The organism is Kordia jejudonensis, from assembly GCF_001005315.1.
GTDB classification, from domain to species: domain Bacteria; phylum Bacteroidota; class Bacteroidia; order Flavobacteriales; family Flavobacteriaceae; genus Kordia; species Kordia jejudonensis.
Genome location: NZ_LBMG01000019.1, coordinates 1 through 97,363, shown reverse-complemented (window position 1 = coordinate 97,363; position 97,363 = coordinate 1). Strand labels below are relative to the sequence as shown.

At 33.7% G+C, this 97,363-nt stretch carries 93 protein-coding genes and 1 tRNA gene; 45 read left to right on the top strand and 49 right to left on the bottom strand.

Translation table 11 applies throughout. From position 1 onward, the window contains the following. Positions 1 to 128: 128 nt before the first annotated feature. The 5 genes from AA089_RS11255 to AA089_RS11235 form a co-directional block, all read right to left on the bottom strand. Positions 129 to 884 (bottom strand): LytR/AlgR family response regulator transcription factor, encoded by a 756-nt coding sequence (locus AA089_RS11255; RefSeq protein WP_046757047.1) that lies wholly within the window; start codon positions 882 to 884, stop codon positions 129 to 131. A gap of 461 nt (positions 885 to 1,345) precedes the next feature. After that, the gene (locus AA089_RS11250) at positions 1,346 to 1,690 is read right to left on the bottom strand and encodes a 2TM domain-containing protein (protein ID WP_046757046.1); all 345 of its coding nucleotides are present in this window, start codon (positions 1,688 to 1,690) and stop codon (positions 1,346 to 1,348) included. A gap of 10 nt (positions 1,691 to 1,700) precedes the next feature. Further along, positions 1,701 to 2,066 carry a 2TM domain-containing protein gene (locus tag AA089_RS11245; protein ID WP_046757045.1) on the bottom strand — a complete coding sequence of 122 codons (366 nt, stop codon included), beginning with the start codon at positions 2,064 to 2,066 and terminating at the stop codon, positions 1,701 to 1,703. Further along, positions 2,057 to 3,418 carry a 2TM domain-containing protein gene (locus tag AA089_RS11240; protein WP_046757044.1) on the bottom strand — a complete coding sequence of 454 codons (1,362 nt, stop codon included), beginning with the start codon at positions 3,416 to 3,418 and terminating at the stop codon, positions 2,057 to 2,059. The genes AA089_RS11245 and AA089_RS11240 overlap by 10 nt, the downstream gene beginning before the upstream one ends. A gap of 61 nt (positions 3,419 to 3,479) precedes the next feature. Then, positions 3,480 to 4,106, bottom strand: coding sequence for a tetratricopeptide repeat protein (locus AA089_RS11235; RefSeq protein ID WP_046757043.1), 627 nt, complete (start codon positions 4,104 to 4,106; stop codon positions 3,480 to 3,482). A 423-nt stretch (positions 4,107 to 4,529) separates the two neighbouring features. On the opposite strand from AA089_RS11235, the gene AA089_RS11230 reads away from it, so the two are divergent. The 3 genes from AA089_RS11230 to AA089_RS24725 all read left to right on the top strand — a co-directional run bounded on the left by AA089_RS11230 (position 4,530) and on the right by AA089_RS24725 (position 6,529). Continuing rightward, positions 4,530 to 4,991: a protease complex subunit PrcB family protein gene (locus tag AA089_RS11230; protein WP_046757042.1), complete on the top strand. Its 462-nt coding sequence runs from the start codon at positions 4,530 to 4,532 to the stop codon at positions 4,989 to 4,991. Positions 4,992 to 5,171: 180 nt separating this feature from the next. Next, complete coding sequence (locus tag AA089_RS11225; protein WP_046757041.1) at positions 5,172 to 5,936, top strand: DUF481 domain-containing protein; 765 nt, start codon at positions 5,172 to 5,174, stop codon at positions 5,934 to 5,936. A 437-nt stretch (positions 5,937 to 6,373) separates the two neighbouring features. Then, a complete protein-coding gene (locus tag AA089_RS24725) occupies positions 6,374 to 6,529 on the top strand; it encodes a hypothetical protein (protein ID WP_156168977.1) in 156 nt (51 codons plus the stop codon). A 93-nt stretch (positions 6,530 to 6,622) separates the two neighbouring features. Here AA089_RS24725 and AA089_RS11220 read toward each other — a convergent pair whose 3' ends face one another. Next, entirely contained in the window at positions 6,623 to 7,735 is a 1,113-nt protein-coding gene (locus tag AA089_RS11220) for a transglutaminase domain-containing protein (RefSeq protein ID WP_053002334.1), read from the bottom strand. A 243-nt stretch (positions 7,736 to 7,978) separates the two neighbouring features. Here AA089_RS11220 and AA089_RS11215 point away from each other — a divergent pair, with 243 nt between their 5' ends. After that, complete coding sequence (locus AA089_RS11215; RefSeq protein ID WP_046757039.1) at positions 7,979 to 8,407, top strand: DUF2141 domain-containing protein; 429 nt, start codon at positions 7,979 to 7,981, stop codon at positions 8,405 to 8,407. 158 nt (positions 8,408 to 8,565) lie between these two features. After that, positions 8,566 to 9,504: a LysR family transcriptional regulator gene (locus AA089_RS11210; RefSeq protein ID WP_046757038.1), complete on the top strand. Its 939-nt coding sequence runs from the start codon at positions 8,566 to 8,568 to the stop codon at positions 9,502 to 9,504. A gap of 45 nt (positions 9,505 to 9,549) precedes the next feature. Here AA089_RS11210 and AA089_RS11205 read toward each other — a convergent pair whose 3' ends face one another. The 4 genes from AA089_RS11205 to AA089_RS11190 form a co-directional block, all read right to left on the bottom strand. Then, complete coding sequence (locus tag AA089_RS11205) at positions 9,550 to 9,747, bottom strand: hypothetical protein (RefSeq protein ID WP_046757037.1); 198 nt, start codon at positions 9,745 to 9,747, stop codon at positions 9,550 to 9,552. 130 nt (positions 9,748 to 9,877) lie between these two features. Then, positions 9,878 to 12,421 carry a DUF7619 domain-containing protein gene (locus AA089_RS11200; RefSeq protein ID WP_046757036.1) on the bottom strand — a complete coding sequence of 848 codons (2,544 nt, stop codon included), beginning with the start codon at positions 12,419 to 12,421 and terminating at the stop codon, positions 9,878 to 9,880. A gap of 205 nt (positions 12,422 to 12,626) precedes the next feature. Next, complete coding sequence (locus AA089_RS11195; protein WP_046757035.1) at positions 12,627 to 13,427, bottom strand: TIGR00266 family protein; 801 nt, start codon at positions 13,425 to 13,427, stop codon at positions 12,627 to 12,629. 51 nt (positions 13,428 to 13,478) lie between these two features. Beyond that, positions 13,479 to 13,949, bottom strand: coding sequence for a DUF4442 domain-containing protein (locus tag AA089_RS11190; RefSeq protein ID WP_046757034.1), 471 nt, complete (start codon positions 13,947 to 13,949; stop codon positions 13,479 to 13,481). Between the two features lie 262 nt (positions 13,950 to 14,211). Between AA089_RS11190 and AA089_RS11185 the strand changes: the two genes are divergently transcribed. The 4 genes from AA089_RS11185 to AA089_RS11170 all read left to right on the top strand — a co-directional run bounded on the left by AA089_RS11185 (position 14,212) and on the right by AA089_RS11170 (position 17,807). Further along, on the top strand, positions 14,212 to 14,676 hold the full coding sequence (locus AA089_RS11185; RefSeq protein WP_046757033.1) for a DUF4870 domain-containing protein: 465 nt from the start codon (positions 14,212 to 14,214) through the stop codon (positions 14,674 to 14,676). Between the two features lie 137 nt (positions 14,677 to 14,813). Continuing rightward, positions 14,814 to 15,158, top strand: a complete 345-nt coding sequence (locus tag AA089_RS11180) for a PadR family transcriptional regulator (RefSeq protein ID WP_046757032.1) — start codon at positions 14,814 to 14,816, stop codon at positions 15,156 to 15,158. Then, positions 15,151 to 16,896, top strand: coding sequence for a PspC domain-containing protein (locus AA089_RS11175; protein ID WP_046757031.1), 1,746 nt, complete (start codon positions 15,151 to 15,153; stop codon positions 16,894 to 16,896). The genes AA089_RS11180 and AA089_RS11175 overlap by 8 nt, the downstream gene beginning before the upstream one ends. A gap of 188 nt (positions 16,897 to 17,084) precedes the next feature. Then, positions 17,085 to 17,807, top strand: a complete 723-nt coding sequence (locus AA089_RS11170; protein ID WP_046757030.1) for a head GIN domain-containing protein — start codon at positions 17,085 to 17,087, stop codon at positions 17,805 to 17,807. A gap of 279 nt (positions 17,808 to 18,086) precedes the next feature. On the opposite strand, the gene trxB is transcribed toward AA089_RS11170, so the two are convergent. From trxB to AA089_RS11120, 10 genes are all read right to left on the bottom strand, one after another. Then, the gene (gene trxB, locus AA089_RS11165) at positions 18,087 to 19,058 is read right to left on the bottom strand and encodes a thioredoxin-disulfide reductase (protein WP_046757029.1); all 972 of its coding nucleotides are present in this window, start codon (positions 19,056 to 19,058) and stop codon (positions 18,087 to 18,089) included. Positions 19,059 to 19,240: 182 nt separating this feature from the next. Continuing rightward, positions 19,241 to 19,714: a hypothetical protein gene (locus tag AA089_RS11160; RefSeq protein WP_046757028.1), complete on the bottom strand. Its 474-nt coding sequence runs from the start codon at positions 19,712 to 19,714 to the stop codon at positions 19,241 to 19,243. A gap of 146 nt (positions 19,715 to 19,860) precedes the next feature. Then, positions 19,861 to 20,130, bottom strand: a complete 270-nt coding sequence (locus AA089_RS11155; RefSeq protein ID WP_046757027.1) for a hypothetical protein — start codon at positions 20,128 to 20,130, stop codon at positions 19,861 to 19,863. Positions 20,131 to 20,146: 16 nt separating this feature from the next. Next, positions 20,147 to 20,746, bottom strand: a complete 600-nt coding sequence (locus AA089_RS11150; protein ID WP_046757026.1) for a hypothetical protein — start codon at positions 20,744 to 20,746, stop codon at positions 20,147 to 20,149. Between the two features lie 18 nt (positions 20,747 to 20,764). Continuing rightward, a complete protein-coding gene (locus AA089_RS11145) occupies positions 20,765 to 21,586 on the bottom strand; it encodes a hypothetical protein (protein ID WP_046757025.1) in 822 nt (273 codons plus the stop codon). A 127-nt stretch (positions 21,587 to 21,713) separates the two neighbouring features. Further along, entirely contained in the window at positions 21,714 to 24,110 is a 2,397-nt protein-coding gene (locus AA089_RS11140) for an ABC transporter permease (protein WP_046757024.1), read from the bottom strand. Between the two features lie 2 nt (positions 24,111 to 24,112). Next, positions 24,113 to 26,530: an ABC transporter permease gene (locus tag AA089_RS11135; RefSeq protein WP_046757023.1), complete on the bottom strand. Its 2,418-nt coding sequence runs from the start codon at positions 26,528 to 26,530 to the stop codon at positions 24,113 to 24,115. Position 26,531: 1 nt separating this feature from the next. Further along, complete coding sequence (locus tag AA089_RS11130) at positions 26,532 to 28,946, bottom strand: ABC transporter permease (protein WP_046757022.1); 2,415 nt, start codon at positions 28,944 to 28,946, stop codon at positions 26,532 to 26,534. Between the two features lie 36 nt (positions 28,947 to 28,982). Continuing rightward, entirely contained in the window at positions 28,983 to 29,684 is a 702-nt protein-coding gene (locus AA089_RS11125; RefSeq protein WP_046757021.1) for an ABC transporter ATP-binding protein, read from the bottom strand. 360 nt (positions 29,685 to 30,044) lie between these two features. Then, positions 30,045 to 31,289 (bottom strand): efflux RND transporter periplasmic adaptor subunit, encoded by a 1,245-nt coding sequence (locus AA089_RS11120; RefSeq protein ID WP_046757020.1) that lies wholly within the window; start codon positions 31,287 to 31,289, stop codon positions 30,045 to 30,047. 164 nt (positions 31,290 to 31,453) lie between these two features. On the opposite strand from AA089_RS11120, the gene AA089_RS11115 reads away from it, so the two are divergent. Beyond that, positions 31,454 to 32,824 carry a sigma-54-dependent transcriptional regulator gene (locus AA089_RS11115; RefSeq protein ID WP_046757019.1) on the top strand — a complete coding sequence of 457 codons (1,371 nt, stop codon included), beginning with the start codon at positions 31,454 to 31,456 and terminating at the stop codon, positions 32,822 to 32,824. Next, entirely contained in the window at positions 32,825 to 34,165 is a 1,341-nt protein-coding gene (locus AA089_RS11110) for a sensor histidine kinase (RefSeq protein ID WP_046757018.1), read from the top strand. Positions 34,166 to 34,175: 10 nt separating this feature from the next. Here AA089_RS11110 and AA089_RS11105 read toward each other — a convergent pair whose 3' ends face one another. Both AA089_RS11105 and AA089_RS11100 read right to left on the bottom strand, forming a co-directional pair. Further along, on the bottom strand, positions 34,176 to 34,688 hold the full coding sequence (locus AA089_RS11105) for a MepB family protein (protein WP_046757017.1): 513 nt from the start codon (positions 34,686 to 34,688) through the stop codon (positions 34,176 to 34,178). Positions 34,689 to 34,694: 6 nt separating this feature from the next. Beyond that, positions 34,695 to 35,192: a hypothetical protein gene (locus AA089_RS11100; protein ID WP_046757016.1), complete on the bottom strand. Its 498-nt coding sequence runs from the start codon at positions 35,190 to 35,192 to the stop codon at positions 34,695 to 34,697. 142 nt (positions 35,193 to 35,334) lie between these two features. Between AA089_RS11100 and AA089_RS11095 the strand changes: the two genes are divergently transcribed. Both AA089_RS11095 and AA089_RS11090 read left to right on the top strand, forming a co-directional pair. Next, on the top strand, positions 35,335 to 36,090 hold the full coding sequence (locus AA089_RS11095; RefSeq protein ID WP_046757015.1) for an SDR family NAD(P)-dependent oxidoreductase: 756 nt from the start codon (positions 35,335 to 35,337) through the stop codon (positions 36,088 to 36,090). Positions 36,091 to 36,161: 71 nt separating this feature from the next. After that, complete coding sequence (locus AA089_RS11090; RefSeq protein WP_046757053.1) at positions 36,162 to 36,743, top strand: TetR/AcrR family transcriptional regulator; 582 nt, start codon at positions 36,162 to 36,164, stop codon at positions 36,741 to 36,743. Here AA089_RS11090 and AA089_RS11085 read toward each other — a convergent pair. The 3 genes from AA089_RS11085 to AA089_RS11075 are packed head-to-tail and all read right to left on the bottom strand — an operon-like array spanning position 36,740 to position 38,929. Continuing rightward, positions 36,740 to 37,525: a hypothetical protein gene (locus tag AA089_RS11085; RefSeq protein ID WP_046757014.1), complete on the bottom strand. Its 786-nt coding sequence runs from the start codon at positions 37,523 to 37,525 to the stop codon at positions 36,740 to 36,742. The genes AA089_RS11090 and AA089_RS11085 overlap by 4 nt on opposite strands. 30 nt (positions 37,526 to 37,555) lie before the next feature. Continuing rightward, positions 37,556 to 38,029: a DUF1905 domain-containing protein gene (locus AA089_RS11080; protein ID WP_046757013.1), complete on the bottom strand. Its 474-nt coding sequence runs from the start codon at positions 38,027 to 38,029 to the stop codon at positions 37,556 to 37,558. Between the two features lie 9 nt (positions 38,030 to 38,038). Then, positions 38,039 to 38,929 carry a hypothetical protein gene (locus tag AA089_RS11075; protein WP_046757012.1) on the bottom strand — a complete coding sequence of 297 codons (891 nt, stop codon included), beginning with the start codon at positions 38,927 to 38,929 and terminating at the stop codon, positions 38,039 to 38,041. Positions 38,930 to 39,320: 391 nt separating this feature from the next. Between AA089_RS11075 and AA089_RS11070 the strand changes: the two genes are divergently transcribed. The 6 genes from AA089_RS11070 (at position 39,321) to scpA (ending at position 44,774) form a co-directional block, all read left to right on the top strand. After that, a tRNA-Pro gene (locus tag AA089_RS11070) sits at positions 39,321 to 39,395 on the top strand. A 286-nt stretch (positions 39,396 to 39,681) separates the two neighbouring features. Continuing rightward, positions 39,682 to 40,290 carry a uridine kinase gene (gene udk / locus AA089_RS11065; RefSeq protein WP_046757011.1) on the top strand — a complete coding sequence of 203 codons (609 nt, stop codon included), beginning with the start codon at positions 39,682 to 39,684 and terminating at the stop codon, positions 40,288 to 40,290. A 50-nt stretch (positions 40,291 to 40,340) separates the two neighbouring features. Next, positions 40,341 to 40,649 carry an FtsB family cell division protein gene (locus tag AA089_RS11060; protein ID WP_046757010.1) on the top strand — a complete coding sequence of 103 codons (309 nt, stop codon included), beginning with the start codon at positions 40,341 to 40,343 and terminating at the stop codon, positions 40,647 to 40,649. Then, positions 40,642 to 42,006 (top strand): methylmalonyl-CoA mutase subunit beta, encoded by a 1,365-nt coding sequence (locus AA089_RS11055; protein ID WP_046757009.1) that lies wholly within the window; start codon positions 40,642 to 40,644, stop codon positions 42,004 to 42,006. Before AA089_RS11060 ends, AA089_RS11055 begins: the two co-directional genes overlap by 8 nt. Then, a complete protein-coding gene (locus AA089_RS11050; protein WP_046757008.1) occupies positions 41,996 to 42,616 on the top strand; it encodes a hypothetical protein in 621 nt (206 codons plus the stop codon). The genes AA089_RS11055 and AA089_RS11050 overlap by 11 nt, the downstream gene beginning before the upstream one ends. A 1-nt stretch (position 42,617) precedes the next feature. Next, positions 42,618 to 44,774, top strand: coding sequence for a methylmalonyl-CoA mutase (gene scpA / locus AA089_RS11045; RefSeq protein WP_046757007.1), 2,157 nt, complete (start codon positions 42,618 to 42,620; stop codon positions 44,772 to 44,774). 103 nt (positions 44,775 to 44,877) lie between these two features. On the opposite strand, the gene AA089_RS11040 is transcribed toward scpA, so the two are convergent. Beyond that, on the bottom strand, positions 44,878 to 45,435 hold the full coding sequence (locus AA089_RS11040; RefSeq protein WP_046757006.1) for a 1-acyl-sn-glycerol-3-phosphate acyltransferase: 558 nt from the start codon (positions 45,433 to 45,435) through the stop codon (positions 44,878 to 44,880). A gap of 212 nt (positions 45,436 to 45,647) precedes the next feature. On the opposite strand from AA089_RS11040, the gene AA089_RS11035 reads away from it, so the two are divergent. Continuing rightward, a complete protein-coding gene (locus tag AA089_RS11035) occupies positions 45,648 to 47,201 on the top strand; it encodes a hypothetical protein (RefSeq protein WP_162200435.1) in 1,554 nt (517 codons plus the stop codon). 304 nt (positions 47,202 to 47,505) lie between these two features. After that, positions 47,506 to 48,729, top strand: coding sequence for a porin family protein (locus AA089_RS11030; RefSeq protein ID WP_046757004.1), 1,224 nt, complete (start codon positions 47,506 to 47,508; stop codon positions 48,727 to 48,729). A 76-nt stretch (positions 48,730 to 48,805) separates the two neighbouring features. On the opposite strand, the gene AA089_RS11025 is transcribed toward AA089_RS11030, so the two are convergent. The 6 genes from AA089_RS11025 to AA089_RS11000 all read right to left on the bottom strand — a co-directional run bounded on the left by AA089_RS11025 (position 48,806) and on the right by AA089_RS11000 (position 54,378). Next, positions 48,806 to 49,888 (bottom strand): iron-containing alcohol dehydrogenase family protein, encoded by a 1,083-nt coding sequence (locus AA089_RS11025; RefSeq protein WP_046757003.1) that lies wholly within the window; start codon positions 49,886 to 49,888, stop codon positions 48,806 to 48,808. 46 nt (positions 49,889 to 49,934) lie between these two features. After that, a complete protein-coding gene (locus AA089_RS11020; RefSeq protein WP_046757002.1) occupies positions 49,935 to 50,558 on the bottom strand; it encodes a CatA-like O-acetyltransferase in 624 nt (207 codons plus the stop codon). Further along, positions 50,558 to 51,256 carry an HAD family hydrolase gene (locus AA089_RS11015; protein ID WP_046757001.1) on the bottom strand — a complete coding sequence of 233 codons (699 nt, stop codon included), beginning with the start codon at positions 51,254 to 51,256 and terminating at the stop codon, positions 50,558 to 50,560. Before AA089_RS11015 ends, AA089_RS11020 begins: the two co-directional genes overlap by 1 nt. Then, a complete protein-coding gene (kdsB, locus tag AA089_RS11010) occupies positions 51,247 to 51,960 on the bottom strand; it encodes a 3-deoxy-manno-octulosonate cytidylyltransferase (RefSeq protein WP_173427056.1) in 714 nt (237 codons plus the stop codon). Before kdsB ends, AA089_RS11015 begins: the two co-directional genes overlap by 10 nt. 49 nt (positions 51,961 to 52,009) lie before the next feature. Next, positions 52,010 to 52,888, bottom strand: coding sequence for a hypothetical protein (locus AA089_RS11005; RefSeq protein ID WP_046756999.1), 879 nt, complete (start codon positions 52,886 to 52,888; stop codon positions 52,010 to 52,012). 65 nt (positions 52,889 to 52,953) lie between these two features. After that, positions 52,954 to 54,378, bottom strand: coding sequence for an ATP-dependent DNA helicase (locus AA089_RS11000; RefSeq protein ID WP_046756998.1), 1,425 nt, complete (start codon positions 54,376 to 54,378; stop codon positions 52,954 to 52,956). A gap of 191 nt (positions 54,379 to 54,569) precedes the next feature. Between AA089_RS11000 and AA089_RS10995 the strand changes: the two genes are divergently transcribed. From AA089_RS10995 to AA089_RS10970, 6 genes are all read left to right on the top strand, one after another. Then, complete coding sequence (locus AA089_RS10995) at positions 54,570 to 55,427, top strand: hypothetical protein (protein WP_082113256.1); 858 nt, start codon at positions 54,570 to 54,572, stop codon at positions 55,425 to 55,427. Continuing rightward, positions 55,405 to 56,241, top strand: coding sequence for a DUF3822 family protein (locus AA089_RS10990; protein WP_046756997.1), 837 nt, complete (start codon positions 55,405 to 55,407; stop codon positions 56,239 to 56,241). Before AA089_RS10995 ends, AA089_RS10990 begins: the two co-directional genes overlap by 23 nt. Next, positions 56,241 to 56,801 carry an RsmD family RNA methyltransferase gene (locus tag AA089_RS10985; protein ID WP_046756996.1) on the top strand — a complete coding sequence of 187 codons (561 nt, stop codon included), beginning with the start codon at positions 56,241 to 56,243 and terminating at the stop codon, positions 56,799 to 56,801. The genes AA089_RS10990 and AA089_RS10985 overlap by 1 nt, the downstream gene beginning before the upstream one ends. 112 nt (positions 56,802 to 56,913) lie before the next feature. After that, positions 56,914 to 57,306: a peptidase associated/transthyretin-like domain-containing protein gene (locus AA089_RS10980; protein ID WP_156168975.1), complete on the top strand. Its 393-nt coding sequence runs from the start codon at positions 56,914 to 56,916 to the stop codon at positions 57,304 to 57,306. Next, positions 57,306 to 58,289, top strand: a complete 984-nt coding sequence (locus AA089_RS10975) for a carboxypeptidase-like regulatory domain-containing protein (protein ID WP_156168974.1) — start codon at positions 57,306 to 57,308, stop codon at positions 58,287 to 58,289. Before AA089_RS10980 ends, AA089_RS10975 begins: the two co-directional genes overlap by 1 nt. Next, the gene (locus tag AA089_RS10970; RefSeq protein WP_046756993.1) at positions 58,286 to 59,065 is read left to right on the top strand and encodes a glycerophosphodiester phosphodiesterase; all 780 of its coding nucleotides are present in this window, start codon (positions 58,286 to 58,288) and stop codon (positions 59,063 to 59,065) included. Before AA089_RS10975 ends, AA089_RS10970 begins: the two co-directional genes overlap by 4 nt. Before the next feature lie 90 nt (positions 59,066 to 59,155). On the opposite strand, the gene ribH is transcribed toward AA089_RS10970, so the two are convergent. Beyond that, positions 59,156 to 59,641, bottom strand: coding sequence for a 6,7-dimethyl-8-ribityllumazine synthase (gene ribH / locus AA089_RS10965; RefSeq protein ID WP_046756992.1), 486 nt, complete (start codon positions 59,639 to 59,641; stop codon positions 59,156 to 59,158). Between the two features lie 5 nt (positions 59,642 to 59,646). Beyond that, positions 59,647 to 60,459 (bottom strand): tetratricopeptide repeat protein, encoded by an 813-nt coding sequence (locus AA089_RS10960; protein ID WP_046757051.1) that lies wholly within the window; start codon positions 60,457 to 60,459, stop codon positions 59,647 to 59,649. Positions 60,460 to 60,570: 111 nt separating this feature from the next. Between AA089_RS10960 and recF the strand changes: the two genes are divergently transcribed. Both recF and AA089_RS10950 read left to right on the top strand, forming a co-directional pair. Continuing rightward, positions 60,571 to 61,650, top strand: coding sequence for a DNA replication/repair protein RecF (gene recF / locus AA089_RS10955; protein WP_046757050.1), 1,080 nt, complete (start codon positions 60,571 to 60,573; stop codon positions 61,648 to 61,650). 6 nt (positions 61,651 to 61,656) lie between these two features. Beyond that, positions 61,657 to 61,953 (top strand): DUF721 domain-containing protein, encoded by a 297-nt coding sequence (locus AA089_RS10950; protein ID WP_046756991.1) that lies wholly within the window; start codon positions 61,657 to 61,659, stop codon positions 61,951 to 61,953. A gap of 91 nt (positions 61,954 to 62,044) precedes the next feature. Here the strand turns inward: AA089_RS10950 and AA089_RS10945 are convergent, their stop codons facing one another. Next, the gene (locus tag AA089_RS10945) at positions 62,045 to 62,650 is read right to left on the bottom strand and encodes a DUF1684 domain-containing protein (protein WP_046756990.1); all 606 of its coding nucleotides are present in this window, start codon (positions 62,648 to 62,650) and stop codon (positions 62,045 to 62,047) included. Positions 62,651 to 62,848: 198 nt separating this feature from the next. Between AA089_RS10945 and AA089_RS10940 the strand changes: the two genes are divergently transcribed. The 3 genes from AA089_RS10940 (at position 62,849) to AA089_RS10925 (ending at position 66,330) form a co-directional block, all read left to right on the top strand. Continuing rightward, complete coding sequence (locus AA089_RS10940; RefSeq protein WP_162200434.1) at positions 62,849 to 64,327, top strand: tail fiber domain-containing protein; 1,479 nt, start codon at positions 62,849 to 62,851, stop codon at positions 64,325 to 64,327. A 380-nt stretch (positions 64,328 to 64,707) separates the two neighbouring features. Continuing rightward, complete coding sequence (locus AA089_RS10930) at positions 64,708 to 65,919, top strand: MDR family MFS transporter (RefSeq protein WP_046756987.1); 1,212 nt, start codon at positions 64,708 to 64,710, stop codon at positions 65,917 to 65,919. Positions 65,920 to 65,955: 36 nt separating this feature from the next. Further along, positions 65,956 to 66,330 (top strand): VOC family protein, encoded by a 375-nt coding sequence (locus AA089_RS10925; protein WP_046756986.1) that lies wholly within the window; start codon positions 65,956 to 65,958, stop codon positions 66,328 to 66,330. A 104-nt stretch (positions 66,331 to 66,434) separates the two neighbouring features. Here the strand turns inward: AA089_RS10925 and AA089_RS10920 are convergent, their stop codons facing one another. After that, a complete protein-coding gene (locus AA089_RS10920; RefSeq protein ID WP_046756985.1) occupies positions 66,435 to 68,363 on the bottom strand; it encodes a CocE/NonD family hydrolase in 1,929 nt (642 codons plus the stop codon). Between the two features lie 63 nt (positions 68,364 to 68,426). Here AA089_RS10920 and AA089_RS10915 point away from each other — a divergent pair, with 63 nt between their 5' ends. Both AA089_RS10915 and AA089_RS10910 read left to right on the top strand, forming a co-directional pair. Beyond that, positions 68,427 to 69,194, top strand: coding sequence for a DJ-1/PfpI family protein (locus tag AA089_RS10915; protein ID WP_046756984.1), 768 nt, complete (start codon positions 68,427 to 68,429; stop codon positions 69,192 to 69,194). 2 nt (positions 69,195 to 69,196) lie between these two features. Continuing rightward, positions 69,197 to 69,898 carry a DUF4328 domain-containing protein gene (locus AA089_RS10910; protein WP_046756983.1) on the top strand — a complete coding sequence of 234 codons (702 nt, stop codon included), beginning with the start codon at positions 69,197 to 69,199 and terminating at the stop codon, positions 69,896 to 69,898. A 12-nt stretch (positions 69,899 to 69,910) separates the two neighbouring features. On the opposite strand, the gene AA089_RS10905 is transcribed toward AA089_RS10910, so the two are convergent. Together AA089_RS10905 and AA089_RS10900 are read right to left on the bottom strand one after the other, a co-directional pair. Next, on the bottom strand, positions 69,911 to 71,266 hold the full coding sequence (locus tag AA089_RS10905; protein ID WP_046756982.1) for an HTTM domain-containing protein: 1,356 nt from the start codon (positions 71,264 to 71,266) through the stop codon (positions 69,911 to 69,913). A gap of 153 nt (positions 71,267 to 71,419) precedes the next feature. Next, positions 71,420 to 71,959, bottom strand: coding sequence for a sigma-70 family RNA polymerase sigma factor (locus tag AA089_RS10900; RefSeq protein ID WP_046757049.1), 540 nt, complete (start codon positions 71,957 to 71,959; stop codon positions 71,420 to 71,422). Between the two features lie 525 nt (positions 71,960 to 72,484). Here AA089_RS10900 and AA089_RS10895 point away from each other — a divergent pair. From AA089_RS10895 to AA089_RS10890, 3 genes are all read left to right on the top strand, one after another. Beyond that, positions 72,485 to 74,065, top strand: coding sequence for a vitamin K epoxide reductase family protein (locus AA089_RS10895; RefSeq protein ID WP_046756981.1), 1,581 nt, complete (start codon positions 72,485 to 72,487; stop codon positions 74,063 to 74,065). Between the two features lie 12 nt (positions 74,066 to 74,077). Then, positions 74,078 to 74,290 (top strand): hypothetical protein, encoded by a 213-nt coding sequence (locus AA089_RS24720; RefSeq protein ID WP_156168973.1) that lies wholly within the window; start codon positions 74,078 to 74,080, stop codon positions 74,288 to 74,290. A 150-nt stretch (positions 74,291 to 74,440) separates the two neighbouring features. Continuing rightward, entirely contained in the window at positions 74,441 to 76,111 is a 1,671-nt protein-coding gene (locus tag AA089_RS10890; RefSeq protein WP_082113253.1) for a TlpA family protein disulfide reductase, read from the top strand. On the opposite strand, the gene AA089_RS10885 is transcribed toward AA089_RS10890, so the two are convergent. After that, positions 76,101 to 77,705, bottom strand: a complete 1,605-nt coding sequence (locus AA089_RS10885) for an alanine/glycine:cation symporter family protein (RefSeq protein WP_046756979.1) — start codon at positions 77,703 to 77,705, stop codon at positions 76,101 to 76,103. The genes AA089_RS10890 and AA089_RS10885 overlap by 11 nt on opposite strands. A gap of 159 nt (positions 77,706 to 77,864) precedes the next feature. Further along, on the bottom strand, positions 77,865 to 78,998 hold the full coding sequence (locus AA089_RS10880) for a helix-turn-helix transcriptional regulator (protein ID WP_046756978.1): 1,134 nt from the start codon (positions 78,996 to 78,998) through the stop codon (positions 77,865 to 77,867). A 108-nt stretch (positions 78,999 to 79,106) separates the two neighbouring features. Here AA089_RS10880 and AA089_RS10875 point away from each other — a divergent pair, with 108 nt between their 5' ends. Together AA089_RS10875 and AA089_RS10870 are read left to right on the top strand one after the other, a co-directional pair. Beyond that, on the top strand, positions 79,107 to 79,826 hold the full coding sequence (locus AA089_RS10875; protein ID WP_046756977.1) for a hypothetical protein: 720 nt from the start codon (positions 79,107 to 79,109) through the stop codon (positions 79,824 to 79,826). A gap of 98 nt (positions 79,827 to 79,924) precedes the next feature. Then, the gene (locus tag AA089_RS10870) at positions 79,925 to 80,116 is read left to right on the top strand and encodes a hypothetical protein (RefSeq protein WP_046756976.1); all 192 of its coding nucleotides are present in this window, start codon (positions 79,925 to 79,927) and stop codon (positions 80,114 to 80,116) included. 97 nt (positions 80,117 to 80,213) lie between these two features. Here AA089_RS10870 and AA089_RS24715 read toward each other — a convergent pair whose 3' ends face one another. Together AA089_RS24715 and AA089_RS10865 are read right to left on the bottom strand one after the other, a co-directional pair. Next, complete coding sequence (locus AA089_RS24715; RefSeq protein ID WP_156168972.1) at positions 80,214 to 80,369, bottom strand: hypothetical protein; 156 nt, start codon at positions 80,367 to 80,369, stop codon at positions 80,214 to 80,216. 86 nt (positions 80,370 to 80,455) lie between these two features. Further along, positions 80,456 to 80,749 carry a hypothetical protein gene (locus AA089_RS10865; RefSeq protein WP_046756975.1) on the bottom strand — a complete coding sequence of 98 codons (294 nt, stop codon included), beginning with the start codon at positions 80,747 to 80,749 and terminating at the stop codon, positions 80,456 to 80,458. Between the two features lie 285 nt (positions 80,750 to 81,034). On the opposite strand from AA089_RS10865, the gene AA089_RS10860 reads away from it, so the two are divergent. Together AA089_RS10860 and AA089_RS10855 are read left to right on the top strand one after the other, a co-directional pair. Beyond that, entirely contained in the window at positions 81,035 to 82,141 is a 1,107-nt protein-coding gene (locus AA089_RS10860) for a helix-turn-helix domain-containing protein (RefSeq protein ID WP_082113252.1), read from the top strand. A gap of 167 nt (positions 82,142 to 82,308) precedes the next feature. Then, on the top strand, positions 82,309 to 82,926 hold the full coding sequence (locus AA089_RS10855) for a chromophore lyase CpcT/CpeT (RefSeq protein WP_046756973.1): 618 nt from the start codon (positions 82,309 to 82,311) through the stop codon (positions 82,924 to 82,926). Positions 82,927 to 83,033: 107 nt separating this feature from the next. On the opposite strand, the gene AA089_RS10850 is transcribed toward AA089_RS10855, so the two are convergent. From AA089_RS10850 to AA089_RS10820, 7 genes are all read right to left on the bottom strand, one after another. Further along, complete coding sequence (locus AA089_RS10850) at positions 83,034 to 83,216, bottom strand: hypothetical protein (RefSeq protein ID WP_046756972.1); 183 nt, start codon at positions 83,214 to 83,216, stop codon at positions 83,034 to 83,036. 48 nt (positions 83,217 to 83,264) lie between these two features. Continuing rightward, on the bottom strand, positions 83,265 to 83,411 hold the full coding sequence (locus AA089_RS24710; RefSeq protein ID WP_156168971.1) for a hypothetical protein: 147 nt from the start codon (positions 83,409 to 83,411) through the stop codon (positions 83,265 to 83,267). A gap of 636 nt (positions 83,412 to 84,047) precedes the next feature. Then, positions 84,048 to 87,113 (bottom strand): T9SS type A sorting domain-containing protein, encoded by a 3,066-nt coding sequence (locus tag AA089_RS10840; RefSeq protein ID WP_046756970.1) that lies wholly within the window; start codon positions 87,111 to 87,113, stop codon positions 84,048 to 84,050. Between the two features lie 190 nt (positions 87,114 to 87,303). Next, entirely contained in the window at positions 87,304 to 87,840 is a 537-nt protein-coding gene (locus AA089_RS10835) for a hypothetical protein (RefSeq protein ID WP_046756969.1), read from the bottom strand. Positions 87,841 to 87,876: 36 nt separating this feature from the next. Beyond that, complete coding sequence (locus AA089_RS10830) at positions 87,877 to 91,317, bottom strand: methylmalonyl-CoA mutase family protein (RefSeq protein ID WP_046756968.1); 3,441 nt, start codon at positions 91,315 to 91,317, stop codon at positions 87,877 to 87,879. Between the two features lie 167 nt (positions 91,318 to 91,484). Then, on the bottom strand, positions 91,485 to 92,426 hold the full coding sequence (locus AA089_RS10825; protein WP_046757048.1) for an MBL fold metallo-hydrolase: 942 nt from the start codon (positions 92,424 to 92,426) through the stop codon (positions 91,485 to 91,487). 10 nt (positions 92,427 to 92,436) lie between these two features. Continuing rightward, on the bottom strand, positions 92,437 to 92,883 hold the full coding sequence (locus tag AA089_RS10820; RefSeq protein WP_046756967.1) for a hypothetical protein: 447 nt from the start codon (positions 92,881 to 92,883) through the stop codon (positions 92,437 to 92,439). A 174-nt stretch (positions 92,884 to 93,057) separates the two neighbouring features. Between AA089_RS10820 and AA089_RS10815 the strand changes: the two genes are divergently transcribed. The 4 genes from AA089_RS10815 to AA089_RS10800 all read left to right on the top strand — a co-directional run bounded on the left by AA089_RS10815 (position 93,058) and on the right by AA089_RS10800 (position 96,933). Continuing rightward, positions 93,058 to 93,762: a DUF4197 domain-containing protein gene (locus AA089_RS10815; protein WP_046756966.1), complete on the top strand. Its 705-nt coding sequence runs from the start codon at positions 93,058 to 93,060 to the stop codon at positions 93,760 to 93,762. Positions 93,763 to 93,914: 152 nt separating this feature from the next. Next, on the top strand, positions 93,915 to 95,279 hold the full coding sequence (locus tag AA089_RS10810; RefSeq protein WP_046756965.1) for a dihydrolipoyl dehydrogenase family protein: 1,365 nt from the start codon (positions 93,915 to 93,917) through the stop codon (positions 95,277 to 95,279). Positions 95,280 to 95,410: 131 nt separating this feature from the next. Further along, a complete protein-coding gene (locus AA089_RS10805; protein WP_156168970.1) occupies positions 95,411 to 96,466 on the top strand; it encodes a hypothetical protein in 1,056 nt (351 codons plus the stop codon). After that, positions 96,463 to 96,933 carry a DUF5763 domain-containing protein gene (locus tag AA089_RS10800; RefSeq protein WP_156168969.1) on the top strand — a complete coding sequence of 157 codons (471 nt, stop codon included), beginning with the start codon at positions 96,463 to 96,465 and terminating at the stop codon, positions 96,931 to 96,933. The genes AA089_RS10805 and AA089_RS10800 overlap by 4 nt, the downstream gene beginning before the upstream one ends. The last annotated feature ends 430 nt before the right edge of the window (positions 96,934 to 97,363 follow it).

Here is a 97,363-nt window from a genome sequence, read left to right as displayed (position 1 = left end):
TATTTAAAATTTAACATTCAACATTTATAATTCCTTTATTCGTTATTCGATATTCGTTATTTGTTGATTTGTTAATTTGAATCGAAACTGCCTTTTATATTTAACATTCAACATTTACAATTTCACGCTTAATTCAGCCAATTTTTAAAATCCTTCACACGTTCGCGACTTACGATAATTTCTTGTTCGTTGAAGTTGTTTAGTTTTATTTGCAAACGTGAGTTGGTATAACTTACAATGTCTTTAATCGCGTTGATGTTGATGTAAAATTTTCGGCTTACGCGATAAAATATTTCTGGCGACAATTCGTCTTCTAAGTGTTCTAAAGAAGTTTCTAAGAGATAGTTTCTTCCTTCCGTTGTATGCAAATATGTTCCTTTGTTTTCACTGTAAAAACATTCTATTTCATCAATTGGAATCATTTTTAAGTGTTGTCCAACTTTTACCGTATATCTTTTTTTATACGTGCGTTCAATCGGATTGACCAATAATTTTTTAATGTCTTCAAAATTGAGTTGCACATTTTGTGTTTGTGGCGCGCGTTCTTTGTATTTTTCTACCGCTGCAATAAGTTCGTCTTCGTCAATAGGTTTTAGTAAATAATCAATACTATTGAGTTTGAAAGCTTGCAAAGCATATTCATCATACGCCGTTGTAAAAATAATTGCCGATTTGATATCTATGACTTCAAAAATCTCAAAGGAAAGTCCATCAGACAACTGAATATCAAGGAAAATCAAATCTGGATGTTCGTTATTTTTAAACCACTCAATCGCTTCCGAAACAGAGTGTAACATTACATCTACAGGCATATTTTCTCTTTCGAGCATTCTATTTAGGCGACGTGCAGATGGTTTTTCGTCTTCTATGATGATTACTTTCATTGTTTTTGGGTATTGGGTTTTTGGTCTTGGGTCTTGGGTCTTGGGTCTTAAAAAATACTTTTACATTTAAAATTTAGCATTCAACATTTATAATTTCGCTATTCGTTATTTGTCAATTCGTTAATTCGTTGATTCGTTGATTTGAATAGAAACGTAAAATTTTTAGACTTTGTTGAGTCATGGGTCTTTGGTCTTTGGTCTTTGGTCTTTGGTCTTTGGTCTTAAAAAGTACTTTTATATTTAAAATTCAACATTCGATATTCGATATTTGTTGATTCGTTAATTCGTTAATTCGTTAATTTGAATCGAAACTACCTTTTACATTTAAAATTCAGCATTCAACATTTATAATTTCTTTATTCGATATTCGTTATTCGTTATTTGTCAATTCGTTAATTTAAATAGAAACTGCTTATATACATATAAAATTTTACATTTAACATTTTACATCTAAAAACGACTCATTCCCAACCGCTACTGCGTTCTTTTTCTCTATCGATGTATTCTCTAATTTTTCGATCTTCCCAGTTTTTTCCGAAAAATAGGTTCGTTCCAAATGCTCCTAGTGCATGAAATGCAACGCCTACTCCCCAAAAAATTGCTGTTGAAAAATGTCCAAATGTCCAGAAATTGTCTCCTGCATCCATGTTAGCAGCAATAATTGTAAGCAACACTATGTTTATCACAATATATACTGCAAAGTGTACATAAAATCCTTTTATCTTCTCTACTTTTTTACGTGCCTGAAGATATAATTCTTCTTCCGTATAATTTTTAAAGTTCTTTGATGGTGGTAACCTTTTCATAATTTTTATATTATTTACGTGTACGAGTTGCGGCATCGTCCATGTATTGTTTTATTTTTCGTTCTTCCCAATTTTGTCCAAATATACCATTGATTAGAAAAACATTGAGTCCATGTATGAGCAATCCTATTCCCCAAAGTAGCCAAACCGTATATGATCCATGATCTTGAAAGGCTTCTAACGAACTTTTTCCATTGTCTATTTGCGATGCTACTTGCTGCCAAGTAATAAATGAATTCACAACCACATATATCGTGAGATGTCTGTAAAATCCTTTTAAATTGTCTAGTCTTCGTTTTGCTCTCAAATACGCTTCACTTTCGTACGGTGTCGTTTGAGACTGTTTTTTTACGGTATTGTTGTCTATTAGTTCCATCGTTTACGTTCTTCTTGTTCCATGTATTCTTTTATTTTACGCTCTTCCCAGTTTTTTCCAAAACGTCCATCTTCAAAATACACGCTCATGGCATGAAAAGCTAATCCAATTCCCCACCCAAACATTGGAAACCAAAACCAATGGAATTGTGGTACCGTTCGTAAGTTTATAAAGATCAAAAATGGAATTACTAGACAGTATGACATCAAATTATAGTAAAATTCTTTTAATTTTTCTACGTGTTGACGCGCTTTTAAGTATTGATCGTCTAGTTCATCTTCTCCTGTTCCTATGGCTCTATTTCTCATAATTTCTACTTGTTTTGTGAGCATCGGAATTGCTACTTGAAAATCCGACGCTGATTTGTTAATGTATACTTGGCGCTCTGTAAGCAAGTCATATCGTTGTTTGATATTGTTCAGTCCTACGCCACTACTCTTTTTTACAATTTGTTTTTCTTGCAGGTTGTTTTGTATGATTAAATTCCCGCCATCTTCATATATTTTTATGTGCAACGGCTTTGCTGGCGTTACCATATTGTGTTTCACAGCATTTTCTAACAGTAATTGTAATGACAATGGCACTACTCTACTTTCTGGGTTGCTTGCCTTTTCAGGAATTTCAAAAATAATACTGTCTTCAAAACGCATTTTCAACAAACTCATATAGGTTTTTGCGAACGTAAACTCTTCATCAACCGTAACTAATTCTTTGTTTTTTTGTTCTAAAACATATCTGTACACTTTGGATAATCCGGAAGTGAATTTTTGTGCTTGACGCGGATTTTCATCAATTAGTGAACTTAACACATTTAAACTATTAAACAGAAAATGTGGATCTAACTGATTTTTTAAAGCATCAAACTGTGCGGAAGCCGTTCCTGCAATGATTTTTTGTTCCGTAACTTTCTTCTTTTGTAATTCTTTGTAGAAATACAATGCATGAAAGAACACTGAAAATACAATCGTAATTAGTAATACTCTGAAATAAAACGCTGAACTTTCAGTTTGAATAAATTCATTATACGATTTTCCTTCAATTCCTATTTCTTGCAGCATTCGTACTAAAAAAACCGTCACGATGGTCAATACAATTGAACCTACAATTCCGATAAGCAATCGATATTTCTTGTTGGCATTTGTCCAAATTACTCTATGATTGATGTATTCAAAGAAATATGAATTTACAATACTAATAGCTACGGAATACATACAGTAATAGCCGAAATTTATGAGTAATTGCAGGTTTATTTTAATTGTAACACCATCAGTATATCTGAATATTAAATCTACGCCAAGTAGCAATACTGCTATGATAACTCCGACACTAACTACTCTGATAAATTCTTTCATTTTTATGAATTGTTTTATGGCTTCCCTCAAATATACTAATGATTTTTTGAACGTTTACTGCTTACTTTTTACATTCTGCAATTAAATATTCCACACGGTCTTTTCCCCAACTTGGATGTAGTTTGCTTGGCGCTTCATATGTTTCAAACTTTTCTAAAGCGGTCTGAAACGCTTCACAATACGGAGCGGTATCTTTTCCAAAATATTTTGCGCTTCCCATATCCCATTCGTTTTTACACAATAATACACGCGGATTGTCTTTGTCAATGGCATGCGCTTTTGCGTAAATTTCGGCAACTTTTGCGCCATATTTCATTCCGTAGGTTGCGCCATCAAAGGCTACCCAAACTGTGTATAACATTGCTTGCATGACCATGATTTCTGGATTGTTTGGCGAAATGCTTGAAGCACGATCTAGTTGTTTCTGCGCTTTGTCAAGTTGTTGCGTCAGTTTGCTTTTGTCTTTAATTGCAAATCCACTCATGATGTTTATTTGCGCAGCATAATACGATGGCAACCATTCATTTGGTGTTGCTTCTGCGATGCGTTCGAATAAATTTGCTGCTTCTGTACCTTTGTTTTGTTGCAACAATTCAAATGCTTTTTGCATTCCTTTTTCATACTTCGTTTGTGCATTTACAGTGAATGCGAAACAAATAAAACTTAAAATTACAAGTACTTTTTTCATGTCGATGATGTTTTCTAATTAATGATTGCTGTTGTTTACAAGATTGCCGCTATATACGCCGCAAAATTTTGAATGATGATAAATACGATACTGATCATTTTTTGATTGATTTGATGAATTGTTTTTGATTGATGATTCAAATATCTCACAAAAGCGCATGTTGGGAAAAAAGAAACTACTGAATTGTTGTTATTTCAGGATGAATTGTAATTGATGATTACAATGCGTTTAGATTCATGTATTTGAATACATTGAAACTGTAATGTTTGGAAGTTATAAAATTATTGGCAATGTTGATTTTCCAATGAAATTTAATACTTATGAAAATTTTGTGCTGAATAAAGTTTTATCATAAATTTTGACTTACGTGACGCAACTTTCTGAGAAAATTGTATCTTTTAATTATATATTAAAACCTGTATTATGAAAAATTCTATATTGATAATTGTTTTTTCGTTTTTGTTATTCAATTGTAGTTCGGAAGATGCTTCCGTAACGTCAACCATGACGGCTGTTGAAACGACACTTATTGGAAAAGGGAATTTATATGGAGGTTCTTCTCAAGGTGTAAATCAACAAAATCTTGTGATTACCAATGAAACAGATTGGAACGCACTTATTACATTATTTGATGCTGTAAATACTGTTTCTGATTCTTTTAGTGAAACTGCAATTGATTTTTCTGCATTTACCGTCATCGCTGCAATTGATGAAATACAAGGAAGTGGCGGACATGCGTTGGATATTGAAGTAAATTCAAGTTCAACACAAGTTATGGTAACTGTCATTGATATTTCTCCGCAAGGAAATGCAACAACTGTGATTACGCAACCGTATCATATTGTGAAAATTCCGAAAACCAACTTACCTATAGTTTTTCAATAGCGAAATATGTATATTTTTGAATCATTTTTAGCGTGAATTCATTAATGTTGGATCAAATTTTCAATGATCTTTCCAGCGAAAACGTTTGATATTTATTTTTTTGAATCGTGATATTGTTCATGAAATAGAATTAATTATATTTCGGGCTTCAATGGACGACTAATTTTAATGAAAACGCGTATGAGACAGCTTATATATTGTTTCTTAATCTTTCCAATTTTCCTATGTGCCCAAATTAACGAAAGTGACACATTGCGTGTAAAAGCCGATCTTTCGCTCACAGGTTTTTGGCAAGGAGGAAATGTGCAAACGGTCATTTTCAGAGCAAAATCGGACTTCAGTTTCAAACCATTTAAAAAATGGGTTTTTAAAACGCAAAACTCCTACATTTATCAAGAATTTGGAAAGGAAAAAGCAGATGAAGATGTGTTAAGTTTGAATTTTTTATACCTGAATCCTGAACGCAGATTTTATCCGTTGGCGTTGGCATTTGTGAGTACAAACTTCCGTAGAAAGATTGACATTCGTTATTTGGTTGGTGCTGGAGTGACATATCAAATTTTAACGAATAAAAAGCGTTGGCTCAAAGTTTCTCTCACAAGCGAATTTGAACATACTACGTTTGATGAAACCAATTTCAATCGTTCTGGAGCTGCCTATAACGGCGATGCTACGATAAATACGATGCGTGCAACGGTTTGGCTCAATGGAAAGTATCATGTGTTTAAAGACAAAGTGATTTTGAGCCATGAAAGTTATTTTCAGCCTTCCTTGGAAGATAGTGACAATTTCCGTTGGCGTGCCGATTTGGGTGCCGAATTCCCGATTTGGAAGTTTTTGAGCTTTAAAATTAACTATTTACATACGTTTGAAAGCATTGTTATTGCTGATCAGAAACAAGAAGATCAATTTTTAACCTTTGGATTGACGCTGAAAAGTTATTGAGAAATTTAAAGCGTAAAAAAAGCGAGTCGAAACTCGCTTCTTGTACTTCATACACTATATACATTGTCCATAGTAAATTGTTTTGTTGTGTATGAATAGTCTAACCTAAATAATCATATACCGTAAAGTTGAGCGCTAATTTTTATGTGAAAAACTGAGCCACAATGTGAACAATACTGGTAAAACTCAATTTATATTTTCACGAAACCTTACACTTATATAGACGCATGATTTTTTTGAAAGGTTCCCGAAACTTTTACTTTTTTTGATCTATAAATGATCTTGCCATCTTTTGGATAGATCACAAAACGTTTTAAGCTTGATAGGAATATGCATCTAACTTACAATGAAACAGATAATTACTACGGTTTTTCCGTACATTACTCATCATACTATTCGCTATATTTAAGTATTGTTAACACTAAATCATTAAATGTATGTTGAAAAGTATTTTGAATATTTCAGGAACTAAAAAATTAGAAAAGTCTGCACAAAAATCAGTACATGGAGGTTATCATCCACCATTTTGTTTTTCCGATGACGATTGTCCAGGAAATCAAAGATGTATTGGAGGCTGGTTGTGCGCGCTATAAGTGTACACTATAGTTTAGATAAGATACATAAAGTGAACTTCGGTTCACTTTATGTTATGTGTTGCAAAAGTATAGCTTCAACGAATATCGAATTTAGTTTGGTTTTGCGTAGAAATCATTAATTGAATTTGTATATACGCAATAATCAACGTTCATATTCCAAAAGTCAATATGTGTTAAGTTTTTTGCACCTAAAGGAACCAACATTATAGACTGTTTTTCAGCAATGGTATGTCTTTGGTCTTTTTCATAGCGATGATCTAAACTTGTGTCAAAATAGTATAGATAGTCATAGACGAAATTTACATAGTTTCGTTTTGTAGATTTTTCAGCAGCTAAACTTTCAAGCGTAAAGTTATCATAATCATTGTTTATTGCGTCTTGAAATTCTACAGCATTTAAAGGAATATTGTTTAGTGTTGGCATGACGTTAAACTGTCCGTCAATAAAAACCCATTTTTGTAAATCATTTATAAAAACTTCGGTTGCCACATGTCCTGGAGGACCTTTTCTATCGGCTGCATCCTGTGTTTTTAGGTAAACGGTTCTTGCGTTGAAACCTAAAGTGTTCAATTGATCTTTTAATACAATCGCAAAGGCAAAACACGGAAATTGTTTGCCCGCTTTTGCTTCATTAAGAATGGTAATCGCATCATTTTTTGAAGGCGAATTGTTCCCGTTATGTTTCCAGCGACTATTTGTCCAGTTGAGTACAGCTAATACAATTTCTGTATCCGTCATCTTTTTATCAATGAAATCTAAGGCATAGGTTTGCTTTAGTTCTTCTAGAAACGCACTTTTTTCTGTTTGATATTTTATCTGTATTTCAGAATTTCTTAAAGTATCAAAATTTAATTGATTTGACTCAAGAGGAACACCTTGTATAATGGTATGCGCGTACGTACTATCATTCAACTGCACATAAAAATCTTTTGTTGTATTGGCTGATACGTCAAACGCAATGGTGTCCATATCTGTGATAAATTCAAACGATTCTTTGTTTTTATGACAGACAACTTGTAGCGTATCGTGTGCTACTTGCGGTGCAATGCTCCACTGTCCGCGATACCAATCGGTATCTATTTTGTAAGCTGTCCAATCTGAGGTAGCTTTGATTACAGGACTTCCATTATATGTGGATTCCTTTGGATTCGTACAGGCACATAATGCCAAAAATACGACGAAAAATATTCGGTTTAGTTTCATGATTAGTTCGGTTTTGTACGCTATATAACGTGTATGTATACAATTAGTTGTATTGTAAATTCACAAAGTATGAAACTTCTTGTTAGCAATCAAATTATAGAAATAGTAATACGTTTGTTCAATTTTTTACAATTCATCATTCAAAAATTACAATTCAGTTGTTTTTTTTATGCGCATTGTGATTTTCTATAGACTTTTGAATCATCAAACAATAACAAATCATTAATCAAATACACAATCATCATGAAAAATTTACTCTTAATCATCGTATTCATCACAAGTTTTTTCGCAACAGCACAAACTGCTACTTCTGATACAGAAGGCGTAACTATTACCGTTACGATTGACAAAGTACGCACCAATAAAGGAAAAGTATTATTTGCATTGCACACAGAAAAAACCTTTATGAAAACAAAGCCAGTTCAAGCTACTGGAAGTACGATAGAAGGAAATAAAGTAACCGTTACATTTACCAATGTGCCAAAAGGAGCTTATGCAATTACGTGCGTACACGACGAAAACGACAACGGACGTATGGATTTTGCAGAAAATGGAATGCCACAAGAAGATTACGGAACTTCAAACAATCAGTTAAGTTACGGACCGCCAGAATTTGGACCTTCTAAGTTTATGGTTGCAGATACAGATATTGCACTAAAAATAGTATTGTAAAAACTACTTTTTCATCAACCAAATCATGTTTTAATCAAGAGAAAAGCGGCACTTATGTGTCGCTTTTCGTATTTACTATAAAATTATCCAAGAATTATTGCTTTCACTATAGGTTTTATTGATAGTTTTTATACTTTTATCACTCAAACCTATAACCAATGACGATTACACAATTGCAATATGTTTTAGCAGTTGCAGAACACCAAAATTTTACACTTGCCGCACAAAAGTCATTTGTAACGCAACCTACACTGAGCATGCAAATTCAGAAGCTTGAAGACGAATTGGAGATTCAAATTTTTGACCGAAGTAAGAAACCTATTCAGTTGACTGAAATAGGCAAAAAAATTGTAGATCAGGCACGTAATGTAGTGAATGAATCTGGTAGAATGCAAGATATTGTAGATCAGCAAAAAGGCTTTATTGGTGGCGAATTTAAGTTGGGAATTATTCCTACAGTTATGCCAACTTTGTTACCGATGTTTCTGAAAACCTTTATAAAAAAGTATCCAAAGGTAAATTTGAAAATAGAAGAACTGTCTACTGAAAATATTATTCAACGGTTAAACGAAGGACATTTAGATGCAGCTATTGCGGCAACACCGTTGGAACATGACCATATTAAAGAGCGCGTGTTGTATTATGAACCCTTTGTAGGATATACAACTGAAACGCATCGTTTGTATGAAAAGAAAGAGTTAAAGATAGAAGATTTGGACATTGATGATATTCTTTTGTTGGAAGATGGCCATTGTTTTAGAGATGGTGTCATTAATTTGTGTAAAACACCTAAAAGTATTGAAGAAGATCATTTTCAGCTGGAAAGTGGAAGTTTTGAAACGTTGATTAAGTTATCTAATGAAAATTTAGGGATGACATTGCTTCCGTATTTGCATACGCTAGATATTAAGGAGAGTGAAAAGAAAAATTTACGTCATTTTGAAGCACCAAGACCTGCACGTGAGGTAAGTTTGATATTTCATAAAAGTGAATTGAAAATGCAAATTATTGAAGCGTTACGAAATGTGATTATGAGCGTTGTTCGTGGCGCCATCACGTTTCACAATGTTGAAATTATAAGTCCAGTATCAAAATAGAAAATAGTATATAAACAAAAAAGCCACGCAGTACGTGGCTTTTTTTTATGGTGTTAGATAGATTAAACATTGGTCTAGTTCTGGATTTTTTGTTACGAGAGATTTTATCCAAATTTTTAACTCTTCTACCTCATGTGGTAATAATCTTTGTAAAGCTTTTTGCAGTTCTCTACAAAATAATGAGGGTTCAAAACTTACTTTTTTTAGTACAGTCTTGGTGTAATCAAACATCGCTCTTGCCATATTTAACGAGGGTTTAGGTTAAAATTTTAAAGCGTATTTTTGTTGTATAGGCTAATTTTTAAGTTGTATAAATGTAGTAAAAAAAATCTATGTTTAATCATTCTAAACAAAAATTTAACAAAATTAAAAATTACTGTTTTACTATTTTCTTAGTTGTCTTACTTTTTGCTGTAGTAATATTCATGAGATAGATTCCTTTTGGTAAAAACGACACATCTAATGTGTTTGAAAAGCTTGTTGTTCGTATACTTTTAGCCGTAATTAATCTTCCGTCAATAGCGCGTAATTCTATCTGTTCCAAAGCATCTTTACTTATAATTTGAACCTGTTCACTTGCAGGATTTGGATAGATAGTTATGTTTTCTGTTGCCAGATTTTCCTCAGAAATACTTAACGGATTCATAATTAAGGTAGTTGCCGTATTGGTTATAATTGGCGCATTGAAATCAAAGTAAATGTTTGCTTTATTATCAAAAGTATCGTTTTCTTGTAGCGTTGGCAGTGTTTTTATTTTGAATACTAAATAACCGTCATTGGAAGCATCGTTAAAAGGTAAATTGATATTTTCAAAGATAAACTCAACTACGTTATCTTCTCTAACTCTAGTTTCCATTCGATGACTTGATACTATCGGAATTAGTGTCGTAATATTAAACATTTGATCATCAATATAATCCGACACTACAATATTTACAGCGGAAGCTGTTCCTGTGTTTTCAAAACGAACTATATAATGTACATATTTCCCAATGTAATCAGTTGTTACCGTTTCTCCTTCTAAACATCGGATATCATTTGGATCAAACGAATTGACAACCGTTTGTGCTAACGTCATCACATTGTCATCTGGTGTTTCATCATCTGCCGTAGGCGTTACCATAACTTCATAACTCAAAATATCGTCTCCATTTACCGCAGGAACGTCCGTTGGCGTGTTGATATTCATCGTAAATGTTATGTTTCGTGACTCAAGTGGCGCTAGGTTTGTATAATTCCACGTAAGTGTATTAACCGCCTGTGAATCTTCCATTGGACTTGCTGAAACGAAATCCATTACACCATCATCAAAAGTAAGTTGTACAGTTCCAGAACGTGTCGTTGTTCCTTTGTTTTTGTATGTAATTTGATATAGAGCGTCAAAACCTGGACGTGCAATTTCTAAAGGAATGATGATTACCTCAACATCGTTATGCGTTCCGTTTGGTGTAATACAAAAGTCTTGTAGTGTAGGATTGGTAGCTGTTGATGTATCTATTGTTAACGAAGTTGGCGAAACGGTAAAATACGTTGGATTTTCTAGTTGAGGTGTAATAGTTTGTGTTCCTCCTTGAATATAAGCGGCATAATCTCCATTCGTTCCGCCCATTACTGCAATATCTGTATACCAATTGGTTACTAATAAATTTAAATTTGGAAAAACTGGATCGCTCACATCACAACCATCAGCATTTATATCTAAAATTGAACTTCCTTCTACAGTAATGAAATTTCCTCCAGGTACAAAAGAGCAGTATGAATTGACTTGGGCAGATACTAACCTTCTAAACGATCTTGTTTCTAAACCTTCATCTGCACATATATATTCTAACTGCGGATTTCCAGATAAATTAAATGTTACGTCAAATAAATCGATATCAGCATATGAAGAAATGCCATTTTTAGCATTTATATAAGTTAAGTTTGGATTGTTTAAACAGTATAAATCTCGAATTCTAGTTGCTGAAATATCTAGCGAAGTTAATGCTGTATCAGTCATGTAAATTCTTCTTAAATAATTACTTTGTGATAAATCTATAGTTGCTAAAGGTGTAGTAATACAATTAAAAAAGTTTAAGTTCACGTTTGGTCTTAAATCTAAATTGGTAATCATTGTGTTTGAAATTGCCAAAGTATGAAGTGCCGTATTTTGAGATAAGTCTATTTGTGACAACATAGGACCACTAAAACTCAAAAAATATAATGCCGTATTTTGAGATAAATTCACATTTGTTAATACGTCTCCATCAAACGATAATTTATACAGTGCCGTATTTTGAGAAAAATCTAAGGAAGTAAACAAATTGCTCCCACAATCTAACTCATAAAGTGCTGGGTTTTGAGATAAGTCTAAAGCTGTAAGCATATTATCAAAACAATCTAATTCGTAAAGCAATGGATTTTGAGATATATCTAAAGATGTAAGCTCGTTAGCTCTCACTTTTAATGTATGTAATGCAGCATTTTGGGTGACATCTAGAGTTGAAATATTGTTAAATTTGCAATCTAAAGATTCTAATGCAGTGTTAAGTGTTACATTTAAAGATGTAAGTAAGTTTTCTTTACAATCTAACGAAGTTAACGAGGTATTTTGAGACAAATTTACAGAAGTCAATTCGTTATAAGCTATATTTAAATATGTCAAATTGGTAAAACTTTCAATTCCTGTCAAATCAGAAATCTTGTATAGATTATTTCCCGTAACAGATAAACTTGTTACAGCTAATGCTTCGCTTACTTGAATTTCCCCGTCATCGTTTGTGTCTGCATCTGTATCAAATGTACCGTCGCCATCAATGTCAACAGAATTCATATTAATTAATTCATTTTTAAAGATAGCATCTGGAATGTTCACAATTTGAGCTTGACTCCATTGTATAAAGAAAAATAAGGAAAGTAGTAGGTAACTTTTTTTCATGTGTAGGTTGTGTATTTGGGTAAAATTAGTTTTGGGTAATTTGTAAATTCAATATTAATGATTTACTTCATGGTATTCTAAAAGTTAGTCTCGTGATTTATAAATTTAGGACTAATATGAAGTAAATGTACTGTAAAAAAAGCGTTCATTATTAAACTACAAACCGTAATTCGATAATGAACGCTTCTATTTTAGATAAAAAAACTTAGAATTTATTGTCGCCATCAAGCAAATCGCCGATGCTTCCTAAGATGCTTCCTTCGCCTTTGCTGTTTCCTCCTCTTGGAATTGAAGATAAGATTCTTCCTGCCAAACGACTGAATGGTAAAGATTGTATGTATACGATTCCTGGTCCTTTTAAGGTTGCAAAGAATAAACCTTCGCCACCAAAGATGGTATTTTTGATACCGCCTACAAATTCAATATCGTAATCTACATCTTGTGTAAATCCTACAATACAACCTGTATCTACTCGGATGGTTTCGCCTGGCGCCAATTCTTTACGTGCCATGGTTCCACCAGCATTTACAAACGCCATTCCGTCTCCTTCTAGCTTTTGCATGATAAAACCTTCGCCGCCGAAAAGTCCACGACCTAGTTTTTTGGAAAATTCGATTCCTACAGTTACACCTTTTGCCGCACAAAGAAATGCATCTTTTTGACAGATGAATTTTCCTCTGTAATCCGTTAAGTCAATTGGAATAATTTTTCCAGGATATGGCGAAGCAAAACTTACTTTACGAACGCCAAAACTACTGTCGTTTAAAAAAGAAGTCATAAATAAGCTTTCGCCTGTTAAGATTCGTTTTCCTGCGGAGAATAGTTTTCCTAATATTCCTTTTTCCTGATTTGATCCATCGCCAAAAATGGTATTCATGCTAATTCCGTCGTCCATCATCATAAAGCTTCCAGCTTCTGCAACAACGGCTTCTTGCGGATCGAGTTCTATTTCTACATATTGCATTTCTGCTCCGTAGATTTCGTAGTCAATTTCGTGTGCTGTCATTTTATATTGTTTTTTGATTGATTTCTATTAGATGCTGAAAAACAAAATTTGTTACACCTTTTTCTTTCTGAGTTTTAATGCCCATTCGTATGAAAATTTAGAAACGCGCTCGCCAGCTTCGTTAAATCCTTCTGCATATAGCGTAAGACTTTGCCCTTCGCCTGTAGCAATAGCGGCATCAATTGCCGATTTTACTTTTTCGCCATCTGTACATATAAAGTTGATTCGTCCTGTTGCTTTTTTGGTAAAGTGTCCGTTTTGCGATTGTACCAGCATGGAAATTTTTTCGCCCGAATTTTCAATTCCTTGAATAACCAATACACCAGTTGCCAATTCGGAAGCCATTCCTTGAGTTGCCCAGTATAATGATTTGAATGGATTTTGATTGATCCAGCGATGTTTTACTGTTACTGTTGCTTCTTGTGCCGAAATTGCTTTTAACCGCACACCTGAAAAGTACGCAGATGGAAGTTTGAACAACAGAAATTTATTTATGTTAGATGGAGTTAGTTTTTTAGCCATTTTGTATCATTCACATTAAATTCATCCTGCCAAAATACAAAAATTTGAATGATTTCAGAGAAAAGTTAAATTTTAGTTTATTTTTTATAAAAATTAATTCGAATCTAAAATGTTCAATTAAAACATTGTTTATCAGATAATTAAACTCTAATCTGAATCACTTTCACACGCTTATCAAATGTTAAATTATGTTAAATTTTAGTACTATGTTTTGCATAATACCTTTTTTTAACCATATATTTGTATAAGAAAATAATAGGTAATGGACTCTGCAATCACAAAACATCAAAGAAATGTCGCTACAGTTTTACATGTATCGACGTTTAGTAAGTATTTTTTTCCGTTGGGAAATTTTATAGTTCCAATCATATTTTGGTCTATTTATAAAAAGGAATCTGATTTTATAGATCATCATGGAAAGGAAGTTATCAATTTTCAATTGAGCTTGCTTTGTTATCGTATTGCAGGTGCAATGCTCCTGTTTCCAATCAGTATTATTTTTGGGTTGCATCATTTCAATACGTGGGATATGTTTCACTTTACTAATATTTCCATCAATTTTGGCGATGGATTCCATTTTCATCATGGAACGTTTATTGGAATTTTAGCAGGACTTGGACATTTGTTATTGTTTGCTGTAAATATTGCATATACCATTATTGCTGCAATGAAAGCAAACGAAGGTCAGCGTTACGATTATCCGTTTACATTTCGATTCATCAAATAAAAAATATCATCAATCAATCAAACTACACTAGAGCTAAGTTGAGTGCATCTCATCAATCACGCTTCATTTAGCTCGGTGTAACATCAATCAATCATCAATCAAAAAACGAACAGAATCATTAAAAGAAACATGAAAACATGAAGATAGAAAACACAAAAGCACAAATGCGTAAAGGTGTGTTAGAGTATTGCATTTTGTCCATCTTGAGAGATCAGGATGCGTACGTAGCCGAAATACTTGAAACATTAAAAGACGCAAAAATGCTTGTTGTAGAAGGAACTATTTATCCACTACTAACAAGATTAAAAAATGCTGGTTTATTAAGTTACCGCTGGGAAGAATCAACTTCTGGACCGCCACGAAAGTATTATGGTTTAACAGAAACTGGACAATTATTTCTAAAAGAACTGAACACCACTTGGGACAATTTACAAAATGCCGTATCACTCGTAACACGCCAAAAAAATACAACCAATGAATAAGACAATCAATATAAATTTAGCAAATATGTTTTTTCATATTGATGAAGACGCATATAACAGTTTACAGCGTTATTTGAACGCTATTAAACGCTCCTTTACTGACTCGCAGGGAAGAGATGAAATTATCTCAGATATAGAAGCGCGAGTTGCCGAACTTTTTTCAGAACGTCTCAAAAGTGAACGCCAAGTGATTGGTATGAAAGAAGTGGAAGAAGTAATTGAAATTATGGGACAACCTGAAGATTACTTGGTGGACGACGAAATTTTTGAAGATACACCATATAGTGGCGGCTATCGTCAAAATAGTACCTACCGAAAGTTGTATAGAGATTATGACAATAAATTTTTAGGCGGCGTGTGTGCAGGTTTTGGACAGTATTTCGGAATTGATGCCTTGTGGATTCGTATTCTGGCGTTGATTATTGTATTTATTACTGCTGGAGCGCCAATTTTAGTATACCTTATTTTATGGTTTATTATTCCAAAGGCAAATACTACGTCTGAAAAACTTGCCATGGCGGGAAAGCCAGCGAACATCACAAACATAGAAAAAAAAATCAAGGAAGGATTTGATGATGTTCAGGAACGAATTAGCGATGTAAACTTCGAAAAAGTTGGTCAAAAAGCCAAAAGCGGAGCGAGTTCCTTCTTTGATAGTCTTGGAGATGTAATTGTTGTTATTTTAAAGATTTTCGCTAAACTTTTTGGCGTTATTTTTATCATTACTGCTGCATCTTTGTTGATCGGAATTATTTTTTCAGCTATTAGCGTTAGTTTCTTTGACTTTAATAATGTAGGCTTCGGAAACGGCTGGTTGTACTATCAAGATTTAGGATTGATCAGCGAAGTGCCAAAATGGGTTTTTGGATTGTTAGTGTTGTTAATTTTAGGAATACCAGCATTTGCACTATTTATTATAGGAATACGCATTTTGGTAAAGAATTCTAAATCTATTGGAACACCTGCAAAAATTGCCATGGTTATTGCTTGGCTTGCAGCGATTATTACGGCGATCATTATAGCTTCAAATGCTGCAATGCACAGACATATTGATGCTTCTGTAAATACTAGAACCGAATTACCAATTAGCGCCAACGACACCTTGAAGATTAAAATGGTGGGGAATGACTATTATGATATTTATTTGCATCGAAATTTTAACAATTACGAAAAAGTATACGATCAAAATGATGACCTTCTGTTGTATTCATCTGCCATACGATTGGTGGTAAAACAATCGGATAGTGACAATGCTCGCATTAAAATTGAAAAAGAAGCCGGAGGCGTATCATTTGACAAAGCAAAACAACGTGCTCGTAATATTGATTACAGCTATGTTTTTGAAGATAATACATTGAAGTTGAATGGGTATTTCTTATTTGATCCTGCTGACAAGCACAATCAACAAAAGGTAGAAGTTACCGTGTATTTACCAAAAGACGTGATTTTATATGTTGATGATAATACAAATTCATACCATAGAAATTATTCTGTTCATGGCGATATTTTAAAAACTGGACAAGAGGAGCATTATCTTAAAGTAATTGACGACGATTTAATTTGTTTGGATTGCCCTAATGATTTTGAAAAGTTGAAGTCAGAGGATGACGGCGGTACAAACAAAATCAAAATTGATAGTGATGGCGTTGACATCAATATTGATAATGAAAACGAAAATTTAAAAGTAAAAATAGACAGCAACGGTATTCAAGTGAATACGGAAGACAACAATAATTAAATTCATACTTCATTGTAGTGTAATATAAATATTTGCATACAAACATGAGGAAGATTACAGTAAAAACATCAATCAAAAATGAACACTCAACAATCCATACATACTATTAAAACTGCTCATCACAGTTTTGGTAGTGGATTGTTTACACGTACAATTATCAAATCATTAAACACTAAAAAAACTAAATTATGATCACCATCGCACGATTTATCACTATTGCCATTATTGGCTTACTTGTCAGTTCATGTAATTTTAGCTTTGACACTGGCAAAGTCGGAAACGGAAATGTAGTTTCTGAAGAAAGAGATGCCGACGAAACGTTTACACAAGTAAAAGCTTCTGAAGGTATGGACGTTTATATTACCCAAAGCAATACACAATCGATTGAAGTAGAAGCAGACGAAAATATTATTTCATTAATCGCAACAGATATTAATAATGGCGTATTGACTATTCATGCTAAAGAAAATATTGGTCGCGCAAAATCGAAAAAAGTATATGTTAGCTTACCAGAAATTGATAAAATTGTGAGTAGTAGCGGTGCAGATGTGTATTCTACAGACATATTAGTTACCGAAGATTTGGTCGTAAAAAGTAGCAGTGGCGCAGATGTAAAGATTGAAGTGAAAGCAACATCTGTTTCGTGTTCTACCTCAAGTGGCGCGGATATTAAGATTTCTGGAACAGCAGATTCGTTACGTGCTGATGCAAGTAGCGGAAGTGACATTCAGGCAAAAAATTTAGAAGTAAAAACCTGTGATGCTTCTGCCAGTAGTGGCGCAGACGTTACTGTAAATACTTCCGATCGATTGGTTGCCAATAGTTCTAGTGGTGGCGATGTTCATTATTATGGAAATCCTGAATCTGTATCGAAAAATAAATCTGTTTCAGGAGGCGTTCATAAGAAGTAATGGATTAATTTGAAGATTTGAAAATGTGTCAATTTGATAATTTGAGCATTTATCATTTATCATTTATCATTTATCATTTATCAAATTTAAACGAGTTCATAGAATAAAAATAAAATACCAACACCAAACCAATGATAAAAACTAAAAAAACCATAGCTTTCACTTGAAGAAACGTACTTCTTATAGCAATGAACAGTAGAGTGAATCTAAAAAAGTACAACCAAAAAAAATGCGCTTACATTATGTAGCGCATTTTTTAATTTTATGTTTTTCTAGATTTTAAGCTTCTACCATATCTTCCACAGATGATAAGTAGCGTTCTGCATCTAAAGCTGCCATACATCCTGAACCAGCCGCCGTAATTGCTTGTCTGTATTCTTTGTCTTGTACATCTCCAGCGGCAAATACACCTGGTACATTTGTTTTTGTAGATTTTGCGCCTGTAATTAAATATCCTGTTTCATCCATGTCCAAAATGCCTTTAAACATGTCTGTATTTGGTTTGTGTCCAATAGCGATAAAAACGCCCGTTACAGCAATTTCGTGTTTCGCTTGTGTTTGATTGTTGACAACCCGTACACCTTCAACTACCATGTTTCCTAAAACCTCATCTAATTCCGTATTGTATAATACTTCAAGGTTTTCCGTATTGTTTACACGATGTTGCATAGCTTTACTAGCTCTCATTTCGTCTTTACGCACCAACATGGTTACTTTTTTACACAATTTTGCTAAGTACGTTGCTTCTTCCGCAGCTGTATCTCCTCCACCGACAACAATCACATCTTGTCCTTTGTAGAAGAATCCGTCACATGTAGCACATGCAGAAACACCGCCACCTTTTAGACGTTCTTCACTTTCTAATCCTAAGTATTTTGCAGAAGCTCCTGTAGAAATAATGACTGATTTTGCTAAGAATTCTTGTTCTCCATTTCCATCATCAACGTATACTTTGTGAATTCCGCCAACTTCCGTTGAGAAATCTACACGAGTTGCATATCCAAAACGTACGTCTGTACCAAAACGAGTTGCCTGATTTTTTAAATCTTCCATCATGGCAGTTCCGTCAGTTCCGTTTGGATATCCTGGAAAGTTATCAACTTCTGTGGTCGTAGTTAACTGTCCGCCTGGTTCCATTCCAGTATACATTACAGGATTCATATCTGCTCTAGCTGCATAAATAGCCGCCGTATATCCTGCTGGTCCACTTCCTATGATTAAGCAATCTAATGCTTGTTGCGTATCTGACATATTCTTTTTTCTAATTAGTAAATCCTTTTAACAAAAGTAGCTTTTTATATGAATTCCTTACATAATATTTATTAACAAATGTTAGCTAGTTATTTACTATTTCTTAGAAAAAGTAAACCGAACAGCGTATTCCGTAGAATAGATGCCATTCGGTTCGTGAAAGATATTGTGAATGTGATGTACTACTTTTCGAAATTTAAAGCATAATCGTCAAATTGAGTTCCCGTAGTTAAAGCGGTCTGATCTATAGTAAGTGTCTGATTGAGATTTAATACAATACTTCCTATGACCGATTGTGCTCCTTGTTCATTGGTAACTGACAAAAACGTGATTCCATTGTTTTCAGTGAAGGTGTATGAAAACGTTCCTGTTCTCAATTTTCCAGAAGGTTTTGGCAATGCATCAGTTGTTTCAACCGCGTTATTTTCAACAATTAATACATTATTTTCCTGAAAAGTATACGTTACTACACCTGTTGGATATTCTAAGTTGACACCTTCAAAAGTTGAAGATCGTACCAAATTCCATGTTCCTAAAAGAACGTCTACATTACTTACTTGTTCATTTTGTGGTGTTTCTTCTACAGAATCTACAGTACAACTGACCAAAGTAGTTATCAATAATATACATGCTAATAGTTGTCTTCTATACTTCATTTTTATCATTTTTTAAATTACACTTATATGATGAAGTAGTTTAGAAAAGGTTGCGTGAAATTTTTATTTTATTTTGAATAAAAAAAAATAGCAACAACCTATAAGTTAGATTGTTGCCTTTTTAAAATCGTAATGTATGTTACTTTTTATACAATTCTATTTGCCAAGCTGACCAAGAAATTGACACCATTGTCAATATTCGCTATCGCATCAGCTTTTGCATTATTTGAAGCCGTAGCATTGTTAATTTCTTTTAATACTTTGATAGCATTTTCATTACTTATTTGACTTTCTTTAATGAATGTATCTATTTCCGTAATACTCATACGTGTTAGACTTGCTATAGTAGTATTGAACTGTTGATCTGTTTGAGAAGCTGCTTCATTTGCAAGCTTGCTCCAATCTATATCGCTCATATGTTTTAGGTTTTAGTTAGTTTCCGTTAATTGCTGATTCAGCTTTTAGTAATTTATCAAAACCGTTTCCAGTTTTTACTAATAAACTATCTAGCTGACCTTGTATTTTCCCAACATTGATATTGGTTCCTGTTAAGCTTTGTATTTGAGCTAAAGTATTGGCTTCAGATTGCTTTAGTTTTACAGCTGAACTGATTAGGTTTTGCAATGATGTACTTGCTTGTTGATAGGTTGCATAAGTTTCATTTAATGAAGTAATCATATCTTGCTTTTGAGTATCTAATAAATTGTGTAATGAATCTCGTTTTCTATTGATGACAGGCATTACATTTTTTAAGATATTTGGCAATTCGGCACTTATATCTACTCCTTGTGGAATTTTAGCTTGAAAATTCTTGGTAAAGGCAGGAATGTATTGATTATTGACAAAGTCATCAACTTTATCTTTTCGTTCTTCAAACAATTTATTGATCAAAGCAATATTGAGCTGATGCATTGCATTTGCTTCTGAAATCACTTCCTGAGAAAGTGTTGCTGTGGATGCAGGAATGGAAGCACAGGATACAACTCCTATGAAAATTCCTATTGTTACTATACTTTTTATGAATATTTTCATTGGGTTTAATTTATATGATTAGTTCTGATCGCCGCCAGTGAAAACAGCTTTTATTTTACTGATAATTCCTTGTAATACGGTAAAAATAGCATCTGAAGAAAATCCTCCAATAAGTGCTAATACACAACTATTGAACACGGTTAAGTTTTTTCCGCCGTCGTAGGTTGATACAATTTCGGAAAGTATTAAACCTGACATGATTCCTAACACAATCAAACCTACGTAATAGATCGATTGTTCAGGCATTAAGGTTCCTTTTTGAATGCCTACGCTGACACTTTTCAATAAATAAAAGACAACTCCCAAACCTGAAGTGGCACATAAAAATAATAAGTTGAGTAATAACGGCGCGCCATCATTGTCCAAAACTCCTTTTGCAAGTGACTCATTATCAACTTGATCTGACAATGAAGTTCCTACAAAAAGTACTAAGAAAAATAAAGCAAGTATGATTAAATTTCGAATGATTGGCAGTTTACTAAAAATAGTTACGCTATGATCTTCCGCATTTAATTTTCTTAAATATCTGATCGATTTTGGCGTCGCTGGCGCAATATTTTTAGCTAAAATATTGTGCGCGTTGATTAAGTCGTCTAAATTATCACTTTCAATCAACGGATTCAATTCTGTGTTGATTACTTTCCCATTCCGCATGGCAAACGAAAGCATATTCTCTAATTCCTCCTTGATTTCCATCATGAGTTTATCGGAAACACCTTTATGCACACCTTGTGGTGCTGGTTTTTTTTGTGTCGGAGTTACCTCTTTTGATGCAGTTGTTGTTTTTGGTTGTTCCTCATTTTGCTGAGGCGTTTTTGGTGTAGGGTCTGAAGTTGGCATACAATTATAGTTTTGGTCAGTTTTACCAAACTTACAATATAAAACGCGTATTTGAAAGTATAACAAATACGCGTTTTAAAATCAAGGGTTTATACGTAGCTTGCAGATATATTGAATTCTTTTTTACTTATTCAAATTTTAAATATTTGATCAAATCTACTTTGGTGGCGTTTAAGGCTTTTATTCCAACGACCACAAAAACTAATAGTACTAACACGATTGGCGCAATGATGTATGGCCATAAAGGCATTTCTATGCGATACGCAAAATTATTTAACCAGTTTTGCATGAAATAGTACGCAATCGGAATTAATACTACTACAGCAATTCCTGTGATTTTAATGAAACTTTTGACCAATTGTACAATGATTTGTTTTACAGAAGCACCAAGCGTTTTCCGAACTGCCACTTCTTTTAATCGCTGTTGAATAGTTAAACTTGCCAATGCAAATAAACCTAGCAATGCAATAAAAATAACGACTAACGTGAGTATGAAAAATAAGGTTTGTTGCTTTTTGTAAATGTCGTGTGTTTTGCTGTAATATTTGTCTAAATAGTAAAAAGAAAACGGATAACCAGGTTCTAATTCGGTCGTCCAAAAACGTTCAATTTCTGCCAAAGCTGCTTCTTTTTTTCCTTCTTTTATTTTAAATTGAACTGTACTCATCGCGCTACGAACCCAATCGAAACCTGAATAGTACATAAAGAATACTGGACGAATTTCTTTGTCTAATCCTTCAATATGATAATCTTTTACCACACCAACGACTGTGAACTTTTTTCCATTTGCTTCCACTTCTTTATGAATTGGATCATCGGCAATTCCTAAACGTTTTGCAGCAGTTTCATTAAAAATAATACTGTTGATCGTGTCTGAAGCAAAATCTTTTGAGAAGTATCTTCCTTTAGAAATTTTTGTATTGATCATTTCCAAGTGACCAAAATCGAGCGGAATAAATTTTATGTCTACAACAACATCTTTGTGTGTAACATCTAACGAAATATCATTGTCGTCGCCAGGTACTAAAAACGTAGAGCTAATACCTTCAATATTTGGATTGTTTTGAAATACATTCTTAAGCAACTTGTATTGTTTGCTCCTACTCGTTTGCGAATCATTAAATTCGACCACCAAGATTTCTTCTCCCGAAAATCCTAAATCTTTTGTACTCATATAATGAACTTGCGCATACACAACCAAACCACCAATAAAGAAGAATCCAGAAATGACAAATTGCAAACCTAACATTACATTTCGCACAAAAATCATGTGTCCGCTTCTTGAAAAGTTTCCTTTTAGGACACTAATTGTTTTGAAGTTTGAAATGTATAATGCCGTAATAAGTCCAATTACAATGGAAATAAATAATGCTAACAATCCAACTTGCAAAATGATTTCTACACTTTGTAAGGAAAGATTTTTATTGATGAATGTATTAAAAATTGGCAATAACAATTCTACCACAATCAACGCCAAAAACATTGAAATAACTCCTTGCAATACGATTTCTAGGATAAATTGTATTTGCAAACTAAATTTTGAAAGTCCTAAGGTTTTTTTGACACCAACTTCTTTGGCACGTTGACTTGCAGAAGCAATGGACAAATTGATAAAGTTAATACTCGAAATTAGAATGATTAGAATAGATAAACTCAACATGATAATGAGTAATAAATAGTTTCCTTTTCCTTCTATCATGCCTTCGTCGCCTTGTCCGTGCAAACGCAAATCTACCAACTTTTCCAGTATCGGATAGGAACCTTGCATAGACACATATTGATCTACTGTAATTCCTTGTCCGTCAGCTTCTTCTTTGTAATATTTATCAACATAAACATCATAAATTTTCTTTTCTACCGTGGCAAGATCTGTTCCTTTAGGAATTTTATAAAAGGTATGAATTCCGTATCCGCCCCAATTGTTACTTTTCGAAATTGGTTTGTGCAATATCGCATTTGGCATGTACACAGAAGGTGTTGATAGTTTGTAAACTCCTGTAACAATATATTCCTTTTTACCGTATTTTATGGTTTTTCCAACGGCATCTTTCTCTCCAAATAATTGTTGTTCAAGATCTGTAGAAATTGCAATTGCAGTTTTTGTTGCCAGAATCGTTTTTGCATCTCCTTTGATAATTTCGTGAGGGAAAAATTCAAAAAAGTTGGCATTTGCACGACCAATTTTAGTTTCGTAGATCGATCTGTCTTTGTAACGCAATATTTGACTGTCGTACCCTGAATGTACATTGCAATAATCTACCACTTCAGGTACAATTTCTTTAACTGTTCTTCCTTCCGGATTCGTTGCGCCTTCATACACTTGTCCATCGCCCCATTTATGTGCAACTTTATACACAATATCTTTTTGTGTATTCCACTGATCGTAACTTTTTTCGTTTGTATAGTATAATAATACAATGATCAATCCTACCAAACCAAGCGTTAAACCGCTGATATTGATAACGGTATTTAACCAGTTCTTTTTACTATTTCTAAAGAATAATTTTAACCAAGTTCTTACCATGATTATTCGAATTTTAAGTATTTGATTAAATCTATTTTTGTGGCATTTAACGCCTTTACGCCTACGACAATAAATACTAATAGCACTAAAACTATTGGCGTTACGATGTATGGCCAAATTGGCATATCGATACGATAGACGAAATTATTGAGCCAGTTTTGCATCAAATAATACGCTATCGGGATTAGAATGACAGAAGCAATGAGTGTAATTTTTAGAAAGCTCTTTACAAGTTCAAACATGATTTGTTTTATAGAAGCGCCTAATGTTTTTCGGATGGCTACTTCCTTTAAACGTTGCTGAATGGTTAGTGTAGCTAAAGCAAACAATCCGAGCAGTGAAATAATAATGACAATGCTTGTGAGTATCAAAAATAGTGTCTGCTGTTTTTGATATTTTTTATAAGTGCGTGCAAAACGTTTGTCTACAAATATTGGATTGAAAGGATATCCTTCTTCGATGTTTTCTTTCCAATAGTCTTCAACAAAACTTAGCGTTTCTTTGACATTTTCAGGTTTTATTTTGAGTTGAATTGTCCAAAAATTTTGCTTCATCCAATCAAAACTATTCCAATGCATAAATGCGGTTGGTGGTATTTTTCCATCTAAACCTGTAACGTGATAATCTTTGACCATGCCAACTACTTCCAAGTTTTGACCATCGTTATCGTCTGATTGAAAACCTGCGCTTATTTTTTTCCCAATAGGATCATCATAAATGTGTAATGCTTTGGCCAACGTTTCATTGATTAATATATTTTTCATGGAATCAGATGCAATTTCTTCTTGCAAGGCTCTTCCTTTTACAAGTTTTATGTTCATTACCTCTAAATAATTGTACTCTATAGCGTTTGCATTTGTTTGTACAGAAATGTCTTTGTAATTAAAATTCGTTGAGTTTGCACTTCCGCCGCCAATGATAAAAGAGTTGCTCGTAACTGTTTCAATGTTTGGATGTTTTACCAACTCTTTTTTTGCAAGCAAATAGTTTTTATAACGATCTTCAAATGAATTCATAGAAATCATAACGACTTGATCTCCTTTAAAACCTAAGTCTTTCTCAACCATGTATCCAACTTGCTTGTTGATGATGATTGATCCCGTAAGGAAAAAACCTGAAATCAAAAATTGAATTCCTAGCATAATATTTCTGGCAAAAACACCTTTTTTACTTCTTGAAATATTTCCTTTTAAGACTTCAACCGATTTGAAATTAGATAAATATAGTGCAGGAATACTTCCAATACATACGGAAATTAAAATGGCCAATACTGCAACTTTTATCAATAAATCCATCTCTAAGATTGAAATTTCTTTATGCATAAAATCATTAAAGTAAGGCAATACAAATTCTACCAATAATAAGGAAAGTATGAATGCAATTAAGCTCTGAAGCACTATTTCTAGTGCGTATTGCCGAACTAAAATTCCTTTAGACAAACCAAATGTTTTCTTTACGCCAACTTCTTTTGCTCTTTGTGTTGCTGACGCAATGGACAGATTGATAAAGTTTACACAAGAAATGACAATTAATAAAATTGATAGTGACAACATGATAAGAATCAATTGGTAATTTCCGCTTCCTTCAGGACCTGCATCATCTGCCGTAGTTTTTAATCGAATATCTGTTAGCGGTTCAAACACAGGAGTTGTACCATATTTTTCTATAAATTCCGCTGGCGTAATTCCATCTCTTTTGGCGGACGGTTCTACTTCGTTTGTGTACCAAATTGCCAACGCTTTTTCTTCTAAATCAGCTATTTCAGGGTTTTTAACTGTTTTTATAAACAATGTTTTTGAAAAATTTCCCCAATGTCCTTTTAATGTTTCTTTTTCATATTGAAGTACCATTTCGGGCATGAAGTAATGTTTTCCTTCAATTTTATACACTGTCGTCACTGTAAATGTTCTATTTGATACTTCTACAGATCTTCCGATAGCAGCTTCTTTTCCAAAAAAGAGTTCCGCTTGTTTTTGAGAAATTGCAATCGTATTTCTTGCTTGCTTGAACGTCGTTGTATTTCCTTGAATAATTTTAAAAGGAAAAAAGTCAAAGAAATTTGGCGCTCCTTCTAAGATATCTCTGGTGTACAATTGTTTGCCATTTACCTTTACCAATGCATGATCATACCAACTATTCCCCAAATAATAATCTTCAATTTCTGGAATTTCTTCTTTGTATTTTGCACCTTCTATGGTAGTACTTGTTGCCCACACTTCTCCATCAGACATGTTATGAATTACTCTAAATATCTCGTTTTTGTCAGGATTCAAAGCATTGTAACTCAACTCGTCATTGAAATACAATAGCACGATGAGTAAACCTGCAAAACCAAGTGTTAGTCCAGAGATATTAACGACTAAGTTGAGCCAGTTTTTTTTGCTGTTTCTAAAAAATAATTTTAACCAAGTCTTCAACATATTATTCGAATTTTAGGTATTTGATTAAATCTATTTTTGTGGCATTTAACGCCTTTACACCTACAACAACAAACACAAGTAACAATAAGATAATTGGCGTTACGATATATGGCCAAATTGGCATGTCTATCCGATATACAAAATTGTCCAACCAACCTTGCATTAAGTAATACGATATTGGCAATAAAAGCACTACGGCAATTAGGGTAATTTTCAAAAAACTTTTTACCAATTGAAAAATGATTTCTTTTACAGACGCGCCAAGTGTTTTTCTGATGGCAACTTCTTTTAATCGTTGTTGAATAGTTAAGGTTGCTAACGCGAATAATCCGAGTAACGAAATGATGATGACTATCGTAGAAAGAATTAAAAACATGGTTTGTTGTTTTTGATACTTTTCATACGTTTCTGCAAATCGATCGTCTAAAAATTTATAGTCAAACGGATAGTTCGCATCAATATTTCCTTTCCAAAATTCTTCAATATCAGCAATGGTTTGTGAAATATTTTCAGGTTTTACTTTAAACTGTATGGCATTTACCCATCTTTTAGTCATCGGGAATGTTTTCCAATGAATTAAAAACATCGGATCTATTTTTACATCAAAACCATCAAAATGATAATCTTTAATCATTCCAATCACTTCTAGCTGACGTTCATCTTCATCAGGTTGCCAACCAATACGAACTTTTTTCCCAATCGGATCATTGTAAATGCCCAAACGTTTTGCTGTCGTTTCATTGATAATGATATTCGATACCGTATCTGAAGCAAATGCTTCTGAAAATGTTCTTCCTTTTAATACATGAAGTTGTGCAAAGTCTATGTAGTTATGATCTACCGTATTTGATGCCGAATTGAACGATTCGTCTTTGTAACGAATACTTGTCCCGTTTACGTTTCCATCGCCTGGCACAAACATACTGGTAGAAATTTCAGTAATATTTTCATGACTTGTCATCGCATTTTTTAATAACTCATACTTTTTATATTCGTCATCAATATTGTATACATTTACGACAAGTGTTTGTTCTTTTGTAAAGCCTAAATCTTTATTGATCATGTAGGACATTTGGTTGTAAATAACCAACACACCAATTAAAAAGAAACCTGAAATTAAGAATTGTAAACCCAACATAATGTTTCGGGCAATCACTCCTTTTTTACTGCGTGAAAAGTTTCCTTTTAAGACTTCTATCGCTTCAAAATTTGCCAAATATAAGGCTGGAATACTTCCAATAATAATTGAAGTTAGTATGGCAATTCCAATCAATTTTAAGAGAATTTCGCCATTGAGTATTGTAATGTTTGTATCCATAAACTGATTGAAGTAGGGCAATAAAAACTCTACCAAAATCAATCCAAATAATAAGGCAACTAATCCTTGCAGTAAGATTTCAAATACATATTGAAAAATGAGTTGTTTTTTAGACAATCCAAGCGTTTTCTTTACACCAACTTCTTTGGCGCGTTGACTTGCTGAAGCGGTCGATAAGTTGATGAAATTTACACATGAAATCACAATTAGTAAAATAGACAATCCTAACAGAACCAATAATAATTGATAGTTTCCTTTGCCACCAGGACCAGCATGATTGGCTTTGTGATGCAAACGAATGGTACTCAATTGCTCTAACACTACTTCCATGATGCCAAATTTTTCTTTGACTTCTTCCAAGGTCATATTGTTTTCTGCCAATTGCGGCTTGATGTTTTTATCAATAATGACTGTGTTCATTTTCTGTCGAACTTCATCAATATTGGCATCTTTGGTAATTTTACAGAACAATTCGTTTTGAAAATTTCCCCAATGCAATTCGAAAGGTTCGCTAAATTGCATCAACAATTCTGATTCATAATGACTGTTTCCAGGCACTTCGTACACACAGGCAATAATTAAATCGTTCCCATCAATTTTTACCATTTCGCCTATTGGGCTTCTTTTTCCGTAAAATTTAGTGGCTAATTCTTTTGAAAGTGCAATGTGTTTTCTGTTTTCGGCAAATTTTGCAGTACTTCCTTCTACAATTGTGAACGGAAAAAAGTCGAAAAAATTCGGTTCCGTTTGCGTCATTTTCTCTGTATATATTTTTCGTTCTCCGTCTATTAACACACGGCTTCTGTAAAATGGAGAAACTAATACGGTTTCCTGTACTTCAGGAATATCGCTTTTAAAAAGAATCGCTTCTGCTGATGTGCTCGTAAACCAAATTCCGTTTCTTTTAGACGTGTTGGAAACTCTGTAAATATCATCTTTATCTGGATTCCAATTGTTGTAACTGAGTTCGTCATTAAAATATAATAATACAATGAGCAAACCAGCAAATCCGAGTGTTAATCCAGAGATATTGACGACCAAATTGAGCCAATTCTTTTTGCTGTTTCTAAAAAATAATTTTATCCAAGTTTGTAACATAAGTTCGTTTTTTGATTGATGAATGGTTGACTTTTGTTACTGAACTAAGACGTCGATGTCTCTTGTATTGGTTTTTTCTGAAATGATTTCTCCATCTTTCATCATGACAATTCTACTTGAAAATTGCGCATCGTAAGATGAATGTGTTACCATGATAATTGTAGATCCTGAAGCATGCAATTCGGTTAATAATTCCATCACTTCGTTACCGTTTTTACTATCTAAATTTCCTGTTGGCTCATCGGCTAAAATCAATTTCGGATTGGTTACCAAAGCTCTTGCCACCGCAACACGTTGTTGTTGTCCTCCAGAAAGTTGTAATGGAAAATGTTTTGCTCTGTGTGCAATTCCGATACGTTCCATGATTTCTGTGACACGTTGTTTGCGTTCGCTCGATTTTACATTGTTGTAAATTAATGGCAACTCAATGTTTTCATACACTGAAAGTTCATCAATTAGGTTGAAGTTTTGAAACACAAATCCAATATTGGCTTTACGTAATGAAGCACGTTGTTTTTCGGTATAGTTTGCCACTTCTATGCCGTCAAAAGAATAGCTTCCTGAGTTGGGCGCATCAAGTAATCCGATAATGTTTAGCAAAGTTGATTTTCCACAACCTGATGTTCCCATAATGGAAACGAATTCGCCTTGTTTTACGGTTAAATTCAACTTGTGAATTGCTGTGGTTTCTACTTCTTCTGTTCTGTAAACTTTCGTTAAATCTGTTAATGTGATCATTTTTTCTTTATTTTTTACTGTTCGTTTTTTGATGTTTTGATGTTTGGGTTTTGGGTTTTGGGTTTTGGGTTAAATTGTACTTTTCAATTTAAAATTTAGCATTCAACATTTATAATTTTGGTCTTTGGTCTTTGGTCTATGTTCTATGTTCAGTTGAAGTTAATCTTCATTTAACATTTAGCATTTTGAAATTCGTTATTCGTTATTCGTTTTTTGTTATTCGTTAATACGTCACTTCGAGTGATTTTTTGTCATATCGAGCGCAGTCGAGATAGATAAAAAATTGTATCGAGAAGTCCTTATTTACAATAATGTGACAAGCTTTTCTACAAGGATAAATACAAATACAATCATGATGTGTTAGTTTAAGTTAATTTCTTCCATTTCTATAAAATCGTCATAACTTGAAGTGATGACACGATCGCCTTCTTGTAAACCTTCCAATACTTCATAATAGAAAGGATTTTCACGTCCGATTTTTACATTTCGTTTTACCGCTTTGTTATCAGAATTTAAGACGAAAACCCATTTTCCATTGGTGCTTTGGTAAAATAATCCTTTCGACAATAATAAAGCTTTGCTATTGTTTGATAAAAACATTTTACTTTTTAAAGACATTCCACTTCGAATAGCCGTTGACAAGGAATCACTTTCAAATTGCAACTCCACTTGAAAACCACCTTTTACAATTTCAGGATCAATTTTTGACAAACGAATTGGTACTTTTTGTTCGTCAACAGTTACGGTTCCTTTAATCTCTTCACGCAATCTTGAAATGTAGTATTCGTCAACTTTAGCCGTTAATTTGTAACCGTCTAACACGTCTATCTTTCCTAAATTATCTCCTTGATTAAAATTTTGTCCCAATGTTGGATTGAATGATGATAATAAACCATCAACAGGAGCTTTTACAATAAAATTCTCTTTGTTTTTACGCAATAATTCCAAGCTTTCTTCCATCTTTTGCACAGAAGCATTGATACGTGCCAATTGTATGTTTCTATCCGTTTTCTCGTTAGAAACTTTCGCTTTAATCACTTCATTGCGTTCTTTCTGAAACTTGTATTCTTGCTCCGAAGTTTCATATGTATTTTTAGCAATTACTTCCTTTTTATACAAACGCGCATCTGTATTGTATTGACGTGTTGCATTTTTATACGCATTGTCAATACTTAGCAATTGTTCGTCTAAATTTAACTGCTGATTTTTAATCGTCACGCGAATATTTCTCAAATTATTAATCTGCTCCACAATTGCCGTTTCTTGTGTCAAATAATTCAATTCTGCATTCGGATTGTACACACGTAATAAAGGTGTTCCTTTTGTAACCATTTGTCCGCTTTCTACGAAAACTTCTGAGACAGATCCACCTTGAATTACATTTATCAACACAGATGTTTTTGGTTCTACAGTACTATTAAATAATAACACATCTTCAAAATCACCCGTTACCACTTCTTTAATTGATACGGTTTCTCTGTCTAAATTTACTTGCTTCTTCCGTGTTGCATTCATTAAAATAACACTCACTAAAAGCACGGCTGGAATTCCCCATAGTAGCATGCGCTTTGTTTTTTTATTTTTTGGTTGAATTTGCTTGTCCATTGTTCAAATTATTTTGTCTGTTAGGTAGAATGCCATTGTTGTGCCATGAATTAATAAATATTTAAAAACCTAATTATCAGCTATTTAAAAAAAAAGTGGTTTTCATAGTGTTCATTTTCGAACATTTTTTTGTTCATTATCAAACATCTTCCTAACTATGTACTATGAGAAAAAAAGAAGCTTCTATATTAATTGTAGACGATGATGACGATATTTTATTTTCGGCACGGATCAGTTTGAAGAAATATTTTACGGAAATTACCACTACAAATAATCCAAAAAAGATTGGAAATCATTTGACGGAACAAACCTTTGATGTGGTTTTGTTAGATATGAATTATCGCATTGGTTTTGAAGATGGAAAAGAAGGTTTGTACTGGTTGCAATACATCAAAAAAATAAGTCCAGAAACCACTGTGATTCTCATGACCGCTTTCGGAAATGTACATTTGGCCGTAGAAGCCATTAAAAAAGGTGCAACTGATTTTATCCTGAAACCTTGGAATACAGAAAAACTGTATAGTATTGTAAATGCTGGTGTGGAGTTGGCGCGATCGAAACGAAAAACGACTCAATTAGAAACTGTCCAAGAACGACTCGACAAAGATTTTCATCAACAAACCGAACATATTATTGGAAACTCTGCCGCGATGAAAAAAGCGATTAGTTTGGTTCAAAAAGTAGCGCCAACAGATGCAAATGTGTTGATTTTAGGAGAAAACGGAACAGGAAAGTATGTGTTTGCCAAAGAAATTCATTTACAGTCTAACCGTAAAAATCATCCGTTTATTCATGTTGATTTGGGTGCTTTGAATGAAAATTTATTCGAAAGTGAATTGTTCGGTTATGCAAAAGGTGCGTTTACAGATGCACAAAAAGATACGCTTGGACGTTTTGAATTGGCGTCAGGCGGAACGATTTTTTTAGATGAAATTGGAAACTTACCATTACACTTGCAATCAAAACTATTAACGGTTATTCAAAATAGAAAAGTCACACGTTTGGGCGAAGGAAATGAACGTCCAATTGATGCTAGAATCATTTGTGCTACCAACGCGCCGATTCATGAAATGGTGAACGAACAAACCTTCCGACAAGATTTATTATTCAGAATCAATACGATAGAATTACAATTGCCACCATTGCGCGATCGTACGGAAGACGTGGAAGTTTTAGCCGCTCATTTCTTAAAAAAATTGAATCAACGGTATCGAAAACAACTAACTTCTATTTCCGCTACAGCGTTGACAGCATTGAAAAATTACAATTGGCCAGGAAACATTCGTGAACTCGAACATATCATTGAACGTGCCGTGATTATCACTGACAATACGAGTATTGAACCTGAAGATTTACATTTTTCTTCACGAAAAGTAACCACAAATGCACCAATAACACTAAATTTAGAGGAAACAGAGAAATTGTTGATTCAACAAGCAATGGACAAGCATCATGGAAATATTTCGAAAGCTGCGAAAGATTTAGGCCTAACGCGTGCCGCTTTGTACAGACGTTTAGAAAAACACCAATTATAAATGGAGAAAAAAATATACATACAACTCAGCATTCGTATTTTGTTGATTTCACTCAATGCGATTTTGATCTTTTATTTTTTTCAAAACGGCTATATCATTAATGCTTTTGGCTTCGCATTATTATTATTGTTTCAAGTTTTTTTATGTTTCGATTATTTACGAAAGCTCTTTATAGATGTTGAAAAAACGGTTGATTGTCTCCTACATGACGATTTTTCAAATATGATTTCAACCGAAAAAAAGACAAACAGTTTGTATGCAAAAACGGCTGCTTTGCAAGAAAAATATAGAATTCAAAGTCAACAACATACATCCGAACAATTAATTTTTACCAATATTATTGAGAGTTTAAGCATCGGTGTGTTAATTCTTAGGAAAGATTCCAATGAACATATTGAAGTTTTTCAGCTCAATAAAGCTTTTGTTGATTTCTTTAAAATTCCAAAATTTTACAAATGGGCATTGTTAAAGGAGAAAATTACACCTTTGGTAAACATTATTGATACGAAAAAGTGGAAACGTGTAAAACATACGATTTCGTTAACCGTAAACGATCAATTGGAATCATTTTTCTTGAAAACTTCTGTGACACAAACGAACGAATTTGAGTATTTAATTGTCACGATGGAAACCATTCAGCAATTAATTGACAAGAAGGAAAAAGAATCGTGGTATAAATTGATGACAGTAATGTCGCATGAAATTATCAATACGATTACACCAATTACGAGTTTGGCGGAAAACTTAGATTCGCTGTTGCAAGACGAACCTGATGAAGATACGTTGGAAGAATTATCACAGGGTTTGAAAATCATTAAAAAGCGTTCGTTACACTTGAATAATTTTGTGACAACCTATCGTCAATTATCCGAATTGCCATTGCCTGATCGGAAAGAAATCAATTTTACAGAAACCATCAAAAATACCTTGGACTTGTTTGTACAAGAGTTCAAAGAAAATGATATTCAATTGCACTTTCAGCATGAAGAAAATGTAAGTCTTTTCGCAGATAAGCAACAATTAGAGCAAGTGATTATCAACTTGATTTCTAATTGTTTGTATGCACTTAAAGAAGCTTCAACGCCAACTATTACTATACAACTTTCTACAGATCAAAATCGTGTACATTTGACAGTTTCCGATAACGGAATTGGAATTTCTAAGAAGATTCAAAAAAATATCTTTATTCCGTATTTTACGACTCGAAAAGACGGTTCTGGAATTGGCTTAACACTTACCAAAAGTATTGTGGAAGCACATGATGGAAATATTTTCTTTACTTCTGAAAATGGTCTGACAACGTTTAAATTGAGTTTTGAAAATGCAGCTGAAGTCCCTTAATATTTACTTTTTAGATTGTAAGTAATGATTTAAAATGTACTAACTCTATTCCTGCATCAATCTGGAAAAAATACTGCAATTGCCACATTTGTGTCTTCATGGCTTGTGTACTTGTGGGTTTGTCCCAAACTGGATATACTCGAATTCCACGTTTTCCATCGTTAGTTTTTGTGGAAACAATGCGTTTTTGAATCAACACCGATTTTGGAAATACAAACTGACCGAAATTTTCATCTTTTTGCACATTAATGATGATAAAATCAAATGCATCAGTTTCCTGAAAAGGCATTGTAATTCCTGCTGAATTTCGTTTCCAAATCGTGACAAACTGTCCAACTTTTTTAGGGGTAATTTTTGCCGTTCTAGAGATAATTTGAAAAGTATCTAACTGAAATGTACAGGCTTCATATTCCTTACTTTCTTCACTTTCGTGAAAATTTAAAAAATCGAAACCGCAAACATCATACACACGTTTTTTAGCTTTTGCGACATAAAATGGAAGTTCTTTATTTAGGTTTTTCATGAAGATTTAATCAATAACCTCATCATACGTATTAAATTGATTTCTATGATCTCCGCGAAGTTTCAAATCACTTTCAACCTTCGTTTTTGACGGTCTTTGTAGCATCAAAAAAAGAACTAAAACGCCTGCAATTGCCATAAATGCTGTATTTCCTGTAATCATAGATAATATAATTCCAAAAAATGCTGGACCTTCAATCATTGCAAATTTTATGATTGAAGCCGTTTGGTAACTCGCAAGTTTTGCTTTTAAACTCGGTTTACTTTCTGCACTTGCAAGTAGTTTTTTAAATATCGTTTGACTTCCCAAAATGGCGCCAACAGCAATTACAGGATATACTAATAATAATGTATCACTGGTGTCAAAGGTTGGTGTCATTGCGCCATCGAATTGAAAAAAGACAATAGCCATAAAGAAGAGCAATCCGCTTAACAATGCCATGTAAATAATCGTCAATGTTTGTACAAACTTATTCGGCGTCAATCCTTGTATGTTTGATTGCATTTGGAAGTAATTTTTGGTTGGTTATTTCAAATGTATTAAAAAATAATTCATTTTTAATTTGGAATGATCGTTCTGTTATTTATATATTTGTATTCGGAACGATCGTTCTAAAATAAAAATACTCATAAAAAATTATATAGAAATGAATACATTACAAGGAAAAGTTGCCGTAGTTACTGGCGGAAATAGTGGAATTGGTTATGCTTCGGCAGCAACGTTAAAAGCTAAAGGTGCAACAGTTGTCATCACAGGAAGATCAGCAGAACGTGTTGAAAAAGCTGCAAACGACTTAGACGTTACAGGAATTGTGGCCGATGTGACTTCGCTGAGCGCGATTGATAATTTGGTAAATGAAGTAAAAGAAAAACATGGAAATGTAGATGTATTGTTTGTAAATGCTGGAATTTTTGCACCTGCGCCTGTCGGACAAATCACAGAAGAAATGTTTGATCATCAGTTTGGAATCAACTTTAAAGGTGCTGTATTTACGACAGAAAAGTTTTTACCCATTTTGAATGATGGCGCGTCTATCATCAATTTATCATCTATTAATGCATACACAGGAATGCCAAATACGGCTATTTATGCTGCAACAAAAGCTGCGTTAAATTCGTATACGCGAACGGCTGCAACTGAATTGGCACCACGAAAAATTCGTGTGAATGCTGTAAATCCTGGACCTGTTGAAACGCCAATTTTTGGAAAAACTGGAATGCCCGAAGAACAATTGAACGGTTTTGCACAAGCAATGCAAGAACGTATCCCATTGAAACGATTTGGACAACCACAAGATGTTGCAAACTTAGTAGCTTTCTTGGCTTCTGATGAAGCTTCATTTATCACTGGAAGCGAATATAATGTGGATGGCGGAATGAATGTAAATCCTTTATTGAGTTAATGCAACTTCATTTATAGAATATATGTATTTTTGTAGAGATGGTTTTTGCCGTCTCTACAATTTTTATTTGTATGCCAAGAGTTAAAAAATTTAATGAAGAAGAAACGCTAAACAAGGCAATGTGCCTTTTTTGGCGCAATGGTTTTCACGCAACATCGATGCAAGATTTAGTGAATTATTTAGGCATCAATCGTGCAAGTATTTATGATACGTATGGTGGAAAAAAAGAACTGTTTGACAAAGCTTTTGCACATTATAGAACGACAAGCAGAACACAATTAAAAGCATTCTTGGAAAGTCAAGAAAGTGTAAAAAATGGATTTAAAAAATTGTTTGAAAATGGTATTTCAGAAGCCGTTTGCGATACCGAACGCAAAGGTTGTTTTGTTATTAATGTGACTACAGAATTGGTTCCGAATGATGAAGAAATGTTAAACGTTATTCAAGAAAATAAAGTGTTTATGGAATGTACTTTTCATGATTTTCTTCAAACTGGTGTTGACTCAGGAGAAATTTCGGCAACGAAAAACCTAAAAAATTTAGCTTCAATTTTGCATACATTTTACAATGGAATGAAAGTCGTTTCAAAAACAGATCCGAACGAAGAAGAGTTGTTAACTTCTGTAGATACAGTATTGACGTTATTAGATTAATCTACAAAAAGTGTTATCCAAATTGCCACCTGTATCGCTGCTGCTGCCGTTATGGTAACTACTGCAATCGTAGTGTCGATCTTAAAAACGCTTTTTACCTTTTCTTTCAGTAATACATACATATTAGTTCCATAGAAAAATGCTGAAATTAATAACATTCCTACAATATTTGATGGCTGCATAACATCATCAATAAAGGTATAATATTGTGGTGTTGGCGAAATTACGTGATAGATAAACGAAACAATAACGCCTGCAATTCCTGTAACCATAAAAAAGGTAATTAAAATCCAGCCTAGCATTTTTCGTTTCCAAAATAAAATTGCACCCAAAACGATGGAAAGTATATGTGCAACATAAATAAAAAAATCTGCATCGATTTTTCCTTTCAACATATCATCCATATAGAAACCCATTAATGAAAAGTTCGTAACAATAGTGTACAAAGCGATTCCCGCATAAAACCAACACATAAAACGAATTTGCTTTTCATACAATTCCAATTCTTTCGCAAAAGGATTTACATTTTTGAATAAGGCAAAGAAGTCTCTTTTCAACGTTTCGTTTTCTTCTTTTCGCCTTAAAGCTTGTGTTTTTTTGAGTTCTTTTTCTCTTTCAACCTCTGAGTTTACTGTTGCTATTTGCGCTTCACTAAGTTTACGAGAAGCCAATTCTTGTTGGGCAGTTGCTACTGCTGCAGCTTGATAACTGGAAGCATTTGCTAATATTTCTAAAAGTTCCCTATCGGATAATTGTTGGTAACGTGCGGTGAATTCAATCATAGGTTATAAGTGCGATTTTGTAGTAAATAGTTACCATTTTCTTTTTTTGGCTTGTTGTTTTTCGTGCTCAGCTATCAAAAAATCTTGAATGGTTTGCACTTGTTTGTCAAAATTCTTAATTCGCAGTATGGAAAAAATCAAGGTGCGTTTTCGTCCGTCGGTTAATTGATCAAAAATTCGTTTTCCATCTTCATCTTGTGCTAAAAATGCTTCCAAAACTTCTGGAATTTCCACACCAAGCGGATTTGGATCTTCTTCCAACGTATACGAAACCATATCATGTTCGTCTTTATCCAACGCTTTTATGTAGCGTTTGGCAAGCATAATATAGTAATTTCCATCGCCTGAATGATTCAAACCACATTGCAAACGCACTTTGTCGTCAATAGTACAAATCAGTCGTGTAGCACGTTTCTTTTCAAATTGATTTACAATTTCAGCCGAAACTTCTAAATGATAATAACTTCCATTCTTTTTGATGGATTGTTCGTTTTTGTAAATCATACACTTAAATTATTTTTCTTTTTCATACGTTAATCGATTTCCACGCGCCAAATAACTGATCACAAAAATTTCATCAGTATATTCTAAAATTGAATATTCAAGTTTATCTCCAGTTTCATCAATTAATGTTAAATATTCTACACCTTCATGTTCTGTTAATTTATAATCATACACATCATTTGAAGAGATTGTCTCACTTTGATAAAACATGATAAATTTTCCATCTTTTATTTCAACGCCAGTATTTGAATCTTCTGTACTTATCCAGCGGCCATTATCCAAACCTATACTCTTCTCCAATAATAAACTACTGACTTCTCTACCCAATTTTGTGAAATTTGCCACAACATAAGTTTCGTTTTTCCAAGCTTCGGTAACGTCAATATTTTGAGCATTGTCCATCTTAAAATCCCCAGATGTAATTGTTTGTTCTTTTTCTAATACTCGAATTAATTTTCCATCAGCAATATAAAAACGATTTTCTTTTTTTGTAAAAGGTCCTCGCATAGTAGCTTCACTAAATTTTTCTTGGAACACAAAAAATAATGTATTTTCATTAAAATAGTATGTAGTCTTCACCGAACCATGTTCACCAAACGCTCCTTTTACAATTTTTACAGGCGTATTGCCGTTAAAATATCCTTGCAATTCTAAGACGCCACCTCCAATATCTTCTTTGTCACTTTTCAGCGTATATGAAGCTTGTTGACTTTCAATTTTAGCAAAATTTTCTTTGATTTCAGCTATGTGTTCATCTACTGTTTTAGGTTTTGAGCTTTCAACCTTTGTTGTCACTTGAACAGTTTCAGAGGTTTCAGTTGGTGTTTCGGTTTCCTTTTTATCATTTCCACAAGCAATTATTAGAAAAAATAAACAAACGAATACTAATTTTATTTTCATGTCAAATACTTAAATTTTGAAGTGATCTAAGATATTGATTTTTTAGTATTGTGAAATCAACATAATCGATTTCGTCTAAAATAAACAGGTTTCTATGATACGTTTCTTTCAAGCGTTACTTCACTTTATCTGTCAATAGTTTACTCAGTTTCAAAAAACAGCCAACAAGAGAGCACAATATTTTAGGTTAAATTAAGGTCCGTATTTCTAAAAAAGCAATACAATACGCTACATTTGAACCAAGCTGAATACTCAATCGCACATAATTCAAAATTATTTTAAAAATAAATAGTTTTTGTGTTTGTGTTTCTGAAAAAATCTTATATTTGCAATCCAAATTTTCGGGTGTAGTACTATATTCATCATGTCTATAAAACTACAAAACACTTTTCGGGGTGTAGCGTAGCCCGGTTATCGCGCCGCGTTTGGGACGCGGAGGTCGCAGGTTCGAATCCTGCCACCCCGACAACTTAAAAGTCTTGCTTTCTGCAAGACTTTTTTTATGCCGTATACTTAATTCTCCCCAAATAACTACTGTAAAATGAATTGCAAGCGCATAGCGATTCAAGAACTTACATCGCCAATAAAAACACTTCTTAAATCATTCCTACTTCTAAAAAAAAGAACCTCGAAAAAAGAAAATTTCAACCAATTTCATAGCTGTAGAATATCTTGTAGTGATCTCAACGCTTTTATCTAAATTAAATGAATAATTTACTTAATTTTGTAGCATCTAAAAAACTAAATAACATATGCTCATTATTGGTATTGGCGGCGGAACAGGAAGTGGAAAAACAACCGTAGTTAACGAAATCATAAAACAATTACCCGAAAATGAAGTTGGAATCATTTCGCAAGATTCCTACTATAATGATACTTCACACTTAGATTACGAACAACGAACGAAAATAAATTTCGATCATCCACGATCTATTGATTTTGACTTAATCTGTGAACATTTGACCGAATTAAAGAAAGGAAATGCCATCGATCAACCTGTATATTCGTTCGTAAAACACAACCGTACAGGCGACACAATTCACACATTACCACGAAAAGTTATCATTGTCGAAGGAATTCTAATTTTGACAAATCCTGAACTTCGTAAAATGTTCGACATCAAAATATTTGTACATGCAGATTCTGACGAACGACTCATCCGAAGAATAAAACGCGATATTACCCAACGCGGACGCGATATCAACGAAGTTTTAGTGCGTTACCAAACAACATTAAAACCAATGCACGAGCAATTTATTGAGCCTACAAAAGAATTTGCCGATATCATCATTCCAAATAATCGCTACAATACGGTTGCCGTAGACATTGTTAGAACAATTATTAGCGAACGATTAGCCTAATTTTAGTACATTTACATAGCATTTTTTAGTGCGGCGCAATTGCAAACCTCATGAATCTCAACAAGTTCAAAAACATATACATCATCATTTCAGCGATATTTATCGTGTGGATGCTGTTTTTAGATGCAAATTCGTGGTTTTCTACACACAAAGAACTCAATCGACAAATTGAACTGTTAGAACAACAAAAAGCAAACTTGCAACGCGAAATCACAAAAGATCGCCAAAGCATTAAAAAATTCTCTAGCATGGACGAATTGGAAAAATTTGCACGTGAGCGCTATTTCATGAAAAAAGAAAATGAAGAAATTTATATCATCGAGTACGCAGACAGCCTAAATTTAGAAGACAATGAGTAACTTATTCAACGAGTTTGACAACGTTTCTGCTGCACAATGGAAACAAAAAATACAAGTAGACTTAAAAGGTGCCGATTACAACGATACACTGATCACAGCTACGCAGGAAGGTATTGACATTACGCCATTTTACCACAGTGAAAATTTTGGTGCTGTTCAGCCAATTGCTACCAAAACTACGCAATGGAAAGTAGCACAACACATTCGAGTTACCAATGCAGAAGTAGCAAACAAAAACATAAAAGATATCCTAAATCGTGGTGCTGAAAGTCTGGTTTTAGTCATCGCAAACAAAGAAATTTCCATAGAAACGCTTTTACAAAATGTAAATGTCCAAGCAATTCCGATTCATCTAGAAATGGAATTTTTGTCTTCGGAATATGTTTCTAAAATTACCGCTTTCGCGAAAGCACATGCTGCAAACATCACAATTGGAATAGATATCATAGGACAACTAGCCGCAACTGGAAATTGGTTCGAAAATCTTACAAACGATCATGCACAACTTGAAACGATCCTTCAGCTTGAAGCATCTCAGCCTAGGTTGACGATTCATGTGGACACGTATCAAAATGCAGGTGCAAGTATGGTGCAACAACTCGCCTACGCACTTTCGCATGCAAATGAATACCTGAATCATTTCGGATCAAAAATTACTAACAAACTCATATTCAACGTCACAGTTGGCTCACATTATTTCTTTGAAATTGCCAAACTCAGAGCGTTGCGCCAATTGTGGAACGTTTTGGCAAAAGAATACAACTTAAATCAAGAATGTATCATCATTGCTTCGCCTTCCAAACGGAACAAAACCTTGTACGATTACAATGTAAATCTGCTACGAACTACCACAGAATGTATGAGTGCAGTTTTAGGTGGCGCCGATGTTGTATACAATTTACCATACGATGCTTTGTATCATGAAGCCAACGAATTTGGTGATCGTATTGCGCGAAATCAACTTCGAATCTTAAAAGATGAAAGTTATTTTGACAAAACGGACAATCCCACGGAAGGTTCATATTACATAGAAAGTATTACACATCAATTGGCAGAAAAAGCCTTAGCACTTTTCAAAGACATTGAAGCTTCTGGTGGATTCTTGAAACAATTAAAAGAAGGCACCATTCAACGAAAAATAAAAGAATGCGACCTTAAAGAGCAAGCGTTATTTGATGACGGAAAAGAAGTTTTACTCGGAACAAACAAATATCCAAATTCGGAAGATCGTATGAAGCACGATTTGGAAATTGAACCATTCTCAAAAAACGAAATCCGAAAAGTATTGGTCATTCCTATAAACCTAAGACGTTTGGCGACGAAACTTGAAAAAGAGCGTTTAAAAAATGAAAAGTAAACTACTATATATCATTTTAATTGGTTTTTTATTCATTCAATGTGATGGAAATAAAAACAATACGGAAAATAAACTCTTAGGGAAATATTATACATTGGATAAATTTGGTGTAGAATTATTTGTTCCATCAGACGTAGAATTAATCACGCTAGAACAGTATAAAAAAGATATTGAAGAAATAAAAAATCCGCAAGTAAAACAAAGTCAACTTGCGCAGTATCATGAAATCGCTAATCAATCCAATAAGAAATACCTATTAAGAAATAAAAGTAAAACCATTCGATACTTTTTTGAAGAAATGCCACATGTTGAAATCAACAGAGACATTTCAAGCTATATACTTACACGACTTGAAAAAGAACATCAAAGAAATGCCAGCTTGATGAATATGACAGCTTCAATTGAAAAATCTAGCATAAAAAGACGCAATGGCAATACCATGTTTAGAGCTCTTTTTTTATACCAAGGCGATGAAAATTCTATGAATGCGCAAAGATCCATGCTAACCTATTGTTACATCCTTAACATGAGAGGAAGAACCTTTGTGGCGACTATTATTTCTAAAGACGAGCAATATTTTGATGAATACATGTGGAATTTAAAACTGTAATATGAAAAGGAAAAATATTCAACATATCACACTTGACAGTACGAAAACGATTGAAAACGAACATACAACAACTTCGTTTACAACTGCGGAAGATATTGAGGTAAAATCATCGTACACAAAAGATGATATGCAAGAAGTGGAACATTTGGATTTTGTGGCAGGAATTGCACCAAATCTACGTGGACCATATTCTACGATGTATGTGCGCAGACCGTGGACCATTCGTCAATATGCAGGATTTTCTACCGCAGAAGAAAGCAATGCCTTTTACAGACGTAATTTAGCGGCTGGACAAAAAGGATTGTCAGTTGCGTTCGATTTGGCAACACATCGCGGGTATGACAGCGATCATGAACGTGTGGTTGGCGATGTTGGAAAAGCAGGAGTTGCCATTGATTCGGTAGAAGACATGAAAATTCTATTCGATCAAATTCCATTGGATAAAATGTCGGTTTCCATGACGATGAATGGCGCCGTGTTACCAATTATGGCGTTTTATATTGTCGCAGCTGAAGAACAAGGTGTAAAACCTGAACATTTAGCAGGAACGATTCAAAATGATATCTTGAAGGAATTTATGGTGCGTAACACGTACATTTATCCGCCAACACCTTCCATGAAGATCATTTCTGATATTTTTGAATATACTTCTGCACACATGCCGAAATTCAACAGTATCAGTATTTCCGGTTATCATATGCAAGAAGCTGGCGCAACGTGCGACATTGAATTGGCGTACACCTTAGCTGACGGTTTGGAATACATCCGAAAAGGACTCGCCGCAGGAATGGATATTGATACGTTTGCACCTCGACTATCATTTTTCTGGGCAATTGGCATGAATCATTTTATGGAAATTGCCAAAATGAGAGCAGCTCGTATGTTGTGGGCAAAACTTGTGAAGCAATTCAATCCTAAAAATCAAAAATCATTATCACTTCGTACACATTGTCAAACAAGTGGTTGGAGTCTTACGGAACAAGATCCGTTTAACAATGTAGCTCGAACTTGTATTGAAGCGGCTGCAGCAGCTTTTGGCGGCACGCAAAGTTTACACACAAATGCATTGGATGAAGCCATTGCCTTACCAACAGATTTCTCTGCACGAATTGCACGAAACACACAAATATATTTACAAGAAGAAACCAAAATTACCAAAACGGTTGATCCGTGGGCAGGAAGTTATTATGTGGAAAAACTAACACATGAAATTGCGCACAAAGCCATGAAACTTATTGAAGAAGTGGAAGAATTGGGCGGAATGACCAAAGCCATTGAAGCGGGAATTCCAAAAATGCGCATTGAAGAAGCTGCTGCGAGAAAACAAGCACGCATTGATTCTGGACAAGATGTGATTGTTGGTGTCAACAAATACAGACTTGAAAAAGAAGATCCGTTACATATTTTAGAAGTAGACAATCAAACAGTTCGAACTGCGCAATTGGCACGTTTGGACGAATTGAAAAAAAACAGAAATGCTTCGGAAGTTACGGAAGCATTAGCAAAACTAACGGCTGCTGCACGTTTAAGTACGGATTCAAAAGATTCTCTTCCTCAAGGGAATGATAACCTATTAGCATTAGCGGTTGATGCAGCGCGTAAACGTGCCACTTTAGGAGAAATTTCAGATGCATTGGAAGCTATTTTTGGAAGATATAAAGCACAAATTAAATCATTTTCAGGCGTGTATAGTAAAGAAATTAAAGACGATAGTTCGTTTCAAAAAGCAAAAGAATTGGCAGCTAAATTTGCCGAATTAGAAGGTCGCCAACCACGAATTATGATTGCAAAGATGGGACAAGACGGACATGACCGTGGCGCAAAAGTTGTTGCAACGGGTTATGCCGATGTTGGTTTTGATGTAGATATCGGACCGTTGTTTCAAACACCAGCGGAAGCCGCAAAACAAGCAATGGAAAACGATGTACACATTTTAGGTGTTTCTTCATTAGCTGCTGGACATAAAACATTAGTTCCACAAGTAATTGCAGAGTTAAAGAAATACGGTCGTGAAGATATTATGGTCATTGTTGGTGGCGTCATTCCACATCAAGATTATCAATTTCTGTTTGATGCTGGCGCTGTTGCCGTTTTTGGTCCTGGAACAAAAATTAGTGAAGCTGCGATTCAGTTGTTGGAAATTTTAATTGACGAGTAAGCGATTTTGGGTTTTAGGTGTTGGGTGTTGGGTATTGGGTGTTAGGTAAAATATGTAGTGTATTAATGAATCTTATACCTTTAAACTTCTTTTTTGAAATTTGCTATTGATTGTATCGAAAACTTTTTTCGGGAACTTTTCCAACAACTCCTTTGAAGAATTCGTGAATGTATTCAAAATCGGCTTCCATGTTGTCTGTTGGATAAAAAGGTTCGTCAATTTTGACTTGTTTTTTACCAAAATCAAAAGCTACTAAGGTAATTGGCACATTGGCTTCTTTTGCGATAAAATAGAATCCTGTTCGCAATTCGTCAACGCGTTTTCGTGTTCCTTCAGGTGCTAAGGTAAGTCTAAACTCATCTTTTCCATCAAATACGGCCGCCATTGCTTGTACTTTATTTTGTCCTGGCGTTCTATCAATTGGCGCACCACCTGTCCAACGGAAATACCATCCAAACGGAAATTTGAAGAGTTCTTTCTTCCCTACATAGTTGATTTTTTTCTGCGTAATTCCTCTAATTAACAACCCAATATAGAAATCGTGCCAACTTGTATGTGGTACCACAGCAACGATACATTTTTTTACCTCATCAGAAAAGTTTCCAATGATTTTCCAACCCATCATTTTGAAGAAAATAAATTTGTATATCGCTCGTATCATTTGGGAATTTTTAGTGTTATCTTTTTTTAAGAATGGCTTGCTAATTTAGTGAAGTTTTAAGAATTCTTGTCTTTGTTAGCTGTTAATTTGTCTTTTGATCTCATTGAAACGTTTCTTTCACGCATTCAAATGACGTACTTACGTATTACTATTTTACAATTGCTATACATTTTACTAAGTTTATCCTAAACTTTATAACTATGCGCAATTGTATGTCTCTATTGTTCGGATTCTTTTTATTGCTTTTCGGCTTTCAAACCCTGAAAGCGCAGCATCGTATTCATTTGTCCAATATTGATATTATTGCATACGATACCGATGATACTGAAATTGGCATGTTTGAAAAAGTAGGTTCCAATTCTTATGTATACACAATTATAGAATTTACTGAAACTACAGAAGGTTTTTTGGAAACACTTGTTACACAAGAATCGGACGAACCATATACAATGGAAGATATAAAGGAAACATACGCACATCTTGTGTTTGTAAGCGATATTCAAACTATAGATACTACAAGTTGGCAACAGTATGATTGGTTTGTACAAACCGAAGATACTTCTGAAAAAGCAGTGAACATCTTACGATTTATGGGAAATGGTTTAGCACTTTATGAAGAGTTATTATTTCAGGAAACTTCAAATGCAGTAAACAGCTCTAATTGGCAAGTTGATGATGCAATATGGCTTGAAGTTGTAGTACTCGATTTTGGCAATGGAAAAGAAATAACGTTACTCAATGAAGAAGATGATATTATCTTTTTTGGAATTCCACTTTATAATCAGATTGTCATGGTTTCAAATGAAATTGATATCGACTTTATTACTTCTGTAGAAAGAAATAGGTATCCTGTTGATGACTATGAAATTTTGTCCTATTTAGAACCTGATTATATGCATAAAATTGTCAAAGACGAAACAGAGCAATATCGTTTGTATGATAATTTTAAAAACGATCTTTTACAACAAAGTTTTGATACTATTATGTGTTCTAATTACTTTATTGTTGGTCAAAAAGATGCTACCTATACCATTTACAATTCAATACGTACGAAGTTTGAAACTCCAAACGTTCAAAAAGCTTACTTTCATGACAATTATGTAGAGTTTTTGACCGCTGAAACTTCAGCGTATGTTGATATTTATGGAAATCAATTTCAAAAATTACCACAAAAAGTCCTCAATGTATGCGGAACCGTTTCTTCGATTTCACATCAAATTAGCAAGAATGAAGACCAAAAATATCCATATTCCGTAAAGGTTATGCATAGAAATATTGGACCACAAGGAGATACTGAGCAAACGTATATTTTTAAAAATCATAAAAAAGATGAAGAACTAACTTTTATAAATGATACAACTTCTGATTATTCGGATGAAAATGATGAATTTACGGGTGCAATTTCAGGATTTCCGAATTATATAAAAGTGTTCAATGGTAGAAAATATGGATTGTATTCTTATGATAAGATACATCATGATAAAACGCTAAAAACGACCGTATCCGATCAATATTCATTGAAAAGAAATGTATACAACGATCTTTTGGTAACAACTATTCAGGAACTTCCTGTAAAGTATGATCGTATTACGATAAATCAAGACAATTTGATTCTTATATATAAAAATGATAAAGTTGGTATTTTTCCACAACAGAAAAAATCAACATATCAATTACTTGAACGTGTTACTAGCTCATTTTATAAAATTGTAAAAAACGGAAAAACTGGTTGGCTTGATATTAAAACGATGAAAGAGTATTTTTAATTCATACTAATTTAGAGCTTCCTTGAAAATTCTTCATCTAAAAGATAATGAAATTATAGAAATCAGTCTATTTAGCATCAAATTATCGATTCAAACCACAACTACCTGAAAATATGTATTTTACATTAAAAATCAACACGTGAAAATTTCTTTCTTTTTACGATAATTCACTGAATTTTAGTATGAACGTATCTATTTTGATCTGATAAACTGTTACTTTTGAGCTATTCTAAACACTAACAGCGTGAACGTTTGCACACAGATGCTTTTCACTATTTTATTCTCTAATATAAAACATGCTTACATGAAAAAACAACTAACTGTTATCCTTTTGCTTTTTATGAGCTATTATTCGTTTGCTCAAATTTCTTTTGATAAAGGATATTTTATTGACAATTCGGGTCAAAAAACAGAATGCTACATTAAAAATATGGATTGGAAAAACAATCCGAGTGATTTTGAATATAAACTCACAGAAACTTCCGAACAGAAATCAATTGGCATAAGAAACGTTGCTGTTTTTGAAATTTATGACCAATCGAAATTTGAAAGACATACCGTTGCAATTGATGTTTCGTATCAAAACCTGAATGATTTGCCAACTTCAGAAGCGCCACAATGGCAACAGAAACAGCTTTTTTTAAAAGTACTTGTGGAAGGAAAAGCATCTTTATATTCGTATGTTGATAGTAATTTGAGAAAGTACTTTTTTAGTGTAGACGATAAAAACATTGAACAATTGGTGTATAAAAAGTATTTACAAGCTGAAAGTAGAGTCGCTGAAAATACTACGTATAAAAAACAATTGTGGGATTATTTAAAGTGTGATGCAGTTACTTCGAAAAAAATAAAAAATACCTTATATACCAAATCAAAATTGGTCAAATTATTTGCTGCATATAATTCTTGTGAAGGAAATACATTCACAAATTTTGCTGCTCGCGATAATAGTACAGGCTTTAATTTATCTGTAAAACCTGGCGTTAATTTTTCTTCATTTGGAATTACGAATGCTGTCAATCAAAGATTTACAATTGATTTTGGTCAGAATACGAGTCTTCAACTTGGGCTGGAAGCAGAATTTGTTTTAAATTTTAATAAAAACAAATGGGCAATTGTAGCTGAACCAACCTATGTTTCTTATAAAACGAATAAAGAAGTGGTTTATGCACAAGATACTGCTGGAGATAGAACAACAAACGTAGAGGTTGATTATAGCGCAATTGAAGTTCCTGTAGGAGTTCGTCATTACATGTTTCTTAACGATTCGTCAAAATTATTTGTGAATGCTTTTTATATGTTCAATATTTCATTGACTAAAGACATTCGGTCTGAACAACCTAATTTTATTGACATCGTATTAGATCCGAGAGGAAATTTTGCTTTCGGATTGGGATATAAATACAACAATAAGTATAGTATTGAGTTCCGATATAAAACAGCACGAGAAATGTTGCCACTAAATGGTTTTTATGCCGCGTCCGATTATAATAGTGTTGCGCTAGTTTTTGGTTACACAATCTTTTAAAGATATTTATGTATAAAAAAACGCTTTAGAAGTTTAGACTTTTAAAGCGTTTTTTTGTTTTTATACGAAGTTGTTATTACATTTTCATGTACATGTTTTTCAACTTTTCACGGGTGATGATTTCATGCCAATTTTTACCCAATGCATTTTCCCAAAGTGGAACTAACATCAGCGCAATATCAATCATTTTATCAAATTCTTTGTCTGTGAGGTCTTTACAAATTCCTGTTGGAATGTCGATATCGTGTTTCCGCACCATTTTCTTAAATTCAGAAACTCCTTGCGGATAAAATTCTTCTAAATGATTGAATACGATACAGTTTCCAATTCCGTGCTTTGTTCCTAATAAGTATGAAAGTCCGTAACTCATGGCGTGTGCGACACCAACTTGCGAATAGGCAATGCTCATTCCGCCGTGCCAAGAAGCCATCATCAACTTATCTTCTGAATCTTCATCACGTACATTTTTTTCAAGAAATACGTTTCTACAAAGTTCTAAAGCTTTTTCTCCGTAACTCTGGCTAAACGCGTTTAAGTACGTTCCTGTTAACGATTCTATACAATGAATGTAGCAATCCATTCCTGTGTAAAACCACTGATTTTGTGGCACTCCACGTGTCAATTCAGGATCTAATACTACTTGATCAAAAGGTGTATAATCTGAGTTGATTCCTAATTTCTTTTCTGGTCCTGTTAAAACGGTGGTTCGTGAAACTTCCGCGCCAGTTCCAGATATCGTTGGAATTCCTACATGATATGTTGCTTCACTGCTTACCAAATCCCAACCTTGATAATCGGCGGCACTTCCTTCATTTGTCAGCATTATTGCAACGGCTTTTGCCATATCGAGCAATGTTCCTCCGCCAATTCCAATAATTCCTGATGGATTTTCAGTAAAACGTTCTTTGAGTTCGCTCACCAATGCATCAACTTGTGACGTTTTTGGTTCTTCATCGGCAGAAACAAAGATAATTTGATCTAGAAAGCGAAGTGGAATTCTATCAATCAGCCACGGATTGTTTTCAAAAACATCGTCTACTAAAAAGATAAACGGTGCTTTTGTATTCACACGTTTTGGCGCAAGAATTTCTTGTATCTGGTTAAAACTTCCTCTTCCGAAGATTACTCTGGGAACCATTGGAAAGTTTTTATACTGCATAGTTTGTTAGTTTAATAGTGTAAATATAAATATTACATTAAGTTATTTAGTGCTTCAACAAGTTTTCTTGAAACTTTTCGGTAAACTGTCCAACATGATAGCCATCCATCAATGCATGATTTACCGATACTGAAACCGTCATTATTTTTTTATCTTTTTTTGCTTCCATTTTACTGAAAGCTATTCTTGGAACCGATTCTTTTTTACCATGAAACGGTTCTTTGTGTCCTGTAAAACCTACCCAAGGCAATGCTGAACAAAACACACAATCTTCTGTGTTTTTTGGCGGAAATAAGTCTGTTGAATTAAAAATTCGATCTTTTTCCGCTTTTATATTTTGCGCAAATATTTCAAAATCTGCATCGTAATCGATGAATGAGAAACCAAATGTTTTGTCCGGTCGCATTATCGTTGGCGACGCGTGAATGTGATCATGAATGACAACTTCATGTTCGTTTTCAATTCGATATTTAAACGCTTCAACCGAGTTTACAGCTTTCATACAATCGTGCAAATACACTGCAAAAAAGCTGTTTCCTGTCGCTTTCGCAAAATGATACGCTTTGGTAACATCCATGGGCGCTGCAACTGCAAAAAACGGATCTTTGAACGTGTTAAAAAATTCAAAGTGTTGCTTCCGATTCCAAGTGTCAATGTTTAGTTTCTTCACTACAAATAATTTAACACTTGTGTAATGTCTTTTACGACATGGTATTCATCAGATTCTTCATTTGGAGAAACCGTTTCATGTTGCCAAGTCGTATGAAATGGTACATGAATTGCCTTTCCTCCTATATTTATAATTGGTAATACATCTGACTTTAATGAGTTTCCAATCATTAAAAATTCGTTGATATTTATTTCTAAATGATCGAGCAAATCTTGGTAATTTTTTTCTTTTTTATCGCTCATCACTTCTACATGGTGAAAGTATTTGGTCAAGCCAGATTTTTCAAGTTTTCGTTCCTGATCGAGCAAATCGCCTTTAGTTAAGACCAATAGTCTGTATTTTCCGCTTAGTTTTTCAAGTACTTCTTCAATACCATCGAGCAATTCTACAGGCATGGAAATCATTTCTTTTCCTAAGTTGATGATTTCTGAAAGTACTTTGTTTGAAATTTTCCCGTTGGACAATTCAATAGCACTTTCTACCATCGACAGCATAAAACCTTTGATTCCGTATCCGTACGTTGACAGGTTTTTCATTTCCATCTTGAACAATTCTTGATCGATTGTATTTTCAGTTTCATACGCAGATAGTAGTTGTGCAAATTTATGTTCGACATCTCTAAAATAGGTTTCATTAACCCAAAGCGTATCATCGGCATCAAAAGCGATGACTTTTATATTGTCATATGTTATTTCCATACTTTCTTTGCGCGTTCAAGGTCTTCAGGTGTATCAATTTCGACACCTTCTATTGAGGTTTCGACCATTTTTATTTTTTTGCCAAATTCTAAATAGCGAATGCATTCTATTTTTTCCGTAGCTTCCAACGATTTCATTGGCAGTTCATAAAAATCTAACAACGCTTGTTTCCGAAAGGCGTAAATTCCTTTGTGTTTAAAATATCTAGCGCCAGCTTTATCATCTCTTGGATATGGAATTGGCGAACGCGAAAAGTACAACGCAAAATCGCGCTGATCTACAATGACTTTTACGGTATTTGGATTGTTGATTTCGTCCCAATCTTTGATTTCTACCATTAACGAAGCCAAATCGATTTCCTTATTTGGGTCTTCATAAAATACATTGATGACTTTTTCAAGACTTTCTTTTTCCGTAAATGGTTCGTCTCCTTGCACATTAATGACAATATCCGCAGCTACATTTTGTACGGCTTCTGCAATACGATCGCTTCCAGATTGGTGTTCTTTTGTACTCATGATTACCTTTCCTCCATGACGTGTTATTTCTTCACGAATAATATCGCTATCTGTCACTACATATACTTCTTCAAAAAGTTCGGTAGCTACTGTAGCTTCATAGGTTCTTGTAATTACGGTTTTTCCGTGCAAATCTTGCATGAGCTTTCCAGGAAATCGAGAAGCTGCATAACGCGCCGGAATCATTGCTATTATTTTCAAATGTGTCTATTTTATAAGCTCAAAAGTACAATTTTTAAACGGAATTTGCTTTCGCTTCTGTGCCTGTATTTGAAATACGTGCTACTAATTGTTGTCCTGCTTCTTTTGTGATGTGAATGTAATTGATCAGATTGTTTTCATCAAACTTGAGGTTTCCATCTTTATCGGTTCCTGCTTTCATGTTTACCACAGAAAGGTAAAATTCTTTTGCTTGGTTGATATGCTTGCCGTGATGTAACTGAAATATGGAGTGAGAAGCGTCTGTTTCGCTATTTGCTACTGGCATGTTTACAAGCGTTTCATAGTTTCTTGTTTCTAATTGTTGTTTTAATTCCTCTTTGTTAAGAATAAATTCAAAAGGACCAATTGGTGTCAATTCTGCCCAGCTATCATCATTTTCTATGAAAGGCTCACAAGCTTTTGAATATGCAAAAAATACAGGAAATCCAATCATTCCGACAGCTTCAATAACCCAAACGATACTTAGCATTGTTCCATTGACAAGTCCGCCACTTCTACCAATTCCCCAAGTTCCTTGTTCGTTGGCATATTCTATTTCAGCAAATAATGCTTCCATATTGAACGCTATGTCCATATATTCTTGTTCGTAATGATGTGCAAGCCATATAATCCAACTTGTATACAAACCTGCAATTCCGATGAGTAACCCGAAAAGTGCAGCTATAAGCACATTCCTTACTTTTCCTAAATCCATAACAAAGCTTGCTATAAATCCAAGTCCAAACGCAACTCCAGCTACGCATAGAAAGTTTAGATAAATTAACGGAATGTACAAAATTGCGTAGGTGTAAATGAGCGCCAATATAGGCACAGCAACACAAATGGCTAACAGTAGATATAAAATACTAAGAGGATTCACTTTACCCGAAGGTCTGTAGTACAAATTATTCATGCGATACAATTATTGGTTTTTGGTTAATTTTTTTAAAAATAGGAAAAATATTTTTTTGAGATGATTTAGGAGATAAAAAAATCATCCGTAAACCCGATAAGGTATAGTTTTTCTTGTGCGCGTGTCATTGCCGTATACAACCAACGCATGTATTCTTTTCCAACGCCATTTGGCAAATAAGGTTGTTCTATAAAAACTGTTTTCCATTGTCCACCTTGCGATTTATGACACGTGATGGCATAGCTAAATTTTACTTGCAATGCATTGAAATATTTGTTGGCTTTTACTTTTAGGAATTTCTTGTATTTTGAAGTTTCATCAGCATAATCGTTCATAACTTCTTGGTACAATTTGTTTCCATCTTCATAGGAAAGTGCTGGTGTTTCGGCATGAATTGTATCTAACAACAATACCGTTTCTAATGGTTTTTGATTTGGATAATCGACCATACGAATGTTTACTTCTGCAAAGCGAAATCCATATAATTCTTTGATGGCAAAGATTTCTAAGACTTCAATAATGTCTCCATTGGCAATAAATCCTGCTTCTGATGTGGCTGGCAACCAAAAGTAATTGTTTTTGACAACCATTAAATAATCGCCTGAAGACAATTCATGTTCATTAAATAAGATCCGATTTCGTATTTGTTGGTTGTAAATATTGGCTCTTTTGTTTGATCGGACAATGATTGCCATTTCTTCTTTTCCGCTATCAGAATAGGAATCGCTAATGGCATCTTGAATTTCGTATCCGTCAATCAATCGCACAATGTCGGGATAGTTATCCACTTGAAATTTGAATTCTGCATAAAATTCATCGTGCAATTGTTCCCGCAAATTGGTCGCGTTAACTAATATTCCAGAGTCAGAATCTTGTCGCACCACTTCATCCAATTCAATTAAGGTTACATTTTTATCATAATTTAGCTCTAACGTGCGTTCATCTAATGCTGGACTGATATCAAGTTTTACTGGCGGTAATTGCGCGGTATCTCCAATTAAAATGAGTTTACAATTATGACCATTGTATACATACATCATTAAATCATCTAACAATGAGCCGTTTTCAAATAGTTTTGAATCGCTTGGCGCATCAGGAATCATAGAAGCTTCATCAACAATAAAAAGTGTATCGCGATGCTTATTTGGTTGCAATACAAAGCTGACGCCGCCACCTTTGTCTTTTTTAGGAAAATATATTTTTTTGTGAATGGTATGTGCTTGACGACCTGCATAATTACTAATTACTTTTGCAGCACGACCAGTTGGTGCTAAGAGAACCGACTTTTTTTTGGTGTGCCACAAATGTGTTACCAAGGTACCAATTGTAGTGGTTTTTCCGGTTCCTGCATATCCTTTGAGTAAGAATAAAGCATCTTTGTCAGTTCCGTAGATAAACTCGGAAAGTTTGTGTAAAACTACATCTTGCTTAAAAGTAACTTCGTGTGGAAATTTACTTTTGAGTAATTTATAAAATGTAGTTGCATCCATAATTGTAAAAATTACCTGCGCTTTTTGGCGATCAGAGAACGAAAATAGAAAAGTAAATTGAAGTAAAGCGTATCAATTGATTTTTTATAAATATAAACATGCTTTTTTTAGTGAAATACTTTTACGATTAAAAAAAAATTGTAGATTTGCGTATATTGATGTTCCTTTAAACAAAACTATTCTTAATAGAGATGAAACACGTAAAACAAAAATTCAATTTAGTCTTATCATTAGTAACTGTTTTCTTACTACTTCCTGCTTTAGCAATAGCACAAAAATCGGAAGGAGTTCGTGGAGGTTTTTTCGATACGATTAAAACACCTCTTATTGTAATTTTAGCTATTGCGGTAGCTATTGGTCTTTTATTCCTTGTTGAAAAGATAGTACCTAGAAAGATTCGTCCAATCGTTGCTATAGTATTTATGTTGGCATCTGTATTTTTCGGATACAAGATTTATAATTCCATCATGGCGCCAGTTGAATTCAAACAAGAAAAAATAAAAAGATATACAGCTGTTATTAATAATTTAAAAGATATTAGAGATTCTCAGCTTGCTCACAAAACGATTACTGGAACGTATGCAAAAGACTTTGCTTCTTTAGAAAAATTTATTGACACAGCACAATTTGCTATTGTTGAGAAAAGAGATTCTAGTTATACGGAGTTTGACAAAGTTTATAAAATTGATAAACTGAAAGAGGTTGTAATTATAGATACACTGAGTTTTGAGCCTGTTATTGACTCTTTATTCAAAGGAAGCGATCGTTACAAGCGAATGAAATTTGTTCCTTTTGCTAAAAATGAAAAGGAAACTTTTAAAATGGAAACAAAAACATTACCTGTTAGTGGATATGAAGCTCCAGTATTTAAGGTTTCTGTAGCGAAAGATATTGTTTTACATGATCAGAATAAAGATTTATTGAGACAAGAAAAGAGAATTATGTCTGTTGATGAAGTTGATGGAGACGAAATATTCGTAGGTTCACTTGATAAAGTAAGTGATAGCGGAAACTGGCCAACGAGTTATGAAATTATCCAAAAAAAGTAGTACCATAAAAGAATCAAATTATAATAAATTGTCCATTCAGATTGCTCTGAATGGACTTTCTTTTTGTATCCTAGATACCGTCAAAAACGAAATTACTTCGCTGGAACGTTTTCATTTTGAAACCGTTACCAATCCTTTGCAGTTAGAAAAACAAATTATAACTGTGCTGAACACACATAAAAATTTGTTCGATCAACCTTTTCAGGAAGTTGTTGTAAGTCATATCAACTCGCTATCGACTTTTGTCCCAAAACCCTTGTTTTCCGATAAAAATCTATCTGATTACCTGAAGTATAATAACAAGATTCTACCAAATGATTACATCACATTTGATGTTGTGACAAATAATGATATGGTAAATGTGTACATTCCGTATGTAAATATCAATAATTTATTTTTCGACAAATACGGAGCGTTTAGCTACAAACATTTTGCTACTATTTTGTTAGAAAATATTTTTCAATTGGCAGATAATAATCAAGAAGCTGTTGTGTATGTGCATGTTCAGAAAGATCAATTTGAGATTATTGTCATCAAAAATAAAAAGTTATTATTCTACAATTCTTTTGAGTACCTAACTTCCGAAGATTTTATTTATTACGTATTGTTTAGTATTGAACAACTCCAATTAAACACGAATGAATTGCAACTTTATTTCTTAGGCGATATTTCTAAAGAAGATAGTTTGTACACTGTTACATATACATACGTTCGGAATGTTTCATTTGTAGACAAAAAATATCCGTTTACATTTGACGAAAGTTGCACGAAGCTAGACAATCACAACGATTTTACCTTACTAACAAATATCTAATGCGAATAATTTCAGGAAAACATAAAGGGAGACGATTGACAGCACCAAAAAAGCTGCCTGTACGACCAACAACCGATTTGGCAAAAGAATCACTCTTCAACATTCTGAACAATCATTATTACTTTCATGAAATAAGCGTGCTCGATTTGTTTGCTGGAACTGGAAATATAAGCTACGAATTTGCTTCGCGAGGTACGGAACAAATTACGGCAGTTGACGGCGATTATGGCTGTGTAAGTTTTATAAAAAAGACAGCTGCACTATTAGATTTAGATATTACGGCGATTAAAAGTGATGTGTATAAATTTTTAGAACGCACACATTTGAAATCTGATATTATTTTTGCCGATCCACCATATGCGTTTACGCAAGAACAATTTGAGCGTATTGCTTCAATTGTATTTGAACGAGATTTATTGTTAGCAGATGGTTTTTTAATACTCGAACATGCCAAAGAAACAAAACTCGATCATGCGCCTTATTTCAGCTTCTCAAAAGGCTATGGCGGTTCAGTATTTAGCTTTTTTCAACTTCCTGAAGCTTTAGGTGAAGAAGAATAAATACAATTAAACACTTCATATTAAAAAGTAATGCATTTACTACTTTTACTGAAATTTAATTTTTATTTATAAGTTTATTACTCTATATTAGGTGTAATGATAAACTTACTCAATGAATAAAAAAATTACACTACACAGGAAAAATAGGCTTTGGGACTTCAAAATATCTTTGATTGTATTTGTTCTTGTCATTTCATTTACCACCATACAGTGCTCGAGTAATGATGGAGGACAAAAACTTTTTACGCCCGATTTTAAAATTTCTGGAATCGTTAAAGACAAAAATAACAACACTATTTCGAATGTCAGAATATTTAGCTCAAAAACAGAAAAAGTGGTATTTTCCGATAGTCTAGGAAAATACGAACTTAGTTTTAAGAAACAATATTTATCAAGTACAGAAAGAATAAAAATTAACTATTCAAAGGAAGGTTTCAAAACAGAAACGCAAAGATTTCTCCCAAATAAACTTAATGCCGACGTAATTTTAAAACCAAAAAAATAATGAGAAGACTTTTCCTCTTAGTTATTTTTATGTTTTTCACTTCTTATGTAAGTTCACAAACCATTAAAGGAACTGTACAAAGTACATCAAAGATTGCAATTTCTAATATCAGAGTTACGATTCCTGGTGGCGATTCTGACTTAACCGATTCTAATGGAGAATTTGAATTACGTACTAGTAATTGTAACCAATGTAAACCAGGACAAACAATACTATTTACAATATCAAATGATGAATACGGATCACATAGAATTTTGAGAACAATTAGTAACAATTACACCGTATTTATTGAAATAGAAAAAAGGACTAACATTGTTGTTGTTTCTGGATTAGTCAAAGACTTAAGAACTAAACGTGGACTCAAAAATATTACGGTAAAAATTTTATCGAACGACGAATTGGGTAAACTGCCTCCTAAAAAAACGAATGGCGCTGGGGAAGTTGTCTTTAGCATTGAAAAAGACTTACTGAACAATCAAAAAATACTTGAATTTAATTTCACAGATGAATCAGGAAACTATATTGACAAACGAAAAATGCTAAAAATAACGGCTCCTTTTGAAGCTTTATTGCAAAAAAAGAAGCGAATTACGCCACCTAATAAGATAAAAACAAATCCAGAGAGAAACACAAATATTTTAAAAATTAGAAGCTACCAAAAAACAACTATTGAAGTATCTCCAGGTGACACCATAATTATAAAAGCCAGTGGAACAATTACTGTAGGCGCAATTCTTGGAAATTGTAATCCTAATGGTAAAAAATTTGGTCTATTTGGCACAGATATAAGTCGTTACAACATTGTTCCCAATATCAATCACGCGGCTTTAATGATGAGAATTAACAATCAAACTGACTGGATATTTGTTGGAGAAGAACTTACATACTATCCAAAAAAGAAAGGTTTTTTAGCATTTGAAGTTAACGATAATGAAAAAGGAAACAACTCTGGTGATTATGAAGTAAAAGTTATAAAAAAATGAGAAAAAAGTATTTTATTTTTAGCGCCTGTATGTTTCTTCTATTTATCATGTATATGTGTGGTGCAACTAGTGAACCCACAAAACAAACTACGAAATTAACTGTAACTGGACATCGAGGAGCTGCAGGATTGAGTCCTGAAAACACACTAGCAAGTATTCAAAAAGCAATTGAACTAAAGGTTGATAGAGTTGAAATTGACGTACACCAAACCAAAGACAGTGTTATTGTTATTATACATGACAATAGTATTAATAGAACCACAAACGGAAAAGGTAAAATAAAAAATCTTACCTATGAAGAATTACAACAATTCAATATTGAAGATAGTCTTACAATTCCAACACTTAAAGAAGCCTTGAAAGTCATTGACAAAAGAGCCAAATTACTGATAGAAATCAAAGAAGGAAATGATTATTACCCAAATATTGAAAAACGGATACTTTCTATCATTAAAGAATATGATGCTGAAAACTGGTGTATCATACAATCATTCGAAGATGAAATTATAGAAGAAATCCATACACAAAATCCCAATATTACAATTCATAAGTTATTATTGACTGGTGCTTTGTATGATTTTGATAAACTCCCATATATAGAAGAGTATTCTGTAAATTACTTTTTCACAACACAAAAGCTTGTGAATAAAATACATAGTCTTAATAAAAAAATAAATTCATGGACGGTAAATACAGAAGATAAAATTCAACTTCTTAAAGAAATGGGAGTAGATGGTGTTATTACGGACTACCCAAATCTTTTAGTAAACGAGTAATTATTACACACTTTCTAGAAAACTACAAAACATAAAAAAACCGCTACAGAAGTTATTGTAACGGTTTGTATATTTTAATAAAAATTAAATTTAAAACGTACGCAATGCTGCCATTTTTATCGCTGCAACTGCTGCTTCAATTCCTTTGTTTCCATGTTTTCCACCAGAACGATCAATGGCTTGTTGCAATGTATCATCTGTCAGTACACAAAAAATCACTGGAATATCCGATTGTACATTTAAATCTTTAATTCCATGTGCTGTTGCGCTACATACAAAATCAAAATGTTTCGTTTCCCCTTGAATTACACTTCCGATAGCAATAATTGCATCTACTTGTTGTGTTTTTTGCATATGCTTGGCTCCGTACACCAATTCGTAGCTTCCAGGCACATTCCAACGAATGATGTTTTCTTCTACTACGCCATTCTCCGTTAGCGCCGCGATGGCACCTTCACAAAGACCTTCGGTAATATTTTCGTTCCACTCAGAAACAACAATCCCAAATCGAAAGTCTTTCGCATTTGGGATTGTAGCTTTATCGTATATAGATAAATTTTTATTTACTGTTGCCATATGTTTTACTTCAAGGCTTCTGCTTTTCCGATATATATATCTAATAATTTTCCGTCAGCAGTATTTTTAAAGTTTGCAAACTCACTTTCAATTCTATTGAAATATTGCAATGCTTTTCCAGCTTGACCTAAATCCAATGCCGTAATTCCAGCTTTTAATAAATAAATTGGAGTTGTAGCTTCGTTATTACTGTGCTTAAATGCTTTTTCGTAGTATTCCAATGCTTCTTTTTGCTGATCTAATTGTGCAAATGCATCACCCAAAGCACCTTTTGCTTTTGCTCCTATAATGATATCATCAGACTTAAATTCTGATAAATGATCAATTGCTTTTTCATAATCATTTAGGTTCAAATACGCTATACCTGCGTTGTAGTATGCTAAATTTGCAGCACTAGTTCCAGGATAATTTTTGATGATATTCAAATATCCAAATTTCCCTTCTCCACCTTGTAAAGCCAAGTTGAATAATGAATCTCTAGTTGCCAATCCGTCTACGACTTTGTCATTCAAATTAACGCTTAACGCTTCATTGAAATACGAGTTTGCTTGAAATACTTCATTTGCAGCTTCTTGCTCTTGTGGAGCAGCGAAAACTTTACTGTAAATTAAATATCCTAAAAGAACAACTGCAATTGCACCAATACCAATAAAGATATATTTTTGATTTCCTGCTACCCATTCTTCCGTTTTAGACGCAGTTTCGTCTAAAGTATTAAAAACTTCTGCTGTTGTACTATCTAGTTCTTCAGCGGAAACTTCTTTCTCTTTCTCTACTTTAGTCTTAGCTTTATATCCTCTTTTCTTGTAAGTTGCCATAAATTGTATATTAATGTGCGCAAAAATAAAATTTTTAAGTAGAATTAAAAGCTTATTTATTTGATATTTTTCAATAATTTGCATTTTTATTGTAATGAAGCTCCTATTTTCATGTTTCTAAAGAAATTATCACTTGTAAATTACAAGAATTTTGATACAAATTCTTTTGATTTCAATCCTAAAATAAACTGTCTTGTCGGGAATAACGGCGTTGGAAAAACCAATGTGCTCGATGCTATCTATCATTTATCATTTGGAAAAAGCTATTTCAATCCTGTAGCAACACAAAACATAAAACATGGAGAAGAGTTTTTTGTCATTGATGGCGCATATGAAAAAGGAGAACGTGAAGAAAATATTATTTGTTCGCTAAAAAGAGGACAAAAGAAAATTGTAAAACGAAACGGAAAAGCATATGATAAACTTTCAGAACATATTGGTTTTCTTCCGTTGGTCATTATTTCGCCCGCAGATCGTGATTTGATTATTGAAGGAAGTGATACGCGTAGAAAATTTATTGACAGCGTTATTTCACAATCCAATAAACAATATTTACAAAATCTGATTAATTATAACAAAGTACTTTCCCAACGGAATTCATTATTAAAGTATTTTGCACTAAACAGTACGTTTGACGCAGATACATTAAGTATTTACAACGATCAGTTGCATGATTACGGTGTGAAAATTTACGCTGAGCGAAAACAATTTCTAGAAGCATTTGTGCCAATTTTTATGTCGCGCTACAATGCCATTTCTAACGAAAAAGAAACTGTTAATATTGAATATAAAAGTCAGTTACATGAAAAAGATTTTCGATCTTTGCTAGAAGAAAATTTAGCGAAAGATAGAGTGTTGCAATATACAAGTGTCGGAATCCACAAAGATGATTTGCTATTTTCCATTGCGACATATCCAATTAAGAAATTTGGAAGCCAAGGACAGCAAAAATCGTTTTTAATTGCGTTAAAATTAGCTCAGTTTGATTTTATTAAACAATTGGCAAACATAACGCCTATTTTACTCTTGGATGATATTTTTGATAAGCTAGATGAACAGCGTGTTGCACAAATAATGGCGTTGGTGAATCATGAAGATTTTGGACAAATTTTTATCAGTGACACGCATGTAGAGCGAACAGAAACGATTGTAAAAGAAATTCATCAATCGTATGAGATTTTTAAATTGTAATTTATTTTGAAGAAAAGACATACCGAACATAGAACCATTAGCGAAGTTTTAAAAGATTTTGTAACCGAAAACCGATTAGAAGACGGTTTGGACAAAATTGACGCGCGCGATGCTTGGGTAAATTTAATGGGAAATGGTGTAAATAATTACACAACAAATATCATGCTCAAAAATGATACACTGTACGTTTCCTTATCTTCTGCCGTCTTGCGAGAAGAATTGAGCTACGGAAAAGAAAAGATGATCAAAATGCTCAATGAAAGTCTTGGTAAAGATTTGATACAACATATTGTATTGCGATAAAAACGCACCTTAATTGTTTGATTCTTGCTACTTCTATATTCAAATAGATTACGCTTTCATATTGGTTCCACAGAGAACGTTTTCAACAAATTTAATGCTTCTTATACGCTTTTACTCCTGCATTAATTTCAATTGGTAAGAAATTCACTCGTGGTGGAATTGGACACGAATAACGATCACTGTAAGCACAATATGGATTGTATGCTTCATTAAAATTGATAACAATGGTATTTTCTGTTGGAATTTTTAAATCAATATAACGTCCGCCACCGTAACTTGCAAATCCATTAGTTTGATCCGTGAATGGAAGAAATAAATCGTCTTTATACGCTGGATCTCTGTCTGGATCTTGATTTTGATAGATTTCCAACGAATATTCTTTTCCATCAATGGTAAATGTAGCAATTCCATAACATCTATACATAGGCGTTCGTGTGGTCGATGTTGGCATTTTAAAAGGTTTCGTATTAGGCGTTAGCTTGAAACTTGCGGTTACGTTAAACTTCTCATTTACAGGAAAAAATTCTAATCCACTAAAGGTTTTCAAATCTTTTTTTGTCAGTGGCGATGTTGAAGCATCTTTAAATGAAGCATTCAATTCACGTTGAAACGCCGTTTTTCCAACGATCTCTTTCTTGCCTTGTGAACAACCTATTGTAGACATCAACACGCATAGTAATACAAGTATTTTTTTCATTTCCTAAGTCTTAGAATTAACTTTCTCCAATTGAATCCAAAAATACAACTTGTCATTCATAAAGTGAAAAGTTTTTATTTTGAATGTCTTAAATATATGTTAACAGGTATTTATGGCGTAATTTCTTACGGTAAAGCCATCGTTCTACCTACGGTTTTCAAATTAATTTTAAACATTATAAATCAAATATTTAAAATTATGAAAAAATTTATTCTACCTATTACACTATTTTTTGCAGCATTCACTTTTGCGCAAAATCAATCAAACGGTGCTGTGGCATCAACTATTAACACTCCTTTACCTTTAGTGGGAGAAACATTCCGATTTGATCAAGGTCTTGTAACACAATTAGATACAGGAATTAACTTTGATTTTAATAACAGTACATGGTTTTCTTTGGGAAAACTCAATACAGGAAGTCAAAATGTATACGGTTTGCGTTTTCAATTGCCTAACAGAGCCATTACGATGGGATATCAAGATATTAGCGACGCAAATCCCAGAATTCAATGGATTGGCGACAGTACTTTCTCGGGAACGGATTTAGAATTTAGAGTCGCCGACAGCTTTACCTCAACAGGTTCCAGAATTGTGGCAACTATGACAAACGACGGAAAAACGTACTTCGGAATTCCGTTTACGCCAACCGACGAAACCTTAGTTGGTGTAGATTATAGTAGTATTGCAACCACTAACCGAACAGGAATTACGGCACAAAACACCAATGGAGCGAGTGGCACAGTCGTTGGATTGAAATCAATTAACAACGTTTCATGCCAAGAAAAAAAAGGTGTTGTCGTTACAACAAATGGCGGAGCATTTAATGACATTGGTGTAGATATTGAATTGAACAGAGGTTTCAACACTAAAGGTGTAAATGCTATCGTTAATTCAATCGGAGGTGATACATACGGTGTTTATAGTTCAATTTCTAGTACTTCCTTTACAGGTGGTTTTGGAGCTAGTATTTATGGAAGTGCAAGTATTACCAATCCAAATTGGTACGCTGGATACTTTGATGGCGATGTAGTTGTAGCTGGACTATTTACATCTTCCGATAGAAAACTAAAGGAAGAAATCAACAATGAAAAAGATATTTTGGAACGAATCATGGAATTGAATGCTGTAAATTATAAATTTAAATCGAATAAGAATTTAAATTTACCCGAAGGATTGCAACATGGATTTATTGCACAAGACCTAGAAGAAATATTTCCCGAACTGGTAACTACCATACAAAAACCTATTATAGATGCGGAAAATAAAGTTACAGAAACATACGAATACAAAGCTGTAAATTATACAGGATTAATTTCAATTTTGACTTCAAGTATTCAAGAATTGAACGAAAAAGTGATTGCATTAGAAAACGAAAAAAGTGCAACTATAACTTCTGAAGATTCTCAGAAAGCTAGTAAAGAAGTTGTTTTTTCTATGGAACAAAACATCCCAAATCCGTTTAGTAATAGTGCCACAATAAGTTACACATTGCCAAAAAATGCAAGAGCAACTATTACAGTTTTCGACATGACAGGAAAGTATATTCGAGAATATGACGTAAAAGGACAAACTGGAGAACTTGTAATTAATTCAAACGAAATTGGCAAAGGAATGTTTTTATACAGCCTTATTTCTAGAGGAAAAATTATCGTAACTAAGAAAATGATGGTAAAATAAAATACCATTATAAAACGATAAAATAACCCTTTATACAAACAGGAATTCATAGTCATATGAGTTGCTGTTTTTTTGTGCAGACATGAAATAATATGTTTTACAAAAAAATAAAATATCTTCAAAAACTTAAAAAAGTTAGTTATTGTATCTAATTTTTATGTAGTTTTGATATCAAATACGATAAAAATGAAATGTATCACAGTAAATAAGTATGTACAAAGATCTTCTTGGGAAAGAAGCTCGGGCGCTTATGTATTGTGTTGATGTAACTATCATATATAACAATTTTAAAAGTCCGACTTCACCGTCGGACTTTTTTATTTTAATACTGTTTCAAATCAAAAAACAACCTACAATTAACCAACCAAAAAATATGAATTATGAAAAAAATGTACTTAAATTACATTGATTCATTCAAAGGATTGTCAAAAGAAATATGGTTTCTAGCGCTCATTTCGTTAGTAAACAGAGCCGGAACCATGGTTATTCCGTTTTTATCTTTGTATTTAACCAAAGAATTAAATTTTAGTGAAAGTGATGCAGGATCAATTTTAGTCTTTTTTGGAATCGGTTCCTTATTTGGATCATTTTTAGGAGGAAAATTAGTAGACAAAGTTGGGTTTTATAAAATCATGATTTTTAGCCTATTTGTAACAGGATTTGGGTTTATCGGATTGCAATATGTAAGCTCATTTTGGGGATTGTGTTTTGCAATTTTAGGAATCATGACGATTGCAGATATGTTTCGTCCTGCCATTTTTGTATCGCTCAAAGCATATAGCAAACCTGAAAATCAAACACGATCATTAGCGTTAATTCGTTTGGCAATCAATCTCGGTATGGGAATTGGACCAACATTAGCAGGTTGGATTATTGTAACAAAAGGATATAATATATTATTCTGGATTGATGGCATTACCTGTATTATTGCTATTGTCATATTTTACATGTTGGTAAAAGAACAAAAAAGACCTGTTGCTGAAAATTCTGAAGAGGTAACAATTGTTGATAAAAACGCCGCTTATAAAGATAAAAGTTACTGGATTTTCATTGCAATTTGCTTCTTTATGGGTATGGCATTTTTTCAATTAATCATTACAATGCCAATTTATCAAAACGATCAATTCGGTTTGACTGAATTCGACACAGGATTGATCATGTTTATCAATGTTGCTATCATCGTAATTTTTGAAATGCCATTTATCAATTACTTAGAACAACGAAATATTTCGGCTACAAAACTCATCATTTACGGTTCTATATTATTCGGATTGAGTTTTTATGTGTTACTTTATAATGTTTGGGTTGGTATGTTGATTGTCAGCATCGTAATCATTACTCTTGGAGAAATGATTGGTTTTCCATATACAAACGCGTATGCCATTAACCGAGCAAAAGATGGAAACGAAGGAAGTTATATGGCATTATACGCCATGGCGTTTTCGTTAGCACATATTTTTAGTTCAAAAACTGGATTGGAAATTGTGGCAAATTTTGGGCATCAAGTAAACTGGTTTGTCACAGGAACATTTGGTGTTATTGGAGCAATTTTAGCAATTTGGTTGCACAAAAGAACCCAAAAAGGATTATAATAGGTTTCTATTTGAAAAATTAAATTTTTTGAACTTATGAATTTAAATCAAATAACAATTTCATCCATAGATGTTGCCAAAGCAACAGAATTTTACACAACACTAGGATTGCGTCTTATTGTGGACGCACTTCCTAGATATGTTCGGTTTGAATGTCCTGATGGCGATGCTACATTTTCTATCCATCAAGTGGAAAAAATCTCAGAAAGTCACAATGTAACCTTATATTTTGAAAATGATGAGTTGGATGAAACCGTCAGAACTTTGCAAGCCAAAGGAATTCAATTCACAAGTCTGCCCGAAGACAAATCATGGAAATGGCGTGAAGCCTATTTGAATGACCTTGACGGAAACAAACTGATTCTATTCAAAGCGGGCGAAAACAGAAAAAATCCGCCGTGGTGGATTTAATTATAAATTTTGAATGCTAAATGCTGCATTTAAAATTTTTCTAATCATCTAACTTTCCAACAATCTAAAAGCTCATGCACTGAGCTTGTCGAAGTGAAGCGAGCCTACTTCAACACTGAAAACTCAATAGCCGAATCATTGAAAACCGTATGTGTCTGATTTTTGAAATCTGCTTCTGTGGCTTTATAAATGTTTGGCACAAAGGTTTGCGGATTCAAGTCAATTAAAGGAAACCACGTACTTTGTACTTGAATTTGCAGTTTGTGTCCCTTTTTAAAAGTATGATACACATCTTGTAATTTGATATTTACCGCCGTTTTTTGGTTTGGCACAAAAGGTTCTGGATTTTCAAAACTATTGCGAAAACGTCCGCGCATTACTTCACTACGTACCATTAGATGATAATTACTCATTGCCAAATGGTCTTGCATACCTTCTTTTTGTTCTTCTGCATCGTGTGGATGTACATCAACTACTTTTACAATCCAATCGGCATCAGTTCCTGTAGTTGCCACTTTTAGTTTTGCCATAATATCTCCTGCAAGTGTAAAATCTTCTGTTAAGACTTCTGTTTCAAAAACTAATACATCGGTACGGCGCGCTGCAAATCGTTGATCGTCTGTCATATATTTTCTAGGCGTAAATACCGTTTTTATATCTTCCGAATACGGAACAGGACGTTTTAAATCACTTATAAATATTTCTTTAGAATTGCCTTTTTTCTCTGTAGATAATTCTTGATTCGCATTTAAATACATTGCTTGTTTTGTAACATTTGCTGGTGGCCAACTTTCAAAACTACTCCATGATTTTTTTCCTGAATCAAATACATATGCTTCTGGCAAACCTGAGTTTTTGCTGCCATCTCCTTTGAGGAAATGATTGAAAAATTTCGTTTCAACATCACGTTGAAAGTTCAACGAAATCGAATCGCCAAAGTAATAGTTTCCAACATAGTTTTTTACATCAGTTCGTGCCCAACGTCCGTGATCCCAAGGGCCAAAAACCATTGTATTATAGGCATCTGGATTGTTTTTTTCAATTGCTTTATACGTTTCAAAAGGTCCGTATAAATCTTCTGCATCAAACATACCACCGACAATCATTGTGGCAACTGTAGGCTTGGCATATTTTAAATTTTGAATCAATCCTTTTGGTTTCCAAACGCTATCATAATTTGGATGATCTATGATTTCTTTCCAAAACACATCATCAATTTGATCTGATTTAGAAGTAATTACATTGTCTAATTTTTCATATTCAAAGTAACTGTTCAAATTGCTCAACGGACCAGCATCTAAGAAGAATTGGTATTGATCTTTTGTACCTAAATCGGGTAATTTGTACCAAGCTGAATCTTTTGGCACATTTTTCATCGTACCAAATAAAGAAACGGCTCTAAAGTAACTAAGTAAGAATGCGCCATTGTGATGAAAATCATCAAAAAAGAAATCACCAATACATGCCTGTGGAGATGCTGCTTTTAGTGCTGGATGCGCGTCAATTGTAGAATACGTAGCATAGAAACCTGGATATGAAATTCCCCAAGTTCCAACATTACCGTTGTTATTTTCTACATTTTTCACCAACCAATCAATGGTATCATACGTATCCGAAGATTCATCAACTTGTGAATTATCTGTTTTGTTCGGAATGTACGCACGCATGTTATCGTATACGCCTTCACTCATCCAACGACCGCGCACATCTTGATATACAATGATGTTTCCTTCTTTCATTAAATGTGTGTTTGGTCCAATTTTCTTTCTAAACTTATCTTCTCCATACGGTCTGCAACTATATGGCGTTCGCATCATTAATATTGGATATTTTTGACTTTTATCTTTTGGAGAATATATAGTAGTGTGCAATTTGATTCCGTCACGCATTTCAATGGTAACTTCTAGCTTATCGTAATTTTCTTCTACATACGTGTCTTCTACTTTTGTTGTTTCAGTAGTGGTTTTATTCGATTTTGTACAAGAGGTTACTAGAAAAGCTAGTAAAATGGTAAATTTAAAAAAGGTCTTCATTTGGTTATAGTTCGTAAATTTTAATGCCTAAATTTACAAAATATTAATCGCTATCATGTTTCTATGAGAAAAATACTCGCCGTTTTAACTTTTTTTAGCTGTTTTGTGAGTTGTACACCGACAACAAAAGATACTAAAGCAACTGTTGTGGAAGGAAAATTGACTTCAGAAGCTACTCCTAAAAAGAAATTTCCAAAGCTTGAATCCAATCGTTATAATGTTGGTTTTTTGATTATGGATGGTGTGTTTAATACAGAATTGACAGCACCTTTTGATATTTTTCAACATACTGTTTTTCGTGAAAATATTAAAGCGATGAACGTTTTTACCGTTGCCAATACGGATGCTGCAGTTACCACTTTTGAAGGCATGCGAATTCTTCCTGATTTTAATTATTTGAAAGATAGTTTACCAAAAATTGATATTTTAGTGGTGCCAAGTGCGGAACATCATTTGGATACCGATTTGGAAGATTCAAAGATGATTGCTTTTGTACAGAAAGTTGCTAAAGATGCAAAATTTGTAACGTCGCATTGTGATGGTGCTTTTGTATTGGCGAAAGCTGGATTGCTTGATAATGTAGTTTCTACAACGTTTCCAAGTGATGTGGAAAAGATGCGCGAAATGTTTCCAAAGTTAGATATTAGAGCTAATACATTGTTTGTTCATGATGGAAAATATATTACGTCAGCTGGAGGCGCCAAAAGTTTTGAAGCCGCATTATATTTGTGCGAACATTTATACGGAAAAGAAATTGCAAAAAGTTTGGCTGGCGGCTTAGTGATCGATTGGACATTGGATGGTTATCCGCATACTATTATTAAAAAGTAATTATGATTGAAGACGAATTAAAAGACAATTCACAGCGTAGTAAAGACATTACTATGGTTTTTATTATGGCAATTTGTATTGATGTAATTTCGATAGCACTATTGTTTTTTCAGAGTTATAAACTAGAAAACTTCACGAATACTGACGAAGAAATGGCTACCATTGAGTTGCTAGATATTTTGGTGCCTATTTCGGGAGTTGCGCAATTTTCTATATTCATTGTAGCAGTGATTTTCTTTCTTCGCTGGTTTACTAGAGCTTATGGAAATCTTATCATCAAAAATCAAAAGACAGAATATAGCAAAGCAGGTTCAGCATGGGGATTTATTATTCCTATTGTTAGTTTATATCGTCCAATTACTACGGCAAAAGAGATTTATTTAAAAACACAGTACGCCATTAGAGCATATAATTCTAACTTTAAAGTTGATACAGATACTTCCTTCATTGTTATTTGGTGGATTGCGTATATTGTGAATGGTATTTTTGCAAATTTTGCATCAAGAAAGCAAGTTTATACGAACGATGTTGATTCTTTTGTGGAACTTAATAAATATTTAATTATTTCGGACATCATCAATATAATTGCACTTATATTGGTACTGTATGTGATTCATAAAATCACGAAAGTGGAAACTATTTTAAAGGAAACTAACGAATCTGTCTCTGAAATTGACGAAATTGGAACAACTGTAGCCTATTAATTTCTGGATTGATTAGTAACCATTAAAATCAGGAATCCAAGCGTTATCAGCGAAGTGACTTTCATCTACTTTTGTGAGATCAATTGAAGAATCAAGCATGTATTGCGTTGGCATTCCGTTAAATTCCACCATCAATTCTGCTTTTATGATAGGATCTACCAAACCGCGTTCTACATATAGCTTATCACTTATATATTTTGCTAAATGTACAAAGGTGTATGGATCTTCTACCATGTGCATAAATTGATTTTTAGTCACAAATGAAGTGCCATCTAAACCATACGTTTTAGCCGTTTTTCGGTCTGTTAAAAACATTTTGAACTGTGTTACATTTCTGGATTGCATTTTCATTCTCCAAGAAAACCTTTGTGCAACGCCTGTCCATTCAGGATTAGAAGTCATGAAGATATGTCGCAAAGGAAATAAGAGTTGAAATGTTACAAAAATAAATAAGCAAGCAAGTGTTAGTGTTTTAAATTTTGGTGTTTCATTTTGTGTTGCGCTACCCGTTGTTTTCTTTGCTGAAGCACTTGAAAAAATATTATCTATATAGTTTCCAACTTTTGCGCTCTCGAAGAATAAAATTGTAGCACAAATCATGAAGAATGGAAAGATTCCAATATCATTGAAAAGGATAGAATTGTTTGTGTAGCTAAAGATAACTACCAAGATAACACCAAATAATCGGGTTCTTTTGTTTAGTAAAATGAATGCTATGCTTAGATCGAATAGTAAACCGCCGTATTTGATTAACGTAATCAAGGTTTCTTTAGAAAATAGGTTGGTAAGCAAACTACTTTGTGCTTGATCAATTGTATAACTTATAAGATTACTGTCTAACCAATTTGGAGATAGTTTTGCGATTCCTCCAAAAAAGTATACGATAGAAATTAGAAAAATAAGGATATTTTGTTGCCAAGCAGGTACAAATTTTGGCAATGCTTTTTTTGAAAATTTGCTACGAAGACTGTATTTATAATCTGCATTGATGAATATCATTACCAAAGCAATTAAAGCAATCAAATAGATATGATTATTGTACAATGTTTTGTCAATAAATGAAAAATACGAGAATCCTAGAAAGAAAAACACCATTGCATATCTGTACAAAAATCCAACGGTAATTAGTATTGCAGATAGTAAGAGTCCTGCATGAATTGCTTTTAAAAGACCTAATGAGAAAGGTTTTAAAAATTCTAATCCTGGATACGGGAATAACACTTCTGGACCATATATAAATTGAAACGTATAATCGATTTCATAGTAATAAATCATTTGATATGTCATAAACATTCCAAAGATGATTCTGAAAATAGCAAGTATGGAAACATGCGTTGATTTGAAGACAAGCTTGTCAATATAGTTCATGGTCAGTTAGTGTTGTTGCACGCCTAAAATACAATTTTCCAATAAAGCTTTTTTAAAATTTGAAAATATTTTCTTGACAACTCGTGAAACAAGCTTTCTAATTATGTTTTTGATTTTGAGAATCTTGAATGTGTTTCAACGTGCTGTACAACACTAATTGCACACTTTACATTGTTTTTTGTCTTTAACTTCTCCCGTAAGGAAACCTTTCTCGTTAAGTTTATAATCGCAACAATCCATATAACCTTGCACAATGAGTTTTCTTCCGCGTTGTATTTGCGATTTTACAGTGGCAAGCGGCAAGTTGAGTTGAGCTGCAATTTCGGCTTGTTTCAAACCTTTGATGTCTGAAAGTAATAATGGATTTCTATATTTTTTGGGTAGGTTTTTAATGATGCCTGGCAAACAGTCTTTTTCAGAATGTGCATACGTTTCTTCTCCTACAATTGTTTCTTCTTTTTCTAACGGAACTTCCGTATTTGATTTCCTAAAATAATCTAGTACTGTATTTCGGCTCACACTTAGCAACCAAGATTTCACTTTGCGTTCGTCTTGCACAGTTTCTAATTTTGTATGCACTTTTATGAAAACTTCTTGTACCAAATCATCTGTAATTTGAACATCTTTTACTTTATTCATAATCAAGCGTTGTACATCTTTTGCATAGGTTTCCCAAATTTCTGTTGTGGTCATACGTTTCATTTTTTAAAAAAGCCCAAATAGAAAAATATTCAGGCTTTCTGTATAGTAGTTAACATTGGTTCGATATGAGTCTATACTTCGGAAAAGAGAAGTATCAAACTAAATTTTTCACTTCGAACTTACGTTATTTAACAATTACAATCTACACATGTACAGTTTTCGCAAGTACATTGATTGCATTGTCCATTTTTACAACTCGTGCAGTGGCACGTACAGTTTTTATGATTTTCCATCATCTTACAAATTTTAAAGTTCACACAGTAGACGTGAAACGATTAAAAAAGATGCATTTATTTTCTAAAATTACAAATTTATGGATTCTAAAAATTATAGAACACTGAAAATCAACACCTAAAACTCATTAAAAATAGCTACGGTTTTATCCTTATTTATAAGTATTTTTTCATTTATTGAGAAAAACCGTAATTTTTCTTACAAATCAATAAATATATTAGCTTAAATTTTTAAAAGAATTTAATGACTATTTATAGATTATTGTTTTTGTATTTGAAGAAAATGAATATTCATTTAGATCAAAAAGAGTTTGCTTTCCAGCTTGAGTCGCATCCCGATTTTCCTTCTTTAGCAGCTCTTAGCGATACATTGAATTTGTTTCAGGTTGCAAATGCTGCTTTGCATGTGCATGCAAGTGAAATTGATTCGTTACCAACTAATTTCATTACGAAACTCAAAGATACAAAAGAAGATACATTAAGCTATGTGGAAACACATGATACAAATCATGAATTTATCGTCTATCAAAATTCTAAAAAGACTATTTTTTCAAAAGAAGCTTTTGTAAAGAAATGGAAAGGCATTGTTTTTTTAGTTGCCGAAAATACAGCACTTCAGAAAAAACTAAGTTCTTTTACATTTATTCATGCAGTAACTCTTGTCTGTTTTTTATCCTTTTTAGCACTAGTAAAGCAACATTTGCTTATTACTGAACAATTTTTATTTCTACTATTTCCTGCTATCGGATTTTTTCTTTCCGTAATTGCTCTAAAACATCTTTTTAAGATTGAGCATACAATTTTCAACTCTTTTTGTCACGGCGCAACATCTGAAAATTGTTCCGAAATCGTCCATTCCACACATTGGAAATTTTTAGACTTTATCAATTTTAGTGATGTAAGCATTACTTTTTTTAGTTTTCAAATTGTGCTTTTTTTCATTTTTGGATTCACAACCAATTTTGACATCTTTTTTCAGTTGCAAAGTATCATGCTTCTTGCGGCTGTTCCAATTTTGATACTTTCTTTATATTATCAAAAATTCATTGCTAAAAAATGGTGTACTATCTGTATTTCTATTGGAGGAATTATTCTTGGAGAATTACTATACGTATTCGTTTTTCATCAAAATAATACTTCTGAGATTACTTTTTTTGAGTATACTGTTTCTGTTTTCAGCTTAGGAATCATCGTACTTTTATGGTATTTTATAAAAGATTCATATGTTAAAATTAATCGTTTAGAAACTGCTGAACGTAAAGCGATCACGTTTAAAAAGAATTATTTACTTTTTAAAAACACCCTAATTTCCAACCCAATTACTGTAGTACCTCAAACCGCTTTAATTTTTGGAAACGAAAAAGCAAAACTTACCTTGGAGTTTGTCACAAACCCTTTTTGCGGATTTTGTGAAGCTCCGTATTTCATGTTGAAGAATATATTGGAACGACATGAAAATGATGTTTGTATTCGACTATTTTTCAATTTTGACATCCATAAAAATCGTAATGAAGCGTCACAACTTGTACAGCAGCTTGTGTATACATATCAAACATATGGAGTGAAAGCATTTATGAAAGCTTTGGACGCATGGTATGAAGAAAAGAATTTAGCGCATTGGCTTCAAAAGCATTCGCACACGTTTGATTCGTTCGAAGTTGACCGAATGTTACAGAAGCATCGCTCCTATTTTGTCGATCATCAATTGACATTTACTCCTTTATTAATAATCAATGGATACAAGTTTCCTGAAATGTATTCTATCACAGATCTCAACTATTTTATTGAAGAAATCATACACGATCATACAATTCAACTAGCGGAAAGTCGAAAAGCTATTAATAGAGTAGACACAATTATTTAATTATATTTTATTATGAAAATCAACCTTAAAAACTCTAAAAACCAATTAAGTAGAGATGAAATGAAAACTATTATTGCTGGAAATGGCGCATTTATTCAAGGAGATGGAGCCTATGTTTTATGTAATAATGGTGATGAAGTGGCTGTTAACGACTGCAGCGAAATGGATAAAGCTTGTGAAGGTTCAAAAGGAGGTGCAAAAATTTGCTCCGGTGGTGGTAACTAATTTTTAATCCTGATTTGAAAGAAAAGGTAGCTTAGCAAACTGCCTTTTTTAATATTTTGATAATCAAATATTTATAATTACGGTTATCCGTAATAAGTATTGAAAATAATATCTTACATTTAGTCACGCTTTTTAACTACATTACATCTCATGTCAAAAAAGTTAATTATTTACGCTGTTTTATTAACAGCTGGATACGTCTTTGTATCAAAAGTATATATGTCGGATACCATTGATGTCAGTTCTTCAATGTTCCACAACATTTCTAACGCTTCAGAAACTTTTGAACGATCTGTTCCCAAAGAAGAGGAAAACCAAACTGAATTTGGAGAAAAGATGAATTTCAATTCAGAAAAAGAGCCACAAAACAGGATTGTTATTCTCGGTAAATCTGATGATCCTGGCATTTTTAAGCGTCCTAATATTATGAACAATACATATTTATTTGGGAAACCGCATCAAGATATTGAAAAGACGATTATTGATGATACTGCTATACTAACACTTACTAATGTAGAAGCTCCTATGTTAATGGAATTTCTCCCGAGCGGCAATAAAAAGATGTATTTTGCTAATATGTACATTGCTCCAAATGATACCATTGAATTTGAAGTAAAGAATGAAAAACTTGTTTTTACAGGAAAAAATGCCGCACAAAATAATTTCTCGTTAGCACTAGATGCAAATACACCAAAATATTCTAAATCTCCTTATCAAGGAGATTTATTTTTATACAAAAAAGATATAACAGCAATCTATGAAAAGAAAAAAACATTCTTAACTACATATGCAAGCACATATAATCTTTCACAAAGAATAACGAGTATTTATGAAAAAATGCTAAAGTTTGAGTATTATGATAATCTTGTGAGTCCTAGAATACAAAAATATGAAGATGAACAAATACATGTGAATGATTACAATGTGTTGCCTTTTTTAATCCAAAATGAAAAGTTCAACGAAAAAAGATTATTTGATGTCAATGATTATCTAGAAAATTTAACAGTAGCCGATTTTCAAGATTTTGATGCCATGCGAAATACCTTCTTCTTTAAAAATAGCTTAAATGCTTTTATTCGACATCATTTTGTGCAATCGGATGCAACTCCTTTTTCTAAAGAACGTTTGATTGCTGAAAAAGTATTTATTGAGAAAAATTTTAAGGGAACGATTAGAGATTATGGTATTGGACGCATGATTTGGGATTATTATAATAAAGGTTTCGCATATGGTTCTGAAAATAAAAACTTCATGATTGCTGTGATTGATGAATATTTAGAAACTGTAGGTCATAAAAAGTCATTTCGTGATAAAATGGAAGACATTAAAGAAGATATTCAAACCTATGATTTTAAGTTATCTGAATCTGCATTGAATGCCAAAATAATCAATCATTTAGGAGATACGTTAACGTTGCAAGATATTTTTAATCGTTCCAAGAAACGTGTAAAAGTAGTGGATTTTTGGGCAAGTTGGTGTTCACCATGTGTGCAACAGATTCAAGAGAGTAAACCGTTTAAAGATCGACTTTCCGTTGAAAATAATGTAGAGTGGATATATCTTTCTATTGATTCCGATCGTGAAAAATGGTTAAAAAAAGGCAGAGAATTAAAAAATCATTTGCATTTTAGAAATTCATATTTGTTAGTAAAAGGCAGAAAATCAGCTTTGGCAAAAGCATTAAATGTATATCAAATTCCAAGATATGTAGTATTTGATAAAAATAATACCGTAATGATTAACAGCGCACCAAGTCCATCAGATGAAATCGCCTTCGAAAAGATTATTGATAAAACACAGGTTGCAACACCTATTCAGTAGTCGCTTTTTTAGTACGAATCGCTTCTTTATACCGTTTTAGTTCTTCTTTTACTTTTGGGGCTAAGATGAACAATCCGATCATATTAGGCACTAACATAGAAAATACCATTGCATCGGCAAAATCAACGACCGCTTGTAAACTTGCCGCCGCGCCAATGACAACAAACATACAAAAGATGGTTTTGTAAATGTATTCTGCTTTTTTGCTTCTTCCAAATAAATATGACCACGCTTGATGTCCGTAATACGACCATGAAATCATAGAAGAAAAGGCAAATAGTATGACCGCAACGGTTAGTACATATGGAAACCAAGATATTCCACTTTCTAAAGCATTTGAGGTTAAAATGGCGCCTTGTTCAAAAGAAACCTCAGTTCCTACATTGAGTTGTCCTGTAATGATTAATACCAACGCTGTCATGGTACAAACGACTACAGTATCAATAAACGGTTCTAATAACGCCACCAAACCTTCACTCGCTGCATACTTAGTTTTTACAGCCGAATGCGCAATAGATGACGAGCCAATTCCTGCTTCGTTGGAAAATGCGGCGCGTTTGAATCCTTGAATCATGACGCCAATAAATCCGCCTGCAACACCTTCATAACTGAATGCTCCATAAAATATTTCGCCAAAAGCCGCTGGAATACTTTGATAGTTGATGCCTAAAATGATAAAAATAGCAAGTACATATACAGCAACCATGACTGGCACGATTTTATCTGTAACTTTTGCAATTTTCTTGATGCCGCCAATAATGACGATTCCCACACAGATTGCCATAATGATTCCAAAGAGCCAACCTTTTCCATATAGAAAGCTTTCTTCGCCGCCAGTTACATATTGAAATAATTGAAATGCCTGATTTACCTGAAACATGTTTCCGCCACCAAACGAACCGCCAATACACATAATTGCAAAGACAACCGCCAATACTTTTCCGAGTCGTTTCAAGCCTTTTTCGTGCAAACCTTTGCGCAAGTAATACATTGGACCACCAAAAACAACACCGTTTTCATCTACTTCTCTGTATTTCACGCCAAGTGTACATTCTACAAATTTAGACGCCATTCCTAAAAATCCAACGACAATCATCCAAAAAGTGGCACCAGGTCCACCAATGGACAATGCAATGGCAACTCCTGCAATATTTCCCAATCCTACGGTTGCGGACAATGCAGCTGTGAGTGCCTGAAAGTGTGACACTTCGCCTTCTTGTCCTTCTACTCGGATGGTATCAGGCTGATCGTTATTTTCTGTCAAATGAACAGAGCTAGAAACTTCCACTTTGTGGTTTTCTTCTAAATCATCATACGTTCCTTTGACAACTTTGATCGCGGTGAAAAATCCTCTAATATTGATAAATTTAAAATATCCTGTAAAGTAACTTGCACCAATAATCAGCACGATTAAAACCCACGGAATTCCTACTTCATTGGTAACGGGTATTTCTGCAAAAATGGCATCGGTAAACCAACTTGTTGCATTTTTAAAGTTTTCATTAATCTGCGCATCAACTGATGATGATTCTTGTTGCGCATATGTAACGAAAGGAAGTAAGAAAGCTAGATTTACTAATCGTACTGATTTCATTTGTTCGTGTTTTTGATTGGCACGAAGATGAAATTTAATCAGGTTTTAGAAAAGGTTACGCAGTGCTGTTTCTAGTGTTTACAATGGGTTAAGCATACACTTAAGCATGCTTCTTTTATAAACAAACAAAGGGATTTTTAAAAAATATAATTGGTAGTATTATGCACAATCAATCGTAGCAAATTGCAACAAATCATTTTCTGTAGCGTACGAAATTAGTTGTTCTTTTCCTCCTGTACCACTTATTTTGAGGATTTTCTTGATTTGATAGATATGCGCTTGGAAACCATCAACACTAATGTGCATGGCTTCCGCAATTTCTGTGTATGATTTTTTAGCGCCACAAACACCTAAGTTTGCCAAGACTTCTTTCTGTCGGTCAGATAATTCGGTTTTGGAAGCTTCTTTGAGTTGCGCCACTTTCTTTTTCTTTCGATCTAGCTTTTTCGTTAACGATTGAATGGTGTCAATATGGCTTTCATTGGCAACTTTGAGTTTTTCTATTTCAAGCTGTAACGTATTTCGTTCTGTTTCAAGCAATACAAATTTCGATTGTTGCTGCTCTTTTTCCGAAAGGAATTTCCAACTGTATAAAAGAATTGAGAATAGTAAGATGAAAATAAATTTAAACGAAAGTGCTGTGATAATTCCGAGTAAACTCCAGTTTGGCAAACTAATGTATTCTTGTACCATTTCATACGGAATGATGCGATGCGAAACTGCAATGACAATCAAAATGAATAATGAAAAACAGGGTAAATACATAAATTTCATGTTTCTACTTGTGAACGCTTTGTTGAGTTCAAATAGTAACGCAAGCGCAACAACCAACGAAATTGGAATGTCAATCAACCAAATAAAACTATTGTTAATGTCTTGATTACGAAATGATGTAGCGATAAATACAAATGCAATCATGCTAAAAACGCCGCAGAATAACATGATAAATTCTTTTACAGAGAATCGCTGTACCATGCGTACAATCATGTTTCGCTGTTTTTGATGTTCAATAGATGGTAAGGATAATAATATAAATAATGAATTGATTAAGGAAATACATACGCTCCAATAAATCAACCATTTAGAACTCGTTGAAAAGTCAAAGTAGTTTGAAGATAGCAAGGTAACAAACGCACCAATTCCCCAAGAAAAAATAGCCAAACCAAACCATTTGATACCGCTTATGGTAATTCTGTTTTGTTGCTTTCGCTCTTTCTCATAAATTCGCTGAATCACAAACGCAGTTACCAAACAAACAATAGCTGTAACTGTAGATTCTATGTGTGCGTACATGTAGTGTATAATTGATTGATGTTTTAAAGGTACTTATTTTTTGAATAATTTTTCAGCATCCGACAAACTGTTGGTTTCTTTTTAGAATTTGTATTGTATTTTTGTTTGATGTCACAAGAAAAACTTCCCATAACAACCAATCTTGATTCCATTGATTTAAAGATTCAATTGGAACAGTTGCAGAAAGAATTTGCTGCGGTGACACAAAAAGTTACCGAGTTTGAAACACTTTTGTATCGACATTTGGGTGATGAAATTTTAGAAGTACAGGAGTTGACTGTAATTTACAAGGAATTGAAACGTGCCAAGAAGCAGCAACGACAATTACAAAAACAACGCGGAAAGAATTATGTAGCGCCTACAGGTTTGAATGTTGTTGAAAAAGCGACACCTAAAACTGCTATAAAAGAAGATTCGCAAGAAAAGAAACGCTTGTACAGAGAAGCAATGTTTCATGTGCATCCTGACAAATTTTCACTGCAAGCTACAGAAACCGAATTAGCTACAGAAGTAACCACGAAGTTGATTCAAATTTATAAAGAAGGAGATTTGAAAGCTTTGCAAGCCTATCATGCACATATTTTTAGTGATACGTCTTTGCGTTCTTTAGCAGGAAATGCCAATGTGAAGCTTCAAGCAAATTCACAAGTACATCTACTAGCTGAGATTGAAACGATCAAAGAACAATTGCACCAAATTAAACGCAAATCAACCTATACTGTTTTGATGACCTACAAAAATCCGTATACGTTTGTTGACGAATTAAAATTGTATTATAAAGACAGAATTGCAAAACTTAAAAAGCGCACTAGAAAAGCTTTCAAATAATTGATCATAAGATTTTTAGAAAAAAAATACGGTATAACCTTACTTCAACCGTAAGTATTCCTCGTAACTTCTTCACTTATTAACCAAAATTATAGATCATGTTAAAATCAATTTTAAATCTTAAGGGAGTTAAATCCTTAAACAAATCAGAACAATCTACAGTAAAAGGAAGTTTTGGAAGGTGTGGTGTATTTACCTGCACTCCAGAAAGTGAAGGTTGTCCTTGTTATGACAATCCAAATTCTGCTGATGGTGTTGGCTGTTGTATGAATGGTGTATGTGACGATTAATGTAGTATGAGCACAATTGAGCGGTCTCAGGATCGCTTTTTTAAACAGTTGCACCTTCCAACTTCATAGTTACTCTTTTTATGAAACTTTAAAAGTGTTACATGCTATCTGCGTCTTGAAGACATTCGCATTCACTTGGTCCACACAAACAACTTGTTTTTGACGTATTTCCTCCTTTGATATTTTCGGTAAACTTTAATGAAGAAATTGTTCTTTTACATAATGCTAAACTTTTCATGTGTCTTTTTTTCATGATTCTATAGGTTTTAAATTATAGGATAATATACAACAAAAAAAAAGGAACGCTGTGTAGCGTTCCTTCAGTAGATTTACATAACCTTAATCACAATTATCAAAGTTGGAAGGACATTCAAGTCCTGTACCGCATTGTCCTAGGAAACTTGGAGAGCAACCTTCCGTAAAAATTTCAAGGCAACGAATACAAGCACTTATTCCTGTTGGCTCTAAACATCCTGGATCTCTTGAAACACATTCTTCTTGTGATTCACATCGTGTATTAGGTGTATAACCACAAGCCATTGAAAGTCCACCACCTCTAATAGAAACATGATGATCTAATTTTGAAACAGTTTTTTTACTTAGTTGCAAACTCTTTAATCTTTTCTTTTTCATAATAAATAATTTTTGATTTATAATATCTTAAAACTATATATTGAAAAGCTCAAAAGCGTCTTTTTGCATACAAATCCGTACAACTCTACACATATATACTTTTCCTCAAATGTTAAAAATGTAAAATTTTGAAAAAATAACAAATTAGAATATAAAGTTTTCACTTACAACAAATAGGTACATATCGTAACAAAAAACGATTTTTTTTCTGATTATCTTCGTATTAATGTACCCAACCGCACGTTTGAAAATAAAAACTGATTATCTTTAACTGTAAAAAAATTGATGTCATTTTCTCTATCAGACCTGCTGTTGTTTGCGGGCATTACACAAGGAATATTCCTAGCATTTTCTTTGCAATTTATTACGAAAAAGAATAAGAAAGCGAATAAAATTTTAACCATTATTATCGTTTTGGCCACGTTTATGTTTACGTCCAAAATGATTGTTTATGATGAAAGTTCCGTAGGAATTTGGCGTTTGATTTGGTTAATCGAATGCTCTATTTATTTATTTGGTCCTTTATTATATTTGTACTTCAGAACATTAGTTTATGATGATACTCTAAAAAATAGTGTCTACCTGAAACATTCCATTCCCAGTATTATTCTTTTTTTATATTTCTGTTGGAGTTTAGCATATACGAAAGAAGAATATGATAAAATGTCGTATTCCAGAACCTTCTATTATATTTATTTCATAATGGAACTTATGGGTACAATTTCATTGGGAATCTACGCTACATTATCATACAGAATTGGAATTCAAATAAAACGTTCGGAAGAAAAATCGACGTACAGAAAAAGAATTGTACCATTTATTCAATATACTTCCTTTGGTGTGTTTTTTATGTCGTTATTTTGGGCAATTAGTATTTATAATACCTATATAGCGCACAATTACGGATACTACTTTACCTATAAACTTATTTGGGTAAGTATGACAGTTTTACTGTTTATTGTTGGATATTTTAGTTTTACACAACCCGAAATTATTCGCTTGCCTGCTAAAGAAAAAACACCTAGAAAAGATCGCTTGCGGAAAGAAGAAATTGAAGTTATAAAACAAAAACTAACACAATTGATTGTTGAAGAACAGATTTATATACGATCGGATTTAAGCCTAAAAATTCTCGCTAAAAAAGTAGATACTTCTGCGAATAATTTGTCGTGGTTGCTGAATTCTGTGTATGGAAAAACGTTTTATGAATTTGTAAATGAATACAGAATTAAAGCATTTTTGACAAAAATTGAAGAAGGCGAACATAAAAAGCAAACCATTTTGGCAATCGCGATGGATTCAGGTTTTAATTCAAAATCGACATTTAACAAATCATTTAAGATGATTATGAATGATACACCGTCACGCTATATCGAGAAGAATTTTTCATAACATTCTAAAAAAACCGTTGTATTTAGAAGTAAAAAATAGTTTAGAACGTCTATTTGAGTGATTTTGAAGCACTAAATTTGAAAAGCAAAATGTATTTTCTACATTTATAGCAACTCGATTTTACATACCTTATCAATTTAAAAAACACCAAACACCAAAATCAACTTATGAAAAAACTACATTTTCTCGTATACATAGCACTTTTATGCGTTGTCATTTCAAGTTGTGCCGATGATAGCAAAAATGAATTAACAGCTTTGCAAACACTGATGACAGGTTCGTTTGACAGTAGTGAACAAGCCGCTAATGATGAAAGCTATTTTGATATTTCATTGCACATGTACCCTATTTGGACTTCTAGAGATGGACATTGGTTGTATGTAGAACAAGCGCTCAATAAAACTCAAACAAAACCGTATCGTCAACGTATTTATCAATTAGAAAAGCTTGAAGATGGTTCATTTTCCAGCAAAGTGTATACCTTGGAAAATCCTGAAGAAGCGATTGGCAAGTGGAAAACACCTGAATATTTTGATCAGTTTGATGTTTCCATGTTAAAAGAACGCGAAGGTTGCGCCGTTATTTTAAAGCAAAAAGGCGATAATTATGTTGGAAGTACCAATGAAAAAGATTGTAAAAGTAGCATGCGTGGCGCCAGTTATGCAACTTCAGAAGTTACCATAAAAGCAGATGTCATTGAAAGTTGGGATCGTGGTTTTGATGCCAATGACCAATATGTTTGGGGCGCTGAAAAAGCGGGTTACGTATTTAAACGTTTGCAATAAAATTGTATTACTACATAAAAAAAGGATGTCTAACATTATGATAATAAGAAACCGAATCAAGTTCAGAATGCCATATTATAATATTAGACAACCTTTCGTTTGTTTTTCTATTGTGCTGCTTCTCTTGATGGACAAATGAAGAACATTGTAAACGGACAAGCGTCTCCTAAACACGTTTGTGGCCATCTGATCGCGTCGTCGTGCGCGTTATCCATTCCTCCGTTGATGTTTTCTAATTTAGAAATTTGAGCTTTCTTTAATGATAGTTTTCTTAATGTTTGTTTTTTCATGATTGTATATTTTAAATAATTAGTTAATGAAAGTTTTGATAAATCGTATTATCTAGCCGCGCAGACAATAAATAATGTGTTTGCACAAATCAATCCGATACAAGTTTGTGCTGCATGCAAACCTCCTTTTATCGTTTCTAATTTAGCAACTTGTGCTTTTTTTAATCCCAGTTTTTTTAATGTTTGTTTTTTCATGAGTATTGAATTTAAAGTATTGTTTCGTTTTGTTTGATGCTGTAAATTAAATTCAAAAAAATAGCGTTCACAACAAACGTATGAACGCATTTATAAATTCGTAGTACTAAAATAACGTCAGTTCGATATAAAAGTCAAGAGTATTTTTTAACTTTTCCGCAGTATAGCAGAGATTTTTCGTTAAAAATTTTCGAATCCTTGGAAATCGAAGATTCATGAACTCCATAATTTAAAATAAAAAGATTGTGAACTAAAAAATTTAGAAAAGTCTATGCGGTTTTAGTTTTTTCCAAAAAGAAAAATTAAAAATACCTCTGGAAATGCCTTGCATTCATGAATACTTTGATTTAAAATGTAAATGTTATGAACTAAAAGCGCACTTTCTTTTGTTACTTTTCTTTGTGCGAGCAAAGACATCGAAGATTCACGAATTCTTATTTAATAAAATAGAAAACATATGAGCTAAACAGTAAATAATTAAATGAAAATTAAGTGTTTATTGATATTTCTAAATATGAGTTAGAAATTTTACTATAATAAACTTTCATCGAACTCACGTTAAAATATGATTTATATAAAAGTGTCACGCCAAGAAAAGACCCATTCTTTTTGTGACACTTTTTTAATAGTACAAAACTATTTTCGTAAAACAATTCGCTTTGTAAATTGCTTATTATTGTATGAAATTCTCATGAAATACATGCCTGCTTCATAATTTCCTAAATTAATCTTTTGATTGTCTTGATGTAATTGATTGAATGTTTGTTGATAGATATTTCTTCCCGTGATATCAAAGACAGAAACCTGTACATTTGGTACACTTGAGTTTGCTTTGATGTTTACAATGCCATCTGTAAGCGTTGGCACAATTGTGATTCCTGAAGTATCCGCTTCATTTGATGAAACACTTAATGTTCCGTCTAAATTGGTCGATGTTGGATAAAATACTGAAAACGAATTGGTAGAAAATTGTATGTAATAATCATCCAAATACGAAACACCACTTGCGTTGATAAAATCGCCACCTGAAATATATCCTGCAGTACACGTATTTCCGTTAACTTTCATGACTTCTAAATCGTTGATAGTATTTAGATTGATATCTGCTGCTATCAAATCATCAACCTCATCACCTAAAGTATACAAACGAACACTCACGTTACTTGACGGTGCATTTGAAGCACTGATAGAGACTTCTCTCCGTGAATACGGTTGCCCTGAAAAGTCTCTTGTATCAGCATTGTCAATGAATAATGTAGTTGTTACTATACCTAAATCGTTTCCGTTAGCATCAATTGCAGCTACAATGTTTCCACTTGCATCTAAAATTGGTACCCATTCGTTAGTATTTCCTTGTAATGTTGAAATGTCGACCGCTGTCATAGTTTCACAAACTCCTGCTGTTCCTGTGGCTACTATTGGTGCGCCTTCTAAACAGAATGTAACTGCTGTGAAATTTGAATCGAGTCGTGAAACTTGTATGTAATAGGTATTTCCAAATACTACAGGAATAACGCCATCATCGGTGAAGCAAGCAACTTCTGTTCCGCCACAAGCTTCATATACAGCAAAGTTATTTAGGGTCGTATTGCTATTGAGTGTAATGTTTCCTGTCAATGGCGCTTCAAACGTATACCAAGCGTCCAACCAATCTTGTGTATTGTTCTGGCAACTTCCAACCGAATTCGTCAGTGACGATCCGCGTAACTCCGCAGTAACATTTTGTGTGCTACATTCGCCAATTGCCGCGACCTGAGCCATTTCTGCGGAAGCGCAATTTGTATTAGATATTGCTTCATACGCCGTAATTGTAAAACTATCTGCATTCGCAAAATCAGCCGTACTAACCACGCGAAGTGTGTATGTTCCTGCGGTAAGTCCTGTGATTATTTTTTCGCTGTAGAAGCAATCAATTTCTGTTGGAATACTTCCGCAATTATCATATAAGGTAAAACCATCCGCGAAGTTGACTCCTGTAATGGTAATGTTTCCGTTGACTGGCATCGTAAATTGATACCAAATATCTAAATAGTCCGTATTACTAGTTTCACAACTGCTTTGAAAACTTTCGGTAGCACCAGCATTGTTGTAATTGATAGTTATCGGTGTGCGAATATCATCTGCAATTATGATAGCATTGGCACATTCGTCATTAGCTACAGTCTCAAACGCTTGTATAATGAAACTGTCGTCGCCAGCAAAACCAGCGGTACTTGTAACGCGTAAATTGTACGTTCCTAACGGTAAGTTGTATGTAAAATTAGTACCGTAGAAACAATCAATTTCTGTTGGAATACTTCCGCATGTGTCATACAATGTGAAACCATCGGCAAAGTTGACACCTGAAATTTGTAAGTTTCCTGAAACTGGCATCGTAAATTGATACCAAACGTCTAAATAATCTTCCGTTGTGCTCGTATCGCAACTACTTTCCAAACTTTGTGTTGCATTTGCATTGTTAAAGTTGATGGTAGTTGCCGTAGTAATATCGTCCATAATTACCGTTGCATTGGCACATTCGTCGTTGGCAACAGTTTCAAAAGCTTGAATAACAAAACTGTCGTTTCCTGCATTGGCGTCTGTACTTGTTACGCGTAAGGTGTACGTTCCTGTGGTGAGTCCGAAAGTAAAATTGTCATCGTAAAAACAGTCAATTTCTGTGGGAACACTTCCGCAATTATCATATAACGTAAAGCCATCGGCGAAGTTGACACCTGAAATGCGCAGGTTTCCGTTCACTGGCATTGTAAACTCGTACCATAAATCAAGATAATCATCACTCGTTGTATCACAGCTACTTACTAGACTTTCCGTCGCTGCAGCATTGTTAAAATTGATGGTTCGTGCGGTTGTAATATCGTCTGTAATAACTTCTGCAGTTGCACATTCGTCATTGATTGCCGTTGCAATTGCCTGAATAACAAAACTGTCCGAACCAGCAAAACTAGCGGTACTTGTAACGCGTAAAGTGTACGTTCCTGCGGCTAAGTTGTATGTAAAATTAGTGCCATAGAAACAATCGATTTCTGTGGGAACACTTCCGCAAGTATCATATAATGTGAACCCATCGGCAAAGTTGACACCTGTAATGCGTAAGTTTCCTGAAACTGGCATTGTAAATTGATACCAAAGGTCTAGATAATTTTCCGTGGTACTTGTATCGCAACTACTTACCAAACTTTCGGTGGCTGCTGCATTGTTAAAGCTAATGGTTCTTTGTGTGGTAATATCGTCTGTAATAACTTCGGCGTTAGCACATTCGTCATTGGCTGCGGCTTCAAAAGCTTGAATTCGAAAACTGTCAAATCCAGCTTGACTGGCATTACTTACAGCTCTAAGTTTATATGTTGTACCACTTGAAAGCCCATAAAAGAAGTCATCGCCGTAAAAGCAGGCAATTTCTGCACCGCCACAGGTAGTGTAGAGTGAAAAACCATCGGCGAAATTTACGCCAGTGATTCGGATGTTTCCGTTGACAGGCATCGTGAATTCATACCAAACATCAGGATAGGTTGTTGTTGCTGTATCACAACTACTAAGCAGACTTTGCGTTGCCATGCCATTGTCGAAGGTAACCAACGTGTTCGTTGCCGTTGTAACTGAAATTGTTTCTGCATTGGCGCAATCGTTGTTTGCTGGAATTTGCGCATAGGTATTTAGTGTAGTGAAGAGAATCACTATCAAAAGTAGTTTTGTTTTCATGTAGTTGCCCCGAATTTAGTTTTACAGCATGAAAGTACTGTGTTTTCAGGGAGCAAAAACAAAAAATGTATAGACCGACGTGATTTGTACGTTTTTGGTAGTATTTATTTTTTGGTTAGATGAAAGTAGGTATTTCTTCGGTATTGTCCATAAACTTTAAATATAAGTTGAGAATATTTTTTAAGTTCATTTAATCATCATCTACTTCATATAATTTCATCGTATTGCCTTTCAATTCTTTTAACCATTTTTCCATAATTTCAATCATTTCTAGAAAATCTTTTTCAGATTTCGTTTTGAATTTACTTTTGTCCAAAATATCTGGGCTCAAATTAATTGAAAATTGATCATTTTTGTGGTTTATTTTACAACTAACTTCTGTTCTATCTAGAATGCCAAAAACATTATTGGAATTAAAATAAGAATTCTTTAGCACAAAATTCTGTTTTAATATTCTAGATAGTTTAGTTCTTACAATGTATGGTAATTTACTTTCTTGATAATGTTTAATTCTTGCTACTTCAGGAGTTTCCATGAATTCTTCTTCTATTTGCGTGTCATAAAAAAATAGATAAAGCTGGTAACTCATGTTACTTTTTACAAATAAATTAACACGACACAACGTGTCATAAAGTCCTGGGACAAAAGTGTATGAAAATATAAATTCTTTTTTCAGTCTTTTATTTCCATAATCGCCATCATAAAATTCATTATAATTAGTTATCATTTTCTAAAAAAGCTAAGCATGATTTACTTTTCAACACTACATATTTCTTCGATACTGTCCACCAACTTCAAATAATGCGGATGTTATTTGTCCTAACGAACATACTTTACACACATTCATCAATGCTTCAAAGATGTTTTCATTATTGACTGCTTTTCGTTGTAAATCTAGTAATAATTCATCGGTATTATGTGCACTGTGAAGATTTTCTAAGATCTTGATTTGATATTGTTTTTCTTCTTCCGTCGCGCGAATGACTTCTTTTGGCACTACCGTTGGCGAACCTTTACTACTTAAGAATGTATTGACTCCAATAATCGGGAATTGTCCGTTGTGTTTTAAGGTTTCGTAGTATAAACTTTCTTCCTGAATTTTTGAACGTTGGTACATGGTTTCCATCGCGCCCAAAACGCCACCACGTTCTGTGATTCGGTCAAATTCTAGTAACACGGCTTCTTCTACCAAGTCTGTCAATTCTTCAATGATAAATGAACCTTGAATTGGATTTTCGTTTTTCGCTAAACCAAGTTCTTTGTTGATAATCAACTGAATTGCCATCGCTCTACGAACCGATTCTTCCGTTGGTGTTGTAATAGCTTCATCATACGCGTTTGTGTGCAACGAGTTACAGTTATCATAGATTGCGTATAATGCTTGAAGCGTGGTACGAATGTCGTTAAAGTCAATTTCTTGCGCATGCAAACTACGCCCAGAGGTTTGAATGTGATATTTCAACATTTGCGCTCTCGCGTTTGCTCCGTATTTGTGTTTTAAGGCTTTTGCCCAAATTTTACGCGCCACACGTCCAATAACAGCATATTCAGGATCGATCCCGTTTGAGAAGAAAAACGAAAGGTTTGGACCAAATTTGTTGATGTCCATTCCTCTACTTAGATAGTATTCTACGTATGTGAAACCGTTTGATAACGTTAATGCTAACTGTGTAATTGGGTTTGCGCCTGCTTCCGCGATATGATATCCAGAAATAGAAACCGAATAGAAGTTACGCACATTGTTTTCAATGAAATATTCTTGTACATCTCCCATGAGACGCAATGCAAATTCTGTAGAAAAGATACAGGTATTTTGTGCCTGATCTTCTTTTAAAATATCTGCCTGAACCGTTCCACGCACTTGTGCAATGGTTTTTACTTTGATGTCTTCGTAAATTTCTTTTGGCAATACTTGATCTCCTGTAACTCCTAAAAGCATCAACCCTAAACCATCGTTACTTTCAGGCAAATCGCCGTTGTATCGTGGACGTTCTTTTCCTTTGTAGATTTCGGCAATTTTTGCTTCAACTTCAGCTTCAAGTCCGTTTTCTTTGATGTAAATCTCACATTGTTGATCAATGGCAGCATTCATAAAGAAACCTAACAACATTGGCGCAGGACCATTAATCGTCATACTTACCGATGTCATTTTGTCTGCCAAGTTGAATCCTGAATAGAGTTTTTTCGCATCATCCAAACAGCAGATAGAAACGCCTGCATTTCCAATTTTACCATAAATATCTGGTCGCAAATCTGGATCGTTTCCGTACAATGTAACACTATCAAACGCTGTGGATAAACGTTTAGCTGGCATTCCTGCACTTACGTAATGAAAACGTTTGTTGGTACGTTCTGGGCCACCTTCTCCCGCAAACATACGCGCTGGATCTTCTCCTGTACGTTTGAACGGATATAATCCTGAGGTGTATGGAAATTCTCCCGGTACATTTTCTTGCAAACACCATTTTAAAATGTCTCCCCAAGCTTGATATTTTGGCAAGGCAACTTTTGGTATTTGTACATGCGATAACGATTCTGTATGTGTATTAATTTTGATCTCTTTGTCACGTACTTTAAACGTATAGATCGGATTTTTATATTTGTTTACCTTATCATTCCAACCGTTAATGATTTCCCAGTTGTATGGATCAAGGTTTAGCTTTACGCGATCGAATTCTTTGAGTAATAATTTTACCAATTCAATGTCTGATTCACTATCCAAACGTTCAAGAATGATGTTTTCATCCAAACCAGTTTTAGACATGAACGACATCTCAACTTCGTGCGATTTTACATTTGAAACTGAACCAATTGTTTTGTAGATTCCGTATAGTTTTTGCGCAACTTCTACTTGTGCGTTTGCTTTTTTGTCGTATGCTCTATTGTTTTCTGAAATTTCAGATAAGTAGCGTGTTCTTGATGGTGGAATGACGAAAATTTTCTCGCTCATTTCACTAGAAATCTTTGAAGTCGATTGTAAATCTGCTTCTGTTTTTTCTACCAATTTGTCCATCACGGCTTTGTACAACGTGTTCATTCCTGGATCGTTGAACTGTGAAGCAATGGTTCCATACACTGGTAAATCATCTTGATGAACGTCCCACAAATTGTTGTTACGCATGTATTGTTTTTTTACATCGCGCAACGCATCTAACGAACCTCTTTTGTCAAATTTATTGATGGCAACTAAATCAGCAAAATCAAGCATGTCAATTTTTTCCAATTGTGTTGCAGCTCCAAATTCTGGCGTCATTACATACAAAGCTACATCGCTGTGTTCCATGATTTCTGTATCCGATTGTCCAATTCCAGACGTTTCTAGAATGATGAGATCGTATTCCGCAGCTTTTAATACTTGTACTGCTTCGTTTACATATTTTGACAATGCTAAGTTCGATTGACGTGTTGCCAAACTACGCATGTAGACTCTTGGTGAGTTGATGGCATTCATACGAATACGATCGCCCAATAATGCGCCACCTGTTTTACGTTTTGATGGATCAACCGAAACTAAACCAATTGTTTTTTCTGGAAAGTCTATTAAAAATCGACGTACCAATTCGTCCACTAAACTAGATTTTCCTGCGCCACCAGTCCCTGTAATTCCAAGTACAGGTGTTTTTGAGTTTTTATTTTTTTCGTGAATAGTATCTAACGCATCTTTGGCAACTTCTGGGAAGTTTTCTGCGGAAGAAATCACACGCGCAATTGCTTTTGGATTTTTTTCGTGTAAAGTGTTTACTTCTCCATTTAATGAATCGCCAATAGCAAAGTCAGATTTTTGCACTAAATCGTTGATCATTCCTTGCAATCCCATTTCTCGACCATCATCAGGCGAATAGATACGCGTAATTCCATAATCCATTAAATCTTTGATTTCTTCTGGAAGAATTACACCGCCACCGCCACCAAATATTTTGATGTGTCCAGCGCCTTTTTCTTGTAGCAAATCGTACATGTATTTAAAGTACTCATTGTGTCCACCTTGATACGAAGTCATTGCAATAGCATTTGCATCTTCTTGAATGGCTGTATTTACTACTTCTTCCACACTTCTATCGTGTCCTAAGTGAATGACTTCAACACCTGTTGACTGAATGATTCGTCGCATGATATTGATAGCGGCATCGTGTCCGTCAAAGAGTGATGCTGCCGTTACGATTCGTACTTTATAGGTTGGTTTGTAAGGTTGCGCTTGTTCCATCTGTAATGAAGTATCTATTTTAGGGCTGCAATTTACGGAATATTCAAAAAAATCGAACATTTTTTAAGAAATATATAAGAGTCCAATGTTACTCCGTAAAAGATTAGAGATCGCTACGCTGAAAGAATTTAGAATAAAGACTTCATTGGAACATACTTGTGCTATTTTTAAAGTGCTACACGCATGCCTTCTTTTGCGAATTTGAAACCTTTACTTTCTAAGTTCATTTTTAGTGTATTAGAATCTTGCAATGCTGGATTGGAATGATTGAAGTGAATGAAAATGACTTTGTTTTTTGTGACTTTATCTTCATTTTCAAACAACTTTGCGGTTTCTACTATAAACGGATGTGGTACTTCGCTCATGGGTCTTGGAATTTCGCCATTTTTGAAAAATGTGGCATCTAAAAAAGCGTAATCAACTTTTTTGACTTCTTCCACTATATTTTTCTCCCAAAGTTGCCATTTGTTGATGTCTGGAATGAATAATGCTGTTTTATGTTTTCCTTCTATTTTATAGCCGACCGTTTCCGAGAATTCGTCGCGATGTGGCACTAGAAAAGGTGTTATTTTGAGTTCGTTTGTCAATTCTACGGAAGTGTTATGCTGCAATTTTTGCAAGACAATATTTTCTAAAGAAACCAATTGACTCCAAGGTCCGTTTGTTTCTAGGAATGTTTTCATTTTTGGCATGGCGTACACGGGAACATTTTTTGCGCCCATGGCTTCACGCCCAAAAAACATGAGTCCTGTGTAATGTCCAATGTGTGCATGCGTCAGGAAAACGTCATCGATAACGCTTGTCGTTTCAAGCTCATTGGAAAGATTTTGGATTTGTTGTGCAATGTCTGGCGTCGCATCAAATAACCATTTTTTCTTTGCTTCAAGATCAATCAAACCTAAACACGAAATCATTTTTTTAGCAACTTTTCCATCGTGATACGGTTTACAACATGATTTGTTACAATTGATTTGTGGATAGCCAGCATCTTGCGCAGTTCCTAGTACGGTAATGTATTGTCCTTTTGCTTCTGAAACTGATTGTTGCAATTGTTCTTTTGGACAACTCATGAAGAGTATTGGAAGTAGCAGTAAACAAGCTTTTTTCATTTGTGAAGTTTTAATATTTACCAGTAACATGGTCTTTGATGAGTTTGTACTGAAAGTCATTTAATCGTTTCGCAGTGTGTTCTTTTTCAATGATCTTGTCAATTTCGTTGTAATATTTTTTTTGAGAATGTCTGAATATCAACCAAATATCGAGTTCAGGACAATTGATGCGTTCATCACTCATCCAACCATATTTTTTGGTGAGTTGTATGAGTTTTTCGGTATTTGCATTGTCGAGTTTCCATTGTAGTTTCCAAACAGAATCAATTACTTTTTGCGGATACGTACTTTTTCTTCCAAATGTTCCATCTCTCAAAATTTCTTTTCCTCTATACATTCTGTCATCTTCAATCATTTTAGTGAGTGTTTCGCACATTTCAACTTTGTTAGGAATAGTTTCTTGTGCAACCGTAATGAAAGAAAAAAATAAAAAGAATACGTGAATTGTTTTTTTCATAATATGTACTTCAATGAAGGCATAAGATACTGTTTTTCTTTAGATTGATATCCATTAAATTTTGCAGAAAACAAATGCTTCTTTTATTTATTCGTGTATTTTTGTGAAGTACAATTTTAGTTTCAATTAAACTTTTGTACTTTATCGTAGTCTAAGAATTTTAAACCTAAACTTATGAAAAAAATCATTATTGCTTTTGTCGGATTATTGATGCTAAACTCTTGCGCTGAGTTGCAACAAGTCGTGAATCAATTGCCACAAGGCGGAACAGTTGGAAACGCTGATATTGCAGCAGGATTGCGTCAAGCATTGGATTTTGGAATAGATAAGCAAGTTCAAAAGTTAACCTTAAAAGATGGTTTTTATGGCAATAGTTTGGTTAAGATTTTAATGCCGCCAGAATTGCAAAAAGTAGATAAAGCGTTGCGTGATATTGGTTTGGGAAGTTTGGCTGATGATGGTATTAAATTGTTAAATAGAGCTGCCGAAGATGCAGTAAAAGAAGCGACGCCAATTTTCGTAGATGCGGTAAAAGATATTACGTTTGCGGACGCAAAAAATATTTTATTAGGAACTAATAATGCGGCAACTCAGTATTTGGAAGGAAAAACAAATACGGCGTTGTATGGTAAGTTTCAACCTGTTATTCAGAATTCGTTTGCCAAAGTTGGTGCCGATAAAATTTGGACAGATTTGATTAATAGATATAATAAGCTTCCGTTTGTAAATAAGGTAAATCCTGATTTAACAGATTATGTAACTACAGAAGCACTGAAAGGTGTGTATACCATGATTGCTGTGGAAGAAGCAGAGATTCGTACAAAAGTTGGTTCTAGAACTACTGCGTTATTGCAGAAAGTATTTGCTTTGCAGGACTAATACGAATTTATACATATACAAAACGTCATCATAGAATTTTCGGTTCTTGATGGCGTTTTTTTGTTGTGATCACTCACACGAGTTCACATTTGAATCGTTTCGATTAATAAAATCTTTCCAACTGCATTATATTTAGTGAAAATTAAAAAATTATGGCGAATCAACAGTATGATGTATTTGTAATTGGTAGTGGAATTGCGGGGCAAACTGCTGCAAAAATTTGTGCAAAAAACGGACTTTCCGTTGCTATTGCAGACAAGCAAGCTTTTGGTGGCACCTGTGCAATGAGAGGTTGTGATCCTAAAAAAATAATGTTACAATTTGCAACGTTGGTTCAAAAATCAACACAATTGAAAGGTTTGGGTATTGAAGCTGTTCCTGAAATTAACTGGAACGATATTCAGGAATCTCAACAATCATATACAGCAGAAGTTCCTGAACATACCAAAGAAGATTTATCGGAATTGAATATCGATTTGTATCATGAGTCGCCAAAATTTATTTCTAAAAACGAAATTGTAGTCGCAGGCAAAAAAATTACCGCGACTACTTTTGTAATTGCCTCAGGTTTGACACCGAGAACTTTATCGTTTTCTGGAGCAAAATACCTTAAAACAAGTGATGATATTTTTTATCTTAAAAAAGTTCCAAAAACAGCGACATTTATTGGCGCAGGTTATGTTGGAATGGAGTTTTGTTTTCTGTTAGCAACTTTGGGTTGTAAGGTAACTATGATTGATAGTGGCTCCCGCGCTTTGTCACAGTTTGATGCGTTTTTGGTAAATACATTGGTACGTGCGATGAAAGCAAAAGGTGTAAAATTTATTTTTGATGCCGAAATTGAATCGGTAGACAAGAAGAAGAAAAAGAAAAAATATACCGTTCATTATAAACGAAAAGGGAAAAACAAAAAGGTGCGTTCTAAGATAGTGTTTAATACATCTGGAAGAGTTCCTGCGGTAGCATTGTTAGATTTGGAAAATGCTAATATTGCACATGACGAAACGGGCGTTCTCGTGAATGATTATTTGGTAAGTACTACTCATAAACATGTGTATGCTTGCGGCGATGTTTCTAGTAAATCGTTACCACTTACGCCACTTTCTGGCTTGCAAGGCTATATTGTTGGAACTAATATTTTGAAAGAAAACTCTAAGAAATTCTCAAATCCGATGGTACCTTCGGTGGTGTTTACGTATCCAAATATGGCGACTGTTGGCTATTCGGAAGAAGAAGCTAAAAAACGTTATAAAAATGTTATCGTGTTTCAAGGTGATGCATCAGATTGGTACAATTCGAAAAAGGAGAATTCTGATACTTATGCTTTTAAAATTTTAGCAAATGAACGCACGAGGGAAATTGTAGGCGCGCATTTGTTGAGTTCGGAAGCCAATGAAACCATCAATATTTTCGCGATGGCTATTCATCATAAAATGACCGTTGATGCGTTTAAAAAGATGATTTTCACCTATCCTTCATATGCCAGTGATTTGAAAAAAATGCTGAAAGAGGATTAGATTGTTGGTTGTTTAGTTGTTGAGTTGTTGAGCATAATAATTAAATATATTTGATTATTGTTTATACGATTTTATGGTAAACCGTAACATGAAATGTTTCTATTAGTTTAGTTTTGATTATATTTTTGAAAATGGAACATTCACATTTAATAGAAATTTATTTCCCATTTATAAAAGATGGTTTCGATGATGATCAGTTTGATTTTAAGCAAAAGAAATTAATTCTTCTTGAATTAAATAAAATACTTTCTCAGAAATATATACCATTTCCTAAATATGTCATTAACTATACTAGTCATGTAGTTGAAGAAGCTTATAATCCTGATTTAAGATTAGATGATTTTGAACATGTTCACCATTATCATAGAACAAATCCACATTTAGAAGAAGACAATTTAAAGTTCACGTTTAAATTTGACACGAATTATAAATTATATGAACCAGATTTTGATATTGAAAAAGAAGGTCCTGGAAAAGACTCTTTTTATAAATCTAGCATGCCTTGTGGTTTATGTAATTTATTAAATGATTTTGTGTTTGAATTAATAATTTTATCACAAATAGCAAGACCAGGAAGTTTAAAAATCAGATTTGGTACGTCGTTTTACAATAAAAATTTCCACATTGTAAAAATTCCACAAATACTAGATTTCAGACCATATTTGATGTTTCGTGAAAATAATTATCCAGAAATCACTTTTTTAAACTTTGAAGTGTTCTATAAATGGATTATTAAAAATGATCTACTGTTTCCTCTTGATTGTAAAAATTCTTATCAAAAGGTACTGAATAACTTATCGTATATACATGCAGAAAATAGTCTTATCAGTATATTTACGTATCAAATGAGAATACTTGAAATTGTATTTGCAATTGATGAAAAAAAATCTAAGAGAAATCAACTTGATACAAACATTCAGCTATTATTAGGTACGTTGACAAAATTTAAAAAACAAATAAAAGATATGTATGAGATTCGCTCTGACTTTTTTCATGGAAAATCTGAACTTTATCCATATCACAAACAAAACATTAATTTATTCAAAGAAAATCACAATTCTCCAGATGATATACCTAAAGCTTTACATTTTAGCCTTTTATTAATTATTGCTACTTTACAAAAAATGTATCAAAAAAAGATTGTTGATTTAAAACCATTTTTAGATTCAAATAAGAAGAAGAAATGAAATACTGCCTAACCTTATTTCTATTTATAATTTCTATAAATATTAAAGCACAAGACGTCTACAAAACGCCTTCTGGAAAACGGTATCATCTAAGTACGTGTCGAATGGTAGAAAACGTTTCTAGCAAAGTTGCTTTAGAAACTATACAACTCAATAAATTAACTCCGTGTAAGATTTGTAAACCACCACCAAAAAATCAATTACAAAAACAATTAACTTCTGAAAATAAAGCTGTTGGCACTGCTACTTCTGTACGTTGTAAAGGATATACACAAAAAGGAACGCGTTGTAAGCACAAAACCAAATTGGCAAATGGTTATTGTTTTCAACATACCAAACAAGATGCTAAGAATTATACGCCAACGAAACAACAAACTACTTCTACCCAATGTCGTGGCAAAACAAAATCAGGTAAACGTTGCAAGCGAAAGGTGAAAAATGGAAGTTATTGTTATCAACATGGATAGTTGGGTGTTTGGTATTGGGTATTGGGTCTTGGGTGAAAGGAAATACTTTTATATTTAGTATTTGACATTCGTATTTTGTTATTCGTTCTTTGTGGAGTTGTTTAGTTGAAATTTATCTACACTTTCATAATTCATTATTTATTGTTCGATATTCGTTGTTGGGTCTTGCATTTCGACTGCGCTCAATGTGACGGGTCTTAGGTCTTGGGTCTTGGGTGAAAGGAAATACTTTTATATTTAGTATTTGACATTCGTATTTTGTTATTCGTTCTTTGTGGAGTTGTTTAGTTGGAAATTTCTCGATATTTTCATAATTCATTATTTATTGTTCGATATTCGTTGTTGGGTCTTGCATTTCGACTGCGCTCAATGTGACAGGTCTTGGGTGTTGGGTTTTGGGTTTTGGGTTTTGGGTTTTGGGTTTTGGGCG

Bases quoted from the DNA above. Each gene is read 5' to 3' on its own strand.
- AA089_RS10810 (WP_046756965.1), top strand. From the start codon at position 93,915: ATGGCGAATCAACAGTATGATGTATTTGTAATTGGTAGTGGAATTGCG.
- AA089_RS11205 (WP_046757037.1), bottom strand. From the start codon at position 9,747: ATGGCAAGAGCGATGTTTGATTACACCAAGACTGTACTAAAAAAAGTA.
- AA089_RS10960 (WP_046757051.1), bottom strand. From the start codon at position 60,459: ATGGCAACTTACAAGAAAAGAGGATATAAAGCTAAGACTAAAGTAGAG.
- AA089_RS11235 (WP_046757043.1), bottom strand. From the start codon at position 4,106: ATGAAAAAAGTACTTGTAATTTTAAGTTTTATTTGTTTCGCATTCACT.
- AA089_RS11215 (WP_046757039.1), top strand. From the start codon at position 7,979: ATGAAAAATTTACTCTTAATCATCGTATTCATCACAAGTTTTTTCGCA.
- AA089_RS11155 (WP_046757027.1), bottom strand. From the start codon at position 20,130: ATGAGCGATATAGATTGGAGCAAGCTTGCAAATGAAGCAGCTTCTCAA.
- AA089_RS24725 (WP_156168977.1), top strand. From the start codon at position 6,374: ATGTTGAAAAGTATTTTGAATATTTCAGGAACTAAAAAATTAGAAAAG.
- AA089_RS10980 (WP_156168975.1), top strand. From the start codon at position 56,914: ATGAATAAAAAAATTACACTACACAGGAAAAATAGGCTTTGGGACTTC.
- AA089_RS10945 (WP_046756990.1), bottom strand. From the start codon at position 62,650: ATGAAAAAAATACTTGTATTACTATGCGTGTTGATGTCTACAATAGGT.
- AA089_RS11015 (WP_046757001.1), bottom strand. From the start codon at position 51,256: ATGGAAATAACATATGACAATATAAAAGTCATCGCTTTTGATGCCGAT.
- AA089_RS10875 (WP_046756977.1), top strand. From the start codon at position 79,107: ATGTCACAAGAAAAACTTCCCATAACAACCAATCTTGATTCCATTGAT.
- AA089_RS11060 (WP_046757010.1), top strand. From the start codon at position 40,341: ATGAATCTCAACAAGTTCAAAAACATATACATCATCATTTCAGCGATA.
- AA089_RS10840 (WP_046756970.1), bottom strand. From the start codon at position 87,113: ATGAAAACAAAACTACTTTTGATAGTGATTCTCTTCACTACACTAAAT.
- AA089_RS10850 (WP_046756972.1), bottom strand. From the start codon at position 83,216: ATGAAAAAACAAACATTAAGAAAACTATCATTAAAGAAAGCTCAAATT.
- AA089_RS11140 (WP_046757024.1), bottom strand. From the start codon at position 24,110: ATGGTAAGAACTTGGTTAAAATTATTCTTTAGAAATAGTAAAAAGAAC.
- AA089_RS10910 (WP_046756983.1), top strand. From the start codon at position 69,197: ATGATTGAAGACGAATTAAAAGACAATTCACAGCGTAGTAAAGACATT.
- recF (WP_046757050.1), top strand. From the start codon at position 60,571: ATGTTTCTAAAGAAATTATCACTTGTAAATTACAAGAATTTTGATACA.
- AA089_RS11240 (WP_046757044.1), bottom strand. From the start codon at position 3,418: ATGAAAGAATTTATCAGAGTAGTTAGTGTCGGAGTTATCATAGCAGTA.
- AA089_RS11210 (WP_046757038.1), top strand. From the start codon at position 8,566: ATGACGATTACACAATTGCAATATGTTTTAGCAGTTGCAGAACACCAA.
- AA089_RS11145 (WP_046757025.1), bottom strand. From the start codon at position 21,586: ATGCCAACTTCAGACCCTACACCAAAAACGCCTCAGCAAAATGAGGAA.
- AA089_RS10930 (WP_046756987.1), top strand. From the start codon at position 64,708: ATGAAAAAAATGTACTTAAATTACATTGATTCATTCAAAGGATTGTCA.
- AA089_RS10895 (WP_046756981.1), top strand. From the start codon at position 72,485: ATGAATATTCATTTAGATCAAAAAGAGTTTGCTTTCCAGCTTGAGTCG.
- AA089_RS10865 (WP_046756975.1), bottom strand. From the start codon at position 80,749: ATGAAAAAGAAAAGATTAAAGAGTTTGCAACTAAGTAAAAAAACTGTT.
- AA089_RS11080 (WP_046757013.1), bottom strand. From the start codon at position 38,029: ATGATTTACAAAAACGAACAATCCATCAAAAAGAATGGAAGTTATTAT.
- AA089_RS11005 (WP_046756999.1), bottom strand. From the start codon at position 52,888: ATGAATAATTTGTACTACAGACCTTCGGGTAAAGTGAATCCTCTTAGT.
- AA089_RS11185 (WP_046757033.1), top strand. From the start codon at position 14,212: ATGGACTCTGCAATCACAAAACATCAAAGAAATGTCGCTACAGTTTTA.
- trxB (WP_046757029.1), bottom strand. From the start codon at position 19,058: ATGTCAGATACGCAACAAGCATTAGATTGCTTAATCATAGGAAGTGGA.
- AA089_RS10995 (WP_082113256.1), top strand. From the start codon at position 54,570: ATGAAACACGTAAAACAAAAATTCAATTTAGTCTTATCATTAGTAACT.
- AA089_RS10830 (WP_046756968.1), bottom strand. From the start codon at position 91,317: ATGGAACAAGCGCAACCTTACAAACCAACCTATAAAGTACGAATCGTA.
- AA089_RS10940 (WP_162200434.1), top strand. From the start codon at position 62,849: ATGAAAAAATTTATTCTACCTATTACACTATTTTTTGCAGCATTCACT.
- ribH (WP_046756992.1), bottom strand. From the start codon at position 59,641: ATGGCAACAGTAAATAAAAATTTATCTATATACGATAAAGCTACAATC.
- AA089_RS11230 (WP_046757042.1), top strand. From the start codon at position 4,530: ATGAAAAATTCTATATTGATAATTGTTTTTTCGTTTTTGTTATTCAAT.
- AA089_RS11110 (WP_046757018.1), top strand. From the start codon at position 32,825: ATGGAGAAAAAAATATACATACAACTCAGCATTCGTATTTTGTTGATT.
- AA089_RS11100 (WP_046757016.1), bottom strand. From the start codon at position 35,192: ATGCAATCAAACATACAAGGATTGACGCCGAATAAGTTTGTACAAACA.
- AA089_RS11115 (WP_046757019.1), top strand. From the start codon at position 31,454: ATGAGAAAAAAAGAAGCTTCTATATTAATTGTAGACGATGATGACGAT.
- AA089_RS11035 (WP_162200435.1), top strand. From the start codon at position 45,648: ATGTCTCTATTGTTCGGATTCTTTTTATTGCTTTTCGGCTTTCAAACC.
- AA089_RS11150 (WP_046757026.1), bottom strand. From the start codon at position 20,746: ATGAAAATATTCATAAAAAGTATAGTAACAATAGGAATTTTCATAGGA.
- AA089_RS10870 (WP_046756976.1), top strand. From the start codon at position 79,925: ATGTTAAAATCAATTTTAAATCTTAAGGGAGTTAAATCCTTAAACAAA.
- AA089_RS10925 (WP_046756986.1), top strand. From the start codon at position 65,956: ATGAATTTAAATCAAATAACAATTTCATCCATAGATGTTGCCAAAGCA.
- AA089_RS24720 (WP_156168973.1), top strand. From the start codon at position 74,078: ATGAAAATCAACCTTAAAAACTCTAAAAACCAATTAAGTAGAGATGAA.
- udk (WP_046757011.1), top strand. From the start codon at position 39,682: ATGCTCATTATTGGTATTGGCGGCGGAACAGGAAGTGGAAAAACAACC.
- AA089_RS10815 (WP_046756966.1), top strand. From the start codon at position 93,058: ATGAAAAAAATCATTATTGCTTTTGTCGGATTATTGATGCTAAACTCT.
- AA089_RS11250 (WP_046757046.1), bottom strand. From the start codon at position 1,690: ATGAAAAGGTTACCACCATCAAAGAACTTTAAAAATTATACGGAAGAA.
- AA089_RS11175 (WP_046757031.1), top strand. From the start codon at position 15,151: ATGAATAAGACAATCAATATAAATTTAGCAAATATGTTTTTTCATATT.
- AA089_RS10820 (WP_046756967.1), bottom strand. From the start codon at position 92,883: ATGAAAAAAACAATTCACGTATTCTTTTTATTTTTTTCTTTCATTACG.
- AA089_RS10860 (WP_082113252.1), top strand. From the start codon at position 81,035: ATGTCATTTTCTCTATCAGACCTGCTGTTGTTTGCGGGCATTACACAA.
- AA089_RS10905 (WP_046756982.1), bottom strand. From the start codon at position 71,266: ATGAACTATATTGACAAGCTTGTCTTCAAATCAACGCATGTTTCCATA.
- AA089_RS11075 (WP_046757012.1), bottom strand. From the start codon at position 38,929: ATGAAAATAAAATTAGTATTCGTTTGTTTATTTTTTCTAATAATTGCT.
- AA089_RS11225 (WP_046757041.1), top strand. From the start codon at position 5,172: ATGAGACAGCTTATATATTGTTTCTTAATCTTTCCAATTTTCCTATGT.
- AA089_RS11195 (WP_046757035.1), bottom strand. From the start codon at position 13,427: ATGACAGCACACGAAATTGACTACGAAATCTACGGAGCAGAAATGCAA.
- AA089_RS11125 (WP_046757021.1), bottom strand. From the start codon at position 29,684: ATGATCACATTAACAGATTTAACGAAAGTTTACAGAACAGAAGAAGTA.
- AA089_RS11160 (WP_046757028.1), bottom strand. From the start codon at position 19,714: ATGAAGTATAGAAGACAACTATTAGCATGTATATTATTGATAACTACT.
- AA089_RS24715 (WP_156168972.1), bottom strand. From the start codon at position 80,369: ATGAAAAAAAGACACATGAAAAGTTTAGCATTATGTAAAAGAACAATT.
- AA089_RS10985 (WP_046756996.1), top strand. From the start codon at position 56,241: ATGCGAATAATTTCAGGAAAACATAAAGGGAGACGATTGACAGCACCA.
- AA089_RS11220 (WP_053002334.1), bottom strand. From the start codon at position 7,735: ATGAAACTAAACCGAATATTTTTCGTCGTATTTTTGGCATTATGTGCC.
- AA089_RS10825 (WP_046757048.1), bottom strand. From the start codon at position 92,426: ATGAAAAAAGCTTGTTTACTGCTACTTCCAATACTCTTCATGAGTTGT.
- AA089_RS11255 (WP_046757047.1), bottom strand. From the start codon at position 884: ATGAAAGTAATCATCATAGAAGACGAAAAACCATCTGCACGTCGCCTA.
- AA089_RS11200 (WP_046757036.1), bottom strand. From the start codon at position 12,421: ATGAAAAAAAGTTACCTACTACTTTCCTTATTTTTCTTTATACAATGG.
- AA089_RS11000 (WP_046756998.1), bottom strand. From the start codon at position 54,378: ATGGATGCAACTACATTTTATAAATTACTCAAAAGTAAATTTCCACAC.
- AA089_RS11055 (WP_046757009.1), top strand. From the start codon at position 40,642: ATGAGTAACTTATTCAACGAGTTTGACAACGTTTCTGCTGCACAATGG.
- AA089_RS11090 (WP_046757053.1), top strand. From the start codon at position 36,162: ATGCCAAGAGTTAAAAAATTTAATGAAGAAGAAACGCTAAACAAGGCA.
- AA089_RS11130 (WP_046757022.1), bottom strand. From the start codon at position 28,946: ATGTTACAAACTTGGATAAAATTATTTTTTAGAAACAGCAAAAAGAAT.
- AA089_RS10920 (WP_046756985.1), bottom strand. From the start codon at position 68,363: ATGAAGACCTTTTTTAAATTTACCATTTTACTAGCTTTTCTAGTAACC.
- AA089_RS10885 (WP_046756979.1), bottom strand. From the start codon at position 77,705: ATGAAATCAGTACGATTAGTAAATCTAGCTTTCTTACTTCCTTTCGTT.
- AA089_RS11120 (WP_046757020.1), bottom strand. From the start codon at position 31,289: ATGGACAAGCAAATTCAACCAAAAAATAAAAAAACAAAGCGCATGCTA.
- AA089_RS11190 (WP_046757034.1), bottom strand. From the start codon at position 13,949: ATGGCTAAAAAACTAACTCCATCTAACATAAATAAATTTCTGTTGTTC.
- AA089_RS10805 (WP_156168970.1), top strand. From the start codon at position 95,411: ATGGAACATTCACATTTAATAGAAATTTATTTCCCATTTATAAAAGAT.
- AA089_RS24710 (WP_156168971.1), bottom strand. From the start codon at position 83,411: ATGAAAAAACAAACATTAAAAAAACTGGGATTAAAAAAAGCACAAGTT.
- AA089_RS11105 (WP_046757017.1), bottom strand. From the start codon at position 34,688: ATGAAAAACCTAAATAAAGAACTTCCATTTTATGTCGCAAAAGCTAAA.
- AA089_RS11085 (WP_046757014.1), bottom strand. From the start codon at position 37,525: ATGATTGAATTCACCGCACGTTACCAACAATTATCCGATAGGGAACTT.
- AA089_RS11180 (WP_046757032.1), top strand. From the start codon at position 14,814: ATGAAGATAGAAAACACAAAAGCACAAATGCGTAAAGGTGTGTTAGAG.
- AA089_RS10915 (WP_046756984.1), top strand. From the start codon at position 68,427: ATGAGAAAAATACTCGCCGTTTTAACTTTTTTTAGCTGTTTTGTGAGT.
- AA089_RS10975 (WP_156168974.1), top strand. From the start codon at position 57,306: ATGAGAAGACTTTTCCTCTTAGTTATTTTTATGTTTTTCACTTCTTAT.
- AA089_RS11135 (WP_046757023.1), bottom strand. From the start codon at position 26,530: ATGTTGAAGACTTGGTTAAAATTATTTTTTAGAAACAGCAAAAAAAAC.
- AA089_RS10990 (WP_046756997.1), top strand. From the start codon at position 55,405: ATGAAATTATCCAAAAAAAGTAGTACCATAAAAGAATCAAATTATAAT.
- AA089_RS10835 (WP_046756969.1), bottom strand. From the start codon at position 87,840: ATGATAACTAATTATAATGAATTTTATGATGGCGATTATGGAAATAAA.
- AA089_RS11095 (WP_046757015.1), top strand. From the start codon at position 35,335: ATGAATACATTACAAGGAAAAGTTGCCGTAGTTACTGGCGGAAATAGT.
- AA089_RS10900 (WP_046757049.1), bottom strand. From the start codon at position 71,959: ATGACCACAACAGAAATTTGGGAAACCTATGCAAAAGATGTACAACGC.
- scpA (WP_046757007.1), top strand. From the start codon at position 42,618: ATGAAAAGGAAAAATATTCAACATATCACACTTGACAGTACGAAAACG.
- AA089_RS10800 (WP_156168969.1), top strand. From the start codon at position 96,463: ATGAAATACTGCCTAACCTTATTTCTATTTATAATTTCTATAAATATT.
- kdsB (WP_173427056.1), bottom strand. From the start codon at position 51,960: ATGATTCCGGCGCGTTATGCAGCTTCTCGATTTCCTGGAAAGCTCATG.
- AA089_RS11050 (WP_046757008.1), top strand. From the start codon at position 41,996: ATGAAAAGTAAACTACTATATATCATTTTAATTGGTTTTTTATTCATT.
- AA089_RS10970 (WP_046756993.1), top strand. From the start codon at position 58,286: ATGAGAAAAAAGTATTTTATTTTTAGCGCCTGTATGTTTCTTCTATTT.
- AA089_RS11025 (WP_046757003.1), bottom strand. From the start codon at position 49,888: ATGCAGTATAAAAACTTTCCAATGGTTCCCAGAGTAATCTTCGGAAGA.
- AA089_RS11170 (WP_046757030.1), top strand. From the start codon at position 17,085: ATGATCACCATCGCACGATTTATCACTATTGCCATTATTGGCTTACTT.
- AA089_RS11030 (WP_046757004.1), top strand. From the start codon at position 47,506: ATGAAAAAACAACTAACTGTTATCCTTTTGCTTTTTATGAGCTATTAT.
- AA089_RS11040 (WP_046757006.1), bottom strand. From the start codon at position 45,435: ATGATACGAGCGATATACAAATTTATTTTCTTCAAAATGATGGGTTGG.
- AA089_RS10855 (WP_046756973.1), top strand. From the start codon at position 82,309: ATGAAAAAACTACATTTTCTCGTATACATAGCACTTTTATGCGTTGTC.
- AA089_RS11245 (WP_046757045.1), bottom strand. From the start codon at position 2,066: ATGGAACTAATAGACAACAATACCGTAAAAAAACAGTCTCAAACGACA.
- AA089_RS10880 (WP_046756978.1), bottom strand. From the start codon at position 78,998: ATGTACGCACACATAGAATCTACAGTTACAGCTATTGTTTGTTTGGTA.
- AA089_RS10890 (WP_082113253.1), top strand. From the start codon at position 74,441: ATGTCAAAAAAGTTAATTATTTACGCTGTTTTATTAACAGCTGGATAC.